This window comes from Providencia vermicola, from assembly GCF_010748935.1.
Classification (GTDB): domain Bacteria; phylum Pseudomonadota; class Gammaproteobacteria; order Enterobacterales; family Enterobacteriaceae; genus Providencia; species Providencia zhejiangensis.
This window is the reverse complement of sequence record NZ_CP048796.1, coordinates 2,426,114-2,541,456: the sequence shown is the minus strand read 5'-3', so window position 1 is coordinate 2,541,456 and position 115,343 is coordinate 2,426,114. Positions and strand designations below refer to the sequence as shown.

Here is a 115,343-nt window from a genome sequence, read left to right as displayed (position 1 = left end):
CTAAACATCATACAACGAAAAGAGATCGACAGCTATTAGCTAACCGTATGAAAGATGAGGATGATAAACTTAAATTAGTCATTGTCCGAGACATGTGGCTCACAGGATTCGATGCTCCAAGTATGCACACCTTATATATCGATAAACCGATGAAAGGCCATAATCTGATGCAGGCCATTGCACGTGTTAACCGAGTGTATAAGGATAAATCAGGTGGGTTGGTCGTTGATTATTTAGGTATTGCGGCTGATTTAAAATCGGCGCTATCTTTTTATTCGGATGCGGGGGGGAAAGGTAAACCAACCTTAGATCAGGATGAAGCCGTTACTGTGATGCAGGAGAAACTAGAAATTCTGCAAGGAATGCTATTTGGTTTTGATTATAGAGAGTATTTTACTGCAAGTACTTCTCGTAAATTAGCCATTATTTTAGAAGCAGAAGATTTCATTTTAGGGCTGGATGAAGGTAAAGGAAAAATACGTTTTCTCACCGCAGTGACAGCATTGTCTCAAGCATTTGCCCTCGCGACTCCTCATCCCATAGCAATGGAATCCACACCCGAAATCGCTTTTTTTCAAGCGGTGAAAGCGCGCTTGGTGAAATTCGATAATACGGTTGGAGGAATAACAAGTAATGAAAATATAGAGCTAAGAGTTAAACAAACTATTGATCAGGCATTAGTGACTGATACAGTTGTGGATGTTTTTGATGCAGCTGGAATTAAAAAACCGGATATATCAATTCTGTCTGACGAGTTTTTAATGGAGATGCAAGACTATCAACATAAAAATATTGCATTAGAAACATTGAAAAAGCTATTAGCAGATGAAATAAAAGTTAGAACCACCACTAGTATTATTCAAGGTAAAAAACTAATGGAAATGCTTAGTGGAGCGATAAAAAACTACCAAAATAAAATTTTAACGGCAGCTGAGGTTATCGATGAGTTAATCAAATTAGCTAAAGATATTAACAAAGTAGATGCAGAGGCAAATGAGCTGAAATTATCGCCATATGAATATGCCTTTTATACTGCGGTTGCTGAAAATGACAGTGCTAAAGAGTTAATTGGTAAAGATAAACTGAGAGAACTCGCGGTGGTTTTGACTGAAATGATTCGTAGCAATGTAACGTTAGATTGGACAATAAAAGAATCTGCTAGAGCAAAAATCCGAGTGATCGTAAAACGCTTACTTAACCGCTATGGCTATCCGCCCGATATGTCATTGTTGGCAACAGAGACTGTACTGGCACAGGCTGAATTACTATCAAATGAACTATTAAGTTCGGAGTGAATGAAGCTCGATTTATATTTATGCGCTAATAGCGAAGAAGGGGCACTAATGGAGTGCCGGAGTGAGATAAAAGTGAGCTAATAATCTAGTGATGATAGTATCACTTTAAGCTAAGTAGACAAGGATGTCTTTGCACTATGGATAAAACAAAAAATTATCGTCTCTCTTGTTATTAATGACCGCACTCTATAAAGATATACCTATTTATCGTTAATAAACGTAATCATCTTATCTAAATCTCGAAAAATATTAGTTGATTATCAATAACACGAGTCATGATATAACGAGTAAAATCGATGCATAAGAATAAAGGCTGATATAATCAATGTTACTCTATAACTAATAATAGGCTTTAATATTTATGATGATTAATAAAATATAGACATAAAATTACTGATTAATTAAATGATAATATCAATAAGATGAAACTTTTTTCATGTGCTCACTTAATAACAGTTTTTATTGTTATGTTTTATGATAAAGATAAGAAAATGAAGTCATTAGTGAGAGAATATACGGATATCAATCATAATAAGTATTAAATATAAGGTTTTTCTTCCTGTTTTATTTCCTGCAAAGCTATTTGTTTTTATTTTTTACTGTAAAGGTGTTTTTTATATTCTATGCTATAGTTTAAAGAACTACAGATATCAAAGAGGAATTTTATCTCTAGTAGTGGAGCCCATTAACGGTATTTTATTGTTATATAAATATTAAATATGGGCATCATTTTAAGAATGAATAATGATTTTAATGAAATGTTTTTATGGATTATCGATAATAGAAAAATCAATTAATGGTGATAATTAAATGTGATGAGGTGAATTTATGAGTAAAATAACAATGGTGATAATGGTTTTATTAACGACTTTTTTATTAGCATGTCAAGATAGCATCATCAATAATGAAGAGGGTGAGGTAAGTTCAAGTCAAGAAATCTTATCAAACAATGATACAGCTGTAGAACGTTAAAATATAACTCAATCAATTCATTATAAAGTGAATTTATGATTGGTGCTATATGAACAGATAATAGTATTATTTATATTGAAAATTAAATTCCTATATAGAAGCATAGAAAATGCTATTTGATATTGTTATTTCAATATCTTGGGTATTAAAGTTAATCCAAAAAACAAGCAAAATAGAAGGAGGAATATCATTGGAATTGTAGGGAAAAATGTGAGAGTAATGAGAATGGCTCATGATGTCTATAAAATAACTGAATAAGATTTATGTATATTCACTCAATGATTTTTTAGTATATTTAATAATGAGCCTATTCTTAATAATAAATACAAAAAAAGTCATTGTCACTAGCCCCATGTAATGGATTTTACTGTGGGTAATATAACAAAAGCAAACTGATATGATATATTTTAACGTGTGCTTTTTGTTTGAGTAGTTCTTATGATTAAATATCATAATTATGTTTGCTTGTTAGGGGGTAATTAAGTTAGTCTATTTATCATGATGATGGTCAAATGTATTTAAAGTGATATTTTTGTTAATTTAATTTTAAATGCCATTCTCTATATCATGAATACAAAGGCGCAGATTTATTCACGAAACGCTAAGCGGTTTCTAAAAAATATTTTCCCTACTAACAAAATAACGGGTAATATTGTTGCCTAAGTCAATTTATTGTCTATCCATGATGCACGGTTATCATTAAAAGACACTGACATCTCTGTCTATCCCCCTAAATTGTATTTGAGGTATATTCCTTTATCGATGGCTATTTATTGAAGGGAAATGTAGGTTTACTTACTCTTAGGGAGACAAGACGATAGAACATATGCGTTAGTAAGAGGGAATATATTATGGCAGAGCCGCAGTATTTATTTGGAGAAATACCTTTATCACGGGCAGCCTTTGAGCGTTGGTTAAAATCAGAATTTACGATAGCAGAAGCATCAGGTCATGCCCAGAAATTACAGCAACAAACCATTGCTCAATCGTTTTTAACTTATCTCAATGCCCCTTCAGATGAATTACGCTTTTTGTTGTTACATGATAAACAGCAGGCAGTTTTACGTTGTGGATTATGGTTAGTATCGGATGAGCTTAGTGATAATATTTTACATCTTGTTGAGATTTTAAAAACAACGGCCTCTTTTGTTGCAAGAAATACTACCGCGACGGTAATATATGGTGAAAATATCGCAGGTACTTTGATTGTTGAAAAAGACAAATCAATCCTATCAGATAAAGTCACTCGTTTTGATACTCCAAACTGGGCACAGGAGTGGTTGCAAGAGCTTGAGGATGCCAGTGAAGATAATATAAAAAAATGGATTGATAGCAAATTATGGAATCAAACTAAACGTCAGTACAATATATATTTGCGTAATGCGACCCCAGATAACCGTATTCATATTAAAAACACAGATTTCTTCTCTAATGGAACTCAGGTTGTTAGCTGGGAAAATGAGGTATTGCCTAATGCTAATCCTTTCACGTTTAAGCGCATATTTACCGATAGTTTAAACAATATCTATTCTGACAATAATTCGGTATGGCTGCATCCTAAACTATCGTTAAATATGCCCATATTGATAGATACGAATTTATTAGGAAAAACGATTCGTTTGCTTGAGGGGGATTACGACACTGACTTTATATTACAAATTGACAATACATTATGGTTTTCTGTGATAGAAAATCGTCAATTTAAGCTTGGCGCTATCACCGTGGATATGGCAACTTTTCAAAAAATCAATGATAGCCATTATATCGATAAAAATGCTTTTTACGGCTCAAACCACCAGCAGGGAGTTTTTAAAATTGAAGGAGTCGACCCTCGTACTGTGACAAAATTTGACAACATATTTTCAATATCGGGTAATCAAGTCTTTTATTATAACGGTGTGTTAGAACATGCTGACGCAGCAACATTTCGCCAACAAGAAAATTATTATCTCGATAAAAAACATGTCTGGGAGGGAACAAAATTATTAGAAGGTTTCGATCCCCACAGTTTTGAAATTGTTGATTGGCGTTTAGGGTTAGTGAAAGATGCTAACAATGTTAGGATTTGTTGGAAAAATATAGAGAACGCTGATGCGTCAACAGTAGAACTCATTGATGTTTATCATGGGGCTTATTGGCGTGATAAGCAGCATATATGGTACTTCAATCAACAACTTCAACCATTAACACTACCTGATGATGGTGAATTATATTTTTATCCAAAAAGCAATTTTTGCCGTGTTGGGCAAAACATCTGGTGTCAGGCACATTTACTTGAAGGTGTTGATGTTGAGACCTTTACAGTGATTAAGCCTACTATTGGGCGTGATAAAAATTATTATTACTACGAAGAGCATCGATATACACACCAAGAGTATGCGGAAAAGGATGTTGAGCGTTATTACACTTTTGGTTAATTCAACAATGAGTATTTAGATAATAAGTGGCCAAGGTCACTTATTATCATGATGACTCGCTAAAAGAAGTTATGCATTGCTCATCATTTACTTGATAGCATTGTTGTTCTAGCAATCACATCATACTGTTCTCTTTGAAATTAATCTTTTCTTATCTTTCGAGTGTTAGAGATAACAGTCTATTACTATTGAAACTATTTTGTCAGTGAATAAATATACATCGCCTTTAATTAAATAATATATTATTAGCCTCTCTTTATGAAAATTTAGGATGATTATAGTTAGATTCTCTATATTGTAATGGAGAAGTTAACATTAACGATTTTACTATGCTTATGGCCGTAAGAAATTACAGATACACAGAATTATTTACAGGGCCTATCAAAGGCGACGGTATTTGGTCACATCAGCCCAATCTTTCATTTGCAACCATTCTTTTGCGATGATTTGAAGTGTATTTGCAGATTCGTTTGCTTTTCTGATCTTATCTAGTTGCTTAGCTTGTGTTGGATTAATCCCTTCTGATACGAGCTTTCTAGCATCATCACATTTAGATCTGGCTTCAACTAGTGTTACCAATGGGTAGTTGCCTAATGCCAGCATGCTCGATTTTCCATTTATTTGAAAATGAAACTGCCAGCTTTTTTACCATTGGGTTTCACTTCAAGGTACAAACCGTTGAAGTCATTGATACGGAAAGTTTTTCTTTAGATTTTGCTGTTCTGTATTTTGTGTCAGTAAATATAATAAATTCAAGTAATTATGTGGGTTTATATGATTATACTCACTGAAAAAAGAGAAGATAAATAAGCAATATATTTATTTAGGTGTGAGTTTTCATGAAATTCAGTGAGACATTAAACAGCATAAAACCATAGTAATATTATGAATTTTATGCTGTTTTTAAATGATGCTTAATGGGACAATCTAAAACTAGAGTATAGGCTTACACATTAAACCGTTAGGTTTAGGTTATTTAATTGAATCATAATGATTTTATTTTAAGGTTTATATTTTGTACTCAGCGGTGTACTCATTTAGAGAAAAGTATCGTATTAAACTTAGTGCTGATAACATTATCTAAGTAAAAGTATATCAGCATAAAGGCTATTCATAATAGGGAGCACCTGAATAAAAGCGTAACTCTAGACTATTCATTAATACCCATTTCTTGGTATGTGGTGTTAGGTAACTAATTGTTGTAAGAACAGATTGTTCCCATTTTGATGAGTAATGAGTACAGGTTGTGGTGATTCACTTGCTAAAGACAACACCACTCCATACCTTACTAAGTCGCTTATCCCTAGTAGGGCATCAGCATCATAAAAATATTCAGAAAGACAAGCCATGTTTTGCTGAATATAACCCTGAATACATTCCCCTTTATTATTATCACTAATATTACTATGCCAGATGGCGGTTAATTGCTCTCCACTTAATTGAAATTCACATTGTGTTTTCAATGCATCAGAAAAAGATTCTTTATCCGTAGATATTGGGCGCAGGATCTTCGCTTTGATAGGTACTCTTAAACTCTCGTAGAATCCTTGAGGGGCGAGTAATAGACTAGCGGCCTCTTCACTCGCCGTTGAGTCTAATTGAAATGCTAAAATAGCGTATAACTTAGGTTCAAAGGAGTTTTCATACAGTGTCAATAGCCATTCACTGAGAGACATGTATGGTAATATTTCAACAGACTCAAGCGTCAATGATAAGCGTTCGGCTTCCTGCTCAATAAGTTCCGTCCAATTAGTCCCACTTTCTTCTGCTTGCCAATACAGTGTTATCGGCTGTGTGAGAGCGTGTTGATGATAAAATGCCGCGATTGGGGCAAGCAATTTTTGTATCGCCGTTTCTTGTTTTTCCCATGAAGAAAGGGATTTCAAGGCGTTTAGTGTCAATATATTATCTTTATTGATTGGTAATGAAGATAAAGGTACGCCCTCTAGTTTCTCTTCATCGATTTGAGTTAATCGTGAATGCGTTAATAATCCAAGGTGCTTACCCGCCCAATAACGCCATTCATTGTGGGCGTCATCTAACATATTCGTAAAAAGTTGATGACGATAAGCCGTGATTGAATAAACAAGTAATCGGATGAACAAGATAATGATCACCGGAAGAACAACAAATAAAGCGATTATTTGATTGTTACTGATTTCGCTAGACAATACGGTAATTGAAGATAAATACACGCCAATACCAAATCCAGCAATACCAATGAGAACAACCAAAAACAACCAAAGCCCCACACGCGGTAATGGAGGCTCTGGTGGATGCTCTAAAGAGGGGATTTTCCAACTCATCATGACTGTTCACCTGACGAGGAAAGGCTCGCAATGAGGGTACAGCCACATTCGGTTTGAAAACCATTCAATGCCGCTTGGCGACCGGATATTAAAATGCGCGTTGATCCGGGTAAAATGGCATTGACACCATGTCCTTTTTTCGGACAACTGACTTTATCTCCCACTAAGGCAATGGGCTTACCGTACATCATCGAGCCAGAAGCGGAAATAACTTCGCCGCCATGAGTAGTTTTGTCACCTAATCGAACAAGTGCGCGCATGTTAAGATCCTTTTATTGGTTATCCTGTTGTTTTTTATATTCAAAGGTGCCATCCCATTCTGGTAATTCAGCAGGGGGGAGGGGCACGATTTTATCGATATCGGGGAATGTGGCGGTTTCGTCAGATGCGTCAATTTCTTTGACTATAGCCGCATAGCGAGCTGAGCGTACCGGATCTGGCTTAACCGCTAGATAATAATAGTCTTTTGATGTAGTCGCTAAATCAAATACATCAGAGAGGGTTGATGCGGCATCACGATTTCCATTTTTTGTTGATAACTGGAAATAAATACTAGCTTTAATATTATTTTTTTCAACATTGCGCATATAACTAGCGAGTCGATATGCCGCATCTCCATGCCCCTGCATAGATGCACAATCTAACATGGATTTACCTATTTCAGGATGATATGCAGGATTTTTCTTATCGGATACTCGTTTAGAAATAAAAATATCACCAATAACATATTGAGCTTCAGGGTTACCTAAATCTGCAGCTTGACGAAAATAAGCTAACGCTTTCGTTCTATCAGCAGCTACACCATAACCCGTGTCTAGATAATGTCCCATTTGGTAATAACCATAGCTGATATTCAATTTAGCCATTTTTCGGATAATATCCCACACTTCTTGCGCTGGACCTTTACCTTCAATCGGAGGCACTTTGCCATAACTGATTAAATTACTGAGATTCAGCATCGCTTTAGGATGGTTTCGCTCCGCGGCTTTGCGGTAAAGCTCGCCAATTTTGGCATAATCACGTTGATATTTATTAATTTTCTCAAGCTCATGGGCTTGTTTAAACCAAATATCCGCTTCCGGATCAACGGGTGGTAGCGTGTCTTTTTCATACACACAGGTGAAGGCTAAATCGGGTTCTGTTTTTTGAGTTACAATGGTGTCCTTTTTATCAATGGGTTTACAACCCATCAATAGCAAGCCTAATACGACGACAGCATATTGACAGGCTAGATGGTTAGAGGATAAAAAGGAACAAGTCATGATTATTGTCCTTCAACCTGTTTTTTATATTCAAAGGACCCATCCCACTCAGGGAGTTCAGCAGGGGGGAGGGGAACGATTTTATCGATATCGGGGAACTTGGCGGTTTCGTCAGAAGCATCCATTTCTTTGACAATTGCTTCATAACGGGCTGAGCGTTCTGGGTCTGGTTTAACCGCTAGGTAATAATAGTCTTTTGGTGTTGTGTCTATTTTAAATGTATCAATGAGTATTGAAGCTGAGATTCTATGTCCATTTTCCGATGCTAATTGAAAAAATTCTAATGCTATGTCAAAGTTTTTTTCCACACTCTTATAAAACATCGCTGCTGTAAATGCAGCTTCTTTATTACCTTGTTGAGCAGCACAAGCAAGCATTTTTTTTCCAATTTCAGGTTGATAAGCAGGATTGTCTTTATCTGATAAACGTTGAGCGAGAAAAATATCACCAATAACATATTGCCCTTCTGGGCTGCCTAAATCGGCAGCCTGCCTAAAATAAGCTAACGCTTTCGTTCTATCAGCAGGTACACCATAACCCGTATCGAGATAATGTCCCATTTGGTAATAACCATAGCTGATATTCAATTTAGCCATTTTTTGGATAATATCCCACACTTCTTGCGCTGGGCCTTTCCCGCCAATCGGGGGCACTTTGCCATAACTGATTAAGTTACTTAAGTTAAGCATGGCTTTAGGGTGATTACGCTCTGCGGCTTTGCGGTAGAGATCACCAATTTGCTTATAATCTCGTTGATGTTTATTCACTTTTTCAAGCTCACGCGCTTGTTTAAACCAAACATCCGCTTCCGGATCAACAGGGGGTAGCGTGTCTTTTTCATACACACAAGTGAAAGTTAAATCAGGTTCTGTTTTTTGAGTCACAGTGACGTCCTTTTTATCGATAGGCTTACAGCTCGTCAGCAGAATAAATCCCAATAATAATGCGATTTTTATTTCTATGTTCATCAGTTAATCCGCATTTTTTAGGCTAATAGTTTTATCTTCAAAAAGGATTAATGATCCGTTAGGTGATTCTTTATTTTTTTTATTGCTCGCATTTATAGCAACTATTTTTTTCCATTCTTTAAATTCGGCTGTCAAATCACTTGAAACACTCCCCGTCCTCTTATGCAATCCCCATAACTTTTCCCTTAACGGCTTCACAATTGGAAAATCATCGGTATCTTGCAATATCACGGCGATTTCACTGTCGAATGCCATGCTGCGTAAATTAATATTGGCAGAGCCTTGAATTAAAAAGGTATCATCGACTAAAGTTAATTTACTGTGTACATACACTTGCTGCCATCTATCCGAATCAGGAGAGACAAGTGTACAGATCATTGTTTCTAGCCCCTCAATTTTTTCAGGCTGAATATCATCAGGGCTTTTGATATCTTCACTTCGAATATAGACCCCCCAATAACCCGACTTAGGTTTGAACGATTGATCGTAAACGTGCTCTTTCATTAAATCTCGACGACCAAGTTGTTCTAACATCTTATAAGTTTGATAACCGCCTACTTCATTCGAACTTCCGACAGAGGGTTTTTCCGTTGAATTAGTGACAACAAAAAGATAGAACGGAGGTGGTTTAATGCTTTGTAATTTGCTGTCAGTTTCAGCAGCTTGTAAAAAACGTCGGTTTCGTTCTTCAACCATATCCCGTAAATTGGTCGCTATAGATGACAAACGAAAATATTGGTTTTCAAAATAGATGTAGTTACGGGCATGTTTAACACCATGATCATAGGCTTTTAATATATCGTATTCATCGTGTTGTGGCTGGGTTCGGCAAATTTTTCCGCCCGTGGGAACTAAAGGATTATTGGCTAAAAATGTGTAATGGGCGTTGAGTTTTTTGATATGCTCAGGTGTCGGGATATAGTCACATCGTGAGCGACTTTCTCTCTGTGCAAGTTGCTCTACATCGTCACCTTTGCTGGCGAAAAAACCATCAGTTTTTTTCCACGCCGACACAAAGTTATCATTTAAATCATACAGTAGCTCACCATACACACAGTTTGAGGTATCCTGCCACGCAGTTACGCCATCGCGACCAAGCCATGACTCTTCCTTATAACGAGTGATGGCATGTGCATCTTGATCCCAATATTCCGAGTGCATATTGTGCCCCATCACAAAACCAATCGCATTTTCAGGCTCTTCATAATCGATTAAAACCGCTTTTTGATGATGCGTTGAACCAGCCGCTAAAGCAGCCCAGCGAGCACTTAGCTCAGTTTCTTGACTCGAAAATTGATGATTGGTTCGCGCCGTAACATCTTTTAATCGCGAATCAGGTATACTCATTGCAATATCACGAGTCCGTACTGACAAGTTTTTGACAAGGCCCATATGAACTTTACGGTTCCAAGCGATATCAAACTGATATTGTTTTTGGGTTTGATAATCGAGCTTTGCACCAAAGACAAGAAAATCATTGAGTTGGGATGGCGATATCACTTGTTTCCCCCAACCGGGAAAGCTTTTCTCAAAATGTTTTCCCACATGATCAAACCACACAAGTACACGCACTTGCACACCTTCATTGGCCTTTTGCTCTAACAACTCGCCAATCATCGGATATTGACCTTCTCGGGCATCCGAACTACGTTCAAAATACATAGAGGGTTGAAAGCCCCATGTAATAATATCAATACTTTTTTTCGCTTTACGAATAGCTTCCGCAACGGCAGCAAAGGTTTGTTGTCCATTAATTAATGGTGCATAGGTAAATAAACTCATGGGGTATTTCGTTCGTTCAGGTATCCAGCTTGGCGTCACATGTGCCACCATGCAACTTGATACTGGTATATCAATCATCGGTGGCGTTGCTGATGTTGGGAGTTGAACTCCTAGCGGGAATTGACTCCAATTACCTCCAGACATATTACTTATCCTTTTTGAATGCGGTTAAAAACTCTGAAAGGTTTTGGCCCCATGCATCGCCAATGCGTGCATTTTCACGCTCTTGGCTAGGTGCGCTTGGTCTAAATCCAATATTGACTGTAGGCTCGTTACTGTCATCATCTTCAGCAGGTGGTGGCACTGTAATGTCATAACGATCCCCACTGAGTAGGTACAGTTGATAGCTATCTGTGGGAATATCATGGTCAATTTGGACATTACCTTGCGCATCACTCATACCTTTTAAAATCAGTGCTCCATTGGCATACAGTTCATACGGCTCAAATGCACGCGCCTTCATCGGGCTTTGTGGTGAGGAGCTCAGTTGAAAACGCAAGGTTTGTTTTGGCATCGATTGCGGGTATTGCGGGTGAGTGACATCCATAGACGCCGGTCCTTCAACCACCCAATTAGTGGCTTTCACCGTTTGGTTATTGGGGCTACCGTACTCTATCTGCCCGCCTTTTAATCGAATATAGGCGCCACCACAGGTCAATAGCAGTTCATCTTTAGCGGCAACGACGGTTTTACCGCCGGTACTGGTGACGGTCATGTCCTTGAGTGACGTGAGGTGCATTTCATCGCTTTGGGCTTGAAGTTCTACCTTGCCTTTTGCTGCAAAGGCTTTGATTCCTAGGGTATGAGCAAATAAGCTGATGGCTTGGCCTGCGGCTAAGGTGATTTTTTTACCGACTGAGATATCTGCCTGTTTATTGGCCGTCAGGGTAATGTTTTCACCGCTGTGAGCCTGTACGGTTTTGGGTGAGGTTAAGGCAATACCTGCTGGCGCACTAAGCAATAACGCTGCCTGCTGCAATTCGTTGATGGACTCAGTTAATAAGCGTTGCTGAGCTTTCATGTCTGCCAGCTCTGCTTTTGCGACTTCGGCTGCTTCCCGTAGGGAGCTCACTAGGTTCAACGCATCATCCAGTTGTTGCTTGGCTTCGCGCATATCCAGTTGTTCTGAAGAGGCTTTAGTGCGTAAATCGGTGCTGATAAACAGCCCTTTCCCCGCACGTATCGCCCCCCAGCTGTCGGTTCGCAGCTCAAAGCCATCACCGCGCTTTTCACGCCCTTGATTAACCAGATGCCCTAAATTGAGTTGGGATTTGCCACCGTATTCGGTGCTGAATTTGATGTGTTCTTCCCCGCGTTTGTCTTCCATGCGTAGCTTATTATTCGCAGGGGTACGAATGACATTGCGGGTATTATTTTTGTCAGTGATGTGGTCGGGACGATGTGAATCATGTAACGCATGGGCGATATACGGTCGGTCTGGGTCACCCTCATGGAAGGCAATGGCAACCTCTGTTCCTTGGATTAACGGGAAGTGCATGCCGTAGGTATCGCCTGCGTACGGTTTCGCCAGTCGTACGGGCATACTTTCATACCCCGTCGGTTTTTCATCACGGTCGGCATCGAATTTCACCCAATAAAAACCGTGTTCGTTTTGATGAGCGTAAATATCGTGGGATTTGGCACTGGTAATACGCGCCATCAATGTGCCTGCAATCACGGGGCGAGGTTTGAGAGCTGGTCGCCAGCACAAAGTTTCGGTGTACGACGTTGCATCAAACTGCACGACTAAGGCATTGCTGCGGCTACCTGAAAATCGCAAGCGTGTGATTAAGATTTCAGATTGAAAGTCAGACGGTAATGTTGAAGGCAGTTGGTTATCGGTAATTTTGAGCACCAATAATGGCGTTAGCATCGGTGAGTTACTTTTACCGTGCAACTGAGTCTGACGAGCCAGAAAACGCTCATGGTCAAGGCGTGACCAAAAGTGAGCGGTTTCCGTTTCAGGTTGGTACTTCTCACCGCGCTCAAGGTGGCGAGCTTGATAATGGTACACATCACCATAATTGATGTCGTCGCCATTGCCTCGGGTCATGTCCGTTTCAATGGATTGCAAGGTTTGCATTGCTTGGCGGTGATTGTAATCTTTGGTGGTCACACTACGCTCCACCACTTGATGACGCAGCGATAATCCCCACACACTCTCCACGCCATTATCATTCATGCCAGAAGGACTGTTTAACGGGAGCTGCAAATCATACACATACGCACGTTGGCTATCCCCAAAATGAATGACTTCGGTTTTGGTATCCGGCTGCAAGCTGAACGAATAGAAAATCCCCACTTCACTTAACAGGCGTTCAATAAACTGCCAATCACTCTCATTGATTTGGTTAATTTGCTCTCGCTTGGGGTATTGGCGCTGCAAATGAAATTCAAACTCCCAGCCTTTCATGTCATGCTCACGCAAAATGAGGTCAATGACGTCCGGCACGGATTTATTTAAGAAAAAACGGTGAGAGCGCATTTGATGACGTAATAGAGAGACAAATGGCTCTATCACAATTTGGTATTGTGCTTCATCAGCGGAGCCAGACAGCCGCTTGAAGTGGGTGATCACGCCATGAACACGTTTTTGCGGTTCAGTCAGTGTGTTCAGCGCAGCCAGCGGTGGAGTGGGTGACGAAAAGGTAAAATCAGCACTGCGGCGAAGAAACTGTGGCGCTTGCAGGTTTTTCTCTGTGGAAGTAAAGGTAATCTGATAACGGTACGTTTCGCTAATGGCTTCACGTCCCGTGAAGTGCTCAACATCTAAGTGGGTCTGGCAACCTTGTACAGCAAGCTGGTAGCGATTATGGGATAAAAAAGGTCGTAGTGCATTATCCATTAAGCTCATCTTATTTCCTTTGTGTCCACCGTGGTAACCGAAAATACAATAAGCCGCGAGTGAGGTTACCCACTTTAATGTTAAGTAATTTACGTTAAGATAACGGATTACTGCGCATAAAGACAAATTGAATGTGAAACAATATTGAATAATAGGTGATGAATAGGATTTATCTGGGTGAGATAAAGCGTTAGTCGGATTCAGCAAAGAATATAAAAAGGAAGCGGTTAGACCTCCTTGGGGAATAGGCGTGTTTTCCGTGATGTGCCATATTTTTTGATTATTGGCACTGGCTTTTCCAATAAATCAAATATCGCAAATAATCTCCGCCATCCTCTTGCAGCCCATGCACCAATGGCTTCATACTTTTATGAGGTAAATCATGCCACTCACCAATCCCTTTTGGTTGATGAATATTTTTCTCATATAGGCTTTCCCATCCATCCTCATTCGGCACCCATAAACCTTGCCATTCTTCTTGTGATATACAAGGTAGCTTCCGGCAGGGTTGATAACTAATGCGTCCATGTTGCCTTAATACGTCTAATGGGGTTTCAGGGCGCAGGGTGGCTAGAAAACGGTAAGAACTGGCATTGTTGCGGAGCGTATCTCGATAAATGTCATCGCTGTGCGTATCAATCAGGTATTCAAATGGTGAGACAGATTTCAATATATTGGTTGTACCGCCTTCAACTTCGATTTCCTCGACCCAAACCACGATTCGTTGCCAGACGATAGCCTGAATCAAGCAACGGTATTCTAGGGATTGCGTATCCAGTGGTAATATCATGATTTTGCACTCTTCAAGATAAGTTGCATGGTTATATGAACGTCTAACGCTATTTGAGTCCATATGGGCTAATTGTGCTTCTATAGCATCAGGTCTATATCCAAGCTCATTTAATCGTGTGCTGCCTGTTGTGCGTATCGTATGAGGGCTATATATACCACTCCAACCTCTCGTTTTGAGAAATTGCCTTAGTGAGTTAGTAGACATTGGTTTATGGCAAGAATCACGATCGGGAAATAAATGTTTACGGTTACCAGTAAAACCATAAAGAGATTTTAGAATCGTAATAGCTTGTGTAGGCAGAGGAACAATATGTTCTCTTCGTGCTTTCATACGCTCAGCTGGAATAGTCCAAAGCGCATTATCAAGATCGAATTCAGACCATTCCGCCTCAGCGACTTCAGATGGACGAGAAAGCGTCCACCACATTAACCACATACAATAGTTCAGTTGAAAGGTGCCGCGGCTATTATCAAAGTTACTGAGTAGTTGACCTATTTGATCCGTAGTGAGGGCTTTTTTATGTTGTGTTTTGTTTGCTGGGAGAGCTTTTCTTATTGCCCATACTGGCTCACTATCAGCTCTTAATGTGGCAACCGCAAATTCAAAAATCACGGATATCGTTCGTTTAGCTTCAGCAGCAACCGTTGGAGCGCCTCTTTGAACTTCACGCTGCAATATTTTGAGAATATGGTGAGATGTAATTTCTCTTATTGGTAATGCACCGATAGAAGGAAATACATGCGCTCCAACATATCAAAGGCGACGGTATTTGGTCACATCAGCCCAATCTTTCATTTGCAACCATTCTTTTGCGATGATTTGAAATGTATTTGCAGATTCGTTCGCTTTTCTGATCTTATCTAGTTGCTTAGCTTGTATTGGATTAATCCCTGCTGAGACGAGTTTTCTAGCATCCATCACATTTAGAGCTGGCTTCAGCTAGTGTTACCAATGGGTAGTTGCCTAATGCCAGCATGCTCGATTTTCCATTTATTTGAAAATGAAACTGCCAGCTTTTTTACCATTAGGTATCACTTCAAGGTACAAACCGTTGAAGTCATTGATACGGAAAGTTTTTCTTTAGATTTTGCTGTTCTGTATTTTGTGGCAGTAAATATAATAAATTCAAGTAATTATGTGGATTTATATAATTATACTCACTGAAAAAAGAGAAGATAAATAAGCAATATACTTATTTAGGTGTGAGTTTTCATGAAATTCAGTGAGACATTAAACAGCATAAAACCATAGTAATATTATGAATTTTATGCTGTTTTTAAATGATGCTTAATGGGACAATCTAAAACTAGAGTATAGGCTTACACATTAAACAAGAAGTTTAATACATCGCCGTCTTGGACAATGTAATCTTTACCTTCAGCACGCATTCTACCGGCTTCTTTTGCTCCTTGCTCACCGCGATATTTAATAAAATCATCAAATGCGATGGTTTGAGCGCGAATAAAGCCTTTCTCGAAATCTGTGTGAATTTTGCCTGCCGCTTGAGGTGCAGTTGCGCCAACAGGAATGGTCCAAGCTCGAACTTCTTTTACGCCCGCGGTGAAGTAGGTTTGAAGATTCAATAATTCATAACCTGCACGGATCACGCGATTCAGTCCGGGTTCTTCAATTCCCAAATCTGCCATAAATTCATCACGTTCTTCATCTTCAAGTTCAGCGATATCTGACTCGATTGCAGCACAAACAGGAACAACGACAGAGCCTTCTGCTTCAGCGATCTTATATACCGTGTCAAGATATGGGTTATTTTCAAAGCCATCTTCATTCACGTTTGCAATATACATCGTTGGCTTGAGCGTTAAAAAACTTAAGTAACGGATGGCTGCTTTGTCTTCAGTGCTAAGGTCTAAAGTTCTTAACATGCCGGCTTTTTCAAGGTGCGGCAAACATTTTTCCAGAACTTCGAGTTCCGCTTTCGCATCTTTATCACCGCCTTTGGCGCGTTTTTGAATACGATGGATCGCTCGTTCGCAGGTATCAAGATCAGCGAGAGCCAACTCAGTATTAATAACATCAATATCTTCCGCTGGGTTTACTTGACCCGCAACGTGAATAATATTGTCATTTTCAAAGCAACGAACAACATGCCCGATGGCTTCCGTTTCACGGATGTTAGTTAGAAATTGGTTACCTAAACCTTCACCCTTTGATGCACCTTTAACCAAACCAGCGATATCAACGAATTCCATCGTAGTGGGTAAAATGCGTTGTGGTTTTACAATCTCAGCCAATTGATCAAGACGTGGGTCTGGCATTGGCACAACACCTGTGTTCGGCTCAATCGTACAGAAAGGAAAGTTGGCTGCTTCGATGCCGGCTTTGGTCAACGCATTAAACAGTGTGGATTTACCCACGTTAGGCAGACCAACGATACCGCATTTAAAACCCATATGTTTCTCACCTTAAAATAGCAAGGGGCAGGCGAGTGCTGCCCTGAATGTTAGAAAATTGGCGCTGATTATACACAAAAAGTTGTTTTTGATGAAATGAACTCTTTGTATAGGCTGATTTTACGCTGTCGCTTTAAAACTATGCAGACGGTTTATTGCTTTATCCATTCCATCACTGAGTAAAATGTCGGTACAGCGTAATGATTCATCGATAGCTTCATCAATCAGCTTTTGTTCCGTAGCAGTTGGTTTGCCGAGAACAAAACCAACCACTTTATTTTTATCGCCTGGATGGCCGATACCAATACGTAAGCGGTAAAAATTAGGGTTATTGCTGAACTTGTTTTGGATATCTTTCAAGCCGTTATGACCACCGTTACTGCCGCCAAGTTTCATCTTAGCAACACCTGGAAGTAAATCTAATTCGTCATGAGCGACTAAAATTTCATCAGGATTGATGCGATAAAAATTAGCCATGGATAAAACTGCTTTACCACTTAAATTCATGAAGGTCGTCGGAACGAGGAGTCGTACATCATGACCATTCAAATTGATACGGGCGGTGTAGCCAAAAAACTTGGCTTCCTCTTTTAAGGATTGATGGTGACGTTCTGCCAGCTGGTCGACATACCATGCTCCAGCATTATGACGAGTTTGGGCGTATTCAGCACCAGGATTGGCAAGGCCAACAATTAGTTTTATTTTGCTCACGGCTAATAGTTCACTGTCAGTTAATTCAATTATTAGGCCTAGTTTACCCTGAGAGGGGAAGATGTACAAAATTGAAATAGCGCTGATGCGGGCTGATTTAATATAAAATGTAGTTATGGGTAAAATATTTTTATAAAAAGCATCTTTTGTACAGAAATAATGAAAAAAGTCTAACCCTGTGATTGCCATCGCAAATAATTTTACTTAATGCACTATAATAACAGCATAAAGATATATTTTTTCGGAAGTTTCAAACATGCTTTGCTTATCAATCTACTGATACGGGAGGTAGATATGAAACGTAAAACAGCTCTCTTAATTGGTAATATTTTAATGGCGTTGGGTCTAATTGTCATGATAGGAAGCATTGCGCTGAATTTATCTTCTCATGTATTTAGTCTTAACTTACCAGATATGCTTACGATGGGGTCTTTATTTGGTATTTTTGTCGGCGCTATGATTTGGCTGGCGGGTGCAAGATTAGGTGGAAGAGACAAAGTTGCCGACCGTTACTGGTTGATAAAACACTATAACCATTCAAACCGTGATAATCACCGCTATCCATAAGTCATTTTGTCTGATTTAATACAATTTAGAATTATTGTGTTAAATAAATTGAATTAAGTAAAATAACGTATTCAAGTCAATTAAGCGTTTCTAAGGGTGCTGATTACAGCACCTTTATTATTTGGGGACCCGCTATTATTTTGTGGATTGAATACCAATGTTTTGAGTGAATGTTACTGTAATAATGACTGGAGCATTGGCAACTATGTGTATTGGTGTATGAGTAGCTGATTATTTAATGACTATCTTTAGATAGACTGAAACACACTGAATTTGTTTTGCGCATTTCTTCTGATTGCAACCCAGTATATTACCAACGCTATTCCTACCTCTATTTTTATTTCTTTTATGTGATAGTTAAAAGCGACATAACAGTTGAAATAAACAGGCGATAATACAGCCTATCAATAAAGAATGGCCTCAAGGTTATCATCAATATCTTTTTATTTTTTCATTTGAGTTCAGATTGACGGTGAGTGAAAGATGTAGATAACAATAAATAACAGAGTTAGGTAAGGGAATAACGTTGTTGTATGACAATACATAAAGCCCCTACGGTTGAATATCAAGCGTAGGGGCGCTACTTAAATCATGACGTTCTGCTGCTGAGCAAATAGAAAAAACGAGGTAGTTATACCTCGTTAATAATGCTTAGTGCTCAAACATCGCAGAAATTGACTCTTCATTGCTAATACGGCGAATTGCTTCGGCTAGCATGCCTGAAAGCGTCAGCGTACGAACTTTGTTCAACGCTTTAATTTCAGGTGAAAGAGGAATTGTGTCACAAACAATGACTTCATCAATAACTGAATTTTTGATGTTGTCGACGGCGTTACCTGAGAAAATCGGGTGAGTCGCGTAAGCAAATACGCGTTTTGCACCACGTTCTTTCAGCGCTTCAGCCGCTTTACACAGCGTGCCACCAGTATCTATCATATCGTCGACTAAAATGCAGTCACGACCAGAAACGTCACCAATGATGTGCATAACCTGAGAAACGTTCGCACGTGGGCGACGTTTATCGATAATAGCCATATCAGTGTCATTTAACAGTTTCGCGATTGCTCTAGCGCGTACGACGCCGCCGATGTCTGGAGATACAACGATTGGGTTTTCCAAATCTTTCTGGAGCATGTCTTCCAGAAGGATAGGGCTACCAAACACGTTATCAACAGGAACATCAAAGAAGCCCTGGATCTGCTCAGCGTGTAGGTCAACGGTGAGAACACGGTCAACACCTACACTAGACAGAAAATCGGCAACAACTTTAGCGGTGATTGGTACACGGGCAGAACGTACGCGACGATCCTGTCTAGCATAACCGAAGTAAGGGATAACAGCGGTAATACGACCAGCAGATGCACGGCGCAGCGCATCGACCATAACAACCAATTCCATTAGGTTATCATTGGTAGGTGCACAGGTTGACTGGATGATAAAGATATCACCACCGCGAACATTTTCATTAATTTGAACACTGACTTCGCCGTCGCTAAAACGACCAACAGCCGCGTCTCCAAGATTAGTGTAAAGGCGGTTAGCAACACGTTGTGCTAGTTCCGGTGTAGCGTTACCAGCAAAAAGCTTCATATCGGGCACGAGAAAAACCTCAGGCTTGCGTCCAGAGAGATATTGTTGACCAATAAGACAGTTAAGTTTGTCACTATTGGTGCAATACACGGGTTATCCCAGCGCGGAACTTGTGCAGTGGCGATTCGTTCACTCCTTGAGCGACGAAACCATGCACCCACGATGGGGCTTTATTTAACACCTTTAGGGCATCGGCTTGCGTTTCAAATTCAGAAAAAACACAAGCCCCTGTTCCTGTCAGGCGAGACGGAGCATATTCTAACAGCCAAGAAACGAGCTGTTCAACCTCACGAAAACGTTTTCTTGCAATTGGTTCGCAATCATTTGCGTACGGAGCCAGTAATAATGCGGGTAGTGGGCGTTTTGGAGAATTTCTATTTAATTGTGGATCTGTGAAGATCATCGGGGTTGAGATTTCAATTCCTGGGTGAGCAACCAGATACCATTTCTCTTTAGGCGTGGCTGGAGTCAGAATTTCACCAATGCCTTCCGCAAAAGCAGCGTGTCCTCGAACAAACACCGGAACGTCCGCACCGAGTTTTTTACCTAATTCGGCTAAGTTTTCATCTGAAATTGCAGTTGCCCAATGTTCATTTAAAGCAATTAACACGGTCGCCGCATTGGACGAGCCACCGCCGATACCACCGCCCATTGGCAAAATTTTATTAATGTGAATATCAGCACCCAGCGGTTTGGAGAGGTTAAGGACATCACGACAATAGCATTGGAGTAATTTAGCCGCTTTGACGATTAGATTTTTTTCTGGCTCAACACCTGCCATGGTGGTGAGTAGATTGATTTGATCGTCAGCTCGAGTGGTTATCGTAATCTCATCGCCATAATTGAGGAATTGAAACAGCGTTTGTAGCTCATGGTAGCCATCTGCTCTACGACCGGTGATATAGAGAAAAAGATTTAATTTTGCAGGTGAAGGCCATGTTAACGTCATTTTTGTAAGGTCCAACTATCCATTTTTAGCTTAATTAGGCGCGAACCCTGACTCAGTTCAAGGTTGCTTGGTAACATTGGTTTAGTGCTGGTATCGTAGGAAAGATAGTTAAGCTGCCATTTTTCACCATTACCTTGTTGTAAGGTGACGGATTTGAGTAAATGGTTATCATCGAGTTCATATTCTGTCGCACGTCCCGGAGAGCCCGTTAGCCAAGCTGTTAGGTCGTCAAGAGGGATCTCCATGCCTGTAAGTTGATAAATCAACTCTGAAGGCACGTCACTCATATGAGTTTGTCCATCTTTTGTCGTCAGACGCGCTAAATCGGGTTCTACGGTGAGTTCTAACTCACGGCTACCCAGAGGGTTTGTTAACAATAAGCGATATTTTTCAGGTGTGTATTGTTGCCAGAAGAATTTGGCATAGGTTTTACTTTGACCACCATCGTAGACAAAAGAGCCACGTGTTTGGTAATTCCGAAGCGCGTTCACTTCTTGTAAGTGAGCTTTCCATTCAGGATCCGCAGAGGAACCAGTACCTGATGTTGTCGTCTGTTTTGTGGTGACACACGCCGTTAGCAACAAACAGGAAAGTGGTAATAAGCGCCAAAAGCCTCGAGTGGAGGAAGGACCCAGAAAAGACCAAGTAGTAAACAGTTGCATAGCGACTCTCAAAAATCATCGGGTGAAAAATAACAACGCGTCTTTCAATAATGGTGACTCTTGCCGAAGCATCTCTGTTATCGCAATCGAGAAAATTATCGTCATGGATAACATGGAAAGAGAAAATAGCGCGACAAGGAACGGAAATATTGCGTTAAAACGACCAAATTATCAATCGGATTGAAGAAGTTTTGCCTATCTATACAATAGGAAAACGAGAGTGATCATGGATTTGATCTGTTAAGTGACCGTATTCTCACTATATATTATCAATATTGATAATTTCTTAATATATATAATAAAAAAATGGTACATCTCGAATATAATCCGGTGTAAAATAACATGACTAATAGTATTGTTATCGGCTAACTTCTTCATCATTGGTACTGAAAAAGTTAGGAGTTGATCATCTTTATGGTTTTCATTACGTGTAGACCATAGAAAGCGTGGCCTAGATCATCTACAATAGCGGGTAAACAATTAACAGTGGTGTGGTTATACTGCTGAAAAAATAATTAGCAATGTGAGCAATGTAGTTAAGCACAATGACCCTATTAGCATTAGGCATCAATCATAAAACGGCACCGGTGGCCTTGCGTGAGCGAGTGGCTTTCGGACCAGAAAAAATTGACCATGCACTTGAGGAGTTACTAAAACAGCCCCAAGTTAGCGGTGGCGTCGTGCTGTCGACCTGTAATAGAACCGAACTGTATTTGAGTCTTGAATCACAAGAGCGTGCTCAAGAGCAACTGATCCAGTGGTTATGTGAGTTTCACGATATCAACGATCATGATTTGAAACCAAGCTTGTATTGGCACGAAGGTGATCGCGCGGTTAGCCATCTGATGCGAGTGGCTAGTGGTTTAGATTCTTTAGTTCTCGGTGAACCTCAAATTCTCGGTCAGGTCAAAAAAGCGTTCGCACTTTCACAAGATAATCATTCTTTGTCGAGTGAACTAGAGCGTTTGTTCCAAAAATCATTTTCTGTCGCAAAACGTGTTCGTACCGAAACAGAGATCGGTGCGAATGCGGTTTCTGTTGCTTTTGCTGCCTGTACTTTAGCAAGGCAAATCTTTGAGTCACTTAAACACCTGAATATATTGTTAGTAGGGGCGGGCGAAACGATCGAATTAGTGGCTCGTCACTTACGTGAACATGGTGTACAGAAAATGATGATAGCAAACCGTTCTCGTGAAAGAGCTGAGCTATTAGCCAATGAGGTTAATGCGGAGGTGATCACACTACCTGACATTGATACTCGGCTGGCGCAAGCGGATATTGTTATCAGCTCAACGGCAAGCCCATTACCGATTATTGGTAAAGGGATGGTCGAAAGAGCAATGAAAATCCGTCGTAGTAAGCCAATGTTATTAATCGATATTGCGGTTCCTCGCGATATTGAACCCGATGTTGAAAAGCTTAGGGATGTTTATCTGTATACAGTGGATGACCTTGAGTCGATTATTCAGCAAAACTTAGCTCAGCGTAAAGCAGCAGCGGTTGAAGCGGAATTTATCGTTGAACAAGAAAGCAGCCATTTCATGGATTGGTTGCGCTCGCAAGCCGCAGTGTCTACAATTCGCGATTACAGAGCGCAGGCTGAGGCAATCCGCGCGGGTATGACAGAAAAAGCACTCGCGGCGATTAGTCAGGGTGCAGACCCTGAACAAGTTATCACACAACTTACCCAACAATTGACCAACCGCCTGATCCATGCACCGACTAAATCTTTACAGCAAGCCGCTGGAGATGGTGATATGGAACGTCTGAATCTACTTAGGGACAGCTTAGGGCTGAACCATCAATAACCACATTTTAATTATGGGTCTGATATAACGAATGAAGCCTTCTATTGTCGCAAAACTGGAAGCATTACAGGAACGCTATGAAGAAATTCAAGCACACCTTGCCGATGCAGGTGTGATTGCTGATCAAGGGCGCTTCCGAGCCCTTTCAAAAGAGTATGCTCAACTGACAGATGTCGCTAAATGTTTTTCAGCGTGGCGAACTGTACAGGAAGATATCGAAACAGCAGAAATGATGTTAGATGATCCTGAAATGAAAGAAATGGCTCAGGAAGAGCTGAAAGAAGCTAAAGAGCGCAATGAAGAGCTTGAACAACAATTACAATTGTTGTTGCTGCCAAAAGATCCTGATGACGAATATAACTGCTTCTTAGAGATCCGCGCAGGAGCTGGCGGCGATGAAGCGGCTATTTTTGCCGGCGATTTATTCCGTATGTATAGCCGTTATGCAGAAGCTAACCGTTGGCGTGTCGAGCTAATGAGCACGAGTGATGGTGAACACGGTGGCTATAAAGAGGTTATCGCCAAGATTTCTGGTGAGAGTGTTTATGGACGCTTGAAATTCGAATCTGGTGGTCATCGTGTGCAGCGTGTGCCAGAAACGGAATCTCAGGGACGTATCCATACTTCAGCTTGTACAGTGGCCATCCTTCCTGAATTGCCTGAGGCTGAACTGCCAGAGATCAATCCAGTTGATTTACGTATCGATACCTTCCGTTCTTCCGGTGCGGGTGGACAGCACGTTAACACCACCGATTCGGCAATCCGTATTACGCATATTCCAACTGGCATTGTGGTTGAATGTCAGGATGAGCGTTCACAACATAAAAACAAAGCCAAAGCGATGTCTGTATTAGGTGCGCGTATTCGACAAGCTGAAATGGATAAACGTCAAGCAGCAGAAGCTTCAGAGCGCCGTAACCTTTTAGGTTCGGGTGATCGTTCTGACCGTATTCGAACTTATAACTTCCCACAAGGTCGGGTCACGGATCATCGTATCAACCTGACACTTTACCGTTTAGATGAAGTGATGGAAGGAAAACTTGATGGGCTGATTCAGCCAATTATTAATGAATATCAAGCAGATCAACTTTCTGCATTGTCTGAGCAAGACTAATGCAATACGGCGAATGGGTGAATCAAGCGGTTGCGAGATTGTCGAGCAGTGACAGTGCGAAGCGAGATGCTGAAATTCTGCTCCAACATATTACAGGGCAGAGTCGTAGTTTTATTTTTGCATTTGCAGAAACGACCTTAACACCCGAGGAGTATCAAGCTCTCGAAGCATTATTGAGCCGCCGTGAACAAGGTGAACCCATTGCCTATATTATCGGTGAGCGCGAATTCTGGTCTTTGCCTTTATTTGTCTCACCAGCTACTTTGATTCCGCGTCCTGATACTGAATGCCTTGTTGAACAGGCTTTATCAAGACTACCTCCTCAAAGTTGTCGTATTCTTGACCTCGGTACAGGAACGGGGGCTATAGCGCTAGCGCTCGCTTCTGAACGCTTAGATAGCTCAGTTGTTGGTGTTGATTTTAACCCTGAGGCCGTGTCTTTAGCACAACGAAACCAACAACGTCTCGCCATTGATAATGTGCAGTTTTTACAAAGTAATTGGTTTTCCTCACTTTCTTCACAACATTTTGATATGATTGTGAGCAATCCACCTTATATCGATGAAAATGATCTCCATTTACAACAAGGTGATGTAAGATTTGAACCTTTAACTGCATTAGTGGCAGATAATCAAGGACTGGCAGATTTAGATCATATTGTATCTAAATCGAGAGAATACCTAAGCCAGCAGGGTTGGTTGCTTGTTGAACATGGATGGCAGCAAGATGTGGCAGTTCGTGAGTTGTTCAAACAGTATGGTTATAGCAATATCGAAACCTGCCAAGATTATGGCGGTAGAGATAGAATTACGCTTGGGCAGTGGAATAAAGCAGTGGAAAGGTAATGAAAACCATAGCAAATATTGAATTTAACAAAATACCTTTGAGCGAAGGTATTATGATTGTCTCCCAAAGCATTCGTGTCGATTTTCCTCTTATGCAAGTACAGGCTCAGTTGGATAGTCTCGTGGAGGCCGCTAAGACTGCTATTGATGTGAAAGCGGATAATGAAAGTAAAATTAACCAATTATTGATGCTTTTTTATCGTCAATGGCAATTCGGTGGGGCAGATGGCATTTATGCACTATCTGATATGCTGTGGTTAGATAAAGTTTTATCTTCCAAACGAGGCACACCAGTTTCATTAGGCTCGATTTTCCTTTATATCGCTGAAAAACTAGAAATCGATATTGAACCAGCGGTATTTCCAACACAGCTGTTATTATCAGCTCAAAAAAATGATGGCTCACAATGGTTTATTAATCCAGTTAATGGTGAAACGCTAACTTGGCATACACTAAATTTATGGATGAAAGGAACGGTTGATCCCTATTCTGAACTAGAAGATGACCAGCTCGATGTGGCTGAAAATAGTGTGATCATCCGTAAATTATTTGACACGCTAAAAGCCTCTTTAATGGAAGAGAAGAAAATGGAATTAGCGTTAAAAGTGTGTGAAACATTATTAACGTTAGACCCTGAAGATCCTTATGAAATTCGTGACCGTGGATTAATTCTCGCACATCTAGATTGTAATCATGTAGCACTGAATGATTTAAACTATTTTATTGAGCACTGCCCAGAAGATCCTATTTCTGAAATGATTAAAATTCAGATATATTCATTAGATAATCTTCCAGTAGTGTTACATTAATTTATGCACAGACAGCAAACTGTCTCGATATGAAAGGTAACAGCATGCAACAAAAAATGGTCAGCATTGGCGATATCAAAGTCGCAAACGATCTTCCGTTTGTTCTTTTTGGTGGAATGAATGTCCTCGAGTCCCGCGATATGGCAATGCAAGTGTGCGAACATTATGTGACGGTGACACAAAAATTAGGCATTCCTTATGTCTTTAAGGCATCGTTCGATAAAGCTAACCGTTCATCAATTCATTCATATCGTGGCCCAGGCCTTGAAGAGGGAATGAAAATCTTTCAAGAATTGAAAGAAACCTTTGGTGTGAAAATCATTACTGACGTGCATGAACCATCACAAGCGCAACCAGTTGCAGAAGTTGTTGATGTGATTCAACTGCCTGCTTTTTTAGCCCGTCAAACAGACCTTGTTGCGGCAATGGCAAAAACTGACGCGGTGATCAACATTAAAAAACCACAATTCATTAGCCCTGGTCAGATGGGCAATATTGTTGAAAAGTTCATTGAAGGTGGTAATGACAAAATTATTTTATGTGACCGAGGTTCTAACTTTGGGTACGATAATTTAGTTGTTGATATGCTTGGCTTTAACGTTATGATGCAAGCATCAAATGGTTGCCCTGTCATTTTTGATGTTACGCACTCCTTACAATGCAGAGACCCGTTTGGAGCCGCGTCAGGTGGTCGCCGTGCTCAAGTTGCTGAACTCGCTAGAGCGGGTATGGCGGTTGGTCTTGCTGGGTTATTCCTTGAAGCGCATCCAGATCCAGATAATGCACGTTGTGATGGCCCATCAGCATTGCCTTTGGCTAAATTAGAGCCATTCTTACAGCAAGTTCAAGCGATCGATTCGTTAGTGAAAAGTTTTCCAGAGCTAGATACTAGCCGTTAATCCTAATCTATTATGCAGCTTAACCAAGTTGTGACCATGTTCGGCGCTGATCTTCAGCGCCGTTACGGTGAAAAAATCCATAAAATAACGCTTCATGGTGGTTTTAATTGCCCGAATCGCGATGGAACGCTAGGACGCGGTGGCTGTACTTTTTGTCATGTTGCCTCTTTTTCTGATGAAAGCCAATCAACTCAATCTATTTGTGAACAAATTCGCCATCAAGTCTCCAAGATCACCCGAGCCAATCGCTACCTTGCCTATTTTCAAGCTTATACCAGTACTTATGCTGAAGTTTGTATCTTAAAACAGTTATATGAAGAAGCGCTGAAGCAGGTTGACATCGTTGGCTTGTGCGTAGGTACACGCCCTGACTGTGTGCCTGATGAGGTTTTAGCTTTACTCAACAGTTATCGTGAGCAAGGTTATGAAATTTGGTTAGAACTAGGATTACAAACCGCGCATGATAAAACATTGCATCGTATTAACCGAGGGCATGGTTTTTCTGAATATCAACAAACAGCGGTGAAGGCACGGAAGCTGGGGCTCAAAGTCTGTACCCACCTTATTTGTGGTTTACCCAATGAAACTGCGCAAATGAATATGCAAACCTTAGAAAAGGTACTGGATTGCGGTACTGATGGTATTAAATTACACCCGTTGCATATTGTTGATGGTAGTATTATGGCAAAAAGCTGGCTTGCAGGACGTATAGAGCCGATTGCATTAGATGATTACACACACATTGCGGGAGAAATGATCCGGCATACGCCAGTCGATATTATTTATCATCGTATCTGTGCGAGTGCGCGACGACCCACGTTATTGGCTCCTCAATGGTGTGAAAACCGCTGGTTGGGAATGAATCACCTATATCAATACTTGTTGACGAATGGCGGTCAAGGTTCTGCGCTATAGGCGTTATCTTGGTATCGTCTAAGATTAAGTATGTTAATTATTGAGACTGATCATTGTGTTATCCATGATACATCGTGTGATGGGCGATTAAGGATGGCAAGTTGTTTCAAATTATATGTAGCTTATTAATAAATAAGCAAAAATGTATAGTTAATATAAATTCAGTTTAAAATTGCAGTGTCACAATGAAAGTGACTGCATGTCGTCTTAATCATGCGCAAATGACATACTCGCCATTGACCTGCAATGGCGAGTTATTAAGCCTAGTGTTGTGGATTATTTAACTCTTCTAGCGCTTTATCAATAGAGTTATGGAAACTCAGTACGCCTTCAATCGGCGTTACACGTGCACGGGCCAAAGTTTTTAATGGCTGGAATGGAATATCACAAATAACAATGTGAGTATCTTTTTTTACTAGGTCGATAAACTTCTGGAATGCTTCTAAACCACCGGCATCAAGTACAGGAACGGCATCCCATTGCATAACGATCGTTTCATAACCTTCACTTTTGACTCTTAATTCATCAAAAATACGTTCTGCCGCAGCAAAAAATAAGGGGCCATTGACGCGTACGACTAAACGACTTTTTGTTTCATCGGTTTCCGGTAGCTCACTAATTCGGGTCATATTCGCGATACGGCGCATAAACAATAAAGAGGCAAGAACAATCCCTACTGTGATAGCAATAACCATATCAAATAGAACCGTTAAAGACATACACAGAAGTAAAACAATGATGTCATCTTTAGGTGCTCTACGAATAAGGTCAATGACTTTTCGCGCTGAGCTCATATTCCAAGCGACCATCAATAATAAGGATGACATTGCAGCCAAAGGCAGGTAAGAAAGCATTGGTGCCAGTACTAATAAAGTCATTAATACTAATAGCGAATGAATGACTGAAGAGATTGGTGAAGTGGCACCCGCGCGGACGTTGGCCGCTGAACGAGCAATCGCGGCGGTTGCTGTGATCCCACCAAAGAATGGGGCGGCAATATTACCAAAACCTTGTCCAATAAGTTCACTGTTTGAATGGTGTTTTTTACCGGTCATATTATCCAGAACCACGGCACAAAGTAGTGACTCAATCGCACCTAGCACAGCCATGGAAAAAGCGGCAGGCATCAAGGCGGTAATCATTGACCAGCTAATAGGAGCACTTCCGGGAAGCTCCCAAGGTAAAATAAATTGAGGCAAAATAGGTGGAATACCATTACCTTCAGTCCCATCAGGTAATAAGTAACTAAATTGGGAACCAATGGTCGCGACTTGTTTATCAAACAGCGATAGACCCCACATAACCAGTGTTCCAGCCACTAAAGCTGGTAAGTGACCCGGTAACTTTAAACCCAGCTTTGGCCAGTAAATCAGTACCAGTAGTGTGATTATGCCGATCAAGGTATCACTGTATTGCAATGTTGGTAAGGCATTGACCAGTGCAACCACTTTATCAACATAGTTTTCTGGTACATGGGCCATCTGCAAGCCAAAAAAATCTTTAACTTGCATCGTCGCAATAGTGATGGCGATACCAGAGGTAAAGCCTAATGTTACAGAAACAGGAATATATTCGATAAATTTACCGAAACGGGCAAATCCCATTGCCAGCAAAATAATTCCTGACATTAAAGTGGCAACCAGTAGCCCACTTAAACCGAATTGTTGGGAAACAGGATATAAGATCACCACGAAAGCAGCGGTAGGCCCAGAAACGCTATAACGTGAGCCACCAGTAATGGCGATAATAATACCTGCTATGGCCGCAGTATATAGGCCATACTGTGGTGGAACACCACTGGCAATAGCAAGCGCCATTGCTAAGGGAATAGCAATGATTCCAACCGTAATCCCTGCAATTAAATCTTTAATAAAACGAGCAAAAGTGTATTTTTCTTTCCAACATGAATCTATAAGAGCGCTAAAAGGGCGCAAACGATTAATTTTTTTTGTACTCATTGTACCCCACCAAAATAACAGGGTTAAATAACGGAAAATAGAGACCAAAGGATACGCCGAACTCACACAAAAAAGTCTGTTATGTGTCAATGAATTCGCAATTATCATAACGTTTACAGTGACAAAAGTAAAAAAACCTACGAATATTCGGCATTGAACTATCTAAAAAGGGATCCTTAAGATTTTATATTATTGTGATAACCGTTTTTAAATAACACGGCTGATGAATTAAATTTAATTATTGATTAGTCATCAATATTGAAATTAATAGCCAACCCCACGCACTAATGACAAAGACAAGGGCGTAGTTGAAGAGTTTTTTTGTTCCAATCCAACGCTGTTCCATAGACAAAGCATGTTGATTTTTCTTGAAAAGAAACTGTAGAGCTAGGTCAAAATGATGAGCATCGGGGGTTTGGTATAATACTTTAAAGAGATGGTTATCTAAACTGAGTCTAAAAATATAATAATGACTAATAATAAAAAAGACAGTTCCTAAAAAGAAATAAAGATGCTGTGTAAATGAATCGATAAATAAGATTAGTTGGCAAATAAAAGCGAGTAATGATGCGCAACATAAATAACGCCAACTTGCTGTAAAAATAATCATTACATCGCCACATTGCTTATTGGATAAGTGACTCATAATTACGCCCGCTTTGAATAATACTGTTGGTACCAATAATGTAATTGCTCAAGAGTTGCAGCATTGAGGATCACTTGTGGCCTAGCCCGCATGACTTGTTCAATGGCATCTTCAATGCTAACAGCACTACGGCGATGGACTAGCCATGCAACGGCGACTGTCGCACTACGTGAGTAACCGAGTTTACAATGGACATAAACCACGCCATTTTGGGCTAGCGCATCCATTGTCGACATGGCTCGTTCAATATCAGCGGCACTCAGTGGTAACAAATCTATTTGCGGTTGGCTACAGTAAGTTAAGCCGCGACTATAAGAATTACGAGGCCATTCGCAAGTCATGTCGAAAACGGACTGAGCTGACAAATGATACAGTGGGCGTCCTCCCAAAATAAGTTGTTCATTGACTTGGCTGGGTTGCCGACATGCTTTTGCATAGTAATGATAGGTAGCAATAGCAATTAATCGGTAAGGGAGAAGCAATACCCAAGCGGAAGGGGAGATTTGGCCTTCGGGAGTCTTTTGAAATACGGAGGCACCGCACCCGAGATAACCTAATGAAACCATAAATAAGGCAATAGCAGGCCATAAAAATAGCCATGCAGCCCCTTGAATAATAAAAGCCAATAGTAGGCAGGTGATAGCACCTAAGCCATAGTTAATGGTCATCTTTAAGCTGCGGCGGCTTCCTGTGTAGTTCCAATGCCACTTGCTGTCGATTGGCAAAAAATAACTGATCAGGATTCCAACAGCAAAGCCAGTGATGACATCAATAAAATGGTGCTGCCATGTTGTGAGGACAGAAACTAATATGAATAGTGACCAGCCATGCAGTAACCACCGCCATTTTGTTGGGGTATGAGCACGAAAGCGTAACCATAATAGCCATAATAAAATAATGTGTAATGAGGGCGCTTGGTTATAGGGAAGATCAAATAATTCAAGGCTCTCAAACATCCAACCGGCTATTCCACTCGTGTCCGGTCGAGAAAAGCTAAATTTTAAGGGGAATAATAGAAAACCAATACAAGCAGTTAATGACGCGACTATTAAACGGATTCCATGGATCTTTTGTTCTCTTAATGAAGTACACATAAAAAGAGATAGGCCATAAAAAAGGTCAATACTCCAATAAGGAATAATAGTCCAAGATAAAAAAGGAATGTGCTGTTCCCAAGAATATACGTAAGAAGGGACGTTTGTTAATGTGGCAGTATAAGTATTAACTTGTCCATAGGTAAGGAAGAAAAAAGGGGCTAAAAAGAGCAACCAAATAAAAGCGTATAACCCAATTTTTCGTCGTGAAGTAGGAGGTAAAGGCTGATGTGAGGTTGTCATTAGTCTGTCCATCTATGTCCATTTTTGTCCATTTTGTTGTGTATTCTTATGGGAAATACAGGATTTATGCGTTGTGGCGGTACATAAGGCGTTATTATAGCGCCAGAAGTCTAGGACTCTTTAATTAATCAAGACATAAGGTGAACGAAGTCACCTTATTTATCAAAGAGAATCGCTGAAATAGGGATTATCGGCGTCGTGCAATAGAAACGCTAAATATTCCCCAGTTATCAATTAGCTGATTAAGTTTTTCGAAACCGGCATCTGCAACAAGTGAATCCATTTCACCTTGGCTACGGCAACGCATGACCCAAGCTTGACCACCTTGATGGCTTGGCAATACACGAGCAATCATTTCAACTTGTGGATGCCATGGTTGGCAAGTGTAGATAAGCAATCCACCGGAAGGAATGGCGCGGGATAAACCATTTAAAGAGGCACGAATTAAATGATTATCAGGGAAAAGTTCATATAAACCACTGACAATACCTAGTGTTGGGGCAGGGGTAATGGCGGCTAAGTTATCGGCATCGAAAGCATTACCTTCTTCAAAAGACGCTTTATCTTCAAGATAGCGCTCTTTGATATGTAGTCGTCCTTGTTCAACGTTAACAGGGCTGTAATCACGTAGGAGGACCGATTCTACCTTGCTATAGTCATTGATGGCATCGAATATATAGCGCCCTTGTCCTGCTGCAATATCTAAAATACGTACGGGCTGGTGGTTATCATTGAGGTCACGGATAGCTTGTCTGATCATGTTCTCTATATTGATTTTGCGTTGGCGAATCCCTTGCCAGCCGATGCTATCAAGATATTGTCTATCGATGATGCGACCAAATAAGCCGTTACCTTGAGCCTTATCGCGATAAATGTAGTCAAGGGTAGAGCCTGAATCGAAACCTTTATCATAACCTATACGTATGCCTTCTGAAGCTTTACCTAGCGTACTCATAGACTTGCTAAGTAGTTTATAACCTAGATGTTTAGGGTTCCAGAGGGGGAGTGGTTGAGTAAGTTCGCGATAAGCGTCAGCACTCACGCTCCAAGTATCTTCATATTGATAATTATGTCGGTAATGAGGTAATGAAAAGAGTTTATCTATAAATTCACGGATTTTAGCGATAGGTATATGACGTTCTTTTTCCCCGAGCGTGTCGTGGTAAAAGTTTGCTAATACATGTTTTTCTTTGATCGGGGTGTTTAAACGTTCATAGAATTGATGCTGGGGTTTATGGTGTACAACGTGATCGCTACCGGAAATGAACAATTGTGTCGGTAGCGTAATTGCACCGGCATCGGCAACGACTCTATCAGCCGTTTTATATAATTCGAGCAAAATGTTGACAGCAATAGGGCGTGTAATTAATGGATCTCGATTAAAAGAATCAATACGTTTTTGATCATGAGTTAAAAATTTTGCTTTAACATAGGAGTTGACATAAAACAGGCCACGCATTTTTTGCATTAAAGCAAGCCCAGTACGAGCAAAAGGAACGTATAGCTTAACCTTGAACGCGGGAGATGCAAGGATCATTCCCCGAATGGGTGGCGCATAGTCATGCACCCAAGTAGACACTAATACAGCTCCAACACTTTGGCCGATAACAATAATATTTTCTAATGGAATTTGATATTGAGTGGAAATATAGCGAATAAACTCATCAACATCATGAATTGATGTACCTAAAGAGGGACTGTAACCGCGAGGGCCATCATTACGGCCGTGTCCCCGAGCATCCCAGGCAAACATGGCATAGTCGGGTAAATTTAATTCATCGACAAGATGAGCGACTCGCCCAGAGTGTTCATGCCCTCGGTGAAATAAAATAATCGCTTTATCTGTTGATTGTTCTGTTGGCCAATAGCGATAAAACAAAGAAGTGCGGTCACTGGTGATAAATTGTGATTCAACGACAGGGCGTTGAGTCGCATAGTCTTCCTGAATATTCATGGAGTTTCCTTATTATGCGCCACTTTTGTGCTGAGTTCATTCAGAGCTTTGCGGGTACGGTTATAGCAGGTATAAAGCAACAATAAAGAAAGGAGAGCAAATACCATGGTAAACCAGTTTGTGGTCATCAGTTGTGGGAATAACGCGATAACGAGTCCAAATGTCCCAAAAATAAAAGCACGGTCACTTTTACCTATAGGGCCATCATAACGTCGTGAAGCTCCTATAGCTTGAGCCACGACACCAATAAATTCAGTTAAGATAGAAAGAAAGAGGAGCAGTAATATCCACCCAAAACTATGAGGAAATAGTAGGACAAAGGGAAAATACAATGCGATATCGGAAACAACATCACCGATTTCATTTAACATTGCGCCAAGATGGCTTTTTTGATGATATTCACGAGCAAGCATACCATCAATGGCATTTAAGGCCATTCGAATGAATAATACAAAGGGTAATAGAATAAATAAGTGTGGATTTGGAAAAATAAACAGTAGTGCGCCGACTAAAATCGATAACAGCATTGCAGCAAGCGTTACCTGATTTGCTGTTACACCAGCGTCATAAAGTTTTTTAACGATAGGGCGTAGCAGGTTCTGAAATTTGGGTTTCAGATCGTAAATTGTCATCCATTCATCCTTGCTAATCACAACCATTATGTTGCAAATATACACTATATCAATACGCTATTATCTTTCTACCGCAATAAGATCTATCCTAAGTTAGTGCCTTGATGGGGGACTCAACAAGATTAAATTTCAGTGTGAGCGTTATTAATAATTTGATATTAAATGATATTTTATATCCGTTAAACAAAAGAGTTGTTTTCAAATTTGTCAAATATAATCATGTCGCTGCTTGTGAGCAAGATCATCATTCAATCTTAAATGTTATCAGAGTGTAGAATAGATTGATGATATTTTGACAGGTAGACATAATGAAATAATAAGGTGAAGGGGGTGTTTAATTAATAATAAGTTGAAGAACACCGATAAAATCAAAATCCTCCAGCCTGTTTAATCATATTCATTATTGTGCCGATGAAGGATAGATAGGTAAGGTAGCCATTCTGCTATCTGGCATGAATAAAATGTAAGACATAAAAAAACATCTTAATAGAAGATGTTTTTTCGAAAAGATGGAAGAATAAGTTAATTTTAACCGTGACTTTATTGTTTAAATTAGCGGTTCATCAATCACATATTTATTCGCAATATTTAATCTCATTCGTTTAAATTGGCTCGGTGTCATGGTCGTCATTTCTTTAAATTTTCGACAAAAAGCACTGTGGTCTGCGTATGCACATTTGATGGATATTTCAGTAATTGAATGGTCTTCTTCAAGTAATTCTATAGCATGTTCTAGGCGTTTTTTTTGAATATATTGTTGAGGGGTAATGTTAAACACCGCTTTAAATTGACGATTAAGCTGTGATAATGATAAACCTGATATGTCGGCAAGCGTTGTTATTTTGATCGGGGTATCAAAATGGTGACTAATAAATTTTTCAACTTGATCTAACTGTTTATTTAATTTTTGGCTTACTGACTTTTCGTCTTGTAAATCAACAGAAATCCCTGCTACACCAATAACGTGGTTATGGGTATTGAAAATAGGGACTTTCGTCGTAACACACCAACCTAGCATTCCAGCTTTATAAAGATGTAACTCCAGTTTATTAATAACACTAATTTTTTTCTGCATCACAAGATAATCTTGTGAACTGTAACTGCGGCCTAATTCAGAATGAAAGATGTCTTCGGCACGTTTTCCAATGACGTCATCAACAGTATTCATTTTACAACGCTTAGCGAGATTTTCATTCGCAAGAAGATATTTTGCATTTTCATCTTTAACAAAAAAAGTGACATTCGGTAATGTATTAATTAACGGCATGACGAGACCGAGGTGATTTAATAATATTTCAATATTATCAACGGGAAACAGCATATTTTCCTGACTAATTAACAGCAATTTATTTAAATTAATCATGCGGCCTCCGGCAGGTTCAACAAATGTGATTAGTTCTCTGAAATATTTTTATATTGTGCTGAATTGCGCATCAGTGTGCACGAAAGATATCAAGAATCTTTAACAATAATCAAGCATTCTGTTAACAATTAATGTGAACAGAGGATGTGATATGCACAAGCGTTATACACAAATTGAGGTAATTGACTCCCATACGGCAGGTGAACCAACGCGATTAGTCATTGACGGTTTTCCTGATCTTGGTAACGGCAGTATGGCATCGCGTTTACAACGATTAAAAAACGAATATGACCCATGGCGTACGGCCACCATACTTGAGCCGCGTGGCAATGATATTTTAGTTGGCGCACTACTTTGTCAGCCGCAAAACCCACAAGCCGCTGCGGGCGTTATATTTTTTAATAACGAAGGTTATTTAGGCATGTGTGGACATGGCACGATTGGCCTTGTGGCTTCTTTAGCTTACCTCGGAAAAATAACAGTGGGTGAGCACAGGATTGAAACACCGGTTGGTGATGTGCAGGCAACATTACATGCTGACGGAAGTGTGAGTATTCAAAACGTTTACTCCTATCGCTATCGCAAAGCTGTCAGCGTGAATGTTCCGGAAGTCGGCATTGTGACAGGGGATATTGCATGGGGAGGAAATTGGTTTTTTCTTGTTGAGCAATCGCCATTAGCAATTCATCACCGTAATAGCAAAGCATTGACGGAAATTTGCCTGAAAATCAAATCAGCGTTAGCCGAGCAAAATATCTATGGAAAAGATGGTCAAGAGATTGATCACATTGAACTTTTCGCTCCTCATTCACAAGCAGATAGCCAAAGTTTTGTATTGTGCCCTGGTGGTGCGTATGACCGTTCCCCTTGCGGTACTGGTACCAGCGCTAAACTCGCTTGTTTAGCCGCAGATGGAAAACTCAATGAAGGGGCACTTTGGCATCAGGCAAGTGTGATTGGGAGCCAATTTGAAGCCAGTTATCTCTGGGCCGATGGTAATGGCATCATCCCAACGATTCGAGGGACGGCATATATTAGCGGTCGTAATACCTTGCTCATTGATGAAGAAGACCCGTTTCGCTGGGGGATCACGGCTTCGTGAGAGGTGCCTATGGACAAAAAATATTCCGTTATTGTGGTTGGTGGCGGCATTATTGGATTAAGTATCGCGCTTACGCTACAGGCCGATGATATCGATGTTTTGCTTGTGGAAAAAGATCATATTGGTGCTGGTGCTTCATTTGGTAATGCGGGGCATATCGCGACTGAACAAGTATTTCCTGTCGCCGACCCAGCGATTTTAAAAGCGATTCCGGCAATGCTATTTGATCCTCTTGGTCCTTTGCGTTTGGATTGGCGCTACCTATTGCCCTTAACACCGTGGTTATTGCGTTTGTTAGGTAATATGCGTCATAAGCCTTTCATGCATATTCATCATGCACTTTCTACGATTAATGGTGTAGCACTTGCCGCATGGCAAGAATTCAGCGCCCAATGGCAATTAACCGAGTTAGTCAAAATTCAGGGGTCTTTATTAGTCGTTGAAAAAGAAGCCTCCGGTGAAAAGTTACAAAAGCAAGGTGAATATCTCAATTCAATAGGGGTTAGTAATCAATGGTTGAGCCAAGCGCAATTGTTAGCACGTGAGCCAGGGCTTGCGAACAACCAATTGGGCGGGCTCTACTATCCGGATACTGGCCATGTTGTCGACTTAAAAGCGTTACACACTAAATTAACCGAGCATTTTGTGAGATTAGGTGGTGAAGTGCTCTCTCAATGTGAAGTGACTGCCATTCACTCTCCCTCAAGTGAGCGCGTCATTTTAACGACAACCAAAGGGCAGTTAGTTGCTAAACAGGTCGTTATTTCAGGTGGTGCCTTTTCTAAATCATTAGTGAACATGGTCAGTCGTATTCGCGTGCCACTTGAAACTGAACGTGGGTATCACTTAATGCTACCGAATGAAACGGATCGCTTGAGCATACCTGTCTCAAGTTTAGATAGACGTTTTATCATGACGCCAATGAAGGGGGGGTTACGTCTTGCTGGCACCGTTGAGTACGCAGGATTAAAACGTCCTGCCAATATGCAACGTGCCCGCCATTTTATTCCTCTTGCTAATCCCATGCTTAAAACTCCACTTAATGAAAACCAACGTACTGAGTGGATGGGGTTTCGCCCCACGCTATCCGATTCTTTACCAGTTATTGATAAAAAAGGACCTTACATTTTTGCTTTTGGCCATCAACATTTAGGGCTAACTCAATCGGCAATCACCGCCAAAATTGTGCATTGCTTGTTTAAAAAACAACCGACACCAATCGATTGTTCCCCTTATTCAATTGAGCGTTTTATTTAATATTTTAAGGAGATTTAATATGAATTTTCATGGCATCGTCGTTCCAATTGTGACACCTTTTCATGATGATTATTCTTTAAATATCAGTGGATTGGCTAAGTTAACCGAAACGTTAATCGAAAAGGGGGTATCTGGCCTAGTCGTCTGTGGTACGACTGGAGAATACTACGCATTAAGTGAAGAGGAACGTGAAACAGTTCTTAAGACAGTAAGTAAAATCGCCAAAGGACGAGTCACTCTAATTGCGGGTATTAATGACTTATCTACCGAAGGAGCGATTAAACGAGCGCATCAAGCGGAATCCTTAGGTTACGAAGGATTGATGCTGTCGCCTCCTCCCTATAGCTTGCCTGATCAACAGGGTGTGATCGCGCATTATGAAAAAGTCGCTTTAGCAACGCCATTGCCGATCATCATGTATAACTTCCCTGCTCGAATTGGTATTGAAATTGAATATGACACCGTAGTGCATTTATCTAAAGTTCAAAATATTGTCGCCATTAAAGAAAGTAGTGGGGATTTCAGTCGAGCGCTACGCTTATTGCAAACCCCGTTTGACAATTTTGAAGTGATTTGTGGGTGTGATGACCAACCCGTTGATTTTTTCTTTTGGGGAGCGAAAAGCTGGATTGCAGGTGCTGGAAATGTCTTTCCAGCAGAGCAAGTCGCTATTTATAACGCGGCACAGCAAGGTGATTGGTCAACAGCAAAACGCATCATGTCCGAGATTTATCCTGCCATTTATTCAATGGAGTCGGGAGATTATAACCAGAAAGCCAAAGCCGGTTGTATCAAGGGCACTGTTGATGTTGGCCCAGTAAGAATGCCGCTATCAAATATCTCACCACAGCAACAACGTGATTTTCTCGCTCTGATTAAATAAGGAGAACCCATGAAAACCACTAAAGAAGAGGTGTTTAAACGTGCACGTGCAGGTCAATTATGGGCAGGGAACTTAATCGATAACTATCGTGATAGTGGCGCAAAACTGGAAAACCGCACGCCTATCGACGATAGCCTAATCGGTTTTATTGCAGATGGTAATGCTCAAGATGTTGAAGCCGCGGTATTGACCGCAAGGCGTACTTTTGTTGAGGGTTGTTGGCAAAATTTATCACCCCAAGAGCGCAAACAGGTAATGCTGCGCTGGGCTGAATTGATTGAATATCATAGTGAGGAACTGGCGGCGCTCGATTGTATCGATGCAGGTAAACCAATTACTGAATGTTTGAATACGGACATGCCAGCAACGGTGGAAACCTTTTATTGGTATGCAGAAGCGCTGGATAAAATGTTCGGCAAAGTAGCCCCAACGGGTCAGCAAGAGTTGGGATTGATTGTTCAAGAACCTATCGGGGTTGTTGGTGCTGTTTTACCGTGGAATTTTCCAGCGCAAATGTTTGCTTGGAAAGTGGCGCCAGCGTTGGCTGCCGGTAATTCGGTAATCGTGAAGCCCGCAGAATTAACCTCACTTAGCGCTTATCGAATGGTGGAACTGGCTTATGAAGCCGGTGTACCAAAGGGCGCTTTGAGTTTAGTGTGTGGGCTAGGTGAAAAAGTAGGAGAGGCGATAGGTCGGCATAACGATATTGATATTGTTTCTTTTACGGGGTCGACTAACGTGGGCCGATTATTCCTTAAATACTCCGCTGAAAGTAATTTAAAAGAGATAGTCTTAGAATGTGGTGGTAAAAGCCCACAAATCGTTTTTGCCGATGCGGATCTCGATGCCGCAGTACCACATATTATGGCCTCCGCTTTCTGGAATATGAGTGAAAATTGCAGTTGTGGTTCGCGCTTAATTGTTCATGAAAGCATTCATCGTAAACTGTTAGATAAGCTTGTTACTGCAATTGCGGATTGGAAAGTTGGCAATCCGATGGATGAATCTGTTTCAATTGGGCCAATGATCGAAAAAGCCCATTTTGAAAAAGTAAAATCCTTTATTGAATTGTCGTTACAACAGGGCGCAAAAAGGGTGGCTGGGGGCAAAATTCACAGTGAACTCGGGAGTGGTTGGTACATTGAACCGACGATATTCGACAATGTTACTCCGGAGATGTCACTGTTTCAAAATGAAGTGTTTGGCCCCTTACTTGCCGTCTCCACGTTTTCTAGCGATGAAGAGGCTATCACTCTCGCCAATAAGACTCACTATGGGTTAGCGGCTTCATTTTACAGTCAGAATGTGCACCGAGTCATGAAAGTGGCCCGCCAAATTAATGCTGGCACGGTATCCATTAACGGATTTAGCGAGGGCAACATTACCACGCCGTTTGGTGGATTTAAACAATCCGGTTTTGGCGGAAAAGATAATGGACTGGAAGCTTTCGAGCAATACACACAAACAAAAGTGATTTGGATGATCCACCATTAATTCCTTGATAGACCTGAGCTTATTAAGTTCAGGTTTTTTTTTACCTTGCAAACATCATGACAATAACGAAGGAGTACTCATATGGAAGCCATCGTTAACACGCTCGTTGGATACATTTGGGGTAATGCTTTAGTGATTTTATCACTTGGCGTTGGTCTCTATTTTACATTAGCTACACGCGGTGTGCAGTTTCGCTATTTGATTAAAATGATCTGTTTACTCAAAGAAAATAAAGCATCAAAAGAGGGGATTTCGTCATTCCAAGCATTTTGTTTAGCCTTATCAGGTCGTGTTGGTGTCGGTAATATTGCTGGTGTTGCAACGGCTATTGCCGCAGGTGGGCCAGGGGCGATATTTTGGATGGTTGTCATGGGGCTCTTAGGGGGTGCGAGTGCGTTTATTGAGTCAACTCTTGCACAAATTTATAAGCAACGCTCTGATGGGCAATATCGCGGCGGTTCACCTTACTATATCGAAAAAGGGTTAAAGCTAACGCCGTTTGCTATTTTTGTTGCGGCAGTAATTTGTCTGTCTTACGGCGTATTGGTTCCGGGTATTCAAGCCAATACGATAGCTGATTCATTCCAAACATCGTTTAATATTCCGCCTGTGGTGACGGGATTAATCGTGACATTACTCATGGCATGGCTAATTTTTGGTGGTGTTAAACGTATTGCTAGCGCAGCGGACAAAATTGTTCCATTAATGGCACTCGCTTATATTGTGATGATGGTGATTATTTTATCTAGCCATTATGACAAAGTGCCCGCTATGTTTAGTTTGATTTTCCGTAGTGCGTTAGGGATGGATGCGGTATTCGGGGGGATCGTTGGGACTGCTGTCTCCTGGGGGGTTCGTCGAGCTGTATTTTCGAATGTCGCTGGTGCAGGGGAAGCCACTTTCAGTTCCGCAGCCGCAGAAGTGAGTCACCCTGCAAAGCAAGGATTGATTCAAGCTTTTTCCATCTACATTGATACGGTGTTAGTGTGCACAGCCTCAGGGCTGATGATTTTGGTCACTAATATGTATAACGTCTTTCCTGATGGGAGCTCGACTGCACTCATTGAACATATACCGGGCGTCGCGGCGGGAACGGCATGGACACAAATGGCGGTTTCAACAGTCTTTGAGTCAACGGGCTCAGGGTTTGTTTCAGTAGCGGTCTTTTTATTCGCTTTTACCACGTTGATGGCTTATTACTATATTGCGGAAACGACGATTGTTTATTTGGATCGCAAACTCAAATACCCTATTTTAAAGCTGCTGCTAAAAATTGTCTTTTTGGTCATTATATTTATCGGCAGTATTCAATCCGTTAGCATGATGTGGAGCTTGGGTGATATTGGTTTTGGCAGTATGAGCTATCTAAACTTAATTGCGATTGTGTTTTTATCTAAGCCAGCTCTTCGTGCGTTACGTGACTATGAGAGACAAGAGAAATTAGGTATCGACCCTGTATTTGACCCCAAAGTAGCCGGTATCGAAAATGCGGAAGTATGGGAAGAAATTAGTCGCGAATATCAATCACATCATCAAGACAATAAGCAGGAAGAAACAGAGAAACGACTTACAACAGAACAGGATAAATACTCAGAGGACAGGCAGTTATAAATAAAATGGCGGTGAGGGAGGGATTCGAACCCTCGATACGTTGCCGTATACACACTTTCCAGGCGTGCTCCTTCAGCCTCTCGGACACCTCACCGTATTTTAAATACCTTGTTGCAGTGCTAGATAATAACTCGTACTGCAACGGGGCGCTACTATAGGGAAAAGTGGGCCTTGCGTCAACTCCCTATTGATGCTTTTTAACAGTTTGATGGTCTGTTTAGTTAAATAAAAAACAATTTGGTTACTATCTAATCTTTCGACGAGGATCTTTAATAATTATAAACTTCAAGTCTTAATTATTAAATTCGTTATCCGCTTAACAAAACCTCAATCACAGCGCTTATCATTCGTTGCATTCGCTTGAAAATAAAACATTTTCGACACACTCTGTGGTAAACACAAGAGGAGTTGTCATGAATATTCTATTTTATCATCCATTTTTTGATGCCAATGAGTGGATAGACGGCATGAAAGCAAGACTTCCACAAGCCAATATTCGTCAGTGGGTTAGAGGCGATAAGCAAAGTGCCGATTATGCTATGGTTTGGCTACCTCCTTATGAGTGCCTAGCAGGCCGAAAAGATCTTAAAGGCATATTTGCCCTTGGTGCGGGGGTTGATGCTATTTTAAAACAAGAGCATGAGAACCCTGGCACTTTACCCGCTGGCGTTCCATTAATGCGCTTAGAAGACACAGGTATGGCACAACAGATGGAAGAATACGCAATGGCGAAAGTGCTGTATTACTTCCGCCGCATGGATGAATACCGTCAATTTCAATCACAGCGCCAATGGAAACCTCTTCCAGCCAATCGACACGAAGAGTTTGTGGTGGGAGTCATGGGAGCAGGGGCCTTAGGGCAAGCCGTCGCCAAAAGACTGGTAGAGTTTGGTTTTCATGTGAGAACTTGGAGCCGAAGCGAAAAACAAATTCATAAAGTGAAAAGTTATTATGGGCAGGATCAATTAAGTCGCTTCTTGCAGGGCACTCGGGTAATAATCAATTTACTGCCGAGTACAGCACAAACCGTCGGTATTTTAAATCAAAGCTTATTTAGTCAGTTACAAAAAAATGCCTATATTATTAACTTGGCTCGAGGCTCTCACCTAGTTGAGCAAGATCTGCTGGCAGCACTTGACTCAGGTCAGGTTGCGGGTGCTTCTTTAGATGTATTTGCCAGTGAACCATTACCTCAGATGCACCCTTTTTGGACCCACCCACGTGTGGCGATAACCCCTCATATTGCTGCTATTACTTTACCGAAAGAAGCGATGGATATGATCAGTAGCAATATTCAACGAATTGAAAATGGACAAGAACCTGTTGGTGTTGTTGATATGCAGCGGGGGTATTAAGGTATACTTGAGAGACTTCAAACGGTAGGCGAGTGCGAGAGAACATTTTCCTGCGTTTAGGTGTGCTAGCCATAGAGTGATTGGTATGGCTAGCCGCTGATTCGTTTTTTGTCTCACTACGTTTGGAGTGATATAGAGTATACTTATGATAAGTTATCGCGTAATGCAACACAGGAAACTTAAATGAACGAATTTTCGATCGTTTGTCGTATTCTAGGAACGCTTTTTCAACGTGCTCCTGATGATAGCGTGGTTAAGCCACTACTGGATATGATCGCCCAAGATAAACTGAAAGCATCATGGCCATTAGAGCAGGATGAGTTGTGGGCACGTATGGCCAAATCGGTTGATATGAAAGCTATCGTTGCTGACTATCAAGCTTTATTTACTGGTGAAACACCGGCAGTTTCAGTATTCGCTCATGATTATGATGAAGAAATAGCAGAAGCCGAAATTCGTGAATTTCTTGTTGAAAGAGGAATGACACTCACTGCTGGCCGAGTCGATGCGTTTGGTGCGTTGCTATTGGCGGCATCATGGTTGGAAGATCAAGCGGCAGAAGATGAAATAGCAGCCCAAATTGAGTTATTTGATAGCTTTATCTTGAGCTGGTATGGGGCATTTTTGGGAAAAATGGAAGCACATGCAACAACCGCGTTTTATCGTACATTAGCTCAAATTGCTCGTGATGCAGTTATTGCACTGCGTGACGAATTAGAATCAGAGTGACGCTGTCACTTTTGCGATTCACTCATTCAGAGGGAGCTCCATCCTATAGGTGAGCCGTTTCTCTTTATGAGGGACTATTCTGACGATAAGTTTTGTGTTTTTGAACCTGTTATAGGTTGCTCATGTGCAACATTAGCGGTGAAGTTCTTTCTAATAAGACGAAATAGCAAAAAGGCAACGTATTATTCGTTGCCTTTTGTGCTGTTTTCAATCGAAAAAATTTATGGATGTCACTCGACTAAAGGAATAATTAACTTCCCAGGTTTAATTTCTAACCCTTTAGCGAGTTTTTTCGCGGTTGCTTCAGCTGCACCATTGTCAGGATTTAACACATAAACGGGTTGTGTTTCAAAAAAAGTTTCCAGTGAACTATTTAAATAAGGGATGACAGCGGCGATAGCGGTATCCATATTTTCTGGGGTCACTTGATATTGGCTAATATTGAGTTCTTTTAAGTAAATTGACCCTGTTTTTACATCAAAATAGGGACGGGCTGTCAATGTTAATGCAATTTTAGCCTCTGTTTTACCTAATAAAGTGTCTAAGTTGACGGTTGCATCACCTGTTAATGCTACTTTTCCGGGCTCACTACGACCAATTTCTGATTTCAAGTTAGCTAATTGAATATCTGCATCAGCCACACCGGAAATACCGACTTTATGGTTATATTTAACTTTTGTCGCAAGATATTGGTTAAGTGTGTTTTCACTGATAGAAAATTCAGTGATTTGACTACAGCCAGTCAGTATCGTCAAACAGCCAATCATTGCCGCCAAGATAAATTGTTTCATAAACACTCCTTTTACAGTAACCCCATTATCTTATCCTATAATTGGGGTTAGTTGGTCTTCTGTTCTGATTTTTATTGGTGAGCGTTACAATTTATGATTGCTTGAGTCACTTAAACATACGTTGAATTAGCCACTTAGCATGGTGGATTCAATTTTTTTGCGGTTAAACTGTTTATGCAGTGCCCACAGGGTAATAAATCCAATCGTTCCTAATAAGAACCAAGGTAGTTGTGGTACATTCCATTGATGACCGATATCGTACATCCAGCCGCCACCAGTGTAACCAACTGCGCCACCTAAGGCCAATCCCAAGCGACTAAACCCCATATAGCTGCCGCGGGCACGGGGATCAGCCAGTGAAGCACTTAGCGTTTCCCTTGCAGGATCTGCGGTCACCGTGCCTAAATAGAATAAACAAATTAACCCAAAAAGAACCTGTAATGAGCTTGTCATGCCAATCGGGAACATGCTTAAACTCATTAAAAAGAGTCCTGCCATCAAACGTTGCTCGAGTCGAAAATGCTTTTCACTCCAACGAGCGATAGGATAAAGCAACGTTAATGAAATCATCGCTTCAATCGCATACATCCATTTTACTGCGGTTGGGGTACCTGCCAGCTCATTAACAACGATGGGAAACATCAACATCACTTGTACGGATAACATAAAATAACCGGCGAGGGTAACAACATAGGTGACAAAGCGTTTATCTTTAAGAACACGCCCCATGCCTTCTTTGATTGGTGTTCGAACCGTTGAAATACGATAAGCCGGTAATAACCAAGCATTGCAGATTGCGGCAATCACGAAGACGAAGGCACCCGCCCAACAGACATAATGGAAGTCATATTGGAGTAGCCAGCTGCCAATCAGTGCGCCGATCACTGCACCAGCACTATCTTGCATCAAAAGTAGCGAATAAAAACGGCCACGCTCATAGGGACGGGTTAATTTGATAACTAATGCCGTTCTGGGAGGGTCAAATAAGGTGCCACCTAATGCGGATAGTATGCAGGATAGCCACAGCACCCATGGGTCATGAGCGATTGCCATTAATGCAAAACCACAAGCTCTCAGTAACATGCCTATGACAATCATTGGTTTGGCACCAAAACGGTCTGCAATAGCGCCACCAAAAATGCCTAAACCCTGTTGCACAAATTGCCTAAGACCGAGTGCAAAGCCGACAATGACTGCCGCCCAACCTAATTGGTCAACAAAACGGATGGAAATTAATGGAAACACGACAAAAAAACCTAGAACAACCAACATATTGTCTAGGAGTAAAAAATATTTACCCAGACTTCTCGCCTGTGATACCTGCGCCATGACACACCATCGTAAAAAATAACAAAGAAGGAAGGATTCTTAATGTCTCCCATCAATAATATCAGTAGAATAGGCAAGGGAAGATGATATTTTTTTATCGTTAGAACGATGAGTTATTAATGTTTTATTTTTTAGCATTACGCCGTTTCTGGTGATTCAATTTTAAAAGGGTTAACGATGTTTGGTTATCGAACAAATGAGCCAAAAGTACGTCTTGTGACAGAAAGAATGGTTGTACGTTTAGCGTATGAGCGTGATAGCTATCGGTTAGCGGATTATTACAGCGAAAATAAAGAGTTTTTAAAACCATGGGAGCCGACTCGCGATAGCTCACATTTCAATCCATCAAGTTGGAACAATCGTTTACACCTAATGACCGAATTGCATCGTCAGGGTAATGCCTATCATTTTTTATTATTAGATAATCAAGAAAATGAAGTGATCGGTGTTGCTAACTTTAGTAATGTGCTGCGTGGCGCTTTTCATGCATGCTATTTAGGCTACTCGTTAGGTGAAAAATGGCAAGGGAAGGGATTGATGTATGAGGCTCTTGCTCACACTATCCGTTATATGCAAACACATCAAGGCATGCACCGGATTATGGCGAACTATATGCCACATAACCTGCGTAGTGGCAATCTATTAGCACGTCTTGGTTTTGAACGAGAAGGTTATGCAAAACAATATTTGCAAATTGATGGTCAATGGCGTGATCATGTTTTAACAGCACTTACCAATGAAAATTGGAAACAAATAAAACCTTGATTAAGTGTCTTGCTCAATATGCTGAAGAGCTGCTAAACACCAGCCACTGGCTATGCTCGCTGGGTTGTCGCTTTCAGTAGACGAGTAAAATCCGATTTTAACTTTTCAATCATAGTCAGTTATGCTCTGCACTGATAAACTGGCACGATTGTTTTCTTTTAGTTTGCCTATCATGAATTTATTAAAATCATTAGCAGCGATAAGCTCCATGACGATGATGTCTCGAGTGCTTGGGTTTATCCGTGATGCTATCATTGCTCGAGTATTTGGGGCTGGAGCCGCGGCAGATGCTTTTTTTGTTGCATTCAAACTGCCCAATCTGTTGCGCCGAATTTTTGCCGAGGGCGCATTTTCACAAGCGTTTGTGCCAATATTAGCGGAATATAAGAATCAACAAGGCGATGAAGCAACCCGTACTTTTGTTGCTTATATTTCTGGAATGCTGACATTGGCTTTAGCCATTGTGACTGTCCTTGGGATGATCGCCGCACCATGGATAATCTATGTCACTGCACCCGGTTTTACCACAGATGCCGATAAATTTGCGTTAACCACCGATCTCTTACGTGTTACTTTCCCCTATATTTTCTTGATCTCATTAGCATCACTGGCAGGGGCAATATTGAACACTTGGAACCGCTTCTCGGTCCCCGCGTTTGCCCCGACCCTTCTGAACGTGAGTATGATTTTCTTTGCTGCATTTGCTGCCCCTTATTTTGATCCACCAGTGATGTCATTGGCTTGGGCGGTTATTGTAGGAGGGGTTTTACAGCTGGTCTATCAGCTCCCTCATTTGAAAAAAATCGGTATGCTTGTCCTCCCGCGGATCTCTTTTCGTGATAGTGGGGTTTGGCGAGTGATGAAAATGATGGGGCCAGCTATTATTGGGGTGTCGGTCAGTCAAATTTCTTTGATTATCAATACGATCTTCGCATCATTCTTGCAGTCAGGTTCCGTATCTTGGATGTATTACGCCGATAGGTTGATGGAATTACCTTCCGGTGTTCTTGGGGTTGCGTTAGGGACTATTTTATTGCCATCACTATCAAAAAGTTTTACGAGTGGCAATCATCAAGAATACCGTCATTTAATGGACTGGGGGCTACGCCTTTGCTTATTGTTAGCCTTACCTTGCGCCATTGGATTAGCTATTTTGTCAGAAGCATTAACCGTGTCTTTATTCCAATATGATAAGTTTACGGCGCATGACTCGTTGATGACACAATATGCATTGATGGCATATTGTGTAGGGCTTACCGGCATGATTTTAGTGAAAATTTTAGCACCGGGTTTTTATTCTCGTCAGGATATTAGAACGCCAGTTAAAATCGCTATTGTTACGTTAATCTTAACGCAATTAATGAATTTAGCCTTTATTGGGCCAATGAAGCATGCAGGTTTAGCGCTGTCAATTGGTTTGGCGGCCTGTTTTAATGCTGGGGTTCTGTATTGGCAGTTACGCAAACAAGAAATTTTCAAACCACTTGCAGGTTGGAAAGTCTTTATTTTTAAACTCATCGTCGCACTTATTGTCATGGCAGCGGTTCTGTTTGGTGTATTGCAGTTTATGCCAGAATGGCAAGACGGGAATATGGCCATGCGCATGTTGCGTTTAATGTTTGTCGTGATTATCGGTGCGGGGAGTTATTTTGCGGCTCTGTTTGCTTTAGGCTTCCGCCCAAGGGATTTTAAAAAGCACAGCATTTAACATTATTTGTTGATTCATATATAAAAAACGCGCTGTTTTGGGCGCGTTTTTTATTATTAAGATACCTATAAAAAACCCATATCCTAGGATATGGGTTGATGGTCAAGCGGTATATTACATGCGTTCGACAGTTTCGATGCCTAATGTATCTAAGCCCGCTTTCAAGGTTTTTTGAGTTAATAGTGCGAGTTTTAAACGGCTTTGACGTTGTGCATCGTTTTCAGCAGTTAAAATAGGGCAGTGCTCGTAGAAACTAGAGAACAGACCTGCTAAATCATACAGATAAGCACACATGACATGAGGCGTACCATCACGTGCTACCATCAATATTGTTTCTTCAAACTGCATGAGACGAGTAGCAAGTGCGAGTTCACGAGGATCTTGTAACGCCATTGGCTGAGTCAGATCAGCTTGTGTGATGTTGGCTTTTTTGAAGATTGAGGCGACACGGGTGTAGGCATATTGCATATATGGCGCGGTATTTCCCTCGAAAGCGAGCATGTTATCCCAATCAAAAATGTAGTCTGTTGTACGGCTTTTTGATAGATCCGCATATTTAACGGCACCAATACCAACAACATTAGCAACATTATTAAGCTCATCTTCGGGCATATCAGGATTTTTAGCACGGATTAGAATTTGCGCGCGTTCGATCGCTTCATCTAATAAATCAGAAAGGCGAACGGTGCCACCAGAACGTGTTTTGAAAGGTTTGCCATCTTTACCTAACATCATCCCGAACATATGGTGTTCAAGTGACATAGACTCAGGAATATAGCCAGCTTTACGAACAATGGTCCAAGCTTGCATCAAGTGTTGATGCTGACGTGAGTCAATATAGTAAAGAGCACGATCTGCATGCAGAACCTCGTGGCGATATTTAGCACAAGCAATATCGGTTGTTGTATATAAAAAACCGCCGTCTTTTTTCTGGATGATGACACCCATTGGTTCGCCTTCCTTGTTTTTAAATTCATCAAGGTAAACGACGGTGGCTCCTTCGCTTTCAACCGCTAAGCCTTTGGCTTTAAGATCCGCAACAATCCCTGGCAACATATCGTTATAGAGACTTTCACCCATCACATCATCTTCAGTCAAAGTAACATTGAGGCGATGATAGGTTTGCTGATTTTGTTGCATGGTGATATCAACCAATTTACGCCACATTTTGCGGCAATACTCATCACCTGATTGCAGTTTCACCACATAACCGCGCGCACGTTCGGCAAAAGCCTCATCTGAGTCATAATGCTGTTTCGCTTCGCGGTAAAACTCTTCGAGATCAGCCAGTGCCATGTCACTGGCATTTTCATTTTGCATCTTTTCAAGATAAGCAATGAGCATACCAAATTGGGTACCCCAGTCACCTACGTGGTTAGCGCGGATCACTTTATGACCTAAAAACTCTAAGGTACGGGCAGCAGCATCACCGATAATCGTTGAACGTAAATGGCCCACGTGCATTTGTTTAGCGACGTTCGGGGCAGAGTAGTCGATAACTATCGTTTCAGATTTCACGGGTGATAAGCCAAGGTGGTCACTGCTCAATGCGTGTTCAGCTTGGGTCGTGATCCAGTTTGGCTCAAGAAAGATATTGATGAAACCCGGCCCAGCAATGTCTATTTTGCTTGCAATACCTTCAAGATCTAAATGGCTGACAACTTGCTCGGCCAGTTGTCGGGGATTGATGCCCATTTTTTTCGCTGCGCCCATGACACCATTTGCTTGATAGTCACCAAATTGGGCTTTTGCTGATTGACGCACAAGTGCATCACTGCCTTCTGGGGCTCCCGCTGCCTGCATTGCAGCACTGATTTTATCTGAAAGAATAGCCTGAATATTCACCGGATTACCTTAAATAACGAACATAGTTAGCGCATTGTGCCATTACACGCGCAGAACTAAAAGAAAGAAGAGAAAATTCGGCAGGTTTTATACCATATTTTTGAGGAGTCGTGCTACAGTCAAGCCGTTTTATTCACTGTCTGCTGATCATTCTTCAATTTGAATGAGGATACTCACGACGAGTGATTTAACACACGAAATATTAATGTATGAAAAAGAGTATGTTGAATGACTGAATTTGTTGAAGTGCTTGAGTTGCATGATTTGTGGAATGCATTACCTGAGTTTGAGCAAAAATTAGCGAAGATGGCGGCAGAGTTATCTCTTTCACTCACTGATTATCAGATTGACCACATTTCTGTTCGTTGCCATCATATCGAGACAGCACAACGTTGGCAAAAAGGCCTATTAAAATGCGCTCAGCTTTTATCTGAAAATGAAATCAACGGACGTCCTATTTGTTTATTTGAGCTTAATAGACCTTTAGTGATTGCAGCTCAGGAAGTCTCTGTCGTTGAACTCCCTTTTCCAAAAGATAAAAGGTATGCCCAAGAATCATGGGAACATATTGAGCTGGTGATGAACGTCGCGCCTGAACAGTTAGAAAGTGCGGCGCTTGACCTGTTACCTCAACCGCTACCAGAAGGTTATAGCGTGAAAATGAGCCAGCCTAAAGGGCAGAGTGAAAGCTTGCCAAATCCAACATTAGCAGTCACTAATGGGGAGATAACGGTAAAATATCACCCTTACACGCTAAAACAGGTGATAGAAAGCGAAAAATAAGTGATGCAATTAACGTTATGACTAATAATTCGGAAAAAACTGTTCATGGTGTGATATCTATCCGATAACGCTCAGAAATTAATGGCATTATTAGCTAAATGTTAACGAATAACAGGCTCATATTAAGTTGATGAATTAAGTTTTAACGTCAGAGTTTGATTCTATCTTTGGAGGTGGTCATGGCAAAGCTGGAGATTTGCTGTTTTGGTATTGAATGCGCTCAAGTCGCCCAAGAATATGGCGCTGATCGCATTGAATTATGTTCTGGTGCAGCTGATGGTGGCCTAACACCGAGTTATGGGTATTTAAAGTTAGCAAACGAAAAACTGCATATTCCCGTTCACCCAATAATTCGTCCTCGCGGCGGTGATTTTTGCTATGACACAAATGAATTTGATGTGATCAGAGATGATTTGATTATGGTAAAAGAAATGGGCTTTCCTGGTGCTGTCATCGGTATCCTTGATACCGAAGGGCGTATTGATATTGATCGTATGCATATATTGATGGAAATAGCACAAGGAATGCATATTACTTTTCACCGTGCCTTTGATATGTGTATTAATCCATTGCTTGCCCTTGAGCAGTTAAAAAACTTAGGTGTGGCTCGGATCCTGACCTCTGGACAACAACAAAATGCAGAGTTAGGTTTACCATTACTGAAAGAGCTAAACGAAAAAAGCCGAGAAATCAATGGCCCAATCATTATGGCTGGCGCTGGGGTACGATTAGCCAATTTAAGTAAGTTTATGGAAATCGGTTTGACGGAAGTGCACAGCTCAGCGGGTAAATCAGTTCCCTCAAGCATGAACTACCGTAAAGTTGGTGTGACGATGGCATCAAACAGTGAAAATGATGAGTTTACACATTACTGTGTTGATGGGCCAACAGTTGAGGCAATGAAAGATTTTATTTCGATTACTGAAAAAATTTCGGCATAGCGGCGACGTTATTCAACAATAGAACGATAAAAAAGAGGGATATTTATCTCTCTTTTTTTTGGTCAGTTAATCAATATTAGCAATATATCATCGAATGTATTCTTTTCACGATAAATAATATACCAAGCCCATTAGAGATAATATTGCTCTAGAAATAAAGAGTAGGGCGATAATAAGAAGGTATCAACTCGACGACAATAATTTCACTCTTTAAAGGCGTCAATAATATGATTGGTTGTATCGATAAAATAGACGTAATGGCGTATAAGATAACCTTCTTTATGCGATAAATACACTTAAATTGATTGGGCAATTATAAAAAATAATGTGCCCAATTAAATGACGTTTAATTAAGACTTGGCTGGGAAAACGGCATTTGCATATGATACACCATTTTCTAGGATCTCTACGGCTAATAGGAGCAGTTCAGAGACTTTTTCACCATTATCTTCCGTCGTATAATTTCCTAACACAACGAGGTTCTTATCTTTTTCAGCCCCATGAATATATTTTACGACGGAATTTTTTATTGGTTCTAACTCATAGATCTCTTGGTTGAGTATAGAAGCAAAGTAGACATCATCACCTTTTTTATAGGCAACAACAGTGACCAAACGACCTTCAGTGGAGTCCACGACCTTGAGTGTTTCGGGGCTTAATTCATTCTCGTAGATCTCTTTTGCTCTATTAATAAGGTAAGACCTTACACGATTGCCGACGGATGAATCGTCAATATAGCTTTCTATCTGAGCTAACCCATTCATATTATCTAAAAACGCTTTATTTTGCCGATTCTGTGCTTTAACACCTTCATCATAGCTGCCATGCTGACAAACTAAGGCAGGAAAACTCTCTTTGCGAATACGATTACCAACACGAATAGAGTTGATCTCTATATTGTCACCAATATAAATTTCACTGACAAATGGTTTAAACCCCATCAACTCATTTTGATTGTTCTTTGCATTAAATTCACCACAAACGATAGCTTCATTGGCATTTCGATGAACAACAATATCTTTATATTGTATTGAATCAGGGTCAGGGTAATATGTGGCAATCTCTTTTTTTATTGCGGTATGAATTCTATTTTCTGGAGGAGAGCAAGCGAGTAAAAGAAAAGAGAAAGGAACGATAAAAATAAGGGAAGGCTTCATAAGAATATCCAAATAAGTCTGTAATTAACAATAATTAAATTTTATTTCATATTGATATAAATATTATTATATCGATAAGCTTTGAGGAAATAAAATGTTTATACAGTTTGGTTAATCTATTATGACCTAAGTATTTAAATTAGTATTAATAACGACAGATTTAAAATGATGAATAATCGCTGGGAAAAGAATAAGCGTAGCATTAGCCACCCTTATTCTATGATTTTATGGTTTACGTGCAACAAGGATGGCGCGTAATGGCGCAGGATAGCCTTCAATAGTTTTGGTCGTATCATGAGGATCTAAAAATTCAGCCAGTGAATCTGTTTTCATCCATTCAGTACGACGTTGCTCTTCAACCGTTGTAATCGCTTGGTCAACAATGCGAACATCGACAAAACCGCATTTTTCTAACCACACTTTCAGCATTTTTGCAGAGGGAATAAAGTAAACATTGCGCATTTGTGCGTAGCGGTCGCCCGGTACTAAACACTGAAATTCATCCCCCTCGATAACTAGACTTTCTAGTACCAGTTCGCCTTCATTGACTAATTGGTTTTTCAGTTGCCACAAATGGTCGAGTGGTGAACGGCGATGATAGAGTACTCCCATTGAAAATACGGTATCAAAAGCAGCAAGCGTTGGCAGTTGCTCAATTCCTAATGGTAAGAGGTGAGCGCGCTGATCATCCCCCAATAATTTTCTTACGGCTTCAAACTGGCAAAGAAAGAGTTGCGTTGGATCTATCCCGACAACAAATGAAGCGCCTTCACCTAACATTCGCCACATGTGGTAACCACTGCCGCAACCGACATCAAGGATCATCTTATCCTTTAAAGGGGAAATGTGTGGTAAAACGCGATCCCATTTCCAATCAGAACGCCATTCAGTATCAATGTTAATCCCATAGAGCGAAAAAGGGCCTTTACGCCAAGGTTTTAGTTGCTCAAGAATATTGTTTAGGCGGCGTGTTTCACCCGCGGATAACTCAGGTTCGCGTAGTGCCGTGACGCTATTTTTTAAGTCTAGATGGGTTGGTTCCATGATAGGTAAATTATCTAGCATTTTTTCCCAAGACTTAAAGCCGCCATGCAATTGGTTGCTTTTCCACTCGCTAAGTTGTGCTGGTAGCGTATCAAGCCAATGGCTTAAAGGACCTGTTGCGATTTGCTGATAAAAACGGCCAAAATCGATCATAACTGAGCCTCTTTAAGGGCTAATAACGAGCCAAAATTAAAGCATTGGAACCACACTTCACAGTGAGTAAAACCCGCTTGTTTTAAACGTGATTTATGTGTGTCAACGGAATCTGTTAGCATCACATTTTCTAGCATGCTACGTTTTTGACTAATCTCTAACTCGCTATAGCCATTAGCACGTTTAAAATCATGATGCATATTGAATAATAATTCACCAATTTCGTGGTCTTCAAAATTGAATTTTTCCGATAACACAAGAATGCCACCAGGTTTGAGACCTTGATAGATTTTATTTAATAACTGTTGGCGGTCATTCGGATTAAGAAACTGCAACGTAAAGTTGAGCACCACCATCGAGGCATTTTCAATATGGACATCGCGAATGTCACCTTCAATAACCTCCACAGGCGTTTCTGCCTTATAGGCATCAAGATGGCGACGGCAACGTTCAATCATGGCGGGTGAATTGTCGACAGCGATAATCTGACAATGCTGAGCTGTAATATTACGACGTATAGAGAGTGTTGCAGCGCCTAATGAGCAACCAAGGTCATAAACATGACTATTTTCGGTGACAAAACGGCCTGCTAACATGCCAATCATCGTAATGATGTTTGAATAACCCGGTACGGAACGCTGGATCATATCGGGAAAGACTTCGGCAACTTTTTCATCAAATTGCCAATCACCCAAATTAGCAATTGGGGCGCTAAAGAGGCTGTCTTTGTTATTGGATTCCTGACTTGACATAAGATCTGTATATATAAAACAAAAAGTAGTTGCGGATTGTAGCAGAAAAGGGACGTAACCTGAAAATCAATCGGTCAAAAGTGCAATAAAAGTTTTACGACACTCGTTCACAGTGCCGCATTGATAATAATAACTAAAGATTGAAAGAAAAAATTTGGATCCAAGGTAGGTAGTAAATATTGGCGATAACCATTAACGTCATTGCGATATACGTTGCCGCCATACCTGAACGACGATAAGAGCCGTCATGATTTTTCAAACCATAAGAATGTAGGACTCGTCCTGCAATCAGAATTAGTCCACAAAGGTGGATCATCCAAACTTGTGCACCGTTCATTTCCATAAACAGTAGCAAAATTAAAGCGATAGGAATATATTCAATTGCGTTACCATGAACGCGGATCGCAGTCTGTAACTCATAAAAACCCCCGTCACCATAAGATACACGGTATTGATTTCTGAGCTTTACAACATTTAACGATAGCTTAAGTAGTAACAAAGCGCCCAGTACAGCATACAGAGAGCTGACCATTTATTCACTCCATTGCTTAATCAAATTGACTGACTAACTGATTAAAACTACGCATTATATTAATAGAAACTAGTAAAATTTACTAATAGTAAAACTATTAATCATTAATATTCAAACAAAGTTTACATAAAACCCAAACACGTTCTGGTTGTTATTTAATCAATTAGGTTGTCTTGTTGTAGTTGCGAAACAACCCTTGCGGCTGTGGCGGAACAATGGCCTAAATTTGAGCTATTAAACCAAGCAAGTTCTGCAATTTCCGCGGCAGGCTGAGCGACCCCATCATAATTGGCAAAATAACAACGAATACGCACTTGCGTACCTTCTTGTTTACCATCAGCAGGGCCAATAAACTCCCCATAAAAACGTATTGAGTCTTTCTCTAACGTTAAGGTTAACTCTTCGTTAATTTCACGGCACAAGGCCTGCTCATCACTTTCATCTGGCTCACGTTTTCCACCTGGAATGTAAAACAATTCTTTATTATGGGAACGAACCATGGCAACTTTTCGGTTAGAAAGTGTAATTAAACCTAATTTATCGATAATTTTATGGTTCACGATGAGCCATTACCTTCTGTTGAATGTTTTTTACTATGCTGTGTATAGGCGCCAGTTGTTTTACGCCATTTAAGGTAACCAATAATATTACCCAAATATAATGAAAACAATGGGGAATGTGTTTGAATGACCATGGGGTGGTTGAGTGATAAAGTCCTCATGGTCGGATTTAAAATACAATAAACTTATTTTTTGGTTTTGTTGATGATTTCAACCAACTCATAACGCAGGCTTGGCGCGTCTGCTGGCGGGTTGGCGACATCAAATTGGTTGACTTTTAAGGTATATTGATAACCCGGTTGGTAGTCAAATCCTTGGATAGTGCCATAGAACAGTTCCCAATCAGCCTGTTGGTTCTGTTTGATTTTCATACATTTCATCGGAGCAACGCCGACACAATCCGCGAGAGTTGAATCGATATAAAAAGTTTTAGTGTTATCAGTAGTTTTCACTGTTTGGCAGCCTACAAGAACAAAAAGGAGTGAAGAAACGAATACACATTTTTTCATCGAATAACCTTATACATACAGTTGAAATTAGTGTAATTATAACAAATAACAGCGGTAATGATTCTGAAATCGATGAATGTGAAATGAAACAGGTAGTTTATTGGTGCGTGGAATCTTTTTATTTATCACATTTTCTTTATGACTGATGCAATATGCCATCATCAAGTCAATGCGTCGTTTGGTTATTAAGTGGCCTAGATTGCGAATATTGATGGTTTTGTCCTTTATTGGCTAGTCAATGATAGATATTGGCGGGGGCATGGCCTGTCTATTAAGCAATCAAGAGAAAATAAACCCGAGTTGGAATATGTACATCACCGACAGAGTCACTTAAAATTACCCTCAGTCATAAATTCTGTCTCTATCAATGTACAGTACTCGTTACGTTATGTTGGCGACCTTTTAATCGATGCAAATATGATTAAAAACAAAAATATTAGGTATTGCCTCCTAATACGTAACTGTTTGTGCAACAGAATTTCCTGTATAATGTCTGCCTTTTTTGACATTCTGAATGTTCAGCAAAATGCCAAATTTCCGCAGCAAGCAAATGCACAACAAGCTGAGTAAAAAGGATATTGTATGCGTACTAACTATTGTGGGCAGTTAAATATTGCCCATGAAGGCCAAAAAGTCACTCTTTGTGGATGGGTAAACCGCCGTCGTGATTTAGGTGGTTTGATTTTTATCGATATGCGTGACCGTGAAGGGGTCGTTCAAGTCTTTTTCGATCCAGAGCGCAAAGACCTCTTTGAAAAAGCTTCGGAATTGCGTAATGAATTCTGTATACAGATTACAGGGACTGTCCGTGCTCGCCCAGATAACCAAAAAAATAAAGATATGGCGACAGGGGAAATTGAAATCTTTGCTGAAGAGCTTAATGTCTTTAATAAATCAGAGCCATTACCTCTGGATAGTAATCAAACGAATACAGAAGAGCGTCGCTTAAAGTATCGTTACCTTGATCTTCGTCGCCCTGAGATGTCAGAGCGTCTACGCACCCGAGCTAAAATCACCAGTTTTGTCCGCCGTTTTATGGATGAAGAAGGGTTTGTTGATGTTGAAACACCAATGCTCACAAAAGCAACCCCAGAAGGGGCTCGTGACTACTTGGTACCAAGCCGTGTTCATAAAGGCAAGTTTTATGCATTACCGCAGTCACCACAATTGTTTAAACAATTGCTGATGATGTCGGGTTTTGACCGTTATTACCAGATCGTGAAGTGCTTCCGTGACGAAGACTTGCGCGCAGATCGTCAGCCTGAATTTACTCAGATCGATGTTGAAACGTCATTTATGACGGCGGAACAAGTGCGTGAAATCATGGAACGCATGATCCGCCAATTATGGCAAGACGTGAAGAATGTTGATTTAGGTGATTTCCCTATAATGACTTTTGCAGAAGCAATGCGTCGTTATGGTTCAGACAAGCCAGACCTGCGTAACCCAATGGAATTGGTTGATGTTGCCGATATCGTTAAAAATGTTGAATTCGCTGTTTTTGCACAGCCCGCGAATGATCCGAAAGGCCGCGTGGTCGCATTAAAAGTACCAGGCGGAGCAGCCATGACACGTAAACAAATTGACGAGTATGGTCAATTTGTCGGTATCTATGGTGCTAAAGGGCTTGCCTGGATGAAGGTTAATGAGCGCGCTAAAGGGGCAGAAGGAATTCAAAGCCCAGTCGCTAAATTCTTAAATGAAGAAATCATTAATCAATTGCTTGATATTACGGATGCGGCGGACGGTGATATCCTCTTATTCGGTGCTGGCGCGAAAAATATCGTGACGGATTCAATGGGCGCTTTACGTCTGAAGGTTGGACGCGATTTTGCCATTACAGATTTAAATAGCTGGAAGCCGCTATGGGTTATTGATTTCCCAATGTTTGAAGATGATGGGGAAGGTGGTTTAACGGCAATGCACCATCCATTCACTTCTCCACGTGATTATTCACCAGAAGATCTGGCTAAGAAACCAGAAGATGCGGTTGCTAATGCGTATGATATGGTCATCAATGGCTACGAAGTCGGTGGCGGTTCAGTACGTATCCATCGCAGTGAAATGCAACAAACCGTGTTTAATATTCTGGGTATTAATGAAGAAGAGCAAGCAGAAAAATTTGGCTTCCTGCTAGATGCATTAAAATATGGTACACCACCACATGCAGGTTTAGCATTTGGTCTTGACCGTCTCGTCATGTTGTTAACCGGTACCGATAATATTCGCGATGTTATCGCTTTCCCTAAAACAACGGCAGCGGCATGTTTAATGACGAATGCACCAAGTCACGCCAACCCTGACGCATTGACAGAATTGGCGATTTCAGTCGTTGCAAAAGACGCGGAAGACTAATTCATTCGTTATGAAGGGTTTTAAACGCCCAGAATCGGTATTGGTGATCATTACCGCTGAAAACAGCGGTAATGTTCTGATGCTAAGACGTCAGGATGATCCCGATTTCTGGCAGTCAGTGACCGGCAGTTTGGAAAATAACGAAGATCGCCTTGAAACGGCAATGCGAGAAGTTGTCGAAGAAACTGGGTTTCTTCCTCAGGAAGGGCAGTTTTTCGATTTAGCGCGCGAAGTCACTTTTGAAATCTTTGCGCATTTCAGGCATCGTTATGCTCCTAATGTTACTCACTGTAAAGAGCATTGGTTTAAAATGGTACTCAGTGAAGAACGCGTACCAATTTTGACGGAACATACTGAATTTTGTTGGCTGCCGCCAGAAAAAGCGGCGGAATTAACGAAATCATGGAGTAACCGTCAAGCTATTTTAGAATTTGCTGTTTAATTATTTTATTGACGTTTTTGGAGAGATTTCATGGCAGGTCATAGTAAATGGGCCAACACCAAGCACCGTAAAGCGGCACAAGATGCTAAGCGCGGTAAAATTTTCACTAAAATTATCCGTGAGCTGGTGACAGCAGCACGTTTAGGGGGTGGTGACCCTGCGACTAACCCACGTTTACGTGCCGCTGTGGATAAAGCATTATCCAATAACATGACACGTGATACCCTGAACCGTGCGATTGCGCGTGGTGTAGGGAATGATGAAAATGATAATATGGAAACTATCATTTATGAAGGTTATGGCCCAGGTGGTACAGCCGTGATGGTTGAATGCTTGAGCGATAATCGTAATCGTACCGTTTCCGAAGTTCGTCATGCTTTCACTAAAACTGGCGGTAACTTAGGCACTGATGGTTCAGTTTCTTACTTATTTACTAAACGTGGTGTGATTACTTACGCGCCTGGTGTGGATGAAGATGCACTGATGGAAGCGGCATTGGAAGCTGGCGCGGAAGATGTTGAAACCTACGATGACGGAGCGATCGATGTTTACACAACACCAGAGACCTTTGGTGAAGTGAAGGATGCGCTTGATGCCGCTGGTTTCACAAGTGAAGGTGCAGAAGTTTCCATGATCCCATCAACAAAAGCAGAATTAGATGTCGAAACGGCACCTAAATTACTGCGTCTGATTGATATGCTGGAAGATTCTGACGACGTACAAGAAGTTTATCACAATGGTGACATCTCAGACGAAGTCGCCGCTCAGTTGTAATCAGATGTTACTCGCGTAGAGAAAGAGGCTATACTCGTCACACTTGAAGTGCACGCTTGTTGGCTACAGACATTTTAGGTAGTCACAGAGTGATATAAGCTCCTAGCAACAGGCTTTGGTTGCTGAGCTGCACCAAGATTTATTGAGAGTATATTCCTACTTTCTCTCGCGCCTCTTTTCAATTTCCATTTCTTATCAATTACTTTGCTTATTTATGTATAATAATCGACTCAACTTATGGTTGGGAAGTCGCTATTGTAGCGTCTAAAATATATCGATAAGATGATGTTAAAAGTAATAATGAATATTAATAGGCTTTGATATGGCGATTATTTTAGGTATAGATCCCGGCTCTCGAGTCACGGGCTACGGTGTTATCCGCCAACAAGGCCGACAACTTCTGTATTTGGGGAGTGGTTGCATCCGCACTCAAGTTGATGACTTACCCAGTCGCTTGCAGCGAATTTATGCGGGAGTCTCGGAAATTATCACACAATATCAACCTGATGTATTAGCGATCGAACAAGTTTTCATGGCCAAAAATGCAGACTCGGCATTAAAACTCGGTCAAGCGCGAGGGGTTGCGATTGTCGCGAGTGTTAATCAAAACATTCCTGTATTTGAATATGCAGCACGGCAGGTAAAGCAAACGGTTGTGGGGACAGGAGCTGCTGAAAAAAGCCAAGTACAGCATATGGTTAAATCGATACTTAAACTGTCTGCAAACCCACAAGCGGATGCGGCCGATGCATTAGCCATTGCTATCACCCATTGCCACTTTAACCAGAACCTACTTCGAGTAGGAGATCCCCGCCTAATATTAACGCGCGGTCGATTAAGATAGTGACTGGATATGCATCCAGCCTTTTTTGTGGTATAAACAGCGCTATTAATAAAATAACCTGAGGGCTTCATTGTGATTGGTCGTTTACGTGGCATCGTATTAGAAAAACAACCTCCCATTGTTCTGTTAGAGTTGCAAGGTGTTGGTTATGAAGTTCATATGCCAATGACTTGTTTTTATGAACTACCTGAAATAGGCCAAGAAGCCATTGTTTTTACTCATTTTGTTGTGCGTGAAGATGCTCAATTGCTGTACGGTTTTAATGATAAGCAAGAAAGGGCACTCTTTAAAGAATTGATTAAAGTGAATGGCGTAGGGCCAAAACTTGCTTTAGCAATCTTATCGGGTATGTCAGCACAGCAATTTGTTTCTGCTATAGAGAAAGAAGCTATTTCATCGTTGGTTAAGCTACCGGGCATTGGTAAGAAAACAGCGGAACGCTTAGTTGTTGAAATGAAAGACCGTTTTAAAGGCCTTAATGGTGATTTATTTAACCAGCATACGGATATTAAGCTACCAGATGTCAACAGTCATCTACCTAATCGTGCCGATATTGAAGCAGAAGCGACAACCGCGCTGGTGGCATTAGGTTATAAGCCGCAAGAAGCTAGCCGTATGGTCAGTAAAGTCGCCAAACCAGACAGTGATTGTGAGACATTGATCCGTGATGCATTACGTGCAGCACTCTGATTGAGAGAATATAACGATGATTGAAGCTGACCGCCTAATTTCTGCTGAAGTGATCCATGATGAAGAAGAAGCGATTGACCGCGCTATTCGACCAAAATTACTCAATGAGTATATCGGTCAGCCGCAAGTCAAAGAACAAATGGAGATCTTTATTCAAGCGGCTAAGTTACGAGGTGATGCGCTTGATCATCTATTAATTTTTGGTCCGCCGGGTTTGGGGAAAACGACACTTGCCGGTATTGTGGCAAATGAGATGGGCGTAAATTTACGTACCACGTCAGGACCCGTGCTCGAAAAAGCGGGTGACCTAGCCGCAATGCTGACCAATTTAGAGCCTCATGATGTACTCTTTATTGATGAAATCCATCGTTTGTCGCCAGTCGTTGAAGAAATTCTTTATCCCGCCATGGAAGATTACCAACTCGACATTATGATTGGCGAAGGGCCAGCGGCACGCTCAATTAAAATTGACCTACCTCCTTTTACCTTAATTGGCGCAACGACACGGGCTGGGTCATTAACATCACCATTGCGTGATCGCTTTGGTATTGTACAACGTCTTGAATTCTATAACGTTGATGATCTACAGCATATCGTGAAGCGTAGCGCTCAATTTATGGGGTTAGAAATCAGTGAAGAGGGAGCGCGTCAAGTTGCGATGCGTTCACGTGGTACTCCGCGGATAACTAATCGTTTATTGCGTCGTGTGCGTGACTTTGCACAAGTAAAAGGTGATGGCTCAATCAATGAGCTCATTGCGAGTCAAGCGCTCGATATGCTGAATGTGGATGCAGCAGGCTTTGACTACTTGGATAGAAAACTGCTTGTCGCGATTATTGATAAGTTTATGGGAGGGCCAGTCGGTGTTGATAACCTTGCAGCGGCGATAGGTGAAGAGCGTGAAACAATCGAAGATGTTCTAGAACCATTTCTGATCCAACAAGGTTTTATCCAACGAACGCCAAGGGGTCGCATGGCAACGGCCCATGCATACTTACACTTTGGTTTAACACCGAAAGACGTGTAAGTTGTACGACATTATCGGCTAAAAAAATCCCTTGTTAAAAACAAGGGATTTTTGATGAAAATGACGCAATACGTTAGAGAATAACACGCCTCAACATACGCGCGAAAAGATCAGTTTTTGACTTTTGCTAATAAACTAACAGCAAATAGTATCGCAGCCGTTAGTACCACGGAAGGGCCCGCAGGGGTATCGTAAAAGGCAGAGAAAGCTAAGCCCCCTGTTACAGATAACATTCCAATCAAAATTGCCACAACGGCCATTTGTTCAGGTGTGCGAGCAAAACGTCGAGCCGTTGCTGCTGGGATAATTAATAAAGATGTAATGATTAATGCCCCAACAAACTTCATCGCAATACCAATAGTTAATGCGGTGACTAACATCAATAACAGACGAAGACGTTGAATATCGACTCCATCAACAAAAGCAAGCTCTTGATTGACCGTCATAGATAACAACGAACGCCATCGCCAAAATAGTAATCCACACACGACAATCACGCCAATCAAGATAGTGATAATATCATCGTAAGTTACCGAGAGTAAGTCGCCAAACAAATAGGCCATTAAATCAACACGGACATTAGCCATTAGACTGACCACGACCAATCCCAGTGACAGAGCGCTATGGGCCATGATACCTAATAAAGTATCAACAGCGAGCTGAGGTCGGCGCTCCAGCCAGACCAAGATCAACGATAACAGTAAGGTGACAGCAATGACGGCATAGAATGGATTGATATTAAATAATAAACCGAACGCAACACCTAATAGAGACGCATGGGCAAGTGTATCACCAAAATAGGACATACGACGCCATACGACAAATGATCCGAGTGGGCCCGCGGCAATGGCGAGTAGCATGCCAGCAATCCAGCCGGGTAGAAGCAACTCAATCATGTTGACATTCCTTGTTGTGGGTATGCGTTGTTACGACATTACCTTCTAAATCATGTTGGTGATTGTGATGATGGCGGTAAACGCCGAGTTGCGAAGCGCCACGATAACCAAACATAGCGACAAATTCCGGGTGATTTGACACAACGTCAGGGGTGCCTGAGCAGCAAATATGACCATTGATGCATAACACTTTATCTGTTTTTGCCATCACCAAATGAAGGTCATGTGACACCATTAATACCGCACAACCCAGCTCAGTACGCAACTGATTGATTAAATCATAAAGAGCGACCTGGCCATTCACATCAACGCCTTGAGCGGGTTCATCGAGTACCAGAAGGTCGGGTTCATTGAGTAACGCGCGGGCAAGTAATACACGTTGTGTTTCACCACCTGACAACTTTTGCATAGGTTGACTCAGTAAGTGCGTTGCTTTGACGCGTTCGAGAGCGGGTAGTAATTGTTCTGTACGCACTTTCGGCTTTAACATCAAAAAGCGTTTAACCGTTAATGGTAATGTGGCATCTAAATGTAGTTTTTGTGGCACATAACCAATAGACAGTGCTTTTGCTCGTTCAATGGTTCCTGAGGTTGGTGCGAGAAGGCCGAGCACAACCCTAACAATCGTCGATTTACCGGCACCATTAGGGCCTAATAAGGTAATAATATCGCCTTTATTAAGTGAGAAACTCACCTCTTTCAGCACTTGCTTTTCGCCAAAGGAAACAGAAATTTTATTTAAATTCAGTAATGGTTGCATATGAAAAACATCTTGCAGAATTCATGTTGTGTTATATTATAACATTTCAAAATTAAAATCACGGAAAAAGACGTCTATGATACATAAATCTCAATTCAATGCCCGACAATTTATTATAGGAATGGCGACGGCTTCACTACTGACGACAACGATGGCAACGGTCGCAAAAGCGGATGTTGTGACCTCCATCCGACCACTTGCTTTTATCGCAGCAGGCATCGCTGATGGCGTGACAGAGACGCAAGTATTACTCCCCGATGGTGCTTCACCGCATGATTATGCACTTAAACCGTCTGATTTAAAAAAAATTAAACAGGCAGACTTATTCGTTTGGATAGGTCCCGATATGGAAATGTTTTTAGATAAGCCACTCAAGACATTACCGCAGAATAAACGTCTAGCGCTGGCTGAACAGGAAAATATCATCCCATTGTTAATGAAGGATAATGAAGAAGACGAACAGGGGCATGACCATGGCGATGAAGCTAATCATGATGAGGATCACGAACATCATCATCATGGTGAGTATAATATGCATATTTGGCTGTCACCAGAGATTGCAAAACAGGCTGCATTAGATATTCACGATCGTTTGGTAGTGCTTTATCCTGACCAAAAAGAGAAGCTGGACGTAAACCTTCGTAAATTCAATGAAAAAATGACGCAAAATGATAAGAATATTGTTAATATTTTAGAGCCAGCCAAAAACAAGGGCTATTTTGTTTTTCACGATGCTTATGGCTACTTTGAAAAACACTATCGGTTAGCTCCACTGGGGCATTTTACGATAAACCCGGAAATTCAGCCTGGTGCACAGAAATTACATAAAATACGAACTCAATTGGTTGAGCATAAAGCACAATGTGTTTTTGCTGAACCTCAATTCAGGCCAGCCGTCATAGAGAGTGTTGCTAAGAATACGGGAGTCAAAATGGGAACTCTCGACCCGCTAGGTAGCGGGCTGGAAATAGGCCCAGATAGCTATATGCAGTTTTTAATGCAACTGTCGAAGCAATACGCGAGCTGCCTGAATTAAACAAGAAGGAATTGTTTAGTGCAGCAAATGGCTAAAGGACTTGCACAGGTTTACGGTAGCCTGTCCAAGTCTCACAAAATCATGTTAGGGACATTAACAATAGCAACATTGGCCGTCGCGATTTGGCGGCCAGCGCATTTACCAACAACTAACTCTGATACCGAAAATTCTGTAGATACCGTTATTCCTCTTACATTTGCACCTTTAACGGATGCAACCGATGACATTATTCAAGATAGTAGTGATCAACTACCTGATGAAGGTGTCGCGGATGGTGATGGTAGCGAAGGGGAAACCGATGGCGCACCAATCCCTCATGAATATGTCGTTGCCAGTGGTGACAACCTTTCAAGTATTTTAACCCAATTCGGTATAGAATCAGGCGATGTTGCGACGTTAGCAAACCAGCATAAGGCGTTACGCAACTTAAAAATTGGTCAAACGTTAAATTGGGACTTAACAGAACAAGGCGAACTTGCCACACTCACATGGGAAGTCTCTCGCCGTGAAACACGTGTTTATAGCCGTGTTGGCAGTACCAATAAATTTGAAGAAAAGAAAGAGATCCGTACTGGCGAATGGCAAAACAGTGTTTTACCGGGTGTCGTTAATGGTAGTTTTGCCCAAAGTGCAAGCCAAGCGGGTTTGACACGTAGTGAAGGCCGTGAAGTGATCAAGGCTCTCCAGTGGCAAATTGATTTTCGTAAACTGAAAAAAGGCGATAAGTTTACCGTTTTAATGAGCCGTGAAATGCTGAATGGCCGTAACGAACAGAGCCAGCTCGTTGGTGTGCGTTTGCGTAGTGGTGGGAAAGATTATTATGCATTCCGTGCTGAAGACGGTAAATATTACGACAGTGAGGGGAATGGTTTAGAGCGTGGCTTCCTGCGTTTCCCTACCGCCAAACAATTCCGTGTATCATCACAATTTAATCCTCGTCGTGTTAACCCTGTAACAGGCCGTGTGGCTCCCCATAAAGGGGTCGATTTTGCCATGCCAGTAGGAACACCCGTTCTGGCTGTTGGTGATGGTGAAGTTATTGTGGCTAAGTACAGCGGTGCTGCGGGGAACTTCGTTGCTATTCGTCATGGCCGCCAATATACCACGCGTTATATGCATTTGCGTCAGCTACTTGTGAAACCAGGGCAAAAAGTTAAACGTGGTGACCGTATTGCGTTATCAGGGAATACAGGGCGTTCAACGGGTCCACATCTGCATTTCGAAATGTGGGTTAACCAGCAAGCTGTCAACCCTCTGACAGCGAAATTGCCTAGCTCAGGTGGTTTAACAGGGAAAGAGCGTAAAGAATACTTAGCTATGGTGAAAGAAACGAAACCACAGTTAAAGCTTAATTAAGCATCTCACTACTGGCAGATAATTGATATCTGCCAGTTTTTTTTGTAAAGCTTCCACTTGTTATCGTTTTAAGCTATAAAAGAGCGCAAATAGTTCTTTTAGGTACATCATGAATATAGATAAAGATACCGATAGTAAATTAGGCTATGTGCCTACCTTTCATAAATCCTATTTACAGCCTAAATATTGGGGTGTTTGGCTAGGTGCCGGCGTGTTTGCTGCTTTAGCCTATATACCTGTTAAAATTCGGGATCCCATGTTGGCTAAAGTGGGGAAATGGGTAGGCAAATTGGCGAAAAGTGCACGTCGTCGTGCAAAGATAAATTTATTATATTGTTTTCCTGATTTGACAGAGCAGGAAAGAGAGCAGCTAGTTGATAAGATGTTTGAAACTGCCCCCCAATCATTTGTGATGCTTGCAGAGCTTTGCCTTCGTGGTGCGAATAAAACACTAGCGAGAACACATTGGCACAATCAAGAGATTATCGATAATTTAAAACAGCAAGGAAGTCATGTTATTTTCATGGTGCCTCATGGATGGGCTGTAGATGCACCCGCAATGTTACTCGCTGCAAAAGGCCATAAAATGGCAGCCATGTTTCACCATCAAAAAAATCCAGTAGCAGATTATTTATGGAATAAAGCACGCTATCATTTTGGTGGTCGTTTACATTCTCGGGAAGCGGGGATTAAGCCGTTTATCGCCTCTGTACGCCAAGGTTATTGGGGGTTTTATCTACCCGATCAGGATCATGGTGAAGAGCACAGTGAATTCGTGGATTTTTTTGCGACCTATAAGGCGACATTGCCAGCGGTGGGGCGCTTAATGAAAGTTTGCAAAGCCAAGATAGTTCCTTTATTTCCAGTCTATGACCATCGTACACATCAACTGCATATTTATATTCGACAGCCGATGGATGATATTGATGGACAAGATGATCAATACATTGCCAGAAGAATGAATGAAGAACTGGAGTTCCTTGTTGGTCCAAATCCTGAACAATATACGTGGATACTTAAGTTATTAAAAACCAGAAAAGGTGATGAAATAGAACCTTATCAGCGTGATGATTTATATCGATAGTCGCGGCTCAATACTCGCTTATTTCTGACGTACTTAACGAAAAAAACACTTCAACATGTTATTAAGGTTGAAGTGTTTTTCTTTTTTAGCCGATATATTTTATTGTATAGACTTTTCTTATCCTTTTTTAGTAATCGAATTACGATTAATACCGTAGGTATTGTGAGTAATAAAAAAATAAAAAATATTTATTTTTTACTATTATGGTTTTTTTCTTAACTTTTAATATGATTTATTTATGTCAAATATATTTAGATGTTATTGATAATAAATGAAATTATTATTATGCCGTCAACATGAAATGCCTTGTTTTTTATGTGGGTATACACTGTGAATAGTACAATGTTAAGTAAATTATCAAGCGAAAAGGTCAAAAATCCTTATCAATGACCAATGTAAGCCATATGATGAATAAATTACACGTGTGAGGGGATATTTAAGAAATTAATCTCTTGAAAAGGAAAGGAGGGATTATTATAAATATCAGTAAATGGGTTGTTTAAATATGATAATCTTTAACTGAAGTTAATATTGGTATAAGTTTTAGGGAAATACGGAAAGATAAGAAACAAGACATCGAAATAACCTGAAGTTTTTATATCAGAATCCGGTAAAGCGAATGATAGAGAATGTCTCATTTAGTAATGAATAAAAGTCTTTATATTATTTCTATTTCATCTCACATCGGGCGAGTGGGCTGTCGAGGACATAATAATTAAAAATAATTTGTCACTTTGATATAATGAAATATTTTTAATTATCAAGGTGTATATATCTGGCTTATTGTAGTGCCTTAAGTTGAATTTTGTTTTTGGTTTTTTATAAATAATTATATATTAATCCATTTTGTTTGTAGCAATTGAAAGCTTGGAGTTGAAAACTCGCTTTTAATTTTTATGAATATTCAATAGTAATCATCCTAATATGACTAATTTATTTTATAAACCGTATTAAGAGACTTTACTTTAATATTATATTGAAATCTATTTAATAAACTTATTTTATAGCATCAACGCCATTATCTAAATCAGATGTCTTATTTTTCATCTTAAAATAAGCAAGATAGTTAATTTATAAAAGAACTCATTCAGTTTCATGATGTTTCTTGACTTAAATATTATTTAACTAATGATGGTAAAATATACTGTAAGTGCTTATACCTATTAACGAGTGTTAAATATGTTGATATATTTTTATTAAATAATAAAAATTGAGTCCAAAAATTGATTTGGAGATGCTATGGAAAAAACTCGAACTACATTGGACCAATGGATTACCTTGCAAGCTGTCGTAGATTGTGGCGGGTTTGCACAAGCAGCAGAAGTATTACATCGAACCCAATCAGCGATTAGCTATACAATCAGCAAACTTGAACAAACATTAGATATTGAAATATTTTCATTAGAAAAAAGGCGGGCAGTTTTAACGCCAAAAGGGGAAATATTATTAGCATTATCTCGAGAACTGACAAATAAAGCGATCTCATTAGAAAATAAGGCTAAATCGCTGAATAAAAACAATAATTCAAAAATAAATTTGGTGATTGATACTCTTTACCAAACAGATAATATTTTAAATAAAATGGGGGGATTTATTCAAACACACAGAGACTATGATATTGATATTGCTAAGCAAGCCATAGCAAAATCGGATATATTCTCCTTAAAGGATTATGATATTTTAATTACCCATCATTATGTTGAAATTTTAAACCCTATTTTTTTAGAGAAAGTAGAGGCTGTATTAGTTACTGAACCTGAACATATGTTACAACATGTGGAGGATGCTCAATTATTGGAAAACCTATCTAAACACGTAAAAATTGTTCTGGAGTCTTCAATAGAAGATGCTGTTAAAAGCGCTCAAACAATCAAAGCGGCATCATTAGAAACAGTCATTGGACTGGTTAAAAGTGGTATAGGCTATGCTTGGCTACCGAAAAATTTAATACAAAATCAACTGAATAAAAACGCATTAAAACAGCTCAAAATAACAACGGATAATATTTATTATAGTTTTTATTTGTATGTTAATAAAAACTCGTTAGCTCAATATGTGTTAGAAGAGTTTATTAATCAGTTTAAATATAATAGCTCAAATTTTTACCAGTCATTAAAGGATTAATCAAAATAATACATTTATTGTTTTGATATAATAACAAAAAATTCAATGTAATAGGATGTTAACTAAATAAACGTCTGGTGTTATATTTCCATCGCACACTTGTATGTAGTAAATATATTATTAATACGGTGGCATTAATATCAGAACATCTAATTATAGGAATCGATATGAGTATTCTAAAAAAATCCTTAGTAACTTTAGGGGTGGCTTTAGCTGTAACAACTTCTCCGGCTGTGTTTGCTTCAGGAACTATTGAGTTTACAGGGGAAATTACAGATTTAGCCTGTGCTGTGGATAGCAGCTCACAAAATTTAACGGTTGATCTTGGTAAGGTATCATCAAAAAGCTTAGCAACAGCAGGGCAAGTAGCGGGTTTAAAAGATTTCACAATTAAGTTGATTGATTGCCCTGCGAATGCAAAAGTGACGGTAAGATTCGGTGGTACACGCGATAATAACGATCGCGATATTTTGCAGATTGCACAAACTACAGGCCAAGCAACACAGGTAGGTATTGCTTTATTTGAAAAAGATGCCACAACGCAAATTAAATTATTTGATGATTCAAAACTGGTTGAATTTACCAATGCGGCAGGGGATTCTGTAGAACTAGACTATGTTGCTCGTTATAAAGCAACGGGTACTGCGACAGCAGGTTCAGCAAATGGTACAGCGATTTATAGTATTCAATACCAATAACAAATATATACTCTAAAATTCTAATTACATTTAATCGATAAGCCAAAACTATTCTAAGCAACATAAATAATAACGTTGTTTGGAGGGAATGAGCATGTCAGTCATATGCTAATTTGAATAATAGGTATAGAGGGTAACAAAGTTACCCTCTCATTCTAAATACAAAAAATGGCCTTATTATGAAGAAAATGATTTTTTCAGCAGTTTTTCTTTTATTTTCTATTTCACACTTAGCTTCAGCTGCGGGGGTCAGTGTCGGTGGAACGCGTTTTGTTTACCAAGAAAATAAACGTGAAATTGATATCCCTATTTATAATAGTGATAAAGAAAAACCATTTCTTATTCAAAGCTGGGTAAGCCCATTTGAAGGAGAAGGTAAAACACCTTTTGTTGCGACACCACCATTATTTCGTCTTGAGCCTGATAGTAATGGGGCGGCACGTATTTCTTATGTTGGTGAGCCGATTGGCTCAAATCAGGAAAAATTATATTTATTAAATATAAAGTCAATTCCACCTAAAGATTCGAAAATTGAAAATCAATTGCAAATAGTTATTAATTCACAATTTAAGCTGTTTTTAAGGTCGCAAGATATTGAGCCATTTGACTTTAGTAAAGTTATTATAGAAAAGAAATCAGATGGCGTTGTCATCAATAACCAGACACCATACCACTTGTCAGTAAGAGATATATTGGTTGATGGCGAAAATATTCAAGGTGCTGATCTTATCTACCCTAATTCAAAAGAATATGTGATCAAAAAAACAATAAATAATAATCAGAAAGTGGTTGTTAAATTTATTAATGACTATGGCGCGATTATTGAAAAAACATCTAATTAAGAGTATGAAAAATGTCTGCCTTAAGTTATAACAGTAAGAATCTATACCACTCAAAAATATTTATTGCGGTCAGTATAATCTTATATTCTAACAATGCTAATACAAAAGATGTTTTTGATATAAATGCAATAAATACAGGCATAGAAAGTCAAATTGCGGACGTAAATAGTTTAGATTACTTATCCTACTCAGGAGGGCAAGTACCTGGAAACTATCATGTAGACATTTATGTTAATGATAAATTTGTTGATGAACAACATTTACGTTTTATCTTTGATGAGCATAATAAAAAACTATCCCCTCTCATATCCAAAAAAATGTTATTAAGTTGGGGGGTTAAAAAAACAGCAAGTCAAGCATTTAGCAATATCAATGATGAAGATAAAGTTACGGATATTTCTGCGACAATACCAGGAGCCTCTTATTCGTATGACTTTGGAAATAGTAGACTTAAAATCAGTATTCCTCAAATAGGCTTAGATAACTATAGCCGTGGTTATGTTGATCCTAATGAATGGGATGATGGTATTAATGCTGCTTTTGTTAATTATAATATTCGCCATAACCAAAATTGGTATAAAGACCGTGATGATACAAATAACACTTTTGTTGGCTTACGCAGTGGAATAAACGTGGGGGCATGGCGGTTACGTAACCACAGTAATTACAGCCGTACTTCTAATGAAAGTCACTGGAATAATTTACAAACATATATAGAAAGAGATATTCGTTCACTGAAAAGCCATTTAACAATTGGAGAAACCGCCTCTGATAATGGGGTTATGGAGAGTAATCCGTATCGTGGAATAAAATTAGCTTCAGACGAAAGTATGTTACCACAGAGTCAACGTGGCTTTGCGCCTGTTGTTCAAGGTATTGCTCAAACGAATGCTGTCGTGACGATACGCCAGAATGGCAGTGTGATTTATCAAACGACAGTGCCACCAGGGGAATTTGAAATAAATGACCTCTATCCTACATCGTATAGCGGGGATTTAGAGGTTCAAATTGAAGAGGCAAATGGAACTATTCGTTCATTTATTCAGCCTTTTTCTGCTGTCCCTATGATGCAACGTGCGGGCGCATTAAAATACAGTGTCGATATTGGTAAATATAATGCTGATAATGCTTATCGTAAGCCTAATTTTGCTCAGGCATCGGCGATATATGGTTTACCTTATAATTTGTCGATTTATGGTGGATTTATTTTATCGAAAGATTATCAGGCATATACAGCAGGAACGGGGATAAACTTAGGTAATATCGGTGCTATTTCTGCGGATATAACACAGTCAAAAACAGAATTAATTGATAAAAAAGAGGCTCAAGGCCAATCATATCGAGTGCAATACTCAAAATATTTACCTGGTACGGGAACGTCATTTTCTCTTGCATCATATCGTTATTCGACAAAAGAATATTATGACTTTTCATCATCAAATAATGATCTTTATGCGAGTGGCAGAAAAAAACAGCAGTTCCAAGCATCAATATCCCAATCACTGAAAGATATGGGCTATTTATCACTCAATGGCTATCAGCAATATTATTGGGATCGAAGCGGAGTTGATAAAAACTTAACAATAGGTTTTAACTCAAATTACAAACAGATTAATTACGGTATCTCTTATTCATATACTAAGCAAGAATACACGAATAACAACAATGAAATGTTATCAGTTAACTTTAGTATTCCGTTTACTATTGGACAGAAAAATAACTGGGTTAATTATCGCTATAATACGAGTCGAAACGGCGACTCTATCAGCTCGGTGAGTGTCAGCGGTACGCGTTTAGCGGATAATAATTTACAGTTTGATGTAACACAAAATTATAACCATAGCCGTCATGAAAATAGTGGCTCGGTCAGTGGTAATTATGTTGTTTCATCAGGGGAATATAGTGCTGGTTATAGTTATGATCCCCGTTATCAAAATGCGAACCTTGGGGCATCAGGTGCATTACTGTTGCATTCAGGTGGGGTGACGGCGGCTCGCAATATTTATGATTCAGCGATTTTAGTGAAAGCAAAAAATATTAATAATTTGCAAGTAAACAATGCGCAGGCACTTTATACCGACTCATGGGGTTATGCGGTTGTTCCCAGTGCGACCCGTTATGAAAGAAATAAAATCAGCGTTGACCCCTCTACATTAACTGGAAATAACGACGTGGGGTTAAGTACAACGACAGTTGTGCCAACTCGAGGTGCTATTGTATTAGCTGATTTTAAAGGAAAACGGGGGGCTCGTGTCATGCTCAAATTAACTCACCATCAGCAACTTATACCTTTTGGTGCACAGGTTACCGTGTTTGTCGATAAAGATGAAATAACGACAGGTATTGTGGCAAATGATGGTGAAGTGTATTTAAGCGGTGTTCCTGAACAAAGCTTAATTCGCGTTCAATGGGGAAGCCATATAGAGCAACAATGCCAATTTCCACTTACGATTGATCTCAATAACGATAAAATTCAGTTTCTGGCAAGAGACTGCCAATAGGAGCGGACATGAACAAATTATTATTACTTGGTTGTACATCGATGCTTCTATTTACACAATCAGCTGCGGCAGAGTTTAGAGCATTATTTAAAAATTTACCCTATACAGTTAACACGCCTATTTATGTCTCAAGGACAGCACCTGTAGGTACAGAACTTGCTTCGATTGAATTGGGTACCTATACCGCTTGGAGTTGGAGTGGTGTGACAGACCCTGTTCAGGTAGGTCTCTATTTTCCATCCTTACCGGGGAATTCACCAAAATATAATGGTGCCTATGTGAGAGAACTCAATAACTCCGGTGTTGGTTATGCATTATATGGTAATGTCATCAGTCCATGTACAGGGCATGCTTATGTTGATGGTTTAAATACGATTGACGGTAATGTGGATAACAGAATGATATGCCAAGTGAACTCAAGTTCTGGTGAATATATCGTATCTTTAAAAATAGTTTTTTATAAGATGCGCAATAATGTGAAGACTCAAGTGCTACCCGCGACCCAAGCTGCGATGTTAATTATTTATAATAATGGATTTAAAACTAGGGACAGTTATGGGAATACGGAACCGAAAGTGAGTTTAGGGCCCGTTGATATCATATCAACAGGCTGTGAAGTGATTAACAATAATATTGTTGTACCATTTAATAGCGTGGATAAAGGAAGTTTTTCAGGCGTAGGGAGCGTGAGTCCAAATAGCGTTAAAGATTTTAAAATAAATCTTAGTTGCGACCCAGTATCACCGATTAAGATCACGTTTACAGGTACAGCTGTTGATAATAGTTTAGCACCCGGAACAATTGCTTTAAATAACCCTAGTGATATCAACACAGCTAAAGGGTATGGTATACAAGTTAAGTACAAAGACCAGCCAATTAAAATTAATCAAATGATGACAATAGAAGAGCGAAATTCAGCAACAGGCCTTTATAGTATCCCATTGCAAGCTGCCTATATTCAGACATCAAATAATACGCAAGCAGGTCAAGCAAATGGTACGCTCCAATTTAATTTGCAATATCATTAACTCCCAGAAAAATCGGACAGATTAATTCGCCATAATTCGCTATAACTCATGAGAAGCCCAACATTGATAGGGGGTTGGGCTTCTTGTTATTTTTATTGTGATGAAGCTGAGGTCTGCAATGGCATTTGATAGAATGGATTGGCACTATGGTGGGGATTATCCCGAAAATTTGTCGCATGAAAATGCGGGAACACATATTGGTTTTTATCTGGCATGGCTTATTCAAAATGGATTAGTGGGTGAATTTCATCAAGAAGAATCCGTTGATGAAATCGCGGCAGTTTGCGCCCGTAAAATGGATGGTCGCACATTTTTAATCTCAATGTGCGATGAAAAATTTATTGATGAAGATGTCAATGAAGAAGGTTTAGCATTCACCGAGTTTTATTATCAGGCTGAAGAGGGCGGCTATTTCGACGATTATGAACGCATTTTAGCGAAAGGATTGCCAACGGTATACCATGTTGAGAATACATGGGAAAATTACGATAAAATAGCAACTGTGATTGCAGCGGCTTTTAATAATTGGAAAGATCGTCAGTCTTCATTCTAATTAAGTGATAACGAGCTGACTAATTCAATCACTCTGGGTATGGAAATAGATATCCAAAATGAATTTATTCCTGTTCACTGAATAACACAACTAGAACGGATGTTTTACTCTATTTGCATTGTCCACTAAAAAGGGAGCGTTAACGCTCCCTTTTTGTTTAGGAAAATAACCGTTTGGATTTATTCCACTTCTAAAATACGGCAAGTGTTTGTACTACCAATAGTGCCCATCAAGTCGCCTTGAGTCACTAAAACCAGGTCACCAGACATTAAATAACCGTTGTCACGTAGACGAGTGACGGCTTCATTTGCTGCGGCGATCCCATCGGTGTGTGTGCTACAGAAAACCGGCGTGACACCACGGTATAGTGAAGACTGATTAAGTGTTTTTTCATGGCGAGACATCGCAAAAATAGGCAAGCCGGAACTAATGCGAGACATCATACGGGCAGTACGACCCGATTCAGTCATAGCGATGATTGCTTTTACCCCTTTAAGGTGGTTTGCAGCATACATCGTTGACATCGCAATCGCTTCTTCTGGTGAACTAAATTCCGCATCTAAACGGTGCTTAGAAACATTGAGGCCAGGCATTTTTTCTGCCCCTAAACACACTTGTGCCATGGCGGCGACAGTTTCGGCTGGATATTGCCCTGCCGCCGTTTCTGCTGATAGCATAACGGCATCTGTTCCATCAAGAACAGCGTTGGCAACGTCCATGACTTCTGCACGTGTTGGCATTGGGTTAGTGATCATTGACTCCATCATTTGTGTCGCGGTGATCACTACACGGTTGAGTTGACGTGAACGACGAATCAGTTTCTTCTGTACGGCCACTAACTCAGGATCACCAATTTCAACACCTAAGTCACCACGAGCCACCATGACAACATCAGAGGCAAGGATAACCTCATCCATGACTTCGTCAGTGGCAACAGCTTCAGCACGTTCTACTTTGGCAACTATTTGACATTCACAGCCGGCATCACGGGCTAAGCGGCGCGCATAATTTAAATCTTCGCCTGAGCGTGGGAAAGAAACCGCAAGGTAATCAACACCTATTTTTGCAGCAGTGATGATATCTTCTTTGTCTTTATCGGTGAGGGCTTCAGCAGATAACCCTCCACCTAGTTTATTGATGCCTTTATTATTAGAAAGTTGACCACCAACTGTCACTTCAGTAAAAACTTGTAAACCTTGAACTTCACGAACCTTGAGTTGGACACGTCCATCATCCAGTAACAGAATATCACCAGGAACGACGTCAGCGGGTAAGCCTTTGTAGTCAATCCCGACTTTTTGTTGGTCGCCTTCACCTTTACCAAGCGTGGCATCAAGGATGAATTTATCACCAACATTTAAGAATACTTTGCCGTCTTTAAATGTAGACACACGAATTTTAGGACCTTGTAAATCACCAAGAATGGCAACATGTCGACCTAAACGAGCAGCGATTTCGCGCACTTTATTGGCGCGGAGAATATGGTCTTCTGGAGTTCCGTGAGAGAAGTTAAGGCGTACAACGTTGGCGCCGGCGTTAATAATCTTTTCGAGATTATTATCACGATCGGTAGCTGGACCTAGGGTAGTAACAATTTTCGTTCTTCTAAGCCGTCTAGTCATGTATTACTCCGTTGACCTGTAATGGTGTTAATTTATTGAATGAAATGACTTCATACTTCAATTGTATGCTTTATATCAAAAATGCTATCTTGCCCATGACAGAAACCTATCCATTCAGGATCACTTCTCGTTTCTGCTTGCACATAACTTGAACCATTTTGCGTATTTTCGAGACCTTTTTGCGACAAGTTATTGTGCTGACACGAGCACAGCTATTATATACTGCTAATTAGTTAATGCTATCAGGTCTGCAAAACTATTAAAGCGATACTCGTTATATTCCACGTTGCCACCCCCTTGGTCACCTCCATCTGTGTGGCTTCTCGTATTATTACCGTACCTAATGGCGTATTGATTTGTCACTTTGCTATAGCTTGAGTTATTTAGCATCAATAATCAAAAAGCAGTTATCGCTACACGCTATCAAACCGCGAATCGCGTAATGCTTCTTTGACCCGTTTCAAGTTATCTCTAAATTTTTCACCTCTTCTTAAGGTAAAACCTGTTGTTAGCACATCAATAACGGTTAGTTGCGCTAATCTAGATACCATAGGCATGTACATATCAGTATCTTCAGGTACGTCGATGATGATTGAAAGGGTGGCAACGTGAGAAAGTGGGGAGTTATCGGAAGTAATTGCGATGACAGTCGCATCGTTATCTCGGGCTAAACGTGCCATATCGACTAACGCTTTTGTTCTGCCAGTATGTGAAATCAAAACGATAACGTCTCCCTCACTACTATTTATACAACTCATCCGCTGCATAACAATATCATCGAAATAGATGACGGGAATATTAAAGCGGAAAAATTTATTCATCGCATCATGAGCGACAGCAGCAGAAGCACCAAAGCCAAAAAAGCTAATCTTGCGAGCTTGGGTGAGAAGGTCAACAGCTCGGTTAATCGCTGTAATATCTAAGGTATGTTTGACATTATCTAACCCTGCCATCGCAGACTCAAAAATCTTATGGGTGTAGGTATTTACTGTGTCGTTTTCTTCAACATTACGATTGACATAAGGGGTGCCATTGGCAAGGTTTTGAGCTAGGCGCAGTTTGAAGTCAGGAAATCCTTTGGTATCCATCTTGCGGCAAAAGCGGTTAACGGTGGGCTCACTCACATCAGCCAGTTGAGCAAGGGTTGCAATGCTAAGATGGATAGCTCGCTGTGGCATACCTAAAATAACTTCGGCAACTTTCTTTTCTGATTTACTTAAAAAATCGAGGCTGCTCTTCATTTGTTCTAAAATATTCATATAACGAAAGTGCCTATTTCATCAAAAGGAGAAATTTTTCTGCCATAAAGATACTCTGTATTTTATTAATATCGTTTTTGAAGGCAGTGTTTATAACAGGAATATACTATGGGTTATGGTTAACCTATCCGAATGTTCCAAGTTTGTGGCGTAATTTTTTACGAAACTATGAGCTGTATCTAATTTTCATCTCAGTCAGTTCACTGACGGTTTTGTTATTTTATTACAAATGCTGTCACCATTCAGTTATGATGACACGAGCCACGTTTGTTGTTTTTTTCAGCATAAAAACTGTGATCAGTATCATCAATATTTACTGAGTACCTTCAAAAGGGTACATTAGCGGAACATCTGGCTAATTTTGTAACAAAATTACAATAAATTCCGCAAATTGAGGAGAACCAATATGGCGGTAAATAATGCTGCTCAAGCCTGTGACTTGATTATTTTCGGCACCAAAGGAGACCTCGCTCGTCGTAAATTGCTTCCATCTTTGTATCAGTTGGAGAAAGCAGGCTACATTCACCCAGACACGCGTATTATCGGTGTTGGCCGTGCGCAGTGGAGCCAGAGCGATTATATTGAATTTGTTGAAAAAGCATTCAGCGAATTTTTGAAAGAAGACCTTGATCCGGTACTGTGGGAAAAACTTAGCGCACGTTTAGATTTCTGCAATCTAGATGTTAATCAAACTGAAAATTTCGATAGTTTGGCACAAATGCTTAAGCAGGATCGTCATCCCGCGATCCACTATTTTGCCATGCCGCCAAGTACGTTTGGTGCAGTTTGCCAAGGGCTGGGACATGCAGGATTAAATAAGCAACCTAACCGTGTTGTCATGGAAAAACCTTTAGGCACGGATTTAGCTTCTTCACAAGAAATTAATAATGAAGTCGCTAAGTATTTTGATGAAAGCCAAGTCTATCGTATTGACCACTATCTCGGAAAAGAAACGGTGCTTAACTTGTTGGCGCTTCGTTTTGCTAACTCGCTGTTTATCAATAACTGGGATAACCGAACCATCGATCATGTACAAATTACGGTTGCGGAAGAAGTCGGTATCGAAGGTCGTTGGGGCTACTTTGATCAGGCAGGGCAAATGCGTGATATGGTGCAAAATCACCTATTACAAATTTTAACGATGATTGCCATGTCTCCTCCCGCAGATTTGACGACCGATCGCATTCGTGATGAGAAGGTTAAAGTCTTACGTTCACTACGTCGCATTGACCATACGAATGTTAGAGAAAAAGCAGTTCGCGGCCAATATACCGCTGGTTTTGTTCAAGGTAATAAGGTGCCTGGTTATCTTGAGGAAGAAGGCGCTAATAAGCAAAGTATGACCGAAACCTTTGTGGCATTGCGTGTCGATATTGATGATTGGCGTTGGGCTGGCGTGCCTTTCTACTTACGGACAGGCAAGCGTCTGCCTGCAAAATGTTCAGAAGTTGTGGTTTACTTTAAAAAACCTGCGCTGAATATTTTTTCAGAAAGTTATCAGGAGCTTCCACAAAACAAACTCACTATCCGCCTACAGCCTGATGAAGGTATTGATATTGAGATCATGAATAAGGCACCTGGGCTCGATCATAAACATCGCTTGCAAACAACGAAGTTGGATTTGAGTTTCTCAGAAACATTCAATCAAACTCACTTAGCGGATGCTTATGAGCGTTTATTGCTCGAAGCAATGCGCGGTATTCAGGCATTATTTGTTCGTCGCGATGAAGTGGAAGAAGCATGGAAATTTGTTGATTCCATTATGGACGCATGGGCAATGGATAACGAAGCACCTAAACCATATCAAGCGGGGACTTGGGGGCCTATTGCTTCTGTCGCTATGATCACCCGTGATGGGCGTTCATGGAATGAATTTGAATAATAACGTCTAATATTATTTTTATAAGGCCAGTTGTTGCAGAGATAAGCCAACTGGCCTTATTGATTGACGTGATATCAACGGCGATTTATCACATTCTTGTAGGTCGCCATTAAAGCACCAATTCACTGCGACCGGTTGCCGCCATATGAATAATTCCTTGCTCAATGCGTAAACAGGCCATTTTCGCGGCATCGGGCACGGATAACCCCGCTAATAATTGAGCTGTTAGCTCCGCACCAAATAAATCACCTGTGCCTTTGGGGGTGACTGGGTAACGTTTATGGCGGATAACTGACACATCTTGCTTCGTGACACAAACGACGTCGATATTCTCTTCATCGGGTTGAAATGCGCTGGTAATAATGACCCATTGAGTATGCCCCTTTAATAAACTACGGGCAGCTTTAGTTGCATCATCTAAAGTTTGTATCTCTTGGCCACTGAGCGTTGCTAACTCAAATTTATTTGGAATGATCCCTGTCGCAAGTGGAATAACGTCATTTCGATAAACGTCAGCGATTTCAGGTGGTATGTAGAAGCCGCTGTCTTCATCGCCCATAACGGGATCGACGATCACGGGGATAGAAGGGGGCGTTTTACGTATAGCAGTTAGCCACTGTGCTAAATCATGTGCTTTGTTTTTAGAGCCTAAGTAACCCGTTAAAATGGCACGTACACCCGCCATACAGCCACGTTCCACTAAGCCACTTAAGTAACCGCGAAACCACTCTGAAGGTAACTCACCACCATGGCAAGTCGCGTAATGTGGAGTATTGCTTAAAATAACCGTTGGTACAGCGGCAACGCGCAAGCCTTGTTTCATTAATGCAGGGACGGCAATGCTATTACCGACACAGCCATAAACAACCTGAGATTGGATAGAGATGACATCATAGGGGAGTGGTGTCGCATTTGTGTCGTTTTGAAAACTATTAGAGGTGAGGTTGAAGGTAGCCATTTATCTCTCTTTCGGACGAAATACATATTTTACGAATATGACTCATATAAGAAGCCTGTTTGTTGTTGAAGTCAATGATAAACAGTTGATGTGTTGTCTAATAAAAGAAAACAGTAAAAAATGTATTTTTATCAATAAAAAATAGGGTTATTTAGTGAGGGTTTTTTGGTTGTTTATTCGCTATCTTATGAACAATACTGAGGTTCTTGCGGTTATAGATGCATAATTATGCAATAAAAATTCATTATAAAAAGCTGTTTATATTCATTGACTTAATATTTTTGGCATGCTAAAAATAGCATGTCTTAACAATTATATGAGGGTTCGGAGTAACTTGGGTGGATGTCCATCCGATGAAATGAATGAGATATCATGCTTAGCGTGAATAGCATTAAAATCAGTAAGTCACAAAGAAGAACAACCCACAGACTTTTCCTTTCAGCTATCCTTTCCAGTGAGCATCACTGGTGCGGTGCTTTATAGCGTCTCTCTAAAATATTCACTTTGCTGAATAAAACCAGCATTTTCTTGATATTTATTATTTTTTTATACTCGCATGAAATTTTTCGCTGACGAAAAGTGCGTTTTTTCTGTATGAAAAAAAAGCAGGCATGCGGTTGTCTGTAGAGAGATTATATAATGATATATTGGATATTTTTAGTATTATCTATTATCGCCGAAGTGACCGGTACTTTATCCATGAAACACGCCAGTGTCAGTGGTGGCTATACCGGAATGGTCGTCATGTATGTCATGATCGCACTTTCCTATATTTTATTGGCTATTGCGATTAAAAAAGTGGCGTTAGGGGTCGCGTATGCCTTATGGGAAGGCATCGGTATTTTATTCATCACCACCTTTAGCGTACTGTGGTTTGGTGAATCACTCTCACCAATGAAAATCGGTGGGTTAATCTTGCTAATCGTCGGTATTGGATTGATAAAATTTGGTACTAAAAAGGCTGTCGCCACTAAGTCATCTCAAAAAGCACACACCGCTGTTAAATCAAGCAGCTTGACACAATCGATGACGAAAACGGAGGCCTAATTATGGATATGCAATTTGAATGGTGGCACGGTGCCTTTTTGGTATTAGCAGTCGTACTTGAGATTTTAGCGAATATCTTGTTAAAAATGTCGAATGGATTTAAACGTTACTGGTTAGGTATTCTCTCATTATTAGCGGTATTAGGGGCATTTAGTTCCCTTGCTCAAGCAGTAAAAGGAATCGAGCTGTCAATCGCTTATGCACTGTGGGGGGCGTTTGGGATTATCGCGACAATTGCCGCGGGATGGATACTTTTCAACCAAAGACTCAACTACAAGGGTTGGGGCGGCATTGCGGTACTGCTACTAGGAATGGTGCTCATTAAAATGTCATAAAAACAAGCGCCGATACCGTGTGTATGCGGCGCTTTTAATATTTTATATGGATTAATCCACCCTATTGGCTAATCAATCAATCGCCGCAACGATTTTAATTTCCACTTTATACTCGGGTTTCATTAGTGCCGCTTGAACTGTACAACGAACAGGCGCGCTACCTTCAACAACCCATGCATCCCATGCTTGGTTCATGCCAGCGAAATCAGCTTTATCAGCTAAGAAAATAGTGGCATCTAAGATCTTACTCTTATCAGAACCAACACGTTGTAGAAGAATATCAATAGCGGAGAGTGTATCTGTGGTTTGCGCAATAATATCAGCATCTAAATTTTCAGGAACGCTGGTGTAGTAAACAACATTATTGTGAATAACCGCTTCAGACCAACGCTTATCTGGATCTATCCTTTCAATCGTCATTAGGGTTCCTTAGTGCTTTATCTATGAGTTTTTTTAAGAATAACAGTTAGTTCTATTAATGAAAATCCCTTCTGGCATGAATACACCATTTAGCTCAGCAGGTGAGGGCAAGACATGGTAAAGTAATCCCCTTCAAATTGAATGATTAATAGGTTTGCGGTGTACGACGATTTCTCTTCTGATGGCTTTTTAGCGAAAACAATCCCTGGGTTTCAACCACGTGCAGCGCAGGTGACTATGTCTAATGCTGTCTCTGAAGCCATTGCAAAACAGCAAGTGCTAGTGGCTGAGGCGGGGACAGGTACAGGTAAAACGTTTGCGTATTTAGTTCCTGCATTACGATCAGGTAAAAAAGTGATTGTTTCAACAGGCTCGAAGGCATTACAAGATCAACTTTATCATCGTGACCTACCGACGATTATTGATGCGATGCAATATACCGGTCGTACAGCATTGCTCAAAGGTCGTTCTAATTATCTGTGCTTAGAGCGTTTAGATCAGCAATCATTAGGTGGTGGCAGCCTTGAACCTGAAATTCTCTCTGCTGTTGTACGGTTGCGTAGTTGGTCAATTGAATCCGAATCAGGGGATGTGAGTACGTGCCATGATATTGCGGAAGATCATGCCGTTTGGCCGCTAGTCACCAGTACTAATGACAACTGTTTAGGCAGTGATTGCCCTCGTTATCAAGAGTGCTTTGTTTTAAAAGCGCGTCGTAAGGCATTAGATGCCGATATTATAGTGGTAAACCATCACTTATTTATGGCTGACCGCGTGGTGAAAGATACGGGGTTTGGTGAGCTGATGCCGCAAGCCGATGTGATGATTTTTGATGAAGCGCATCAAATCCCAGATATCGCTAGCCAATACTTTGGTCAACAATTAAGCAGTCGCCAATTGTTGGATCTTGCTCGTGATATGGTAATGAGTTACCGAACAGAGCTTAAGGATCTGGTTCAGCTACAAAAGAGTGCAGACAGGCTAACTCAAAGTACCTTAGATTTTCGTTTAAATTTGGGGGAAAACAGCTTTCGAGGGAATTTACGTGAATTATTAAAAACGCCCACGGTACAGCGAGCGTTAACACTACTCGAAGATTCCCTTGAGCTCTGTTATGAAGTCATTAAAACGTCACTAGGGCGCTCACAAACATTAGATTCTATTTTTGAACGAGTAACACTGTATCGCAATAGACTCAATAGGTTGAAAGAAGTCACTATTCCAGGTTACAGCTACTGGTTTGAAAGTTATGGTCGCCACTTTTTATTAGCATTAACCCCTCTGACGGTAGCAGATAAATTTAGTGAAATGATATCTAGCGCCCCAGCAAGCTGGGTATTTACCTCCGCGACATTATCAGTCAATGAGCAACTTAACTATTTTACAGATAGATTAGGAATTGATTCAGCCAAAACATTATTATTAGCAAGTCCTTTTGATTATCAAAGCCAAACGTTACTTTGTGTACCGCGTTTTCTGCCAGAAACGAATCAAAAAGGCATCGCACAAAAACTGGCTACCATGTTAAGACCCCTGATCATCAAAAACCAAGGGCGTTGTTTTTTCTTATGTACATCACATTTGATGATGCGTGAATTAGCCGAAGAGTTTAAAGTGACCTTGACTCTGCCTGTTTTTATGCAGGGGGAAACGAGTAAAAATAAATTACTGACACAGTTTATTGAGGCAGGTAATGCCGTATTGGTCGCGACGAGTAGCTTCTGGGAAGGCGTCGATGTTCGTGGAGATGATTTAACCTGCGTTATTATCGATAAATTGCCTTTTACTGCGCCAGATGACCCCCTATTACGAGCGCGTATTGAGGATTGTCAGCTAAGAGGAGGGGATCCTTTTGCTGATGTACAAATCCCTGATGCCGTGATTACGTTGAAACAAGGGGTTGGGCGCTTGATCCGTGACACTAGCGATTATGGTGTGATTGTGATTTGTGATAATCGTTTAGTAACGCGCCCATATGGTGAGGTTTTCTTGAACAGTTTACCGCCATCGCCAAGAACTCGTAGTTTAACTAAAGCGATTGAGTTTCTTGAGAAAAAAAGAACTGATATTAATAATAGTAAGTAAACCAAGGCCATAAGGGCTTTTTTGTACTCTTTCCTCTTGAGTTTATGCTACTATAAATCGCATTTTCAGGTCACTGTTGACAGGCAGTGGCATCAAATCTAATCATTTGCCGGAGTTGTGGCATGTCGAGCCGTATTCTTGCTGTTGATACAGCAACAGAAGCATGTTCAGTCGCATTATTATGCGATGGAGAAATTATTTCTCGCTTTGCAGTTTCACCACGAGAGCACACTCAGAAAGTGTTGCCCATGGTGGAAGACGTTTTATCACAAGCGGGGCTTTCGTTAAGTCAATTGGATGCATTAGCATTCGGGCGGGGACCGGGCAGTTTTACGGGCGTTCGAATTGGTGTGGGGATAGCTCAGGGGCTGGCGTTAGGCGCTAATTTGCCAATGATCGGCATTTCATCGCTAATGACATTGGCTGAAGGAGCATATCGCGTTGGAGGTCATGCTCGGGTATTGGTCGCAATCGATGCTCGAATGACAGAAGTGTATTGTGCTCAATATCAACGTAATGCAGAGGGAATATGGCTTGGCGAGGACAGTGAAGCGGTCATGAGTCCAGATCTTTTCCGTGATAAAATTAGCCAACTTACTGGGGAATGGAGCCACGCAGGGACAGGTTGGCAAGCCTATCTACAATTACAAGATAACGATATTGTCTTGAATGATAGCACTGTTGAATTGCCAACAGCACAAGATATGTTGCCTATCGCTGAGCGTTTATGGCGAGCAGGTAAGGTGGAGTCAGTGGAAAACGTGGAACCCACTTACTTACGCAATGAAGTGACGTGGAAAAAACTGCCTGGTCGTTAATGCGTTAATTTTCAGTTGTTGTATTTATTTTAGGGTTATTTAGCGTATTAAAATTATGAATCATTTCAATTTAAATAATCTAAATTGGAATGATTTTTTAATTAAATGATTAAAATAAACAAATAGAAATTGACTAAAGGTTCTGCAATACGTCTATAATTGACTTGATAGTACATTTCTCACTCAGCCCATTGAACATATCGTGTGATATACGATGATATTCATATTAATCCTTGCCGTCTGAATTTATAATTCACTTAAATGGAGGTGGTATATGGGAATAAAAATTAACTGTCGCACTACACTTAACGTTGTCTTATTTGTCGGCGTATTAGCGCTAACAGGTTGTGTGTCGATTCCTTCCTCAATTCAAGGTTCGTCACCAAATCCAGCGGTTAACTTATCATCAGTACAAAATGCGCCTGAAATGTATATTGGGCAAGAAGGCCGTTTTGGCGGAAAAGTCATCTCTGTATTTAATCAACCTAATAAAACACGTTTAGAAATCGCTGTTATTCCGTTAAATAAATATGATGCAGCTCCTGAATTAGGTGTTCCTTCTGTAGGTCGTATTTATGCTTTCGTGAATGGCTTCCTTGATCCAGCTGACTACAATGGTCGTTATATAACGGTTGTCGGTAAAATTACAGGAGAACAGCCAGGCAAGATAGGTGATATACCGTATAAATATGTCACTTTAGATGCAACGGGATATCAACGTTGGAATTTAACACAAAGTGTTATTTTACCTCCGGCTGGCCCATGGGGTTATGGCTATTATGGTAATCCTTATTACTATAATCACCCTTGGGGTTATGGATATGGTTACGGCTACCCTGGCGGGGTCGCGCCAGTACAAACGTATTTAACGGAATAAGATTAAATTGGACAATTTGCAAGAGGAGGCAATTTAGCCTCCTCTTTATTTGATTTGTGAGTTCGACTGACTTATTTTTAGGCGTATGCACGGGTAATGTGTTAATTTCTCCAAAAATTGTTCAGAAGAGTGTATTATTACGATATCTATACCGGATATCGTTCTGGTAAAACACACTAAAATGAAATAGGCGGACTGTCCCGCCTATTTTTGTTTCGAAGGAATGAAATTTATTTAGTGATAGAGCTCTCAACCTTGGCACAGGGTATTTTTCAAACTGGTACGCTGAGTTAATAATTTGTTAAAAGGGTGTTGAGTCATATTACTATACTAAAATTCAGGAGTCATACTTTGGAAAAAATCTGGCTGAAAAATTACCCAAGCGATGTTCCGGAAGAGATCGATCCTGATCGCTTTGCTTCTTTAGCGGAGTTACTTGAAAATTCGGTTTCGCAATATGCGGATCAACCTGCGTTTATTAATATGGGCGCAGTGATGACTTACCGCAAGTTGGAAGAGAGAAGCCGTGCTTTTGCGGCATACCTACAGAATGGCTTAGGGCTTAAAAAAGGCGACCGTGTGGCATTAATGATGCCCAATCTATTGCAATACCCAATAGCGCTATTTGGTATCTTACGTGCGGGCATGGTTGTTATTAATGTTAACCCACTTTATACACCAAGAGAGTTAGAGCATCAGTTAAACGACAGTGGTGCAAGCGCTATTGTGATTGTGTCAAACTTTGCGCATACTCTTGAGAAAATTGTTTTTAATACCAAAGTTAAGCATGTGATTTTGACCCGCATGGGGGATCAGCTTTCTCGCCCTAAAGCGACGTTAGTTGATTTTGTGGTGAAGTATGTCAAAAAGCTCGTTCCGAAATATCATCTACCGGATGCCATTTCGTTTAGGCGTGCGATGCATTATGGCTATCGTATGCAGTACATTAAACCGAATATTACGGGCGATGACCTAGCATTTTTGCAATACACAGGAGGCACAACAGGGGTTGCGAAAGGTGCAATGTTGACACACCGCAACATGTTAGCGAATATTGAGCAAGCGAGAGCCGCTTATGGCCCAGTCTTAAAAATTGGCTCAGAGTTTGTGGTGACAGCACTGCCGCTTTATCATGTTTTTGCTCTTATGGTGAACTGCCTCCTTTTTATCAATGTTGGTGGGGTAAACCTATTAATAACCAACCCTCGCGATGTACCTGGTACCGTCAAAGAGTTAGCTCGTTATCCCATCACTTCAATTACCGGGGTCAATACCTTATTTAATGCGTGGTTGCATAATGCCGAATTCCAGAAACTTGATTTTTCCAAGTTAAGGTTGTCGGTCGGTGGCGGAATGCCTGTCCAGAAAGCCGTTGCCGAGAAATGGCAAAAACTCACCGGTAAGCACTTATTAGAAGGTTATGGCTTAACAGAATGTTCACCACTTGTGACCGGAAATCCGTATAATCTGACCGCTTATAGTGGTAGTATCGGGTTACCTGTTCCATCAACAGAGATTAAACTGGTTGATGACGACGGCAATGAGGTTGCTGCGGGAGAGCCGGGTGAAATGTGGGTCAAAGGCCCTCAGGTCATGAAGGGCTATTGGAACCGACCTGACTCAACCGCTGAAATTTTGCGTGATGGCTGGTTAGCGACGGGCGATATCGCTGAAATTGATAGTGAAGGCTATATACGTATCGTTGATCGTAAAAAAGACATGATTATTGTCTCTGGCTTTAATGTTTATCCAAATGAAGTTGAAGATGTGATTTCATCTCACCCTGATGTGGTTGAATGTGCGGCAATTGGCGTACCAAGTACCAGCACAGGGGAAGCCGTTAAAGTATTTGTGGTTAGCAGTAATCCGAAATTAACATCTGATGACTTAAAAACATTTTGTCGCCGTTCACTCACCGCGTATAAAGTCCCCAAGCTGTTTGAATTTAGAACAGAGTTGCCAAAGTCAAATGTTGGAAAAATATTGCGTAGAGAATTACGTGATGAAGAAAAACAGCAAAAAGAAAGCTCAACAGCATAATGTTAGCTTATCGGTTTGCATCCCTATGAGTAACGCCGGTTTTTACCGGCGTTACTGTGATGAGTATATAAAAAGAGAAATTTGTTTTGAATTATCGTTTAGTAACAACGGACAGTGAGCTTGCACAAGTATGTCAGCAGGCAAGTGAAGCTGATTGGCTTGCATTGGATACCGAATTTGTCCGTACTCGAACTTATTATCCACAATTAGGTTTGCTACAGCTTTATGATGGAAAACAAGTTTCATTGATCGACCCTTTATCAATCAGCGACTTTTCACCGTTTAAAGCGTTGCTGACTAATCAGACTGTCACTAAATTTTTGCATGCAGGTAGTGAAGACCTTGAAGTATTTTTGCATGACTTTCAATGTGTCCCTGAGCCGATGGTTGATACCCAAGTGATCGCCGCATTTTTAGGTTACCCAATTTCGTGTGGCTTTGCCTCTTTAGTTGCAGAATATCTAGGGGTAACGCTGGATAAAAGTGAATCTCGAACCGATTGGTTAGCGCGTCCACTCAGTGAAAAACAATGCCTATATGCGACAGCAGATGTTTTATATCTGTTGCCATTAGCGAAAATTCTCATGCAAAAAGTGGAAGAAGCGGGCTATCTTGCTGATGCCTTAGAAGAGTGTCAAAGAACCGTTGAGCGGAGACAGAAAATCACGGATCCGGCGCTAGCCTATCGAAACATCACGAATGTGTGTCAGCTTAAAGATGAACAGCTTGCTTGTTTGCAAATGCTGGCTGAATGGCGTTTAAATCAGGCCAAAGCACGTGATATGGCCATTAATTTTGTTGTTAAAGAAGAACATTTATGGAAGGTGGCTCGTTACTTGCCTAGTTCGTTAGGTGAACTTGATGCTTTGGGACTCACGGGGCAAGAAATCCGATGTCACGGAAGACGATTGCTCAGTATTGTGGAAAAAGCCAAACAAATGAATGAAAGCGACTATCCGCCAATGGTTGCAAACTTGAACGAACAATCCCAGTATAAAAGTTTATTTAAAGAAATTAAGGCGGTAGTAAAAGAAATCGCTGAACATGAAAAATTTAATGCTGAATTACTGGCATCTCGTCGACAAATTAATCAGTTGTTATCGGTACATTGGGGGATTAAATCCTTGTCTAAGCAGCCTGAATTATTAGATGGCTGGCGAGGTCGCTTGCTAGCGGAACCCATTACAAAACTGCTTAATCAAACACACTAGTTTGTATCCCCGCGTTATTCGACCAAATTGTAGCCTTAAATCGAGCTCGCTGGATTTAAGGCTCTCTCAACAAAGAACAACATAGCGTTAATGAGACCTTGGGTAAAACTGCCCATATAATCCTTAGGCATATTAAAAGCATTTTATTCACTCTTTGTGAAAGGTTGTTTCTGTATTTTGAAAAATAATCAAAGAACAATATTTAGCCAAAATAGCAGGCAAGATGTGGAATGAAGTTTATCATTTTAAAGTTATTGTTAATCGCCTCTATTCCTTAAAAGATAACTGACCCGTTATTTTGTCGATCTTGTATATAAGTTTTATTGCCGATGAGTCTTTATTTTGGTGAAGAGGATTAAAATTAGCGTGAATAGATAGTGCGTTATGCTAATAGGGTAATCTAGAAGATGTGGTGTTTAACATTTGGTTATATTGCAAGCAGAGAGCTTATCTAAAAGAATCGCAAACATTATTTTAGCGATAGAAAACCCAAGCCATAAAAAATATTATGGCTATTTAGCTTACTAATGATTAAGCCAATTCAATTGACTGAAAAACTGATAAAGCGAGCCGCTATTTATCACTTAAAAACAACGGCTATTTGCTATGATTATTTCTCAGTTGTTTTTAGCTCATCACCTTCAGGTAATGTCACGTTCAATTCAAGTACTGAGATATCGTCGTCTTTTTGTTCGAATTGTACAGAAAGCATCTCAGGGTCAACTTGAACATACTTACAAATAACCTGTAAAATATCTCTTTTCATATCAGCAAGATAAGGAGGTTCACTATCACCGCGGCGACGTTCTGCTACGATGATTTGCAATCGCTCTTTTGCGATATTTGCTGTCGGTTTTTTCCGCGACAGAAAGAAATCCAATAAAGCCATTATTTACCCCCCAAATAGGCGTTTCAAGAAACCTTTTTTCTCTTCTTCAATGAATCGGATAGGGCGTTCTTCACCTAAAATACGATCAACACAGTCGCTGTATGCCTGACCAGCATCAGATTCCGTGTCTAAAATCACAGGTTCACCTTGGTTTGATGAACGTAATACGGATTGATCTTCAGGGATCACACCAATTAATGGAATGCAGAGTATTTCTAAGACATCTTCCATACTCAACATATCGCCACGAGTCACTCTTCCTGGATTATAACGGGTTAATAATAAGTGCTCTTTGATAGGGTCTAAACCTTTTTCGGCGCGGCGTGATTTAGAGGCAAGAATACCTAGGATGCGGTCAGAATCGCGTACTGAAGAGACTTCTGGGTTGGTAGTGATAATCGCTTCATCTGCAAAGTAAAGTGCCATCAATGCACCACTTTCGATACCTGCTGGTGAATCACAGACAATAAAGTCGAATGCTAATTCATTACCTAATTCGTCGAGTATCTTTTCAACGCCTTCTCGAGTAAGGGCATCTTTATCACGAGTTTGTGATGCAGGTAGAATATAGAGATTCTCTGTACGTTTATCTTTAATGAGTGCCTGATTTAACGTGGCATCACCTTGAATGACGTTAACGAAGTCATACACTACTCGGCGTTCACATCCCATGATAAGGTCGAGGTTACGCAGACCGATATCAAAATCGATCACAACTGTTTTTTTCCCTCTTTGTGCTAGGCCTGTAGCTATGGCCGCGCTTGAAGTGGTTTTACCTACGCCACCTTTACCAGATGTAACAACAATTATGCGTGCCATGAATAATTCCTTGTAAATAAGGTCTAAATTAAGTTTTCAATATTTAATCTGTTATCAACGAGACAAAGTTTCGCTGCTTTGCCGAGAAATTCAGAAGGGATCTGATCACTCAGCCAATATTCACCCGCAATAGACACCAATTCGGCTTGCAGGTGTGTACAAAAAATTTGGCTTTCAGTATCACCAGAGGCGCCCGCAAGAGCTCGACCTCTCATTATGCCATATATATGAATATTACCATCTGCAAGTAATTCTGCACCTGCGCTGATATTACTTGTGACAATAAGATCACTATTTGGGGCATAAATTCGTTGACCTGAACGAACTGGGCTATTAATAATTCGAGTTTTTCGATAACTAAACTCAGGGTCCGCTGGCGAAGCAATTTCAACGTTAGACGGCGTTGATTCAGGCTGAATGTCAACGGCTTTTTGGCTTTTGCCTTCACTCAGTACCGCTAAACCTGCATCACTGACTTTCTTCCGTAATAAAGGGTCGGTGCATCCACTTATTCCGACAACCCTTAAACCAACTGATATAACAGCCTTATGGATACTGTATAAATCCGCATTCGCTGTTAAATCGGCAATATTAATAACCACAGGCGCGTTTTTAAGGAAGTCAGGTGCTTGGCTTACCTTATCTTGAAGCGCTTTTTTGATGAGTTTAGTTTCTTCACTACGTAAGTGAAGCACTGAAAGAGTAAAGCTACTGCCTTTGAGTTCTATTGGCGACTGTGACATCTATCCGGGCTCAGCAAATTAAAATATCCGAAACAAACTTCGGGAGACGATATTCTGTAAAACAATAGCATGTTATAGTTACTGCATTCCTCAAGCAAGCCAATGAACCAAGAAAAAGAGTTAAATATAATGATTTGTGCAATATATCGTAGTCCTAACCGTGATCAAACATATCTTTATATTGAGAAGAAAGATGATTTTTCTCGAGTCCCCGAAGAACTGATGAAACAATTCGGCGTTCCACAGTTTGCGATGACATTATCCCTTACAAACCGCGATAAATTGGCAAATGCTGATATTGAAAAGGTCAAAGCAGATTTAATTGAAGTCGGATATTATCTTCAATTTCCACCACCAGTTGAAAATTTACTCGCTGAATATCGTGAGTCTTGTAGCGAATAAAATTAGGATAATCCTGAAATGATAATTGACCGGTGGGAGTGATGAAATGAAACCAACTTTACTATTTACTTTAATTAGCGGCTTATTTTTAGTGAGTTGTTCAGCGAAGCCACCGGTTTCAGCTGCACCGAAACAATTGACTACTCAACAAAATGTTGCAATTGCGCAAGAAGTTGAAGCGCTAGATAAAGCATTTCCAATTGAAAATCGTGAGCCATCACAATTTCCGGCTTATGTTGAGTTATTAAAACAGCACGCGATAGCGCAAGGAATTAAACCGAGCACGGTTGAACGGGGATTCGCTAATATCCATTTTATTGAGCGTGTGGTTAAGGCCGATAAAGGGCAACCTGAAAAAAGAGCCACCGTGACTTTAGAAAGCTATTTAAAGAATGTGTTACCCGCCTCGCGCATTAACGCAGGTGCTCAAAAATATTGGGAAAACGAAGCAATCTTAAATGCGGTTAGCAAACGTTATGGTGTTCCGCCTCAATATATTGTTTCTTTGTGGGGACTAGAGAGTGGATTCGGTCGTTCCCAAGGTAAAGAAGATGTTATTTCAGCATTAGCAACACTTTCATTTGAAGGGCGTCGTGAAGCTTTATTTAGCAAACAATTGCTAGCTGCATTGGAAATTATGGACAAAGGCTATATCCCAGAAGATCAGCAATTAAAAGGATCTTGGGCTGGAGCCATGGGGCAAAGCCAATTTATGCCAACATCGTATTTGTCTTATGCGGCGGACGGTGATGGTGATGGAAAAATGGATATATGGAATAACACGGCAGATGTTTTTGCCTCCATCGCGAATTATCTTTCGACAGAAGGCTGGCAAGCCGCTTTACCGTGGGGTTACCAAATTACATTACCTGCTGATTTTGATAAACAGCTCGAAGGGGTTAAAGCAGAGCAGGGTAAAACCGTTGCTCAGTGGCAACAACTTGGCGTCAAATTACCAGCATTCGCACAATTACCGTCCAGTGTAAAAACATGGGTTGTTATCCCTGATGATCCGCAGGGGCGCGCATACTTAGTGACAGAAAATTTCCGCACTATTATGCATTGGAATCGCTCATATTACTTTGCTTTGAGTGTATGCTTGATGGCTGACGGCGTTGCTCAAAAAATACAATAACGATAATAGGAGTTACAACTATGTACCAACATCGTGACTGGCAAGGTGCCTTATTGGATTTTCCTGCAAATAAAGTAGTTTGTGTTGGCAGTAATTACGCAAAACACATTAAAGAGATGGGCTCCGCACACCCAGAAGAACCTGTTATTTTTATTAAACCTGAAACTGCATTATGTGATGCAAACCAGCCGATAGTGATCCCAAAAGATCTGGGAGCAGTGCATCATGAGATTGAATTAGCTGTCTTGATTGGTATGCCATTAAAGAATGCCGATGAAGATCGGGTTTCTCGTTCAATTGCGGGTTTTGCGGTGGCGTTAGATTTAACGCTACGAGATTTACAAGCAAAATTTAAGAAAGCGGGACAACCATGGGAAAAAAGTAAAGCATTCGATGGGTCTTGCCCAATTTCGGGTTTTATTCCTGTCAATAGCTTTGGTGACCCACAAAGTGCCCAACTGTCCTTAGAGATTAATGGCGAAATTCGCCAGTCAGGCTCGACTCGTGATATGATCACGCCCATATTGCCATTGATTAGTTATATGTCTCGCTTTTTTACCTTACGTGCGGGGGATATCATTTTGACAGGAACCCCAGAAGGTGTGGGACCATTGACATCGGGTGATATGTTAAAGCTCTCAATTAATGATCACTCGTTAACGACCAGAGTGATATAAGTATAGGATTATTAAGTATTATGTCTCAGCCTTTCTGGCAGGTAAAAACGTTAGATGAAATGACTGACGATGAATGGGAATCACTGTGTGACGGTTGTGGGCAGTGCTGCTTGCATAAACTGATGGATGAAGACACAGATGAAATTTATTTTACTAATGTGGCTTGTAATCAATTAAATATCAAAACGTGCCAGTGTAAACATTATGAAGACCGTTTCAGCTATGAGGCAGATTGTATCAAACTTAATCGATACAATTTAGAGACGTTTGAATGGCTACCACATACTTGTGCTTATCGTCTGTTGCTTGAAGGGAAAACATTGCCTGCATGGCATCCGTTAAAGACGGGGTCAAAAGCGGCAATGCATGCGGAAAGGATTTCTGTGCGGCACATAGCCGTTAGGGAAAAAGATGTGGTTGAGTGGGAAGACCATATAATGAACCGTCCCGTAGACAGAACATAATCACGTGTTCATTGACACGGGATCATATAATAGCCCTATTCGATAGGGCTGTTACTGCAACCGCTTGTATCACTTCCTAAACCGTATTTAAAACTCTTCATACACTGCTGGGTCTTGGTTTCTTAGTCTTCCCTCTACTGAAGATAATGCATTTATTGCCTGCATATCTTCTGACGACAGGATAAAATCATAAACATCAATATTTTCAATCTGACGAGTTGAGTGCGCGGATTTTGGTATCGGCAATGCACCTAATTGTAAATGCCAGCGCATGATAATCTGTGACACAGTCTGATTATATTTTTTAGACAAATTGACCAGCGTTGGGTGAGAGAATAAATTTCCAGCTCGTCCTAATGGACTCCATGACTGCGTAATAATGCCTTTTGATGCATGATATTGACGCTGTGTTGCTTGGTTAAAGTTAGGGTGTAATTCTATCTGGTTAATGACAGGGAGCACGCCTGTTTCTTTTTCTAAAATCTCGATGTGCTCAGGAAGAAAATTACAGACACCAATGCTTCTTATTAAGCCAGAACGTTGTGAGTCGATTAAAGCTTGCCAAGCTTCAACGAACGTTCCTCTTTTCGGGTTTGGCCAGTGGATCAAATACAGGTCAATATAGTCTAATCCTAGACGTGTGATAGATTCTTGAATCGTCTGTATTGCGTTATTATATTGCTGGTGGCGCCCAGGTAACTTTGAAGTCACACTGATTTGATCTCTTGGAATAGAACTATTTTTTATTGCTCTACCGACGATGCCTTCATTTTCATAATTAAATGCGGTATCGAGTAAACGGTAGCCATTGTTTAAAGCGCTTTCAATGATCCGCGTGCCCTGTAAGCCTTTTAAAGCATATGTTCCAAAGCCAATTTGAGGAATTTGGAATCCATCGAGTAATTCATATGTCGGGCTCATAGTGCCTCCTGTTGATATTAGCATTACATTCAATATATCAACCTTGTCGAAACTTATTTTGTCGATTTGGGTAGTACTAACAGCATGGTTATTGCAATAATGAGTGCGCAAATTGTGAGCAATACTCGGTCGAACGCGAGGATTATAGGCCCAGCGGTAGCGGTAATATTAAAAGTCAGTGCAATGGCAGTTAAACAGAATGTCCAATAACCGTAGCGTTTAGCCCCAATTATTAACATGGCAAATAATAATAATCCCACCAGTGAGACGTGTAATAGTTGATTTTCATAAAAACCAAGTAACAATCCGCCAACAGCAGCGCCCAGTAAGGTGCCTATCCCCCGTTGTTTTAATCGCGCCCACGTCGCCATACGCTCAGATTTCATCACCCTTAAACCCGCAGCCGGTAACCAACAAGGATGTGAGCTAGGCAATAGCGTCGCGAGCACACTGCCTATTAGTGCGACTAAGACCATTGCAATGGAGAAGCGTTGTACCGCTGGAGAACGTAAGTCAATATGAGTGGCAGAAGCGGGGGCTTCATTTCGAGGGAGCTGAAGATAAGAAATGATAACGCCCCAACAGGTACCGAGTGTAAATGCACAACTATAAAATAAACTCCCTTGGGAAGGTATTTGTCCTATTGAAAGAAAATAAGCCAATACGCCTAATGCGATAGGTAAACGCAAATACGTGGCTCGTAATTCAGCATAGCCTTGAATAAGGGCACCAAGAGCAGCATAAATAAAAAACAAAAGGCTACCTAAAGTGACATTAATCCCGATGATTGCAAAGACAGATAAAATCCCAGCCCCTTGTAGTAATACGGGAATTGGATTTTTTTTGGGTAATTTAGGGTATGAAACCACTAATAAATAAGCACCAAAGGACATAAGAGTGCCAAACATGGCTTGTCCATAGAATATACCGAAAATCCAAGGAGCAATAACCCATAGAGAGAGTAAAAGTGCACTACGGATTTGGTGCAAAGAAATTGACATCAGAAGTTCTCGCTTCTCATTTTATGATATAGGCCAAATTTGTTTAGTATGAATACTGTAATCAATGAGTAACTTACTGACAATATTATAATTTTTATATTCATTATTAGATTATCAAAAGGGTAAATGGCGTTGTTTTCAATTAATTCGACATGCAACTAGTCTCAAGTCTCTTTTTATCAATACATATATTGATTAATTTCAGTTGTTTGTATCGTTATCTTCTGTTTTTGTAAAATTAAGTAATTAAGACCTGTCTTTGGCTTGACTATGGCATGGTTAACCCTCTAAAGGGGGAAATTAAAATGCATCAAATGAAAACAGAGGTTGTCGTCATTAGGTTAACTAAAAAAGAGAGAGCGGAGCTTGACGCAAAAAAAACGAAGCCCATCCTTTCTGAATGGATGAAAGAACTTGCCTTTGCCGCACCAGATCATCCCGAGAATAATGATATTGAGCACAAGTCTTCATAGTGCCATTACAGCGCGGTTATTGAGCGCACTTGGTCATAAACATCGGGATACGCCACTCACCAATTTGAAGGCAATTAACGCATCTTTACTGCGCTATAGCTATAGCGTGAATTGCATTCGCTTAATAGCGCATAAAGGTTAACTGCTACCTGTACTCTATGGCGCTTTTCTCTTGCGGATGGGGTGTTTTACTGTTCGTACCAATGGACATCATATGACTTTGCCAATGGCGGAAAGGGATAGAGTGATAGATTAACAAATAAGATTAATTAATGTACAGCTCATAGATTGAAAGAGATCTAACTCTCACTTTTAACGACAATAGATATTCAATATATGATGTGTGTTTTATGTTATGGCCCGAATAAGTTGTATAAAATGTGGCTATTTTAGCAATTAGCATCTACATTTTTAGTTAGATTATAGGATTCCTAATAGATAGGGGCTTTAATCGAATATCGATTTTAGTTAGGTTTGGTTGAAATGTGAGCTATTTTTACTCTGTAGATGAGTTTTAAGAGTTTTCTGAATGCCGATTTATAGACCTATGTTACCCAGAAAACAAATTATTTTTTAATATTAATTATCAATTGGTTACAATTTTAAAATAATTTGAATAGATAAAATTTTATGTAGAAAAAACGGCTATATATCAAATTAATTGATAACATTTACTAACAGAAGACGTTGATGCTCCATTATTCATTAAAACATTTTTAGTTATTGGCAAGAAATAAAATATTAAATTAATAAAAATTATCAAAATCCAAGTAAATTTAGCTTAGATATTTCACTTGCTAGACTAATATTATCAATATCAACACTAACGATATTGGTTATACCCAGTATTTTATCACCACAATATCTCTTTGTTAGCTTAACTTCTCAGAATTACTCCAATAGTGAGTAAATAGTCCAATTATGATGTGTCATCATTATTTCATAAATATATGCTCAAATAAGAATGAATATCAACCTCTACATAACATAAAATTAATTTATATTATGCAGAGGTTAGCTATCAAATTTAGATGACTCATTCTTCAGTGGATTTTAATTTGGAATAAGTTATTACGATAATGATGGTCATATTTAGATGTATTTTGCTGTTTTCATTTTTTACAAAAAACTATCATAAGATCATTTTTTAGAATTTATTTGTAACATAAAATTGAAAAATAAATTATCAAGTGTAATAAACTTGCATAATACGAGTAATTCAGAGAATTGGCTTAATAAAATTTTTCGATCAATAGCACTCATTTGATAGGTGCCATCTATTAAAAATTACACTATGTAATAATAAAAACGATTTAATGTAATTTAAGTTTTTATGTATCCTCTCTTCGAAATCATATAGACCACGTTATGATTATTAATTCTAAGATGGACTAATTGAGATAAAACTATATTTTTAATTTAATTATTAGTAGTAGCTTAAATACACAGAAATAAATATGTGTCCGTATTAAATATATGGTGAGTACACTATGTTAATTATTTATTAAAAAACTAGGCACTTAATAAGTCCTGTTTAGTGTAATAATAAAACCCCTCATATTAGGAAATGATAATGAAAAAAGTATTACTGACAGCAGTTGCAACTGCAATTATTGGCGCATCTTCTGCTTATGCTGGAACTGAAAATGCTGGCGGTGGCCAAGTTAATTTTTACGGTAAAGTGACAGATGTTTCTTGTACCATTTCTGTTGATGGCCAAGGTAGCGATGCTAAAGTTTATTTGTCTCCTGTTTCTGTTAAAGAAGTTAAAGATGCAGGTGCAAACATTTATCTGAAACCAAAATCATTTGTGATTGATGTAACTAATTGCCAAGGCACAAATGATGACACAGTATTAAACGTTAACTGGACTGGTGGTAACGTATTGGCGGGTGCTTCTGGTGCTAACGAAGGTTATTTAGCTAACACAGATTCAACGGGTGCTAAAAATATTCAATTAGTTTTAGCAACTAACGCTGATTCTGATTTAAAAACCAAAATCAACCCAACCAGCGCTACTCAGCCTAAGCCAAAAACAATCGATATTGCTGATGGTTCACGCTTCACTTATTACGTAGGTTACGCAACTTCTACACCAGATACTGTTAGCAGCGGTATTGTAGAAAGCTACGCAACTTACGAAATTACTTACGAATAAGATTAAATTAATTTAAAGTAATATTTATCTAAGCGGTAGGCTCACTGCCGCTTTTATTTAGAGGTTCAAATGAAAGCAATTGTTTTATTCTTCTGCTTCGTTTTCAGTGCATCTTCATTAGCGAATAATATTATTGTTAACGGCACTCGATTTATTTATCCTGGAAATGAAAAAGAAATTACAGTGCAGTTAAATAATACCGCGGATAGACCAGCCGTCGCACAAGCGTGGTTAGATACCGGTGATGCATCTGAAACACCAGATACAATAAAAACACCATTTCAAATTACGCCTCCAATATCTCGAATTGATGCGAAAGGGGGACAAACTCTCCGTATAAAATTAATGGATAAAAACCAATTAGCACAAGATCAGGAAAGTTTATGGTGGCTGAATATTTTAGATATCCCCCCCACCGTTAGAACGGCTGGAAAAGAAGATCAAAACTTTTTACAACTGGCAATTCGTTCACGTTTTAAATTTATTTATCGTCCTGTAGGTTTAGGTAGTCGTGAGTTAGCACCTGAAAAATTAATTGTCAGTGCTAATGGAAACAATTTGACCATAAATAACCCAACACCATTTTTTATTACTATTACAAAAATTTCTACAGATGGAAAAAATGGGTTAACTGATAAAGCGATTATGCTGGCACCCAAAAGCCAAAGTTCAGTGGTATTGAAAAAAGCAATTAAAGTAGGCGAAAACATTGTTTTGAACAATATCAATGATTATGGGGCGGATATAGCAGTTAAAACAACTGTTAAATAGGACAGAAAAATGAAACAGCGAGAGTTAATAAATAAATATAGTAATACACTCTCTGTGACCTGCTTTGTCACTGTATGTATGATGCCGACATTTTACGCATGGGGTGCGGAAGGTACCACCTACGAGTTTAACAGTGGATTCATAGTAGGCAGCAAAGATAATATTGATTTAGAACGCTTCAATACCGCGCCAATCAGTGAAGGTAAATATTCCGTTGATGTGTATACCAATGGCAATTGGAAAGGGCGCTATGATTTAAATGTTGTTCGACAAAAAGAAGGTCATTTAGGGATTTGTTACACGCCAATAATGTTGAGCAATTTTGGTATCGACGCAGAAAAGCTAAACCCACAACTCAATTCACAAGAGTCTACTTGTTTACCGTTAAAAGAGTGGAATGGTTTGAGCGAGGTGAATGATAAATTTCACGCATCAAATTTACGTCTAGATATCTCAGTTCCCCAAATTTACGAGCAACGTTTATCACGTGGGTATGTTGCACCACAATTCTGGGAAAAAGGTATACCCGCACTTAATGTTGCCTATATGGCCAACTACTATGATAGTCATACGAGTGGTTCTCAAGGGCAAAATGATGCCAGTGCCTATTTAGGATTAAATGCAGGGTTATCTTTTGATGGATGGCTGTTAAAGCATATTGGTAATTTAAGTTGGCAACGTTCCGGAAGCACCAGTTGGAACAGCAACCAGACATACTTGCAACGACCTATTGCAAGCATGAAGTCCAAAATGACAGCCGGTCAGTTTTACACTGATGGCGATCTGTTTGACAGTATTGGCTTGCGTGGTGCAAAAATCGCAACAGATGACAGCATGTATCCTGACGGAATGACATCTTATGCGCCTGAAATTCGTGGTGTAGCGCAAAGTAACGCATTGGTCACTGTTCGCCAAAATGGTTCTATTATATATCAAACGTCAGTACCACCTGGTCCATTTATTCTTAATGATGTTTATCCATCGGGTTATGGTAATGACTTAAATGTCACGGTAAAAGAAGCTGATGGTAGTGAAAGTAGTTTCAGTGTTCCATATTCATCATTAGCGCAACTTTTGCGTCCTGGTTTTACGCGCTATCAAGTTGCCGCGGGTAAATCGGACACAGATGGCTTGCACAATCGTCCTTATATTATGCAAGGGACTATTCAACACGGCCTAAATAACACATTTTCTCTTTATGGTGGTGTAACGGCGTTTGATGACTATCAAGCTTATTTAATTGGTACAGGTATCAATACAGGTATTGGTGCGGTTGCGCTAGATATGACGCAATCTCGAACCGCGTTAAAGCATCGAACTGATAATGGTCAGAGTTATCGCATCACTTTTAACCGATTGATATCACAAACTGATACCAATATTTCGTTGGCTGCATACCGTTATTCAACGAAAGACTATTTTAATGTTAATGATGCTCTGTATGCGATTGACTACGATAAACGTGGACTTTCGAATAATCGTTGGCGTGAAAAAAATGGCTTTAGCTACACGGTAAACCAAAACTTACCTGATGGGTTTGGCGGGCTATATTTTACTGGTCGTATATCCAGCTATTGGGAGCGTTCTGGCACTGAAAAACAATATCAGTTTAGCTATAACAACCAATATCAGCGCCTCTCTTATTCCATTAACTTTATGCGAGTCTATTCGGATAATAACAGTACCTATGGTAAGAAAGATGACCGTATTAGTTTAAACCTAAATATTCCACTCTATTTTGGTGACAACAGAAGTACCACATTAACGTCAAACACCATATTTAATAACGAGAAGTTTGGTTCAACTCAGCTTGGCGTTAATGGAACATTGGATGATGAAAATAACTGGACTTATGGACTAAACACATCAACGGCTAGCGGTGGTGAACACAGTATTGCGATGAATACAGGTTATCGTACACCTTATGTCAACACCAATGCCAACTATAGCCAAGGGCAAGGGTATCGACAGTTTGGTGTTGGTGCGAATGGCTCTGTTGTCGTCCACTCTGACGGTGTTGTGCTGACGCCAAATACGTCAACGACAATGGCACTCATTGAAGCTGAGGGAGCAGAAGGTGCTTCAGTTATCAGTGCACCCGGTGTTCGTGTTAATAAGGGGGGGTATGCGCTAGCGCCATATGTACGTCCTTATCGTATTAACAATATTGAAATTGACCCTAAAGGCAGCGCTGAAGATATCGTGTTTGAAAATACATCGAGTCAAGTTGTGCCTTATGAAGGCAGTATTGTTAAAGTGAAATTTGGAACCAAAGTTGAACGTAACCGTACTTTTAACGTTGTACGTCTTGATAAAAAACCTATGCCATTTGGTGCTGAAGTAACTAACCTTCAAGGTGAATCTATTGGTGTCGTTGGGCAGGGGGGAACAGTATTTATTAGTAACGAAGAAGCCAAAGAAGCCATTGTAAAATGGGATAATGGCCAATGTGTATTTTCTCTGGAAGCAGGAACCAGTAAGGATAGTGTATGTCGATAAATACAATTCTACGTCATGGGATAGCACTCACGGCAGTGCTATCGAGTATCTCTGCATATGCGACATGTACCCGAGACAGTCGGGTTCCAGCAGAGAATATCGATATGCAATTTGGCCGAGTTATTGTCTCACCTGATCTTCCTGTCGGTAGTGTGATACAAGAAAAAACCTGGCCGATGAAAGAAACCGGAAGCTATTGGGCAGTGTGCTATGGTGGAACTGTTTTAGATGCAATCGTCACCGCTAAAGGGGTGACGGAAGGGCCGAATAAAGTCTACAACACCAATATCCCAGGGATAGGACTACGTTTCCAACGTATGGGCGCTGTTGCAATGACTTACCCTGATACTTATAAAGTCAAAGGGGAAAGTAAAAAGAAGATCAATGTGTATTTAGCTGGCTCAACATTTAAGTTACAAATCATTAAGACAGCAGAAAATACGGGGTCAGGGAGAATTACTCAGGGTGAGTATACACGTTATGGCTATAAACCGAATTCAGTTGAACCTGCGATTATTACCTATTTATCAGCTGATGCCATTACCATCGTATCTCCGTCTTGTAAAATTACGACAGGTGCAAACCAAGACGTTCATTTAGATACCGTTAGGCGCACTGAGTTTAGAGGACGGGGAACCACAGCAGGGGAAAAACAATTTCCAATTAATCTATTATGCAATGGTGGTGTGAGTATTTCCCCGGATTCCGTTTCTGTGAATATGAATTTCTATGGCACATTAGCTCGGAATACCACCGCTAAAGATGGGGTGTTAGCGAACACCGCCAAATCATCTTCTGCGCAAGGTATTGGCGTGCAGGTTCTTACTGATAAAAGAGAAAAATTGCATTGGGGTGAAACTTATAAAGTTGGTGAGTTAGCAACCGCACGCGATAAAGCGATTAATATGAACTATATTGCCCGCTATTACCAACATGAAGATAAAATCTCTGCTGGTGAAGTGCAGGCTAAGATGCAATTCAACATAACCTATGATTAATAGGGGATCCCAATGAAAAACTGGATAATGCCGATACTTTTTTCAGTGGTAGGTTATGCAAATGCATTACCCACTTTTGAAACAAATTATGACGAAGGAAAGGTATCTTTTGCGGGGAGAGTTGTTGATGTTTCCTGTAAAGTCTCAGTGAATGATCAAGGAAGTGATGCCAATATCTATCTTGCTCCCATCTCACTGATGGAAATCAACAATAGTGCAGGTGGTGCGTATTTAAAATCTAAAATGTTCACTATCAAGTTATCGCAGTGTCAATCTGTGGAACATAATGGTGAAGTTGTTGATGCTGATCTTAATAAGCTGAGTGTCACTTGGGCTGATGGTTATTTGGTGCCGAAAACAAACTTTGAAACAGCGGGATTACTGAAAAATATGTTAGTTGATGGTGCAAAGAATATTAACTTTGCATTATCCATCAATAACAGCACCATTTTAGATGCGGATAATAAAATTATTCCTGCGGATCCTGAACAATTGAAAGTGACACCGAAAATATCAGACAATAAAGACGCCATCTTCCAATATTATATTGGTTATACTGCTGAGAATGCGAGTGAAGTGACCACTGGATTAATGGCAAGCTATGCAACGTACGAAATACAGTATAACTAACAATTTAATTTTATAAAATCAAATAAAAAAATAACATAGCAGTTAATGGGCTATGTTATTTTTTTTTGTCCTTTTTAAAAGGTTAATTTACAGTGTTACTATTATTGAGCTGTAGAGGTATCATGAGTGTAATAATAAAAATAGCGGAGTATCAGATAACATTTTTGCTATGAACAATAACACTTTCTGCGGCATATTTTAATTCTTGGTTCTTTATGTTTATATTCTTATCTTGAATTGAGTCATCCTCATCAATTATACAACCTTGAAAGAACCAGTCTATAGGGCACTTCAATACAATTGCTATGCTAACCAAATGATTTAGAGGTATTTTATTGATTCCATTCTCATAGCGAGATATTTGCTGTTGGCTTATATTTAATTTCTTGGCTAAATCAGAACCGGAAAAACCTAATTCTTTTCGCCGCGCTTTTATTTTAATTCCAATAAAATAATGAATGTCCATGTTGGCACCCTCGATTGATAAAGGGATAGTAGAATAAATGCTAAATGCATTGTAAAATTATACAATATATTAAATGGTAAACAAACAATTAATTGTCACATATTTAATATTTTTATTTTATTATTTTTAATATTGTTAACGCTAGGTACTATAGGATTAAACAGACAATAAATTAATGGCAGTATCCATATGAAGGGGGTATAGAGATGTTGTTATGGTTAATATAATGAATTTTTAATAGAACAAATACATGATCTTTGTATGGGTACTAAATGTTATATATATAATAATACAGTGTTATTATTTTTCTCAAAAATAGATACTCTTAATTAGAGTGTCAAATTAAGTTGTTTTTTATCTCAGTATGAGTTATTTAGTGTTTAAATATAAAAAATAATGATTCAATATTAAATAAATAGATATTAATTTTGAATTCCATTTTAAATTATAGTGATGGAAATATTATTTTGAGTAAATGTACTTATTATTAAGAGATGTAACAATGTAATGTTAATCGATAAAAGATTATAAAAATTAATGGGTGAGGGGAGTAAGCAGTACGGGTAAACATTTTTAACGTATCAGCGTTTCATATTTATTTTAAAATCAATTTGCTAATTACATTTTACTTATAAAGAGGTATGGAATATTACTTACATTTTAATGATAAAAAAATGTAAGATATAAAGAAGTTCATCATAAACTCCTAAAGAGATTAAAAAGATAACGAGAAATGTAAAAATGCTAGGTGAAAGCAAGTTTGTCATAATGAATTATAAAACTCTATCAATGAATATGCATTTAGACTTTTAGTATAACCGAACTGATATGCTAAAAATGGTGCAATATGTAAACATACATTTCTAATCAAGTTTGTTGATACTCTACTCTGATATTTCCCCATTCTATAGTCTAATAAACCTAACTTTAGTCACATTTCAGTTATTTATATCGATATTGTTCGCATGAGAAGTGTTGATAATGGGGGGGGGGGGAAGCGATTCGCTATAAATTGCTGCTAATTGTAACAAAAAGCAACCTTTTATGGATGAAGAAAAAGAGTGCTTATAGCGGGCTGCTTGTAAATAAAAGAACCTCAATGAAAATTAAAACATATTTAAGGTTGATCCTATAGCTAATAACAAGTTTTATAACTTTGTCACATAGAATTCATTCACTATACTGTCGTTATAAGCGATAGGATTACACCCATCAACCAAAGAGGTTCCCATTATGAAACTCTATCTTTACGATCATTGCCCATTTTGTGTTAGAGCCCGAATGATTTTCGGTTTTAAAAAAATCAATGTTGAGCAAATCTTCCTGATGGAGGACGACAAAGCCACTCCGACCAAAATGATCGGTCGTAAGATGTTACCTATTCTAGAAAAAGATGACGGTAACTATCTACCTGAAAGTTTAGATATTGTTCATTATGTTGATCAATTATCCGAGCCTAAAATGACTCAAGTTACGGTTTCTCCTGAAATAGAGAAATGGTATCAAACAGTATCAGAAACGGTCTTTAAACTCGTTGTACCACGTTTTACGCAAGCTGATTTTCCTGAGTTAAATACGCCAGAAGCAAGGGCTGCATATATTGAACGAGAAGAGAAAGCTTTTGGCGATTTAAGCATTCTATTGAAAGAAACGCATACGTTAATTGTTGAACTTGAGCCACATATGGATGCCTTAGACGTATGGTTAGAAAATCGTAAAAATGAAAACGTTATGGATGATATTTTCATATTCCCTGTATTACGCAGTTTGTCTATCGTGAATGACATACCCTTTAGTACAGTGATATTGAACTATATGAAGAATATTTCACAGATAACGGGTGTCAGCTTGTTATTTGACCAAGCTAAATAAGAACGCTAATAATCGCGAACAGGCTTTATTAAGCATAAAAAATCCCATTATTAATAAAATAATGGGATTTATATGTATATACAATAAACAAGGTGGTAGAGACTAATTCATATAGTCTTTGAGTGTATAAACAAGCTTGTATCTACCTTGCGTTAGGGTCAACTTTTTATCACTAAATGAAATGTCTGCACCATCCGTTAACATTCGGTTAATTAACGAATCCCATTTTGATAAGTCTTCGTCAACGCACTCCAGTTCTGTTTTAGATAAATGTTTTACCATGAGGGTTGATTTGTTGATTCGACCCATTCCATGAAAATCATTACACATTGTGGCTGATACAAACATTTTTTCGCCGAAAGAAAGGCTAGGAACGCTGATTTTATCAATAATAGGTTTCCCATCTATTTCTGTCAGCACGAAATTATGGTGTATTAACTGTTGCTCGGTGACATTATCATTATTATCAGCACTGACATTCTGCGTCTGGCAAGCCGCCAATAATAAACCAAGCAATGTTAAAGGAATTATCCGTTTCATTATCATTTGGCTCAATTAGGCTTTTACAATGTTAGGACAATTTTCACCATTATTAAGTTGGCGGATATTTCCTAATGTTGTTTCGCTGATACTTGTCAGCGCTTCTTCAGTTAAAAAGGCTTGATGGCCGGTAAATAGGACGTTATGACATGATGAGAGGCGGCGGAAAATATCATCCTGAATGACATCGTTAGACTTATCTTCAAAAAATAGATCTCGCTCATTTTCATAAACATCCATACCAAGAGAACCAATTTTTTGTGCTTTTAAGGCGTTAATTGCGGCAACTGAGTCAATCAGAGCACCACGACTAGTATTGATGATCATGACACCGTTTTTCATCTTACTGAAGGCATTTTCATCCAGTAGATGATGGTTTTCGGGTGTTAGCGGACAGTGTAGGGAAATGATGTCAGAATTTTTATATAGCGTATCTAAATCGACATATTCAGCACCCAAATCAAGCACAACTTGATTTGGGTAAGGGTCATAGGCGAGTAGACGCATCCCGAAACCTTTAAGAATGCGTAGAGCAGCTTGACCTATTTTGCCTGTACCTATTATGCCCGCAGTCCGGTTATGCATGTTAAAACCCGTTAAGCCCTCTAAAGAAAAGTTGGCATCTCGAGTACGTTGATAAGCACGATGGATCCTACGATTTAGGCATAACATCATGCCAACGGAATGTTCTGCAACCGCTTCTGGTGAATAAGCGGGTACCCTTACTACCTGAATGCCAAGCTCTTCGGCAGCGACTAGGTCGACATTGTTAAACCCTGCGCAACGTAGCGCAAGAATACGAATGTTAAGTGCTGCAAGTTCTTCTAACACTTCTCGGCTAGCATCATCATTAACAAAAATACATACCGCGTCGGCACCAATCGCATTTTTAGCGGTCTGTACTGTTAATGGAAAATCAAAGTATTCGATATTAAAATCAAACCCGGATCCTTGATTGACTTGATCCATATGTTTGCGATCATACTGTTTAGTACTGTAAGAAACGATTTTCATCTAAGGAACTCCGTGTACTATTTCGTTAGGAACCAAAATAAAAGGGTAGCGAAAAAGTGGCTACCAAGAACTTAGGTCAGAATAAGATAATTGTTGCTGTAAATCACCAAAAAAATACCGAAAGCAACCCTCGATTAACTTTTAATATGCCATTATAGTCGTTTATAGATAAAACGACCTTGATCAGAACCAACACTCGTCATTGATATAGGTAAAACAAGGAAGCAGTTTGATGAAAAGGGCTCTTAAAATACTACTAGTAAGCGTTATAGGCTGCTTTTTGTTCTTATCTATTTTATGGGTGACTATCACCCGCTGGCTTCCTATTGTTGCAAAAGCCTATCTACCTGAAAATGTGACTTTTTCATTAAGTCAGCCCGTATTTCAAGACGATCAATTATTGATAAATACTCTACAATTGAAAGCAGGGGACTGTTTGTGGTTTGATGCTAAAGAGAGCCGTTTTTCTATTTTTCCATTGCATTTAACAATGAATGAATTGACTGAAGATAATCAGTGTTTAAGCCAGCTACCCACAACAACGGCAAAAAAGGATGACTCCCCCATCGAAATTGTTGCGCTGTTGGAGAGTTTACCCGATTTTTCGGTAGTCATCGAAAAGGCAAAAATATCGCCATGGGAAGAATACCAAGCGAGTATTTGGTTACACCGTAACGGAGAAAAACCGTTAGCATTAAACCTCCGAGGCGATAAGTTATTGTTATCTACTTATATCACCTCAGATAGTCAATTAGTCGTTGAGCAATTCTCAATCCAATTACCCGACCAAGAACAGCGTATCGATTTAAATGGCGAGTTAAATTTACCGTTAACCACTGAAGACCTTCCTGCTAAAGGCAGCTTAGCAACGGAATTTACCTTATCTCAACCACAAAAACAGCTGTATGCCAGGCTTCAATGGGAAGGCGCACAAGGAACGTTTTCTGTGTTTGATAAACAGACAGGGCAAGAAATTACCCATTTGCCTTGGAGAGTTGCTCCTCAGGTTATTAATATAACGGAAGGCCGTTGGCAGTGGGAAGAAAGTGGTATTCCATTTCATGGCGCTATTTCATTACAAGTCGCCAATTGGCAGTTGGGCCTAAATGAGATGGTGATCAGTGGCCGAATGAATATGATGACCGAGGCGCAAAAAGGTAAAGCTAACTTAGTGCTCAGTTTACCTGAAAATAAAATTAACCTATTAGATGCAGATATTCATTTTAATCTTAATGGCCAATTAAAATATAACGATATGGTGCTGGATATTCATTTACCATCACGTATCTCAGGGCAATTAGTCTCCCCATCAATGTCATTTCTTCCAGGCTCGTTGTTAAGAGCTTATGGCCGAGTTTCACCTACATTGTTATTGCAAGAAGCTCGTTTGCCGCTAGCAGGGACTTCATTAAGTGCTGAGGGGATTTCCGGCAGATTACAAGCTATTTTAAAAGTCAAAGAGCAATATTGGGGAAATTTTGCCATCCATCTTGATGGTCAGGCGAATAAGTTTACGGTCGATAAAGGCAAATGGTTTTGGAACTATTGGGGAAATGCACAATTACCAGCATTGGCAGCACGTTGGGATATTAAAGGCCAAGGCAGTTGGCAGGATACGTTAATTACCTTAAATACCTTAAATACGGGCTTTGATCAGATAAGGTATGGCTTGCTTTCCATGACTGCAACACGTCTTATATTAACCAAGCCGCTGTTATGGCAGCGTGATGCAAATAAAGAAAATTTGCAAGGGCAATTGCAGCTGACAAGTGATCGGATGCAATTTGGTGCAGCGAGTTATTTACCTAAAATCACGGTAAATGCCGCCATTGCAGGTAAATCACCCGCTGATTTTCAATTAAAAGCGGACCTGAGTACCAAAGACGTTGGGCCAATTGTTATCTTTAGCCGTTGGGATGGTGAACGTTTTAGAGGTCGAGCGCGTTGGCCTGAACAATCTGTGAGTGCATTTCAAACGTTAATCCCAAATGATCTTGGAATGACATTGCGAGAAGGGAAACTCTTTTCACAAGCGGCATTTTCTATTGGCTTAACAACAGGCTTTGTTGCTGGTGGGCACTGGCGCGTAGAAAACACAGGCTTGTGGCTCAAAGATGGTGAGATTAGTGGGTTAAACTTTGTTTTACCCTGGAAATTGGAAAACAGCACTTGGACATTAGGTGAGAAATCAGCAGTCAAATTGCGTATAAAACAATTAAATAATCTATTCGAACTGACTGATATTCGAGCCGATTTATCAGGAACTTATCCACCTACAGACGCTTTACCTTTAAAACTCAGCAATGTTGGATTTAATCTATTAGGTGGTGAGGTGCATCTTGATTTATTGCGTTGGCCACAAAAGCAACCAGCAACAATCAGACTACACCAAATTGAATTGAGTCGATTATTCACCATACTGAAAGTCACTCAGTTTGCCGCTTCAGGTAAGGTGAATGGTGAATTACCTTTTTATCTTAATAATCCTGAGTGGATTGTTAAAAATGGTTGGTTGGAAAACAGTGGCCCATTAGCATTGCGTCTTGATACACAATTTGTTGAATCGATAAAAGCCGATAATATTTCAGCGGGTTCAGCGATAGGATGGTTACAGTATTTAGAAATTTCTCGCAGCCGAACAGATGTCAATATTACTAATTTAGGCCTCTTAACGATGAAAACCATTATTCAAGGTTTTAACTCTCAAGAGGCGAAAAAAAGAGAAGTTCACTTAAACTACACACATGAAGAGAACATTTTTCAATTGTGGCGTAGCCTACGTTTCGGCAGTAATTTAGAAGAGTGGTTAGAAAAAAATCTCTAAAGGAATAAGGACTCACTGTGAAAATAATAAGCGCAAGTCTATTCACATTAATGTTAATGATGCTAACAGGGTGTTTGAGGGTTGAAGTTGCTACACCAGATAAACCCATTAATATCAATATGAATGTAAAAATAGAGCACGAGATACAAATCAAAGCAGATAGGCAAGTTGAAGACTTACTCAAAGAAAATAGTGACCTTTTTGGTAAGGTGGAGGCGAAATGAAAGCCATTTTCCCAGCGTTGATACTCTCTTGTGTGTTTGTTTTTTCAGCCGTGGCATTAACTGTTGAGCAAGCTAAAAAACAAGGGTTAGTGGGTGAGACATTATCGGGCTATTTAGCGGTCGTTGATACGAATAATGCGACAGCAGATAAATTGGTTGCTCAAATAAACCATGAACGAGAAATTAAATACAGTGAGATAGCTAAGAAAAATAACTTACAAACACGGGATGTCGGTAAAATTGCAGGGCAAAAGCTAGTAGAGCGTGCAGATAGTGGAGAGTATGTTCGTGGTATTAACGGTCAATGGCTAAAGAAAAAGTAGTATGCGCAAAATAAACGTTGTACGCATACTATTTTGATACACATCGAGTGCGATAAGGTTACGCAATAACCTTGTCTATGCATTGGCGGGCATGTTGTTGCGCTTTTTCAGCCGACTCGGCACCTAATGCCGTTCCTTCTGCAAAGATAAATTCGATATCTTGAATACCGATAAAATTAAGGAATAGCGTTAAAAAAGGAACCATAATGTCAGAGGGGGTATCTTTATAAATTCCGCCACGACTGGTTAGCACGATAGCTCGTTTATTTTCTAGTAATCCCACAGAGCCTTGTTCAGTGTACTTGAAGGTTTCCCCTGATCTTGCAATAAAATCAAAGTAATTTTTTAAGTGAGAAGGAACAGTAAAGTTGTACATAGGCGCAGTGATAACCACAACATCATGTTGTTTTATTTCATTAATAAGCTGGTTAGACAGTGCCAAATGTGCTTCTTGTTGTGCAGTTTTGCTGTCGCCGGGTGAGAAAGCTGCTAAAATTTCGGCATCCATTGCTGGAATTGGGTTGCTGACAAGATCACGGACAGTTATGCTATCAGCCGGATTTTTCCCTTGCCACTGTTCAATAAAGTAGTCTGCCATTTTGTTGCTGTGTGAATAGTCTGCCAGAATACTTGATTTCAACAATAATACTTTATTCATTATTTAACCTTAGAACATAGAATGCATTGAAATTACTTCATTAATTATCATACAGATATAGATGACCTTTAAAAGAAAGAAAATCAGATAAAGTATGTCAAAAAAACTGTTGATAACTGAGCGCTAAACATTAACAAAAAATGGCCTCAGTTTTGTTGCCGTTTGAGCGTGTCTATTTTAGGTTATGCATAAACAAAATTATAAGGACTGACAAAGTGACATCCATGCTGACAGCTCTCGAAGCTGATATTGGACAAACTTCATTACGTGACCAATGGTTACTAAAAAAGCGTCTTCATGGTATCGCCAAGATTCGTGATGATAAGTCACGAATGGCGGTACTCGAGGCGATAAAAGCGGATATTGACGTTGCTAAACAAAAAATTGCGAATAAGCAGCTCAATCCACCAAAGATCGTATATCCAGAAAATTTACCGGTTAGCCAGAAAAAACAACAGATTTATGATGCGATAAAACAGCATCAAGTGGTTATTATCGCAGGTGAAACAGGCTCAGGTAAAACCACGCAGATCCCCAAAATTTGTCTAGAGTTGGGGCGAGGTGTGTTAGGGTTTATCGGTCATACTCAGCCTAGACGTTTAGCAGCACGAGCGGTAGCAACACGTTTAGCACAAGAATTAGAGAGTGAAATCGGCACAACGGTAGGTTATAAAGTTCGTTTTAGTGACCAAGTCGGTGATAATACTCAAGTTAAATTAATGACTGATGGTATTTTACTCGCAGAATTACAGAACGATAAGCTATTACTACAATATGATACGATCATTATCGATGAAGCTCACGAACGCAGCTTAAATATTGATTTTATTTTAGGTTACCTTCGCCAATTATTGCCAAAACGTCCCGACCTCAAAGTCATTATCACTTCTGCAACTATTGATCCTGAACGTTTTTCACGTCACTTCAATCAGGCACCTATTATTGAGGTCTCAGGTAGAACCTATCCAGTTGAAGTCCGTTACCGACCTATCATAGGGAATGACAATGATAGTGACCGAGATCAACTTGATGGAATTATAGATGCGGTAAATGAACTGGGGCAGGAAAGTTCAGGGGATATCTTGATCTTTATGAGTGGCGAACGTGAGATCCGTGATACGGCCGATGCGTTGTCAAAACTACAGTTACGCCATACAGAGATTTTGCCTTTGTTCGCAAGGTTATCCAATAGTGAGCAAAATCGTATATTCCATCCACATGGTGGGCGGCGAATTATATTAGCGACCAATGTTGCCGAAACATCTTTAACAGTTCCAGGTATTAAATATGTTATTGATACCGGTTATGCACGGATAAGTCGTTACAGTTATAGAACAAAAGTACAGCGTTTACCTGTTGAGCCAATTTCTCAAGCTTCAGCGAATCAACGTAAAGGTCGTTGTGGTCGTGTATCGGATGGTATTTGTATTCGCTTATATTCTGAAGAAGACTTTTTGAGTCGACCAGAATTTACTGACCCTGAAATTTTACGGACTAATTTAGCTTCGGTTATTTTACAAATGACCTCAATTGGTTTGGGGGATATTAGCGCATTTCCATTTGTTGAGCCCCCTGACAAACGTAATATTCAGGATGGCGTTAAATTATTAGAAGAACTTGGCGCTATTAAAGAGCATCAACAAACAGAACGAGGCTATACACTGACGGATATTGGTCGGCAGTTAGCGCAATTACCCGTTGATCCTCGTTTAGCGAGAATGGTGATTGAGGCTCGTAAACAAGGCGCTGTTCGAGAAGCAATGGTGATTGTTTCAGCATTGTCGATTCAAGATCCTCGCGAACGCCCATTAGATAAGCAGCAAGCTTCTGATGAAAAACATCGCCGTTTCCATGATAAGCAATCTGATTTTTTAGCCTTCCTTAATTTATGGGATTATCTAAAAGAGCAGCAAAAAACCTTATCAAATTCACAATTTAGAAAAATGTGCCGCCAAGATTTCTTGAATTATTTACGTATTCGTGAATGGCAAGATCTTTACACTCAACTGCGACAAGTCGTCAAAGAACAGGGTTTTCCTATCAATAGCGTTGCAGCAGACTATCGCGGAATTCATACGGCATTACTTTCTGGACTGTTATCTCATATTGGTCAAAAAGATGTAGAAAAAACCGAGTTTACGGGCGCAAGAAATGCACGGTTTACC

Annotated in this window: 100 protein-coding genes, 1 tRNA gene and 2 pseudogenes (2 of these 103 running past the window's edge); 59 read left to right on the top strand and 44 right to left on the bottom strand. The window is 40.1% G+C overall.

What is annotated here, in order from left to right:
* The 3 genes from G3341_RS11340 to G3341_RS11330 all read left to right on the top strand — a co-directional run.
* A protein-coding gene (locus G3341_RS11340; protein ID WP_163861925.1) for a type I restriction endonuclease subunit R crosses the window boundary here: on the top strand, positions 1–1,295 show its end. Its footprint begins 1,945 nt before the window's first position; only the last 1,295 of its 3,240 coding nucleotides appear in the window; its start codon lies beyond the left edge, outside the window; the stop codon is at positions 1,293–1,295.
* 828 nt (positions 1,296–2,123) lie between these two features.
* Positions 2,124–2,267 (top strand): hypothetical protein, encoded by a 144-nt coding sequence (locus G3341_RS11335; RefSeq protein WP_163861923.1) that lies wholly within the window; start codon positions 2,124–2,126, stop codon positions 2,265–2,267.
* Positions 2,268–3,118: 851 nt separating this feature from the next.
* Positions 3,119–4,684: a DKNYY domain-containing protein gene (locus G3341_RS11330; protein ID WP_163861920.1), complete on the top strand. Its 1,566-nt coding sequence runs from the start codon at positions 3,119–3,121 to the stop codon at positions 4,682–4,684.
* 384 nt (positions 4,685–5,068) lie between these two features.
* Here G3341_RS11330 and G3341_RS11325 read toward each other — a convergent pair.
* The 10 genes and pseudogenes from G3341_RS11325 to pth form a co-directional block, all read right to left on the bottom strand.
* Positions 5,069–5,429, bottom strand: a pseudogene (locus G3341_RS11325) (Arm DNA-binding domain-containing protein); the annotation flags it as partial.
* A 439-nt stretch (positions 5,430–5,868) separates the two neighbouring features.
* Positions 5,869–6,993 carry a hypothetical protein gene (locus G3341_RS11320; RefSeq protein WP_154623089.1) on the bottom strand — a complete coding sequence of 375 codons (1,125 nt, stop codon included), beginning with the start codon at positions 6,991–6,993 and terminating at the stop codon, positions 5,869–5,871.
* Positions 6,990–7,253, bottom strand: coding sequence for a PAAR domain-containing protein (locus G3341_RS11315; RefSeq protein WP_154623088.1), 264 nt, complete (start codon positions 7,251–7,253; stop codon positions 6,990–6,992). The genes G3341_RS11320 and G3341_RS11315 overlap by 4 nt, the downstream gene beginning before the upstream one ends.
* Positions 7,254–7,265: 12 nt before the next feature.
* Complete coding sequence (locus G3341_RS11310; protein ID WP_154623087.1) at positions 7,266–8,255, bottom strand: SEL1-like repeat protein; 990 nt, start codon at positions 8,253–8,255, stop codon at positions 7,266–7,268.
* Positions 8,256–8,257: 2 nt separating this feature from the next.
* On the bottom strand, positions 8,258–9,223 hold the full coding sequence (locus G3341_RS11305; RefSeq protein WP_154623086.1) for an SEL1-like repeat protein: 966 nt from the start codon (positions 9,221–9,223) through the stop codon (positions 8,258–8,260).
* A gap of 3 nt (positions 9,224–9,226) precedes the next feature.
* On the bottom strand, positions 9,227–11,149 hold the full coding sequence (locus G3341_RS11300; protein WP_154623085.1) for a phospholipase D-like domain-containing protein: 1,923 nt from the start codon (positions 11,147–11,149) through the stop codon (positions 9,227–9,229).
* A gap of 1 nt (position 11,150) precedes the next feature.
* Entirely contained in the window at positions 11,151–13,859 is a 2,709-nt protein-coding gene (locus G3341_RS11295) for a DUF2345 domain-containing protein (protein ID WP_154623084.1), read from the bottom strand.
* A 775-nt stretch (positions 13,860–14,634) separates the two neighbouring features.
* Positions 14,635–15,761: pseudogene (locus tag G3341_RS11285) on the bottom strand (tyrosine-type recombinase/integrase); the annotation flags it as partial.
* A gap of 201 nt (positions 15,762–15,962) precedes the next feature.
* Entirely contained in the window at positions 15,963–17,054 is a 1,092-nt protein-coding gene (gene ychF / locus G3341_RS11280; protein ID WP_154622881.1) for a redox-regulated ATPase YchF, read from the bottom strand.
* 120 nt (positions 17,055–17,174) lie between these two features.
* On the bottom strand, positions 17,175–17,765 hold the full coding sequence (gene pth / locus G3341_RS11275) for an aminoacyl-tRNA hydrolase (protein ID WP_163861917.1): 591 nt from the start codon (positions 17,763–17,765) through the stop codon (positions 17,175–17,177).
* A gap of 294 nt (positions 17,766–18,059) precedes the next feature.
* Here pth and ychH point away from each other — a divergent pair, with 294 nt between their 5' ends.
* Positions 18,060–18,332: a stress-induced protein YchH gene (ychH, locus tag G3341_RS11270; RefSeq protein WP_154623230.1), complete on the top strand. Its 273-nt coding sequence runs from the start codon at positions 18,060–18,062 to the stop codon at positions 18,330–18,332.
* Positions 18,333–18,983: 651 nt separating this feature from the next.
* Here the strand turns inward: ychH and prs are convergent.
* From prs to lolB, 3 genes are all read right to left on the bottom strand, one after another.
* Positions 18,984–19,931 carry a ribose-phosphate diphosphokinase gene (gene prs, locus G3341_RS11265; protein ID WP_006661866.1) on the bottom strand — a complete coding sequence of 316 codons (948 nt, stop codon included), beginning with the start codon at positions 19,929–19,931 and terminating at the stop codon, positions 18,984–18,986.
* 64 nt (positions 19,932–19,995) lie between these two features.
* Entirely contained in the window at positions 19,996–20,871 is an 876-nt protein-coding gene (gene ispE, locus G3341_RS11260; protein ID WP_163861914.1) for a 4-(cytidine 5'-diphospho)-2-C-methyl-D-erythritol kinase, read from the bottom strand.
* Positions 20,868–21,506: a lipoprotein insertase outer membrane protein LolB gene (gene lolB / locus G3341_RS11255; RefSeq protein ID WP_375097495.1), complete on the bottom strand. Its 639-nt coding sequence runs from the start codon at positions 21,504–21,506 to the stop codon at positions 20,868–20,870. Before lolB ends, ispE begins: the two co-directional genes overlap by 4 nt.
* Before the next feature lie 572 nt (positions 21,507–22,078).
* On the opposite strand from lolB, the gene hemA reads away from it, so the two are divergent.
* The 6 genes from hemA to G3341_RS11225 are packed head-to-tail and all read left to right on the top strand — an operon-like array spanning position 22,079 to position 27,923.
* On the top strand, positions 22,079–23,341 hold the full coding sequence (hemA, locus tag G3341_RS11250; RefSeq protein WP_154623341.1) for a glutamyl-tRNA reductase: 1,263 nt from the start codon (positions 22,079–22,081) through the stop codon (positions 23,339–23,341).
* Between the two features lie 31 nt (positions 23,342–23,372).
* Complete coding sequence (gene prfA / locus G3341_RS11245) at positions 23,373–24,455, top strand: peptide chain release factor 1 (protein ID WP_163861910.1); 1,083 nt, start codon at positions 23,373–23,375, stop codon at positions 24,453–24,455.
* On the top strand, positions 24,455–25,300 hold the full coding sequence (gene prmC, locus G3341_RS11240; protein WP_163861907.1) for a peptide chain release factor N(5)-glutamine methyltransferase: 846 nt from the start codon (positions 24,455–24,457) through the stop codon (positions 25,298–25,300). The genes prfA and prmC overlap by 1 nt, the downstream gene beginning before the upstream one ends.
* Entirely contained in the window at positions 25,300–26,109 is an 810-nt protein-coding gene (gene sirB1, locus G3341_RS11235) for an invasion regulator SirB1 (protein ID WP_154623338.1), read from the top strand. Before prmC ends, sirB1 begins: the two co-directional genes overlap by 1 nt.
* Positions 26,110–26,153: 44 nt before the next feature.
* Complete coding sequence (gene kdsA, locus G3341_RS11230) at positions 26,154–27,008, top strand: 3-deoxy-8-phosphooctulonate synthase (RefSeq protein WP_154623337.1); 855 nt, start codon at positions 26,154–26,156, stop codon at positions 27,006–27,008.
* A 12-nt stretch (positions 27,009–27,020) separates the two neighbouring features.
* The gene (locus G3341_RS11225; protein ID WP_154623336.1) at positions 27,021–27,923 is read left to right on the top strand and encodes a TIGR01212 family radical SAM protein; all 903 of its coding nucleotides are present in this window, start codon (positions 27,021–27,023) and stop codon (positions 27,921–27,923) included.
* A 263-nt stretch (positions 27,924–28,186) separates the two neighbouring features.
* On the opposite strand, the gene dauA is transcribed toward G3341_RS11225, so the two are convergent.
* The 6 genes from dauA to G3341_RS11195 all read right to left on the bottom strand — a co-directional run bounded on the left by dauA (position 28,187) and on the right by G3341_RS11195 (position 35,813).
* A complete protein-coding gene (gene dauA / locus G3341_RS11220; RefSeq protein WP_154623335.1) occupies positions 28,187–29,881 on the bottom strand; it encodes a C4-dicarboxylic acid transporter DauA in 1,695 nt (564 codons plus the stop codon).
* A 238-nt stretch (positions 29,882–30,119) separates the two neighbouring features.
* Positions 30,120–30,527, bottom strand: a complete 408-nt coding sequence (locus G3341_RS11215; protein ID WP_154623334.1) for a hypothetical protein — start codon at positions 30,525–30,527, stop codon at positions 30,120–30,122.
* Positions 30,528–30,529: 2 nt separating this feature from the next.
* On the bottom strand, positions 30,530–31,864 hold the full coding sequence (locus G3341_RS11210; RefSeq protein WP_163861905.1) for a phosphatase PAP2/dual specificity phosphatase family protein: 1,335 nt from the start codon (positions 31,862–31,864) through the stop codon (positions 30,530–30,532).
* Between the two features lie 187 nt (positions 31,865–32,051).
* The gene (locus G3341_RS11205) at positions 32,052–33,818 is read right to left on the bottom strand and encodes a bifunctional alpha/beta hydrolase/class I SAM-dependent methyltransferase (RefSeq protein ID WP_163861902.1); all 1,767 of its coding nucleotides are present in this window, start codon (positions 33,816–33,818) and stop codon (positions 32,052–32,054) included.
* Entirely contained in the window at positions 33,815–34,450 is a 636-nt protein-coding gene (locus G3341_RS11200; RefSeq protein ID WP_154623331.1) for a CDP-alcohol phosphatidyltransferase family protein, read from the bottom strand. Before G3341_RS11200 ends, G3341_RS11205 begins: the two co-directional genes overlap by 4 nt.
* 547 nt (positions 34,451–34,997) lie before the next feature.
* Positions 34,998–35,813 (bottom strand): helix-turn-helix domain-containing protein, encoded by an 816-nt coding sequence (locus G3341_RS11195; protein WP_163861898.1) that lies wholly within the window; start codon positions 35,811–35,813, stop codon positions 34,998–35,000.
* Positions 35,814–35,964: 151 nt separating this feature from the next.
* Here G3341_RS11195 and G3341_RS11190 point away from each other — a divergent pair, with 151 nt between their 5' ends.
* The 5 genes from G3341_RS11190 to G3341_RS11170 all read left to right on the top strand — a co-directional run bounded on the left by G3341_RS11190 (position 35,965) and on the right by G3341_RS11170 (position 42,160).
* A complete protein-coding gene (locus tag G3341_RS11190) occupies positions 35,965–36,915 on the top strand; it encodes a 4-hydroxyproline epimerase (RefSeq protein ID WP_163861895.1) in 951 nt (316 codons plus the stop codon).
* Positions 36,916–36,924: 9 nt separating this feature from the next.
* Entirely contained in the window at positions 36,925–38,172 is a 1,248-nt protein-coding gene (locus G3341_RS11185; protein WP_154622276.1) for an NAD(P)/FAD-dependent oxidoreductase, read from the top strand.
* A 19-nt stretch (positions 38,173–38,191) separates the two neighbouring features.
* Positions 38,192–39,055, top strand: coding sequence for a 4-hydroxy-tetrahydrodipicolinate synthase (gene dapA, locus G3341_RS11180; RefSeq protein ID WP_154622277.1), 864 nt, complete (start codon positions 38,192–38,194; stop codon positions 39,053–39,055).
* Positions 39,056–39,064: 9 nt separating this feature from the next.
* Positions 39,065–40,549 (top strand): aldehyde dehydrogenase, encoded by a 1,485-nt coding sequence (locus G3341_RS11175; RefSeq protein WP_163861891.1) that lies wholly within the window; start codon positions 39,065–39,067, stop codon positions 40,547–40,549.
* A gap of 81 nt (positions 40,550–40,630) precedes the next feature.
* Positions 40,631–42,160, top strand: coding sequence for an alanine/glycine:cation symporter family protein (locus tag G3341_RS11170; protein WP_154622279.1), 1,530 nt, complete (start codon positions 40,631–40,633; stop codon positions 42,158–42,160).
* 6 nt (positions 42,161–42,166) lie between these two features.
* On the opposite strand, the gene G3341_RS11165 is transcribed toward G3341_RS11170, so the two are convergent.
* A tRNA-Ser gene (locus tag G3341_RS11165) sits at positions 42,167–42,254 on the bottom strand.
* Positions 42,255–42,573: 319 nt separating this feature from the next.
* On the opposite strand from G3341_RS11165, the gene ghrA reads away from it, so the two are divergent.
* Positions 42,574–43,515 (top strand): glyoxylate/hydroxypyruvate reductase GhrA, encoded by a 942-nt coding sequence (ghrA, locus tag G3341_RS11160; protein WP_154622280.1) that lies wholly within the window; start codon positions 42,574–42,576, stop codon positions 43,513–43,515.
* A gap of 183 nt (positions 43,516–43,698) precedes the next feature.
* On the top strand, positions 43,699–44,244 hold the full coding sequence (locus G3341_RS11155) for a TorD/DmsD family molecular chaperone (protein WP_154622281.1): 546 nt from the start codon (positions 43,699–43,701) through the stop codon (positions 44,242–44,244).
* Positions 44,245–44,474: 230 nt separating this feature from the next.
* Here the strand turns inward: G3341_RS11155 and G3341_RS11150 are convergent, their stop codons facing one another.
* Together G3341_RS11150 and mdtH are read right to left on the bottom strand one after the other, a co-directional pair.
* A complete protein-coding gene (locus G3341_RS11150; RefSeq protein ID WP_154622282.1) occupies positions 44,475–45,035 on the bottom strand; it encodes a lipoprotein in 561 nt (186 codons plus the stop codon).
* Positions 45,036–45,161: 126 nt separating this feature from the next.
* Positions 45,162–46,364 (bottom strand): multidrug efflux MFS transporter MdtH, encoded by a 1,203-nt coding sequence (mdtH, locus tag G3341_RS11145; protein WP_163861888.1) that lies wholly within the window; start codon positions 46,362–46,364, stop codon positions 45,162–45,164.
* 177 nt (positions 46,365–46,541) lie between these two features.
* Between mdtH and rimJ the strand changes: the two genes are divergently transcribed.
* Both rimJ and murJ read left to right on the top strand, forming a co-directional pair.
* Positions 46,542–47,129 carry a ribosomal protein S5-alanine N-acetyltransferase gene (gene rimJ, locus G3341_RS11140; protein WP_154622284.1) on the top strand — a complete coding sequence of 196 codons (588 nt, stop codon included), beginning with the start codon at positions 46,542–46,544 and terminating at the stop codon, positions 47,127–47,129.
* 172 nt (positions 47,130–47,301) lie between these two features.
* Positions 47,302–48,837 (top strand): murein biosynthesis integral membrane protein MurJ, encoded by a 1,536-nt coding sequence (gene murJ / locus G3341_RS11135; RefSeq protein WP_154622285.1) that lies wholly within the window; start codon positions 47,302–47,304, stop codon positions 48,835–48,837.
* A 114-nt stretch (positions 48,838–48,951) separates the two neighbouring features.
* On the opposite strand, the gene argS is transcribed toward murJ, so the two are convergent.
* On the bottom strand, positions 48,952–50,682 hold the full coding sequence (gene argS / locus G3341_RS11130; RefSeq protein WP_163861885.1) for an arginine--tRNA ligase: 1,731 nt from the start codon (positions 50,680–50,682) through the stop codon (positions 48,952–48,954).
* Between the two features lie 228 nt (positions 50,683–50,910).
* On the opposite strand from argS, the gene G3341_RS11125 reads away from it, so the two are divergent.
* Together G3341_RS11125 and cutC are read left to right on the top strand one after the other, a co-directional pair.
* Positions 50,911–51,465 (top strand): VOC family protein, encoded by a 555-nt coding sequence (locus tag G3341_RS11125; protein WP_163861883.1) that lies wholly within the window; start codon positions 50,911–50,913, stop codon positions 51,463–51,465.
* Between the two features lie 179 nt (positions 51,466–51,644).
* The gene (gene cutC / locus G3341_RS11120) at positions 51,645–52,406 is read left to right on the top strand and encodes a copper homeostasis protein CutC (RefSeq protein ID WP_154622287.1); all 762 of its coding nucleotides are present in this window, start codon (positions 51,645–51,647) and stop codon (positions 52,404–52,406) included.
* Positions 52,407–52,756: 350 nt separating this feature from the next.
* Here cutC and G3341_RS11115 read toward each other — a convergent pair whose 3' ends face one another.
* From G3341_RS11115 to G3341_RS11090, 6 genes are all read right to left on the bottom strand, one after another.
* Positions 52,757–53,563 carry a hypothetical protein gene (locus G3341_RS11115; protein ID WP_154622288.1) on the bottom strand — a complete coding sequence of 269 codons (807 nt, stop codon included), beginning with the start codon at positions 53,561–53,563 and terminating at the stop codon, positions 52,757–52,759.
* Positions 53,564–53,788: 225 nt separating this feature from the next.
* Complete coding sequence (gene cmoB, locus G3341_RS11110) at positions 53,789–54,760, bottom strand: tRNA 5-methoxyuridine(34)/uridine 5-oxyacetic acid(34) synthase CmoB (RefSeq protein WP_154622882.1); 972 nt, start codon at positions 54,758–54,760, stop codon at positions 53,789–53,791.
* Positions 54,757–55,512 (bottom strand): carboxy-S-adenosyl-L-methionine synthase CmoA, encoded by a 756-nt coding sequence (cmoA, locus tag G3341_RS11105; RefSeq protein ID WP_163861880.1) that lies wholly within the window; start codon positions 55,510–55,512, stop codon positions 54,757–54,759. The genes cmoB and cmoA overlap by 4 nt, the downstream gene beginning before the upstream one ends.
* A 133-nt stretch (positions 55,513–55,645) precedes the next feature.
* Positions 55,646–56,044, bottom strand: a complete 399-nt coding sequence (locus G3341_RS11100) for an MAPEG family protein (protein ID WP_154622884.1) — start codon at positions 56,042–56,044, stop codon at positions 55,646–55,648.
* A 155-nt stretch (positions 56,045–56,199) separates the two neighbouring features.
* Complete coding sequence (locus tag G3341_RS11095; protein ID WP_163861877.1) at positions 56,200–56,604, bottom strand: NUDIX hydrolase; 405 nt, start codon at positions 56,602–56,604, stop codon at positions 56,200–56,202.
* A gap of 185 nt (positions 56,605–56,789) precedes the next feature.
* The gene (locus G3341_RS11090; protein ID WP_154622885.1) at positions 56,790–57,113 is read right to left on the bottom strand and encodes a DUF4377 domain-containing protein; all 324 of its coding nucleotides are present in this window, start codon (positions 57,111–57,113) and stop codon (positions 56,790–56,792) included.
* A 582-nt stretch (positions 57,114–57,695) separates the two neighbouring features.
* Between G3341_RS11090 and aspS the strand changes: the two genes are divergently transcribed.
* The 6 genes from aspS (at position 57,696) to ruvB (ending at position 63,245) form a co-directional block, all read left to right on the top strand.
* On the top strand, positions 57,696–59,468 hold the full coding sequence (aspS, locus tag G3341_RS11085) for an aspartate--tRNA ligase (protein ID WP_154622886.1): 1,773 nt from the start codon (positions 57,696–57,698) through the stop codon (positions 59,466–59,468).
* Between the two features lie 10 nt (positions 59,469–59,478).
* Positions 59,479–59,910 (top strand): dihydroneopterin triphosphate diphosphatase, encoded by a 432-nt coding sequence (gene nudB, locus G3341_RS11080; RefSeq protein ID WP_208852749.1) that lies wholly within the window; start codon positions 59,479–59,481, stop codon positions 59,908–59,910.
* Between the two features lie 30 nt (positions 59,911–59,940).
* Positions 59,941–60,684, top strand: coding sequence for a YebC/PmpR family DNA-binding transcriptional regulator (locus G3341_RS11075; RefSeq protein ID WP_154622888.1), 744 nt, complete (start codon positions 59,941–59,943; stop codon positions 60,682–60,684).
* A gap of 322 nt (positions 60,685–61,006) precedes the next feature.
* Positions 61,007–61,528, top strand: coding sequence for a crossover junction endodeoxyribonuclease RuvC (gene ruvC, locus G3341_RS11070; RefSeq protein ID WP_154622889.1), 522 nt, complete (start codon positions 61,007–61,009; stop codon positions 61,526–61,528).
* 72 nt (positions 61,529–61,600) lie between these two features.
* Positions 61,601–62,218, top strand: a complete 618-nt coding sequence (ruvA, locus tag G3341_RS11065) for a Holliday junction branch migration protein RuvA (protein ID WP_163861871.1) — start codon at positions 61,601–61,603, stop codon at positions 62,216–62,218.
* Between the two features lie 16 nt (positions 62,219–62,234).
* The gene (gene ruvB, locus G3341_RS11060; protein ID WP_154622890.1) at positions 62,235–63,245 is read left to right on the top strand and encodes a Holliday junction branch migration DNA helicase RuvB; all 1,011 of its coding nucleotides are present in this window, start codon (positions 62,235–62,237) and stop codon (positions 63,243–63,245) included.
* A gap of 110 nt (positions 63,246–63,355) precedes the next feature.
* On the opposite strand, the gene znuB is transcribed toward ruvB, so the two are convergent.
* Together znuB and znuC are read right to left on the bottom strand one after the other, a co-directional pair.
* Positions 63,356–64,141: a zinc ABC transporter permease subunit ZnuB gene (znuB, locus tag G3341_RS11055; RefSeq protein WP_154622891.1), complete on the bottom strand. Its 786-nt coding sequence runs from the start codon at positions 64,139–64,141 to the stop codon at positions 63,356–63,358.
* Positions 64,134–64,901: a zinc ABC transporter ATP-binding protein ZnuC gene (gene znuC / locus G3341_RS11050; RefSeq protein ID WP_154622892.1), complete on the bottom strand. Its 768-nt coding sequence runs from the start codon at positions 64,899–64,901 to the stop codon at positions 64,134–64,136. The genes znuB and znuC overlap by 8 nt, the downstream gene beginning before the upstream one ends.
* 76 nt (positions 64,902–64,977) lie before the next feature.
* On the opposite strand from znuC, the gene znuA reads away from it, so the two are divergent.
* From znuA to G3341_RS11005, 9 genes are all read left to right on the top strand, one after another.
* Positions 64,978–65,937 (top strand): zinc ABC transporter substrate-binding protein ZnuA, encoded by a 960-nt coding sequence (znuA, locus tag G3341_RS11045; RefSeq protein ID WP_163861869.1) that lies wholly within the window; start codon positions 64,978–64,980, stop codon positions 65,935–65,937.
* 18 nt (positions 65,938–65,955) lie between these two features.
* Positions 65,956–67,293: a murein DD-endopeptidase MepM gene (mepM, locus tag G3341_RS11040; RefSeq protein ID WP_163861866.1), complete on the top strand. Its 1,338-nt coding sequence runs from the start codon at positions 65,956–65,958 to the stop codon at positions 67,291–67,293.
* A 109-nt stretch (positions 67,294–67,402) separates the two neighbouring features.
* Positions 67,403–68,377: a lauroyl-Kdo(2)-lipid IV(A) myristoyltransferase gene (lpxM, locus tag G3341_RS11035; protein ID WP_154622894.1), complete on the top strand. Its 975-nt coding sequence runs from the start codon at positions 67,403–67,405 to the stop codon at positions 68,375–68,377.
* A 1,239-nt stretch (positions 68,378–69,616) separates the two neighbouring features.
* The gene (locus G3341_RS11030) at positions 69,617–70,501 is read left to right on the top strand and encodes a LysR family transcriptional regulator (RefSeq protein WP_154635601.1); all 885 of its coding nucleotides are present in this window, start codon (positions 69,617–69,619) and stop codon (positions 70,499–70,501) included.
* A 167-nt stretch (positions 70,502–70,668) separates the two neighbouring features.
* The gene (locus tag G3341_RS11025; protein ID WP_154623643.1) at positions 70,669–71,199 is read left to right on the top strand and encodes a fimbrial protein; all 531 of its coding nucleotides are present in this window, start codon (positions 70,669–70,671) and stop codon (positions 71,197–71,199) included.
* Positions 71,200–71,378: 179 nt separating this feature from the next.
* Complete coding sequence (locus G3341_RS11020; RefSeq protein WP_154635600.1) at positions 71,379–72,041, top strand: fimbrial biogenesis chaperone; 663 nt, start codon at positions 71,379–71,381, stop codon at positions 72,039–72,041.
* An 11-nt stretch (positions 72,042–72,052) separates the two neighbouring features.
* Entirely contained in the window at positions 72,053–74,542 is a 2,490-nt protein-coding gene (locus tag G3341_RS11015) for a fimbria/pilus outer membrane usher protein (protein WP_154623154.1), read from the top strand.
* A gap of 8 nt (positions 74,543–74,550) precedes the next feature.
* On the top strand, positions 74,551–75,570 hold the full coding sequence (locus tag G3341_RS11010; protein ID WP_154623152.1) for a fimbrial protein: 1,020 nt from the start codon (positions 74,551–74,553) through the stop codon (positions 75,568–75,570).
* A gap of 118 nt (positions 75,571–75,688) precedes the next feature.
* Positions 75,689–76,123, top strand: a complete 435-nt coding sequence (locus G3341_RS11005) for a hypothetical protein (RefSeq protein WP_154623150.1) — start codon at positions 75,689–75,691, stop codon at positions 76,121–76,123.
* A gap of 179 nt (positions 76,124–76,302) precedes the next feature.
* Here G3341_RS11005 and pyk read toward each other — a convergent pair whose 3' ends face one another.
* Positions 76,303–77,745 (bottom strand): pyruvate kinase, encoded by a 1,443-nt coding sequence (gene pyk, locus G3341_RS11000; RefSeq protein ID WP_154623149.1) that lies wholly within the window; start codon positions 77,743–77,745, stop codon positions 76,303–76,305.
* A 413-nt stretch (positions 77,746–78,158) separates the two neighbouring features.
* The gene (locus G3341_RS10995) at positions 78,159–79,004 is read right to left on the bottom strand and encodes a MurR/RpiR family transcriptional regulator (protein WP_154623147.1); all 846 of its coding nucleotides are present in this window, start codon (positions 79,002–79,004) and stop codon (positions 78,159–78,161) included.
* A 406-nt stretch (positions 79,005–79,410) separates the two neighbouring features.
* On the opposite strand from G3341_RS10995, the gene zwf reads away from it, so the two are divergent.
* Entirely contained in the window at positions 79,411–80,886 is a 1,476-nt protein-coding gene (gene zwf, locus G3341_RS10990) for a glucose-6-phosphate dehydrogenase (RefSeq protein WP_163861864.1), read from the top strand.
* Positions 80,887–80,995: 109 nt separating this feature from the next.
* On the opposite strand, the gene pdxK is transcribed toward zwf, so the two are convergent.
* Complete coding sequence (gene pdxK, locus G3341_RS10985; protein WP_163861861.1) at positions 80,996–81,844, bottom strand: pyridoxine/pyridoxal/pyridoxamine kinase; 849 nt, start codon at positions 81,842–81,844, stop codon at positions 80,996–80,998.
* 639 nt (positions 81,845–82,483) lie between these two features.
* Here pdxK and mdtJ point away from each other — a divergent pair.
* Together mdtJ and mdtI are read left to right on the top strand one after the other, a co-directional pair.
* Positions 82,484–82,891 carry a multidrug/spermidine efflux SMR transporter subunit MdtJ gene (gene mdtJ / locus G3341_RS10980; RefSeq protein WP_154623143.1) on the top strand — a complete coding sequence of 136 codons (408 nt, stop codon included), beginning with the start codon at positions 82,484–82,486 and terminating at the stop codon, positions 82,889–82,891.
* A 2-nt stretch (positions 82,892–82,893) separates the two neighbouring features.
* Positions 82,894–83,226: a multidrug/spermidine efflux SMR transporter subunit MdtI gene (gene mdtI / locus G3341_RS10975; RefSeq protein ID WP_154623142.1), complete on the top strand. Its 333-nt coding sequence runs from the start codon at positions 82,894–82,896 to the stop codon at positions 83,224–83,226.
* A 72-nt stretch (positions 83,227–83,298) separates the two neighbouring features.
* Here the strand turns inward: mdtI and G3341_RS10970 are convergent, their stop codons facing one another.
* On the bottom strand, positions 83,299–83,646 hold the full coding sequence (locus G3341_RS10970) for a RidA family protein (protein ID WP_154623141.1): 348 nt from the start codon (positions 83,644–83,646) through the stop codon (positions 83,299–83,301).
* Positions 83,647–83,805: 159 nt separating this feature from the next.
* On the opposite strand from G3341_RS10970, the gene G3341_RS10965 reads away from it, so the two are divergent.
* From G3341_RS10965 to rnd, 5 genes are all read left to right on the top strand, one after another.
* Positions 83,806–85,731: an ATP-dependent DNA helicase gene (locus tag G3341_RS10965; protein WP_163863593.1), complete on the top strand. Its 1,926-nt coding sequence runs from the start codon at positions 83,806–83,808 to the stop codon at positions 85,729–85,731.
* Positions 85,732–85,853: 122 nt separating this feature from the next.
* A complete protein-coding gene (tsaB, locus tag G3341_RS10960; RefSeq protein ID WP_163861858.1) occupies positions 85,854–86,549 on the top strand; it encodes a tRNA (adenosine(37)-N6)-threonylcarbamoyltransferase complex dimerization subunit type 1 TsaB in 696 nt (231 codons plus the stop codon).
* 274 nt (positions 86,550–86,823) lie between these two features.
* Positions 86,824–87,426 carry a Slp family lipoprotein gene (locus G3341_RS10955; protein ID WP_154623135.1) on the top strand — a complete coding sequence of 201 codons (603 nt, stop codon included), beginning with the start codon at positions 86,824–86,826 and terminating at the stop codon, positions 87,424–87,426.
* 351 nt (positions 87,427–87,777) lie between these two features.
* Entirely contained in the window at positions 87,778–89,466 is a 1,689-nt protein-coding gene (fadD, locus tag G3341_RS10950; RefSeq protein WP_154623133.1) for a long-chain-fatty-acid--CoA ligase FadD, read from the top strand.
* An 86-nt stretch (positions 89,467–89,552) separates the two neighbouring features.
* On the top strand, positions 89,553–90,677 hold the full coding sequence (gene rnd / locus G3341_RS10945) for a ribonuclease D (RefSeq protein ID WP_154623131.1): 1,125 nt from the start codon (positions 89,553–89,555) through the stop codon (positions 90,675–90,677).
* A gap of 610 nt (positions 90,678–91,287) precedes the next feature.
* On the opposite strand, the gene minE is transcribed toward rnd, so the two are convergent.
* From minE to minC, 3 genes are read right to left on the bottom strand one after another with little or no spacing between them, the layout of a single operon-like run.
* On the bottom strand, positions 91,288–91,566 hold the full coding sequence (minE, locus tag G3341_RS10940) for a cell division topological specificity factor MinE (protein ID WP_154623129.1): 279 nt from the start codon (positions 91,564–91,566) through the stop codon (positions 91,288–91,290).
* A gap of 3 nt (positions 91,567–91,569) precedes the next feature.
* The gene (minD, locus tag G3341_RS10935) at positions 91,570–92,385 is read right to left on the bottom strand and encodes a septum site-determining protein MinD (protein WP_154623128.1); all 816 of its coding nucleotides are present in this window, start codon (positions 92,383–92,385) and stop codon (positions 91,570–91,572) included.
* 23 nt (positions 92,386–92,408) lie between these two features.
* Positions 92,409–93,128: a septum site-determining protein MinC gene (minC, locus tag G3341_RS10930; RefSeq protein WP_163861855.1), complete on the bottom strand. Its 720-nt coding sequence runs from the start codon at positions 93,126–93,128 to the stop codon at positions 92,409–92,411.
* Positions 93,129–93,257: 129 nt separating this feature from the next.
* Between minC and G3341_RS10925 the strand changes: the two genes are divergently transcribed.
* Genes G3341_RS10925 through G3341_RS10910 form a run of 4 tightly spaced genes read left to right on the top strand, consistent with a single transcriptional unit; the run spans position 93,258 to position 95,806 of the window.
* The gene (locus G3341_RS10925; RefSeq protein ID WP_154623156.1) at positions 93,258–93,530 is read left to right on the top strand and encodes a YcgL domain-containing protein; all 273 of its coding nucleotides are present in this window, start codon (positions 93,258–93,260) and stop codon (positions 93,528–93,530) included.
* A 46-nt stretch (positions 93,531–93,576) separates the two neighbouring features.
* Complete coding sequence (locus G3341_RS10920; RefSeq protein WP_154623124.1) at positions 93,577–94,665, top strand: lytic murein transglycosylase; 1,089 nt, start codon at positions 93,577–93,579, stop codon at positions 94,663–94,665.
* Between the two features lie 20 nt (positions 94,666–94,685).
* A complete protein-coding gene (locus G3341_RS10915; RefSeq protein WP_154623123.1) occupies positions 94,686–95,342 on the top strand; it encodes a fumarylacetoacetate hydrolase family protein in 657 nt (218 codons plus the stop codon).
* 17 nt (positions 95,343–95,359) lie between these two features.
* Positions 95,360–95,806, top strand: a complete 447-nt coding sequence (locus tag G3341_RS10910) for a YcgN family cysteine cluster protein (protein WP_208852771.1) — start codon at positions 95,360–95,362, stop codon at positions 95,804–95,806.
* An 87-nt stretch (positions 95,807–95,893) separates the two neighbouring features.
* Here the strand turns inward: G3341_RS10910 and G3341_RS10905 are convergent, their stop codons facing one another.
* Both G3341_RS10905 and G3341_RS10900 read right to left on the bottom strand, forming a co-directional pair.
* Positions 95,894–96,727, bottom strand: a complete 834-nt coding sequence (locus G3341_RS10905; protein WP_163861852.1) for an aldo/keto reductase — start codon at positions 96,725–96,727, stop codon at positions 95,894–95,896.
* Positions 96,728–96,780: 53 nt separating this feature from the next.
* Positions 96,781–97,728, bottom strand: coding sequence for an FUSC family protein (locus G3341_RS10900; RefSeq protein ID WP_163861849.1), 948 nt, complete (start codon positions 97,726–97,728; stop codon positions 96,781–96,783).
* Between the two features lie 305 nt (positions 97,729–98,033).
* On the opposite strand from G3341_RS10900, the gene G3341_RS10895 reads away from it, so the two are divergent.
* The 6 genes from G3341_RS10895 (at position 98,034) to G3341_RS10870 (ending at position 105,257) form a co-directional block, all read left to right on the top strand.
* On the top strand, positions 98,034–98,201 hold the full coding sequence (locus tag G3341_RS10895; RefSeq protein WP_154623116.1) for an MbeCy: 168 nt from the start codon (positions 98,034–98,036) through the stop codon (positions 98,199–98,201).
* Between the two features lie 1,573 nt (positions 98,202–99,774).
* Positions 99,775–100,359, top strand: a complete 585-nt coding sequence (locus G3341_RS10890; protein WP_154623209.1) for a fimbrial protein — start codon at positions 99,775–99,777, stop codon at positions 100,357–100,359.
* Positions 100,360–100,428: 69 nt separating this feature from the next.
* Complete coding sequence (locus G3341_RS10885) at positions 100,429–101,130, top strand: fimbrial biogenesis chaperone (RefSeq protein WP_154623210.1); 702 nt, start codon at positions 100,429–100,431, stop codon at positions 101,128–101,130.
* A 9-nt stretch (positions 101,131–101,139) separates the two neighbouring features.
* The gene (locus G3341_RS10880; RefSeq protein ID WP_163861846.1) at positions 101,140–103,629 is read left to right on the top strand and encodes a fimbria/pilus outer membrane usher protein; all 2,490 of its coding nucleotides are present in this window, start codon (positions 101,140–101,142) and stop codon (positions 103,627–103,629) included.
* Positions 103,620–104,627 (top strand): fimbrial protein, encoded by a 1,008-nt coding sequence (locus G3341_RS10875; RefSeq protein WP_163861843.1) that lies wholly within the window; start codon positions 103,620–103,622, stop codon positions 104,625–104,627. Before G3341_RS10880 ends, G3341_RS10875 begins: the two co-directional genes overlap by 10 nt.
* A 12-nt stretch (positions 104,628–104,639) precedes the next feature.
* Complete coding sequence (locus G3341_RS10870) at positions 104,640–105,257, top strand: fimbrial protein (RefSeq protein ID WP_154635556.1); 618 nt, start codon at positions 104,640–104,642, stop codon at positions 105,255–105,257.
* 151 nt (positions 105,258–105,408) lie between these two features.
* Here G3341_RS10870 and G3341_RS10865 read toward each other — a convergent pair whose 3' ends face one another.
* Positions 105,409–105,723: a helix-turn-helix domain-containing protein gene (locus G3341_RS10865; RefSeq protein ID WP_154635557.1), complete on the bottom strand. Its 315-nt coding sequence runs from the start codon at positions 105,721–105,723 to the stop codon at positions 105,409–105,411.
* A gap of 1,233 nt (positions 105,724–106,956) precedes the next feature.
* Here G3341_RS10865 and grxB point away from each other — a divergent pair.
* Positions 106,957–107,595 (top strand): glutaredoxin 2, encoded by a 639-nt coding sequence (grxB, locus tag G3341_RS10860; protein WP_163861841.1) that lies wholly within the window; start codon positions 106,957–106,959, stop codon positions 107,593–107,595.
* A gap of 102 nt (positions 107,596–107,697) precedes the next feature.
* Here grxB and G3341_RS10855 read toward each other — a convergent pair whose 3' ends face one another.
* Together G3341_RS10855 and G3341_RS10850 are read right to left on the bottom strand one after the other, a co-directional pair.
* Complete coding sequence (locus tag G3341_RS10855; RefSeq protein WP_154624111.1) at positions 107,698–108,135, bottom strand: META domain-containing protein; 438 nt, start codon at positions 108,133–108,135, stop codon at positions 107,698–107,700.
* Between the two features lie 15 nt (positions 108,136–108,150).
* Complete coding sequence (locus G3341_RS10850) at positions 108,151–109,149, bottom strand: 2-hydroxyacid dehydrogenase (protein ID WP_154624110.1); 999 nt, start codon at positions 109,147–109,149, stop codon at positions 108,151–108,153.
* 232 nt (positions 109,150–109,381) lie between these two features.
* On the opposite strand from G3341_RS10850, the gene G3341_RS10845 reads away from it, so the two are divergent.
* From G3341_RS10845 to G3341_RS10835, 3 genes are read left to right on the top strand one after another with little or no spacing between them, the layout of a single operon-like run.
* A complete protein-coding gene (locus tag G3341_RS10845) occupies positions 109,382–111,973 on the top strand; it encodes a YdbH family protein (protein WP_163861837.1) in 2,592 nt (863 codons plus the stop codon).
* 50 nt (positions 111,974–112,023) lie between these two features.
* Positions 112,024–112,197, top strand: a complete 174-nt coding sequence (locus G3341_RS10840) for a YnbE family lipoprotein (protein ID WP_154624114.1) — start codon at positions 112,024–112,026, stop codon at positions 112,195–112,197.
* A complete protein-coding gene (locus G3341_RS10835; protein ID WP_154624108.1) occupies positions 112,194–112,520 on the top strand; it encodes a YdbL family protein in 327 nt (108 codons plus the stop codon). The genes G3341_RS10840 and G3341_RS10835 overlap by 4 nt, the downstream gene beginning before the upstream one ends.
* A gap of 58 nt (positions 112,521–112,578) precedes the next feature.
* Here G3341_RS10835 and G3341_RS10830 read toward each other — a convergent pair whose 3' ends face one another.
* The gene (locus G3341_RS10830) at positions 112,579–113,178 is read right to left on the bottom strand and encodes an FMN-dependent NADH-azoreductase (RefSeq protein ID WP_154624107.1); all 600 of its coding nucleotides are present in this window, start codon (positions 113,176–113,178) and stop codon (positions 112,579–112,581) included.
* A gap of 224 nt (positions 113,179–113,402) precedes the next feature.
* Here G3341_RS10830 and hrpA point away from each other — a divergent pair, with 224 nt between their 5' ends.
* A protein-coding gene (hrpA, locus tag G3341_RS10825) for an ATP-dependent RNA helicase HrpA (RefSeq protein ID WP_163861834.1) crosses the window boundary here: on the top strand, positions 113,403–115,343 show its start. It continues 1,950 nt past the right edge of the window; the window shows 1,941 of its 3,891 coding nt (coding positions 1–1,941); the start codon lies at positions 113,403–113,405; its stop codon lies off the right edge, out of view.

Coding starts and splice junctions, on each gene's coding strand:
- G3341_RS11315 (WP_154623088.1), bottom strand. CDS start 7,253: ATGCGCGCACTTGTTCGATTAGGTGACAAAACTACTCATGGCGGCGAA.
- prfA (WP_163861910.1), top strand. CDS start 23,373: ATGAAGCCTTCTATTGTCGCAAAACTGGAAGCATTACAGGAACGCTAT.
- G3341_RS10880 (WP_163861846.1), top strand. CDS start 101,140: ATGAAACAGCGAGAGTTAATAAATAAATATAGTAATACACTCTCTGTG.
- ruvC (WP_154622889.1), top strand. CDS start 61,007: ATGGCGATTATTTTAGGTATAGATCCCGGCTCTCGAGTCACGGGCTAC.
- G3341_RS10835 (WP_154624108.1), top strand. CDS start 112,194: ATGAAAGCCATTTTCCCAGCGTTGATACTCTCTTGTGTGTTTGTTTTT.
- G3341_RS10855 (WP_154624111.1), bottom strand. CDS start 108,135: ATGAAACGGATAATTCCTTTAACATTGCTTGGTTTATTATTGGCGGCT.
- G3341_RS11075 (WP_154622888.1), top strand. CDS start 59,941: ATGGCAGGTCATAGTAAATGGGCCAACACCAAGCACCGTAAAGCGGCA.
- grxB (WP_163861841.1), top strand. CDS start 106,957: ATGAAACTCTATCTTTACGATCATTGCCCATTTTGTGTTAGAGCCCGA.
- ruvB (WP_154622890.1), top strand. CDS start 62,235: ATGATTGAAGCTGACCGCCTAATTTCTGCTGAAGTGATCCATGATGAA.
- ispE (WP_163861914.1), bottom strand. CDS start 20,871: ATGACGTTAACATGGCCTTCACCTGCAAAATTAAATCTTTTTCTCTAT.
- mdtI (WP_154623142.1), top strand. CDS start 82,894: ATGGATATGCAATTTGAATGGTGGCACGGTGCCTTTTTGGTATTAGCA.
- cutC (WP_154622287.1), top strand. CDS start 51,645: ATGGCAAAGCTGGAGATTTGCTGTTTTGGTATTGAATGCGCTCAAGTC.
- G3341_RS11300 (WP_154623085.1), bottom strand. CDS start 11,149: ATGTCTGGAGGTAATTGGAGTCAATTCCCGCTAGGAGTTCAACTCCCA.
- G3341_RS11090 (WP_154622885.1), bottom strand. CDS start 57,113: ATGAAAAAATGTGTATTCGTTTCTTCACTCCTTTTTGTTCTTGTAGGC.
- G3341_RS11305 (WP_154623086.1), bottom strand. CDS start 9,223: ATGAACATAGAAATAAAAATCGCATTATTATTGGGATTTATTCTGCTG.
- G3341_RS11330 (WP_163861920.1), top strand. CDS start 3,119: ATGGCAGAGCCGCAGTATTTATTTGGAGAAATACCTTTATCACGGGCA.
- G3341_RS10905 (WP_163861852.1), bottom strand. CDS start 96,727: ATGAGCCCGACATATGAATTACTCGATGGATTCCAAATTCCTCAAATT.
- G3341_RS10915 (WP_154623123.1), top strand. CDS start 94,686: ATGTACCAACATCGTGACTGGCAAGGTGCCTTATTGGATTTTCCTGCA.
- cmoB (WP_154622882.1), bottom strand. CDS start 54,760: ATGATCGATTTTGGCCGTTTTTATCAGCAAATCGCAACAGGTCCTTTA.
- kdsA (WP_154623337.1), top strand. CDS start 26,154: ATGCAACAAAAAATGGTCAGCATTGGCGATATCAAAGTCGCAAACGAT.
- pdxK (WP_163861861.1), bottom strand. CDS start 81,844: ATGGCTACCTTCAACCTCACCTCTAATAGTTTTCAAAACGACACAAAT.
- G3341_RS11215 (WP_154623334.1), bottom strand. CDS start 30,527: ATGAGTCACTTATCCAATAAGCAATGTGGCGATGTAATGATTATTTTT.
- pyk (WP_154623149.1), bottom strand. CDS start 77,745: ATGACTAGACGGCTTAGAAGAACGAAAATTGTTACTACCCTAGGTCCA.
- G3341_RS10830 (WP_154624107.1), bottom strand. CDS start 113,178: ATGAATAAAGTATTATTGTTGAAATCAAGTATTCTGGCAGACTATTCA.
- G3341_RS11200 (WP_154623331.1), bottom strand. CDS start 34,450: ATGACAATTTACGATCTGAAACCCAAATTTCAGAACCTGCTACGCCCT.
- aspS (WP_154622886.1), top strand. CDS start 57,696: ATGCGTACTAACTATTGTGGGCAGTTAAATATTGCCCATGAAGGCCAA.
- dauA (WP_154623335.1), bottom strand. CDS start 29,881: ATGAGTACAAAAAAAATTAATCGTTTGCGCCCTTTTAGCGCTCTTATA.
- G3341_RS10925 (WP_154623156.1), top strand. CDS start 93,258: ATGATTTGTGCAATATATCGTAGTCCTAACCGTGATCAAACATATCTT.
- G3341_RS10955 (WP_154623135.1), top strand. CDS start 86,824: ATGGGAATAAAAATTAACTGTCGCACTACACTTAACGTTGTCTTATTT.
- G3341_RS10840 (WP_154624114.1), top strand. CDS start 112,024: ATGTTAATGATGCTAACAGGGTGTTTGAGGGTTGAAGTTGCTACACCA.
- G3341_RS11205 (WP_163861902.1), bottom strand. CDS start 33,818: ATGAATATTCAGGAAGACTATGCGACTCAACGCCCTGTCGTTGAATCA.
- ychF (WP_154622881.1), bottom strand. CDS start 17,054: ATGGGTTTTAAATGCGGTATCGTTGGTCTGCCTAACGTGGGTAAATCC.
- G3341_RS11155 (WP_154622281.1), top strand. CDS start 43,699: ATGAACGAATTTTCGATCGTTTGTCGTATTCTAGGAACGCTTTTTCAA.
- G3341_RS10845 (WP_163861837.1), top strand. CDS start 109,382: ATGAAAAGGGCTCTTAAAATACTACTAGTAAGCGTTATAGGCTGCTTT.
- mdtH (WP_163861888.1), bottom strand. CDS start 46,364: ATGGCGCAGGTATCACAGGCGAGAAGTCTGGGTAAATATTTTTTACTC.
- rimJ (WP_154622284.1), top strand. CDS start 46,542: ATGTTTGGTTATCGAACAAATGAGCCAAAAGTACGTCTTGTGACAGAA.
- G3341_RS11030 (WP_154635601.1), top strand. CDS start 69,617: ATGGAAAAAACTCGAACTACATTGGACCAATGGATTACCTTGCAAGCT.
- G3341_RS10875 (WP_163861843.1), top strand. CDS start 103,620: ATGTCGATAAATACAATTCTACGTCATGGGATAGCACTCACGGCAGTG.
- G3341_RS11190 (WP_163861895.1), top strand. CDS start 35,965: ATGCACAAGCGTTATACACAAATTGAGGTAATTGACTCCCATACGGCA.
- G3341_RS10870 (WP_154635556.1), top strand. CDS start 104,640: ATGAAAAACTGGATAATGCCGATACTTTTTTCAGTGGTAGGTTATGCA.
- G3341_RS11185 (WP_154622276.1), top strand. CDS start 36,925: ATGGACAAAAAATATTCCGTTATTGTGGTTGGTGGCGGCATTATTGGA.
- znuC (WP_154622892.1), bottom strand. CDS start 64,901: ATGCAACCATTACTGAATTTAAATAAAATTTCTGTTTCCTTTGGCGAA.
- tsaB (WP_163861858.1), top strand. CDS start 85,854: ATGTCGAGCCGTATTCTTGCTGTTGATACAGCAACAGAAGCATGTTCA.
- G3341_RS10885 (WP_154623210.1), top strand. CDS start 100,429: ATGAAAGCAATTGTTTTATTCTTCTGCTTCGTTTTCAGTGCATCTTCA.
- znuA (WP_163861869.1), top strand. CDS start 64,978: ATGATACATAAATCTCAATTCAATGCCCGACAATTTATTATAGGAATG.
- G3341_RS11195 (WP_163861898.1), bottom strand. CDS start 35,813: ATGATTAATTTAAATAAATTGCTGTTAATTAGTCAGGAAAATATGCTG.
- G3341_RS11020 (WP_154635600.1), top strand. CDS start 71,379: ATGAAGAAAATGATTTTTTCAGCAGTTTTTCTTTTATTTTCTATTTCA.
- minE (WP_154623129.1), bottom strand. CDS start 91,566: ATGGCTTTATTGGATTTCTTTCTGTCGCGGAAAAAACCGACAGCAAAT.
- G3341_RS11115 (WP_154622288.1), bottom strand. CDS start 53,563: ATGAAGCCTTCCCTTATTTTTATCGTTCCTTTCTCTTTTCTTTTACTC.
- zwf (WP_163861864.1), top strand. CDS start 79,411: ATGGCGGTAAATAATGCTGCTCAAGCCTGTGACTTGATTATTTTCGGC.
- G3341_RS11100 (WP_154622884.1), bottom strand. CDS start 56,044: ATGGTCAGCTCTCTGTATGCTGTACTGGGCGCTTTGTTACTACTTAAG.
- lpxM (WP_154622894.1), top strand. CDS start 67,403: ATGAATATAGATAAAGATACCGATAGTAAATTAGGCTATGTGCCTACC.
- minC (WP_163861855.1), bottom strand. CDS start 93,128: ATGTCACAGTCGCCAATAGAACTCAAAGGCAGTAGCTTTACTCTTTCA.
- G3341_RS10920 (WP_154623124.1), top strand. CDS start 93,577: ATGAAACCAACTTTACTATTTACTTTAATTAGCGGCTTATTTTTAGTG.
- G3341_RS11175 (WP_163861891.1), top strand. CDS start 39,065: ATGAAAACCACTAAAGAAGAGGTGTTTAAACGTGCACGTGCAGGTCAA.
- G3341_RS10850 (WP_154624110.1), bottom strand. CDS start 109,149: ATGAAAATCGTTTCTTACAGTACTAAACAGTATGATCGCAAACATATG.
- G3341_RS11320 (WP_154623089.1), bottom strand. CDS start 6,993: ATGATGAGTTGGAAAATCCCCTCTTTAGAGCATCCACCAGAGCCTCCA.
- G3341_RS10900 (WP_163861849.1), bottom strand. CDS start 97,728: ATGTCAATTTCTTTGCACCAAATCCGTAGTGCACTTTTACTCTCTCTA.
- G3341_RS11025 (WP_154623643.1), top strand. CDS start 70,669: ATGAGTATTCTAAAAAAATCCTTAGTAACTTTAGGGGTGGCTTTAGCT.
- G3341_RS11335 (WP_163861923.1), top strand. CDS start 2,124: ATGAGTAAAATAACAATGGTGATAATGGTTTTATTAACGACTTTTTTA.
- mdtJ (WP_154623143.1), top strand. CDS start 82,484: ATGATATATTGGATATTTTTAGTATTATCTATTATCGCCGAAGTGACC.
- G3341_RS10895 (WP_154623116.1), top strand. CDS start 98,034: ATGCATCAAATGAAAACAGAGGTTGTCGTCATTAGGTTAACTAAAAAA.
- nudB (WP_208852749.1), top strand. CDS start 59,479: ATGAAGGGTTTTAAACGCCCAGAATCGGTATTGGTGATCATTACCGCT.
- dapA (WP_154622277.1), top strand. CDS start 38,192: ATGAATTTTCATGGCATCGTCGTTCCAATTGTGACACCTTTTCATGAT.
- G3341_RS11015 (WP_154623154.1), top strand. CDS start 72,053: ATGTCTGCCTTAAGTTATAACAGTAAGAATCTATACCACTCAAAAATA.
- G3341_RS11225 (WP_154623336.1), top strand. CDS start 27,021: ATGCAGCTTAACCAAGTTGTGACCATGTTCGGCGCTGATCTTCAGCGC.
- G3341_RS11010 (WP_154623152.1), top strand. CDS start 74,551: ATGAACAAATTATTATTACTTGGTTGTACATCGATGCTTCTATTTACA.
- murJ (WP_154622285.1), top strand. CDS start 47,302: ATGAATTTATTAAAATCATTAGCAGCGATAAGCTCCATGACGATGATG.
- ghrA (WP_154622280.1), top strand. CDS start 42,574: ATGAATATTCTATTTTATCATCCATTTTTTGATGCCAATGAGTGGATA.
- prmC (WP_163861907.1), top strand. CDS start 24,455: ATGCAATACGGCGAATGGGTGAATCAAGCGGTTGCGAGATTGTCGAGC.
- G3341_RS11170 (WP_154622279.1), top strand. CDS start 40,631: ATGGAAGCCATCGTTAACACGCTCGTTGGATACATTTGGGGTAATGCT.
- G3341_RS11210 (WP_163861905.1), bottom strand. CDS start 31,864: ATGACAACCTCACATCAGCCTTTACCTCCTACTTCACGACGAAAAATT.
- minD (WP_154623128.1), bottom strand. CDS start 92,385: ATGGCACGCATAATTGTTGTTACATCTGGTAAAGGTGGCGTAGGTAAA.
- G3341_RS11005 (WP_154623150.1), top strand. CDS start 75,689: ATGGCATTTGATAGAATGGATTGGCACTATGGTGGGGATTATCCCGAA.
- G3341_RS10970 (WP_154623141.1), bottom strand. CDS start 83,646: ATGACGATTGAAAGGATAGATCCAGATAAGCGTTGGTCTGAAGCGGTT.
- sirB1 (WP_154623338.1), top strand. CDS start 25,300: ATGAAAACCATAGCAAATATTGAATTTAACAAAATACCTTTGAGCGAA.
- G3341_RS10890 (WP_154623209.1), top strand. CDS start 99,775: ATGAAAAAAGTATTACTGACAGCAGTTGCAACTGCAATTATTGGCGCA.
- G3341_RS10995 (WP_154623147.1), bottom strand. CDS start 79,004: ATGAATATTTTAGAACAAATGAAGAGCAGCCTCGATTTTTTAAGTAAA.
- znuB (WP_154622891.1), bottom strand. CDS start 64,141: ATGATTGAGTTGCTTCTACCCGGCTGGATTGCTGGCATGCTACTCGCC.
- ychH (WP_154623230.1), top strand. CDS start 18,060: ATGAAACGTAAAACAGCTCTCTTAATTGGTAATATTTTAATGGCGTTG.
- G3341_RS10865 (WP_154635557.1), bottom strand. CDS start 105,723: ATGGACATTCATTATTTTATTGGAATTAAAATAAAAGCGCGGCGAAAA.
- G3341_RS11150 (WP_154622282.1), bottom strand. CDS start 45,035: ATGAAACAATTTATCTTGGCGGCAATGATTGGCTGTTTGACGATACTG.
- G3341_RS11295 (WP_154623084.1), bottom strand. CDS start 13,859: ATGAGCTTAATGGATAATGCACTACGACCTTTTTTATCCCATAATCGC.
- G3341_RS11125 (WP_163861883.1), top strand. CDS start 50,911: ATGACTGAATTTGTTGAAGTGCTTGAGTTGCATGATTTGTGGAATGCA.
- hemA (WP_154623341.1), top strand. CDS start 22,079: ATGACCCTATTAGCATTAGGCATCAATCATAAAACGGCACCGGTGGCC.
- cmoA (WP_163861880.1), bottom strand. CDS start 55,512: ATGTCAAGTCAGGAATCCAATAACAAAGACAGCCTCTTTAGCGCCCCA.
- G3341_RS11310 (WP_154623087.1), bottom strand. CDS start 8,255: ATGACTTGTTCCTTTTTATCCTCTAACCATCTAGCCTGTCAATATGCT.